91 protein-coding genes and 1 tRNA gene (2 of these 92 cut by a window edge) are annotated in these 115,343 nt (G+C 66.4%); 42 read left to right on the top strand and 50 right to left on the bottom strand.

Going from position 1 to position 115,343, the window contains the following annotated elements; all coding sequences use genetic code 11:
* The 11 genes from AB0N24_RS02995 to AB0N24_RS02945 all read left to right on the top strand — a co-directional run.
* Positions 1–63, top strand: partial view of a uroporphyrinogen-III synthase gene (locus AB0N24_RS02995; RefSeq protein WP_364120635.1) — the 3' end only. 1,083 nt of this gene lie to the left of the window's left edge; only the last 63 of its 1,146 coding nucleotides appear in the window; its start codon lies off the left edge, out of view; it ends in the stop codon at positions 61–63.
* A 166-nt stretch (positions 64–229) separates the two neighbouring features.
* Positions 230–2,944, top strand: coding sequence for a GMC family oxidoreductase (locus AB0N24_RS02990; protein WP_364120218.1), 2,715 nt, complete (start codon positions 230–232; stop codon positions 2,942–2,944).
* A 13-nt stretch (positions 2,945–2,957) separates the two neighbouring features.
* Positions 2,958–4,877: a hypothetical protein gene (locus AB0N24_RS02985; RefSeq protein WP_364120216.1), complete on the top strand. Its 1,920-nt coding sequence runs from the start codon at positions 2,958–2,960 to the stop codon at positions 4,875–4,877.
* Positions 4,874–5,938 carry an alpha/beta fold hydrolase gene (locus tag AB0N24_RS02980; RefSeq protein WP_364120213.1) on the top strand — a complete coding sequence of 355 codons (1,065 nt, stop codon included), beginning with the start codon at positions 4,874–4,876 and terminating at the stop codon, positions 5,936–5,938. The genes AB0N24_RS02985 and AB0N24_RS02980 overlap by 4 nt, the downstream gene beginning before the upstream one ends.
* A complete protein-coding gene (locus AB0N24_RS02975) occupies positions 5,935–6,918 on the top strand; it encodes an acetoacetate decarboxylase family protein (RefSeq protein WP_364120210.1) in 984 nt (327 codons plus the stop codon). Before AB0N24_RS02980 ends, AB0N24_RS02975 begins: the two co-directional genes overlap by 4 nt.
* Complete coding sequence (locus AB0N24_RS02970; RefSeq protein ID WP_364120207.1) at positions 6,915–7,397, top strand: hypothetical protein; 483 nt, start codon at positions 6,915–6,917, stop codon at positions 7,395–7,397. Before AB0N24_RS02975 ends, AB0N24_RS02970 begins: the two co-directional genes overlap by 4 nt.
* Complete coding sequence (locus AB0N24_RS02965) at positions 7,394–7,870, top strand: hypothetical protein (RefSeq protein WP_364120205.1); 477 nt, start codon at positions 7,394–7,396, stop codon at positions 7,868–7,870. Before AB0N24_RS02970 ends, AB0N24_RS02965 begins: the two co-directional genes overlap by 4 nt.
* Positions 7,867–9,219, top strand: coding sequence for a patatin-like phospholipase family protein (locus AB0N24_RS02960; protein WP_364120202.1), 1,353 nt, complete (start codon positions 7,867–7,869; stop codon positions 9,217–9,219). The genes AB0N24_RS02965 and AB0N24_RS02960 overlap by 4 nt, the downstream gene beginning before the upstream one ends.
* A 164-nt stretch (positions 9,220–9,383) precedes the next feature.
* Positions 9,384–10,262 (top strand): FAD-dependent oxidoreductase, encoded by an 879-nt coding sequence (locus tag AB0N24_RS02955; RefSeq protein WP_364120199.1) that lies wholly within the window; start codon positions 9,384–9,386, stop codon positions 10,260–10,262.
* Positions 10,263–10,355: 93 nt separating this feature from the next.
* Entirely contained in the window at positions 10,356–11,087 is a 732-nt protein-coding gene (gene deoC / locus AB0N24_RS02950; protein WP_364120197.1) for a deoxyribose-phosphate aldolase, read from the top strand.
* Between the two features lie 71 nt (positions 11,088–11,158).
* The gene (locus AB0N24_RS02945) at positions 11,159–11,389 is read left to right on the top strand and encodes a hypothetical protein (RefSeq protein WP_104172667.1); all 231 of its coding nucleotides are present in this window, start codon (positions 11,159–11,161) and stop codon (positions 11,387–11,389) included.
* 109 nt (positions 11,390–11,498) lie between these two features.
* Here the strand turns inward: AB0N24_RS02945 and AB0N24_RS02940 are convergent, their stop codons facing one another.
* Both AB0N24_RS02940 and mfd read right to left on the bottom strand, forming a co-directional pair.
* Positions 11,499–12,323 (bottom strand): metal-dependent hydrolase, encoded by an 825-nt coding sequence (locus AB0N24_RS02940; RefSeq protein WP_364120194.1) that lies wholly within the window; start codon positions 12,321–12,323, stop codon positions 11,499–11,501.
* A gap of 4 nt (positions 12,324–12,327) precedes the next feature.
* Positions 12,328–16,005, bottom strand: coding sequence for a transcription-repair coupling factor (gene mfd, locus AB0N24_RS02935; RefSeq protein WP_364120191.1), 3,678 nt, complete (start codon positions 16,003–16,005; stop codon positions 12,328–12,330).
* A 207-nt stretch (positions 16,006–16,212) separates the two neighbouring features.
* On the opposite strand from mfd, the gene AB0N24_RS02930 reads away from it, so the two are divergent.
* From AB0N24_RS02930 to AB0N24_RS02920, 3 genes are all read left to right on the top strand, one after another.
* Positions 16,213–17,691: an SDR family oxidoreductase gene (locus AB0N24_RS02930; RefSeq protein WP_364120189.1), complete on the top strand. Its 1,479-nt coding sequence runs from the start codon at positions 16,213–16,215 to the stop codon at positions 17,689–17,691.
* A 68-nt stretch (positions 17,692–17,759) separates the two neighbouring features.
* Positions 17,760–18,257, top strand: a complete 498-nt coding sequence (locus tag AB0N24_RS02925) for a DUF2505 domain-containing protein (RefSeq protein ID WP_364120187.1) — start codon at positions 17,760–17,762, stop codon at positions 18,255–18,257.
* A gap of 4 nt (positions 18,258–18,261) precedes the next feature.
* Positions 18,262–18,483 (top strand): hypothetical protein, encoded by a 222-nt coding sequence (locus AB0N24_RS02920; RefSeq protein ID WP_364120184.1) that lies wholly within the window; start codon positions 18,262–18,264, stop codon positions 18,481–18,483.
* 367 nt (positions 18,484–18,850) lie between these two features.
* On the opposite strand, the gene AB0N24_RS02915 is transcribed toward AB0N24_RS02920, so the two are convergent.
* Entirely contained in the window at positions 18,851–18,988 is a 138-nt protein-coding gene (locus AB0N24_RS02915) for a hypothetical protein (protein WP_214952588.1), read from the bottom strand.
* A 197-nt stretch (positions 18,989–19,185) separates the two neighbouring features.
* Between AB0N24_RS02915 and AB0N24_RS02910 the strand changes: the two genes are divergently transcribed.
* The gene (locus AB0N24_RS02910) at positions 19,186–19,410 is read left to right on the top strand and encodes a helix-turn-helix domain-containing protein (protein ID WP_011691098.1); all 225 of its coding nucleotides are present in this window, start codon (positions 19,186–19,188) and stop codon (positions 19,408–19,410) included.
* On the opposite strand, the gene sufU is transcribed toward AB0N24_RS02910, so the two are convergent.
* The 3 genes from sufU to AB0N24_RS02895 all read right to left on the bottom strand — a co-directional run bounded on the left by sufU (position 19,407) and on the right by AB0N24_RS02895 (position 23,949).
* Positions 19,407–19,892, bottom strand: a complete 486-nt coding sequence (sufU, locus tag AB0N24_RS02905) for a Fe-S cluster assembly sulfur transfer protein SufU (protein WP_364120180.1) — start codon at positions 19,890–19,892, stop codon at positions 19,407–19,409. The two genes, AB0N24_RS02910 and sufU, sit on opposite strands and share 4 nt — an antisense overlap.
* Complete coding sequence (locus AB0N24_RS02900; protein ID WP_364120178.1) at positions 19,889–21,220, bottom strand: SufS family cysteine desulfurase; 1,332 nt, start codon at positions 21,218–21,220, stop codon at positions 19,889–19,891. The genes sufU and AB0N24_RS02900 overlap by 4 nt, the downstream gene beginning before the upstream one ends.
* A gap of 125 nt (positions 21,221–21,345) precedes the next feature.
* Positions 21,346–23,949: a helix-turn-helix transcriptional regulator gene (locus AB0N24_RS02895; protein ID WP_364120175.1), complete on the bottom strand. Its 2,604-nt coding sequence runs from the start codon at positions 23,947–23,949 to the stop codon at positions 21,346–21,348.
* A 406-nt stretch (positions 23,950–24,355) separates the two neighbouring features.
* On the opposite strand from AB0N24_RS02895, the gene AB0N24_RS02890 reads away from it, so the two are divergent.
* Positions 24,356–25,393 (top strand): hypothetical protein, encoded by a 1,038-nt coding sequence (locus tag AB0N24_RS02890; RefSeq protein WP_364120172.1) that lies wholly within the window; start codon positions 24,356–24,358, stop codon positions 25,391–25,393.
* 103 nt (positions 25,394–25,496) lie between these two features.
* Here AB0N24_RS02890 and AB0N24_RS02885 read toward each other — a convergent pair whose 3' ends face one another.
* From AB0N24_RS02885 to AB0N24_RS02875, 3 genes are all read right to left on the bottom strand, one after another.
* Positions 25,497–26,942, bottom strand: a complete 1,446-nt coding sequence (locus AB0N24_RS02885; protein ID WP_364120169.1) for a glycosyltransferase — start codon at positions 26,940–26,942, stop codon at positions 25,497–25,499.
* Positions 26,939–28,831 carry a polysaccharide deacetylase family protein gene (locus AB0N24_RS02880; RefSeq protein WP_364120166.1) on the bottom strand — a complete coding sequence of 631 codons (1,893 nt, stop codon included), beginning with the start codon at positions 28,829–28,831 and terminating at the stop codon, positions 26,939–26,941. Before AB0N24_RS02880 ends, AB0N24_RS02885 begins: the two co-directional genes overlap by 4 nt.
* Before the next feature lie 64 nt (positions 28,832–28,895).
* On the bottom strand, positions 28,896–30,344 hold the full coding sequence (locus AB0N24_RS02875; protein WP_364120163.1) for a polysaccharide deacetylase family protein: 1,449 nt from the start codon (positions 30,342–30,344) through the stop codon (positions 28,896–28,898).
* Positions 30,345–30,932: 588 nt separating this feature from the next.
* On the opposite strand from AB0N24_RS02875, the gene AB0N24_RS02870 reads away from it, so the two are divergent.
* Positions 30,933–32,114, top strand: coding sequence for a chitinase (locus AB0N24_RS02870; RefSeq protein WP_364120160.1), 1,182 nt, complete (start codon positions 30,933–30,935; stop codon positions 32,112–32,114).
* Positions 32,115–32,124: 10 nt separating this feature from the next.
* Here the strand turns inward: AB0N24_RS02870 and AB0N24_RS02865 are convergent, their stop codons facing one another.
* The 13 genes from AB0N24_RS02865 to AB0N24_RS02805 all read right to left on the bottom strand — a co-directional run bounded on the left by AB0N24_RS02865 (position 32,125) and on the right by AB0N24_RS02805 (position 53,811).
* The gene (locus tag AB0N24_RS02865) at positions 32,125–32,892 is read right to left on the bottom strand and encodes a hypothetical protein (RefSeq protein WP_364120157.1); all 768 of its coding nucleotides are present in this window, start codon (positions 32,890–32,892) and stop codon (positions 32,125–32,127) included.
* Positions 32,893–33,041: 149 nt separating this feature from the next.
* The gene (locus tag AB0N24_RS02860) at positions 33,042–35,015 is read right to left on the bottom strand and encodes an S-layer homology domain-containing protein (RefSeq protein ID WP_364120154.1); all 1,974 of its coding nucleotides are present in this window, start codon (positions 35,013–35,015) and stop codon (positions 33,042–33,044) included.
* A gap of 80 nt (positions 35,016–35,095) precedes the next feature.
* Positions 35,096–36,103 (bottom strand): GDP-mannose 4,6-dehydratase, encoded by a 1,008-nt coding sequence (locus AB0N24_RS02855; protein WP_104172684.1) that lies wholly within the window; start codon positions 36,101–36,103, stop codon positions 35,096–35,098.
* A 40-nt stretch (positions 36,104–36,143) separates the two neighbouring features.
* Positions 36,144–37,577, bottom strand: a complete 1,434-nt coding sequence (locus AB0N24_RS02850; RefSeq protein ID WP_364120151.1) for a nucleotide sugar dehydrogenase — start codon at positions 37,575–37,577, stop codon at positions 36,144–36,146.
* A 564-nt stretch (positions 37,578–38,141) separates the two neighbouring features.
* Complete coding sequence (locus AB0N24_RS02845) at positions 38,142–40,841, bottom strand: LuxR C-terminal-related transcriptional regulator (protein WP_364120148.1); 2,700 nt, start codon at positions 40,839–40,841, stop codon at positions 38,142–38,144.
* Positions 40,842–40,843: 2 nt separating this feature from the next.
* Positions 40,844–43,516 carry a LuxR C-terminal-related transcriptional regulator gene (locus tag AB0N24_RS02840; protein WP_364120145.1) on the bottom strand — a complete coding sequence of 891 codons (2,673 nt, stop codon included), beginning with the start codon at positions 43,514–43,516 and terminating at the stop codon, positions 40,844–40,846.
* Between the two features lie 328 nt (positions 43,517–43,844).
* Positions 43,845–46,526, bottom strand: a complete 2,682-nt coding sequence (locus AB0N24_RS02835; RefSeq protein WP_364120142.1) for a helix-turn-helix transcriptional regulator — start codon at positions 46,524–46,526, stop codon at positions 43,845–43,847.
* 76 nt (positions 46,527–46,602) lie between these two features.
* Complete coding sequence (locus AB0N24_RS02830; RefSeq protein ID WP_364120139.1) at positions 46,603–49,335, bottom strand: LuxR C-terminal-related transcriptional regulator; 2,733 nt, start codon at positions 49,333–49,335, stop codon at positions 46,603–46,605.
* A gap of 236 nt (positions 49,336–49,571) precedes the next feature.
* The gene (gene pth / locus AB0N24_RS02825; RefSeq protein WP_364120136.1) at positions 49,572–50,156 is read right to left on the bottom strand and encodes an aminoacyl-tRNA hydrolase; all 585 of its coding nucleotides are present in this window, start codon (positions 50,154–50,156) and stop codon (positions 49,572–49,574) included.
* 155 nt (positions 50,157–50,311) lie between these two features.
* Positions 50,312–50,905, bottom strand: a complete 594-nt coding sequence (locus AB0N24_RS02820) for a 50S ribosomal protein L25/general stress protein Ctc (RefSeq protein ID WP_364120133.1) — start codon at positions 50,903–50,905, stop codon at positions 50,312–50,314.
* 237 nt (positions 50,906–51,142) lie between these two features.
* A complete protein-coding gene (locus AB0N24_RS02815; RefSeq protein ID WP_011691079.1) occupies positions 51,143–52,123 on the bottom strand; it encodes a ribose-phosphate diphosphokinase in 981 nt (326 codons plus the stop codon).
* Positions 52,120–53,646, bottom strand: coding sequence for a bifunctional UDP-N-acetylglucosamine diphosphorylase/glucosamine-1-phosphate N-acetyltransferase GlmU (glmU, locus tag AB0N24_RS02810; RefSeq protein ID WP_364120130.1), 1,527 nt, complete (start codon positions 53,644–53,646; stop codon positions 52,120–52,122). Before glmU ends, AB0N24_RS02815 begins: the two co-directional genes overlap by 4 nt.
* A 93-nt stretch (positions 53,647–53,739) precedes the next feature.
* A tRNA-Gln gene (locus AB0N24_RS02805) sits at positions 53,740–53,811 on the bottom strand.
* A gap of 200 nt (positions 53,812–54,011) precedes the next feature.
* Between AB0N24_RS02805 and AB0N24_RS02800 the strand changes: the two genes are divergently transcribed.
* Positions 54,012–54,611, top strand: a complete 600-nt coding sequence (locus AB0N24_RS02800; protein WP_364120632.1) for a TetR/AcrR family transcriptional regulator — start codon at positions 54,012–54,014, stop codon at positions 54,609–54,611.
* Positions 54,612–55,094: 483 nt separating this feature from the next.
* Here AB0N24_RS02800 and AB0N24_RS02795 read toward each other — a convergent pair whose 3' ends face one another.
* From AB0N24_RS02795 to rsmA, 3 genes are all read right to left on the bottom strand, one after another.
* The gene (locus AB0N24_RS02795) at positions 55,095–56,924 is read right to left on the bottom strand and encodes an ABC-F family ATP-binding cassette domain-containing protein (RefSeq protein ID WP_364120127.1); all 1,830 of its coding nucleotides are present in this window, start codon (positions 56,922–56,924) and stop codon (positions 55,095–55,097) included.
* Between the two features lie 53 nt (positions 56,925–56,977).
* Positions 56,978–57,940 carry a 4-(cytidine 5'-diphospho)-2-C-methyl-D-erythritol kinase gene (locus tag AB0N24_RS02790; RefSeq protein WP_364120124.1) on the bottom strand — a complete coding sequence of 321 codons (963 nt, stop codon included), beginning with the start codon at positions 57,938–57,940 and terminating at the stop codon, positions 56,978–56,980.
* A gap of 82 nt (positions 57,941–58,022) precedes the next feature.
* Complete coding sequence (rsmA, locus tag AB0N24_RS02785; RefSeq protein WP_364120121.1) at positions 58,023–58,910, bottom strand: 16S rRNA (adenine(1518)-N(6)/adenine(1519)-N(6))-dimethyltransferase RsmA; 888 nt, start codon at positions 58,908–58,910, stop codon at positions 58,023–58,025.
* A gap of 130 nt (positions 58,911–59,040) precedes the next feature.
* Between rsmA and AB0N24_RS02780 the strand changes: the two genes are divergently transcribed.
* The gene (locus tag AB0N24_RS02780; RefSeq protein WP_364120118.1) at positions 59,041–60,081 is read left to right on the top strand and encodes an AAA family ATPase; all 1,041 of its coding nucleotides are present in this window, start codon (positions 59,041–59,043) and stop codon (positions 60,079–60,081) included.
* 256 nt (positions 60,082–60,337) lie between these two features.
* Here AB0N24_RS02780 and AB0N24_RS02775 read toward each other — a convergent pair whose 3' ends face one another.
* Both AB0N24_RS02775 and AB0N24_RS02770 read right to left on the bottom strand, forming a co-directional pair.
* A complete protein-coding gene (locus tag AB0N24_RS02775) occupies positions 60,338–61,516 on the bottom strand; it encodes a ubiquitin-like domain-containing protein (RefSeq protein ID WP_364120116.1) in 1,179 nt (392 codons plus the stop codon).
* A 271-nt stretch (positions 61,517–61,787) separates the two neighbouring features.
* Positions 61,788–62,675, bottom strand: a complete 888-nt coding sequence (locus AB0N24_RS02770; protein ID WP_364120113.1) for a TatD family hydrolase — start codon at positions 62,673–62,675, stop codon at positions 61,788–61,790.
* Between the two features lie 177 nt (positions 62,676–62,852).
* On the opposite strand from AB0N24_RS02770, the gene AB0N24_RS02765 reads away from it, so the two are divergent.
* Genes AB0N24_RS02765 through AB0N24_RS02755 form a run of 3 tightly spaced genes read left to right on the top strand, consistent with a single transcriptional unit; the run spans position 62,853 to position 67,887 of the window.
* Complete coding sequence (locus AB0N24_RS02765; RefSeq protein WP_364120110.1) at positions 62,853–63,968, top strand: MoxR family ATPase; 1,116 nt, start codon at positions 62,853–62,855, stop codon at positions 63,966–63,968.
* A gap of 14 nt (positions 63,969–63,982) precedes the next feature.
* The gene (locus AB0N24_RS02760) at positions 63,983–65,374 is read left to right on the top strand and encodes a DUF58 domain-containing protein (protein WP_364120107.1); all 1,392 of its coding nucleotides are present in this window, start codon (positions 63,983–63,985) and stop codon (positions 65,372–65,374) included.
* Positions 65,371–67,887 (top strand): DUF3488 and transglutaminase-like domain-containing protein, encoded by a 2,517-nt coding sequence (locus AB0N24_RS02755; RefSeq protein WP_364120104.1) that lies wholly within the window; start codon positions 65,371–65,373, stop codon positions 67,885–67,887. The genes AB0N24_RS02760 and AB0N24_RS02755 overlap by 4 nt, the downstream gene beginning before the upstream one ends.
* A 34-nt stretch (positions 67,888–67,921) precedes the next feature.
* Here AB0N24_RS02755 and AB0N24_RS02750 read toward each other — a convergent pair whose 3' ends face one another.
* Both AB0N24_RS02750 and rsmI read right to left on the bottom strand, forming a co-directional pair.
* Positions 67,922–69,421, bottom strand: coding sequence for an NAD-dependent succinate-semialdehyde dehydrogenase (locus tag AB0N24_RS02750; protein ID WP_364120101.1), 1,500 nt, complete (start codon positions 69,419–69,421; stop codon positions 67,922–67,924).
* Between the two features lie 155 nt (positions 69,422–69,576).
* A complete protein-coding gene (gene rsmI / locus AB0N24_RS02745; protein WP_364120629.1) occupies positions 69,577–70,398 on the bottom strand; it encodes a 16S rRNA (cytidine(1402)-2'-O)-methyltransferase in 822 nt (273 codons plus the stop codon).
* 258 nt (positions 70,399–70,656) lie between these two features.
* On the opposite strand from rsmI, the gene AB0N24_RS02740 reads away from it, so the two are divergent.
* Positions 70,657–72,363: a phospholipid carrier-dependent glycosyltransferase gene (locus AB0N24_RS02740; RefSeq protein ID WP_364120099.1), complete on the top strand. Its 1,707-nt coding sequence runs from the start codon at positions 70,657–70,659 to the stop codon at positions 72,361–72,363.
* A gap of 96 nt (positions 72,364–72,459) precedes the next feature.
* Entirely contained in the window at positions 72,460–74,289 is a 1,830-nt protein-coding gene (locus AB0N24_RS02735; RefSeq protein WP_364120096.1) for an AMP-dependent synthetase/ligase, read from the top strand.
* Positions 74,290–74,320: 31 nt separating this feature from the next.
* Here the strand turns inward: AB0N24_RS02735 and AB0N24_RS02730 are convergent, their stop codons facing one another.
* Together AB0N24_RS02730 and AB0N24_RS02725 are read right to left on the bottom strand one after the other, a co-directional pair.
* Entirely contained in the window at positions 74,321–75,556 is a 1,236-nt protein-coding gene (locus AB0N24_RS02730) for a TIGR01906 family membrane protein (protein ID WP_364120093.1), read from the bottom strand.
* A gap of 151 nt (positions 75,557–75,707) precedes the next feature.
* Complete coding sequence (locus AB0N24_RS02725) at positions 75,708–76,700, bottom strand: stage II sporulation protein M (protein WP_364120090.1); 993 nt, start codon at positions 76,698–76,700, stop codon at positions 75,708–75,710.
* 70 nt (positions 76,701–76,770) lie between these two features.
* On the opposite strand from AB0N24_RS02725, the gene AB0N24_RS02720 reads away from it, so the two are divergent.
* On the top strand, positions 76,771–77,580 hold the full coding sequence (locus tag AB0N24_RS02720; protein ID WP_364120087.1) for an RDD family protein: 810 nt from the start codon (positions 76,771–76,773) through the stop codon (positions 77,578–77,580).
* Positions 77,581–77,590: 10 nt separating this feature from the next.
* On the opposite strand, the gene AB0N24_RS02715 is transcribed toward AB0N24_RS02720, so the two are convergent.
* The 5 genes from AB0N24_RS02715 to AB0N24_RS02695 form a co-directional block, all read right to left on the bottom strand.
* A complete protein-coding gene (locus tag AB0N24_RS02715) occupies positions 77,591–78,820 on the bottom strand; it encodes an Ig-like domain-containing protein (RefSeq protein WP_364120084.1) in 1,230 nt (409 codons plus the stop codon).
* Positions 78,821–78,950: 130 nt separating this feature from the next.
* Positions 78,951–80,240, bottom strand: a complete 1,290-nt coding sequence (locus AB0N24_RS02710) for an Ig-like domain-containing protein (protein ID WP_364120081.1) — start codon at positions 80,238–80,240, stop codon at positions 78,951–78,953.
* Positions 80,241–80,336: 96 nt separating this feature from the next.
* On the bottom strand, positions 80,337–81,815 hold the full coding sequence (ahcY, locus tag AB0N24_RS02705; protein WP_364120078.1) for an adenosylhomocysteinase: 1,479 nt from the start codon (positions 81,813–81,815) through the stop codon (positions 80,337–80,339).
* 112 nt (positions 81,816–81,927) lie between these two features.
* Positions 81,928–82,209 carry a hypothetical protein gene (locus AB0N24_RS02700; protein ID WP_364120075.1) on the bottom strand — a complete coding sequence of 94 codons (282 nt, stop codon included), beginning with the start codon at positions 82,207–82,209 and terminating at the stop codon, positions 81,928–81,930.
* Between the two features lie 108 nt (positions 82,210–82,317).
* A complete protein-coding gene (locus AB0N24_RS02695) occupies positions 82,318–82,707 on the bottom strand; it encodes a DUF3499 domain-containing protein (RefSeq protein WP_104172709.1) in 390 nt (129 codons plus the stop codon).
* Between the two features lie 132 nt (positions 82,708–82,839).
* Between AB0N24_RS02695 and AB0N24_RS02690 the strand changes: the two genes are divergently transcribed.
* A complete protein-coding gene (locus AB0N24_RS02690; RefSeq protein ID WP_364120072.1) occupies positions 82,840–83,367 on the top strand; it encodes a metallopeptidase family protein in 528 nt (175 codons plus the stop codon).
* A gap of 7 nt (positions 83,368–83,374) precedes the next feature.
* Here the strand turns inward: AB0N24_RS02690 and AB0N24_RS02685 are convergent, their stop codons facing one another.
* Genes AB0N24_RS02685 through AB0N24_RS02675 form a run of 3 tightly spaced genes read right to left on the bottom strand, consistent with a single transcriptional unit; the run spans position 83,375 to position 89,014 of the window.
* A complete protein-coding gene (locus AB0N24_RS02685) occupies positions 83,375–85,117 on the bottom strand; it encodes a DUF5719 family protein (RefSeq protein WP_364120069.1) in 1,743 nt (580 codons plus the stop codon).
* Complete coding sequence (locus tag AB0N24_RS02680; RefSeq protein WP_364120626.1) at positions 85,110–88,469, bottom strand: glycosyltransferase; 3,360 nt, start codon at positions 88,467–88,469, stop codon at positions 85,110–85,112. The genes AB0N24_RS02685 and AB0N24_RS02680 overlap by 8 nt, the downstream gene beginning before the upstream one ends.
* The gene (locus AB0N24_RS02675) at positions 88,469–89,014 is read right to left on the bottom strand and encodes a WhiB family transcriptional regulator (RefSeq protein WP_104172713.1); all 546 of its coding nucleotides are present in this window, start codon (positions 89,012–89,014) and stop codon (positions 88,469–88,471) included. The genes AB0N24_RS02680 and AB0N24_RS02675 overlap by 1 nt, the downstream gene beginning before the upstream one ends.
* 417 nt (positions 89,015–89,431) lie before the next feature.
* On the opposite strand from AB0N24_RS02675, the gene AB0N24_RS02670 reads away from it, so the two are divergent.
* The gene (locus tag AB0N24_RS02670) at positions 89,432–90,136 is read left to right on the top strand and encodes a TIGR03089 family protein (protein ID WP_364120066.1); all 705 of its coding nucleotides are present in this window, start codon (positions 89,432–89,434) and stop codon (positions 90,134–90,136) included.
* Positions 90,137–90,142: 6 nt separating this feature from the next.
* Here the strand turns inward: AB0N24_RS02670 and AB0N24_RS02665 are convergent, their stop codons facing one another.
* Positions 90,143–90,739: a GtrA family protein gene (locus AB0N24_RS02665; RefSeq protein ID WP_364120063.1), complete on the bottom strand. Its 597-nt coding sequence runs from the start codon at positions 90,737–90,739 to the stop codon at positions 90,143–90,145.
* A 231-nt stretch (positions 90,740–90,970) separates the two neighbouring features.
* Between AB0N24_RS02665 and AB0N24_RS02660 the strand changes: the two genes are divergently transcribed.
* The 5 genes from AB0N24_RS02660 to AB0N24_RS02640 all read left to right on the top strand — a co-directional run bounded on the left by AB0N24_RS02660 (position 90,971) and on the right by AB0N24_RS02640 (position 96,660).
* Entirely contained in the window at positions 90,971–92,116 is a 1,146-nt protein-coding gene (locus tag AB0N24_RS02660; protein WP_364120623.1) for a 5-(carboxyamino)imidazole ribonucleotide synthase, read from the top strand.
* On the top strand, positions 92,113–92,706 hold the full coding sequence (purE, locus tag AB0N24_RS02655) for a 5-(carboxyamino)imidazole ribonucleotide mutase (RefSeq protein WP_364120060.1): 594 nt from the start codon (positions 92,113–92,115) through the stop codon (positions 92,704–92,706). Before AB0N24_RS02660 ends, purE begins: the two co-directional genes overlap by 4 nt.
* A 10-nt stretch (positions 92,707–92,716) precedes the next feature.
* On the top strand, positions 92,717–94,360 hold the full coding sequence (locus tag AB0N24_RS02650; protein ID WP_364120057.1) for an LCP family protein: 1,644 nt from the start codon (positions 92,717–92,719) through the stop codon (positions 94,358–94,360).
* A 97-nt stretch (positions 94,361–94,457) separates the two neighbouring features.
* A complete protein-coding gene (gene manA / locus AB0N24_RS02645; protein WP_364120055.1) occupies positions 94,458–95,708 on the top strand; it encodes a mannose-6-phosphate isomerase, class I in 1,251 nt (416 codons plus the stop codon).
* A 4-nt stretch (positions 95,709–95,712) separates the two neighbouring features.
* A complete protein-coding gene (locus AB0N24_RS02640) occupies positions 95,713–96,660 on the top strand; it encodes a peptidoglycan bridge formation glycyltransferase FemA/FemB family protein (protein ID WP_364120052.1) in 948 nt (315 codons plus the stop codon).
* Positions 96,661–96,726: 66 nt separating this feature from the next.
* Here the strand turns inward: AB0N24_RS02640 and AB0N24_RS02635 are convergent, their stop codons facing one another.
* The gene (locus tag AB0N24_RS02635) at positions 96,727–97,659 is read right to left on the bottom strand and encodes a hypothetical protein (protein WP_364120049.1); all 933 of its coding nucleotides are present in this window, start codon (positions 97,657–97,659) and stop codon (positions 96,727–96,729) included.
* Between the two features lie 158 nt (positions 97,660–97,817).
* Complete coding sequence (glpX, locus tag AB0N24_RS02630) at positions 97,818–98,840, bottom strand: class II fructose-bisphosphatase (protein WP_028270439.1); 1,023 nt, start codon at positions 98,838–98,840, stop codon at positions 97,818–97,820.
* A 193-nt stretch (positions 98,841–99,033) separates the two neighbouring features.
* On the opposite strand from glpX, the gene AB0N24_RS02625 reads away from it, so the two are divergent.
* The 5 genes from AB0N24_RS02625 (at position 99,034) to AB0N24_RS02605 (ending at position 104,335) form a co-directional block, all read left to right on the top strand.
* Positions 99,034–99,741: a DUF4245 domain-containing protein gene (locus AB0N24_RS02625; RefSeq protein ID WP_364120045.1), complete on the top strand. Its 708-nt coding sequence runs from the start codon at positions 99,034–99,036 to the stop codon at positions 99,739–99,741.
* Between the two features lie 9 nt (positions 99,742–99,750).
* Positions 99,751–100,365 (top strand): carbonic anhydrase, encoded by a 615-nt coding sequence (locus AB0N24_RS02620; protein ID WP_364120042.1) that lies wholly within the window; start codon positions 99,751–99,753, stop codon positions 100,363–100,365.
* Positions 100,366–100,427: 62 nt separating this feature from the next.
* The gene (locus AB0N24_RS02615; protein WP_364120039.1) at positions 100,428–101,849 is read left to right on the top strand and encodes a class II fumarate hydratase; all 1,422 of its coding nucleotides are present in this window, start codon (positions 100,428–100,430) and stop codon (positions 101,847–101,849) included.
* 201 nt (positions 101,850–102,050) lie between these two features.
* Positions 102,051–102,722 carry a TetR family transcriptional regulator gene (locus AB0N24_RS02610; protein WP_364120036.1) on the top strand — a complete coding sequence of 224 codons (672 nt, stop codon included), beginning with the start codon at positions 102,051–102,053 and terminating at the stop codon, positions 102,720–102,722.
* Complete coding sequence (locus AB0N24_RS02605; protein ID WP_364120033.1) at positions 102,719–104,335, top strand: MDR family MFS transporter; 1,617 nt, start codon at positions 102,719–102,721, stop codon at positions 104,333–104,335. Before AB0N24_RS02610 ends, AB0N24_RS02605 begins: the two co-directional genes overlap by 4 nt.
* Positions 104,336–104,367: 32 nt before the next feature.
* Here the strand turns inward: AB0N24_RS02605 and AB0N24_RS02600 are convergent, their stop codons facing one another.
* Both AB0N24_RS02600 and AB0N24_RS02595 read right to left on the bottom strand, forming a co-directional pair.
* Positions 104,368–104,838, bottom strand: a complete 471-nt coding sequence (locus AB0N24_RS02600) for an NUDIX domain-containing protein (RefSeq protein ID WP_364120030.1) — start codon at positions 104,836–104,838, stop codon at positions 104,368–104,370.
* A gap of 37 nt (positions 104,839–104,875) precedes the next feature.
* The gene (locus AB0N24_RS02595) at positions 104,876–105,436 is read right to left on the bottom strand and encodes an A24 family peptidase (protein ID WP_364120027.1); all 561 of its coding nucleotides are present in this window, start codon (positions 105,434–105,436) and stop codon (positions 104,876–104,878) included.
* Positions 105,437–105,495: 59 nt separating this feature from the next.
* Here AB0N24_RS02595 and AB0N24_RS02590 point away from each other — a divergent pair, with 59 nt between their 5' ends.
* Both AB0N24_RS02590 and AB0N24_RS02585 read left to right on the top strand, forming a co-directional pair.
* Entirely contained in the window at positions 105,496–106,293 is a 798-nt protein-coding gene (locus AB0N24_RS02590; protein ID WP_364120024.1) for a hypothetical protein, read from the top strand.
* Between the two features lie 27 nt (positions 106,294–106,320).
* Entirely contained in the window at positions 106,321–106,965 is a 645-nt protein-coding gene (locus AB0N24_RS02585; protein WP_364120021.1) for a GNAT family protein, read from the top strand.
* Positions 106,966–107,017: 52 nt separating this feature from the next.
* Here the strand turns inward: AB0N24_RS02585 and AB0N24_RS02580 are convergent, their stop codons facing one another.
* Together AB0N24_RS02580 and AB0N24_RS02575 are read right to left on the bottom strand one after the other, a co-directional pair.
* Entirely contained in the window at positions 107,018–108,460 is a 1,443-nt protein-coding gene (locus AB0N24_RS02580; protein WP_364120018.1) for a PhoH family protein, read from the bottom strand.
* A gap of 266 nt (positions 108,461–108,726) precedes the next feature.
* Positions 108,727–109,488, bottom strand: coding sequence for an isoprenyl transferase (locus tag AB0N24_RS02575; protein WP_364120620.1), 762 nt, complete (start codon positions 109,486–109,488; stop codon positions 108,727–108,729).
* A 211-nt stretch (positions 109,489–109,699) separates the two neighbouring features.
* Here AB0N24_RS02575 and AB0N24_RS02570 point away from each other — a divergent pair, with 211 nt between their 5' ends.
* On the top strand, positions 109,700–110,371 hold the full coding sequence (locus tag AB0N24_RS02570; protein WP_364120617.1) for a hemolysin III family protein: 672 nt from the start codon (positions 109,700–109,702) through the stop codon (positions 110,369–110,371).
* On the opposite strand, the gene AB0N24_RS02565 is transcribed toward AB0N24_RS02570, so the two are convergent.
* The 3 genes from AB0N24_RS02565 to mca all read right to left on the bottom strand — a co-directional run bounded on the left by AB0N24_RS02565 (position 110,368) and on the right by mca (position 113,890).
* Entirely contained in the window at positions 110,368–112,575 is a 2,208-nt protein-coding gene (locus AB0N24_RS02565; protein ID WP_364120016.1) for a thioredoxin domain-containing protein, read from the bottom strand. The two genes, AB0N24_RS02570 and AB0N24_RS02565, sit on opposite strands and share 4 nt — an antisense overlap.
* Positions 112,553–112,918, bottom strand: a complete 366-nt coding sequence (locus AB0N24_RS02560) for a hypothetical protein (protein WP_364120014.1) — start codon at positions 112,916–112,918, stop codon at positions 112,553–112,555. Before AB0N24_RS02560 ends, AB0N24_RS02565 begins: the two co-directional genes overlap by 23 nt.
* A gap of 66 nt (positions 112,919–112,984) precedes the next feature.
* Complete coding sequence (gene mca, locus AB0N24_RS02555; RefSeq protein WP_364120012.1) at positions 112,985–113,890, bottom strand: mycothiol conjugate amidase Mca; 906 nt, start codon at positions 113,888–113,890, stop codon at positions 112,985–112,987.
* Between the two features lie 90 nt (positions 113,891–113,980).
* Here mca and AB0N24_RS02550 point away from each other — a divergent pair, with 90 nt between their 5' ends.
* Together AB0N24_RS02550 and greA are read left to right on the top strand one after the other, a co-directional pair.
* On the top strand, positions 113,981–114,442 hold the full coding sequence (locus AB0N24_RS02550) for a DUF4307 domain-containing protein (protein ID WP_364120010.1): 462 nt from the start codon (positions 113,981–113,983) through the stop codon (positions 114,440–114,442).
* Between the two features lie 202 nt (positions 114,443–114,644).
* Positions 114,645–115,139, top strand: coding sequence for a transcription elongation factor GreA (gene greA, locus AB0N24_RS02545; RefSeq protein ID WP_364120008.1), 495 nt, complete (start codon positions 114,645–114,647; stop codon positions 115,137–115,139).
* A gap of 91 nt (positions 115,140–115,230) precedes the next feature.
* On the opposite strand, the gene AB0N24_RS02540 is transcribed toward greA, so the two are convergent.
* On the bottom strand, positions 115,231–115,343 hold the 3' portion of the coding sequence (locus tag AB0N24_RS02540; RefSeq protein WP_364120006.1) for a rhomboid family intramembrane serine protease. The gene runs 517 nt beyond the window's last position; the window shows 113 of its 630 coding nt (coding positions 518–630); the start codon falls outside the window, past its right edge; it ends in the stop codon at positions 115,231–115,233.

Here is a 115,343-nt window from a genome sequence, read left to right as displayed (position 1 = left end):
TCACTGCCGGACGGCCGGATGGTGGAAACCGTGGTCAAGCGCGGGTACCGGATCCGCGTCTAGCGGTCCCTGCCGCTGCCGGTTGCTCCACATTTCGTGGACAGACCCGGTCCGCGGTGGGAACATGTCGCTAGGGTTTGCGTTTGACCGCCCCGCGGCCGCTTCCGCACCGTTCAGGTGCGCCGGCCGGAGGGGCCTTCGGCGAGTCAGCTCTTCCGAGAGGAATTGCGTGGAACCGGTGGTGGAAGGCGACGATGATCCCGCGGAGTCTGTGGACGCCGTGGTGGTCGGCTCCGGCTTTGGCGGGTCGGTAGCGTGCCACCGCTTGGCGGCGGGAGGCCAGTCCGTGGTCCTGATGGAACGGGGCAAGGCGTACCCGCCGGGAAGCTTCGCCCGGACACCATCGGAGATGGGCCGCAATTTCTGGGATCCGGACCAGGGGCTCTACGGGCTTTTTGACGCCTGGACCTTCCGCGGCCTGGAAGGAATCGTCTCCAGCGGCCTGGGCGGCGGTTCCCTTATCTACGCCAACGTGCTGCTGCGCAAGGACGAGAACTGGTTCGTCCAGGAATCCCCCGTGCCCGGCGGCGGCTACGAGAGCTGGCCGTTCAGCCGGCAGGACCTCGATCCTTACTACGATGCCGCCGAGGCCATGCTCCGCCCGGTGCCCTATCCGTACCAGGACACCCCGAAGACAGTGGCCATGGAAACCGCAGCCGGGGCCCTCGGACTCAGCATCACCCGGCCGCCCATCGCCGTCACCTTCTCCCCCACGCCCGGCGCCGCCCCCGGCAGGAACCAGGTGCTGGAGCCCGCGCCGTACGGAAGCATCCACGGGGACGGCACCGTGCGCACCACCTGCACGCTCTCCGGCGAATGCGACATCGGCTGCAACACCGGCGCCAAGAACACGCTGGACCACAACTATCTGTCCGCGGCCAAGGCCGCCGGTGCCGACATCCGGACCCGTCACGACGTCCGGGGCATCAGGCCCCTGCCGGGAGGCGGCTTTGAAGTCCGCTACGTCATCCACGATGCCGACGACGGCGCACCCGGGCTCCTGCAGGAACGGGTGATCCACTGCCGCCGGCTCATCCTCGCCGCCGGCACCTTCGGCACCACCTTCCTGCTGCTGCGCAACCGTGCGTCGCTGCCCGCGCTCAGCGCGGCGCTGGGTACCCGGTTCAGCGGCAACGGCGACCTGCTGGGTTTCGTCCTGGACGCGAAGGACCCCGACGGCGCCACACGCACCCTCTCGGGCAGCAGCGGCCCGGTGATCACCACGGCCATCCGCACCGCCGATTCCAGCGACGGCGGCGAGGGCCGCGGGTACTACATCGAAGACGCCGGCTACCCCTCGTTTATGAACTGGCTCCTGGAGACGGGCCAGTTCCGCCAGGTGGCCAAGCGCGCCGGCAAAGTGATGGTCCAGCTCCTCAAGGACAGGCTCTTCCACGCCCAGCGCTCCAACATCTCCGCCGATCTGGCTGCCGCCCTGGGCGACGGCCGGCTCTCGGCGTCGTCAGTTCCGCTGCTCGGCATGGGCCGGGACATACCGGACGGCGTCATGACCCTCCAGGGCGGCCGGCTGGCCATCAACTGGACCCTCGCTACCTCGGCCGCCTACTTCGGCCGGATGCAGGCCACGATGCAGGCGATCGCCAAGGAACTGGGCGGCAGCTTCAAGCAGAATCCGCTCTGGTGGAGCAAGCGGGTCATCACGGTGCATCCGCTGGGCGGCGCCCCTGCCGGCCGGAACAGCAGCGAAGGCGTCTGCGATCCGTACGGCGAGGTTTTTGGATACCCGGGCCTGCACGTGGTGGACGGCGCCGCGATGCCCGGACCGGTGGGGGCCAACCCCGCCCTGACCATCGCAGCTTTTGCCGAACGTGCCTGCCACCGGATCCTCGAAGGAGCCGGCGGGGACGGACAGCGGGACATGGCGCCGGGCGGGCCGGATGCCGCAGGCCTCCCTGCTCCCGGCTACGCTGCTTCCCCGTACGGCCATGGTCCACTTCGCGCCCTGGTGCCGGACGCGACCAAGGGTGCCAGGGCGCCGGAAGAGGAACGCACGTTTGTCCCCCGCGTGGCCAGCCGCGGGCTAAGACTGCCGGGAGCCGCCGCGCCCACCGCCAGCGAAGCCCTGCAGGAGGCTGAAATCGAGGAGGAAGCCGAGGCTGCGGAAACAGGCCCCACATCCGTCAGCTTCACCGAACAGATGCACGGATGGTTCAGCGCCGGAGTGGCCGAGCCCGTGACCGGCGGCAGTCTGGGCCGCGACCGCAGCCGTCGGATGATGTTCGAACTCACCATTACCGCCACGGATATTGAGGCGTTTGTCCGGGATCCGCTCCATCCGGCCACCGCGGAAGGCTATGTCCTAGCCGACCAGTTCGGCGGACGCCTCCCGGTAGAACGCGGCTGGTTCAACCTCTTCGTCCAGGACGGCGGTTCAGGCGGGGGCGGGAAGGCCTACGTCAGTTCTTCCAAAAGTGGCTCCGCCGGACGGAGGATGCTCTACCGCCTGTGGCTGCGCGATCCCGGCGGAACCCTGCTGACCTTCGTGGGCCACAAGGACGTCAGCAACGACGCGGGCTTTGACGTCTGGGCGGACACCACCATGCTGTACGTCACCGTCCTCAGGGGCCATGTTCCGCCGCCGGAGACAACAACGAGTTTTCGTCCAGATAATGCGACTTTCGGGGCCCCGAAGTCGCATTATGTGGACGAAAACTCTGTGGCGGGGGCTGGAATGCTGTACATCCGGCCATGGGATTTCGCCCGCCAGCTGACCACTTTCCGCGCGGTAGGCCCGGCTCCCGCGAGCGCCCTTGCCGCGTTCGGCAGGCTGTTCCTAGGTGAGCTCTGGCAGGTGTACGGCCGCGTCCCGTCTCCGCTGCGGGCCGGCCGGCGTTCCTCCGGCAAGGTCCCCGGCCGGCGATGAAGGGCCAAGGGGCATGAAGCGGAGTGAGCTGGGGCAGCACAGCAACGGACTTGGCTTCACCCCCCGGGACGCCGTGCGCTGGCTCGCCCCGGCCCAGCTGGGCAGGACCGCGGTCAGGGTTGTCCTGGCATCCGTCTTCGCCGACTTCGGCGACAAACGCGAACTGGAGGGCGGCTTTCCCCGGTACGAACTCGACCTGGACAGACTGCCCGTGCCCGGCCAGCCCGCGCAGCCCGTGGTCCGGGACCTTGGACTGCCCGGATCCCCTGCAGCGCTGTGGCTCGATTTCACGGCCGACCTCGGGGACGGCTTTGATCCCACCTACACAGTGGCGTCGTTGCTGGCCGAAAAGTCGCTCGTTGTGGAGGGACATGTACTGCCGCGCGGCAAGGTGCTGGTACTCGGCGGCGACGAGGTGTACCCGGTGGCGTCGCCGGCCGCCTACGAGGACCGGATGGTGGGGCCCTACCGGACGGCGCTGCCCGGCGGCCGCTCCCCCGGCGGCGCCGGCGTGCTCCTTGCCCTCCCCGGCAACCACGACTGGTACGACGGCCTGACATCCTTCATCCGGCTGTTCACCCGGCAACGGAACATCGGCGGCTGGCGGACCATCCAGACGCGCAGCTACTTTGCCCTCCGGCTCACCGGCGGCGATGATGCCCCCGGGTGGTGGCTCGTGGGACTGGACAGCCAGCTGGGCCAGTACATCGACGAGCCGCAGCTGGACTACTTCTACAACACGGTGACCGCACGGCTGCTGCCGGGCGACGCCATCATCCTGTGCGTGGCCGCCCCGTACTGGGTGCAGGGCGCCGAAGACGCCGATGCGTTCCGGCAGGTGCATTTCTTCGAGCAGGACTACCTCCGCCGCCGCTTCAACCGGCGTGCCGGCACCTTCGAAGCAACCGGGGCCGCGGTGCGGCTGTGGCTCACCGGGGACCTGCACCACTACTCGCGCTACGAGGAAACGACGCACGGCCCGAACCCTGAAGACGGCCCGGCCTCCGATCCCCGCCGGACCCAGCTCATCACCTGCGGCCTGGGCGGTGCGTTCCTGGCGGACGCGCAGGCGCTCCCGGCTGAGCTGACGCTTCCCGCCGCGGTTCCGTCGGTTGCGTCCCCACCCCCAGTTCGTGCCCCTGGCACCGGCCGGCACTTTGTCCTGGCTCCCGGGACGTTCCCGGGCCGGGCGGAGTCCCGGCGCCTTCGGGGACGCCTGGCCAATCCCCTCTCGCCGTTCTGGCTCCCGGTGCGGAACCCGGGGTTCGGCTCGGCGCTCGGCACTGCGCACGTGGTTGCTGCCCTGACGCTCTGGACTGTCTTCAGCGCGTTCCGCGGCCTGTCCTTCGTGGAAAGCCTGCTCAGCCTCAGGGCAGGCAATACCGGGCTCCTCGTGCTGGCCATCACCGCCGTCCCGTTGCTGCTGCTTCTGTTGCTGTCCACCCTCGGCCCTGCACTCGGCCTCGGCCGGGAACCGCAGGAAAACGGTGCCGGGTTCACCGTTTCCCGTGGTGCGCTCTGGCAACTTTCGGCACTCGCGGCGGGGATCGCCGTCGTACTCCTCATCCCCTGGCCCGGGGACTGGCCGCCGTTCCTGAGTCTCGGGCTGGTGCTCGCCATCATCTATGTTGTTGGTTTCGCGGCAGGCAGCGAGGCGTTCGCCTTCTTTATCCTGGGCACGCCCAGCGGCGAGGTGGCCGCGTGGGCCATGTCCGGCCAGGCCATCGAGGACCACAAAGGATTCCTGCGGATCCGGATTGCCGCGGACGGCACGCTGACGGTGTATCCGGTGGCGGTGGACCGCATCTGCCGGGACTGGACCCTGGGAACCACCGGCGACGGCGGCCTCCGCCCGGTGCCGGCCGGCGGGCTTCCGCCGCTCCGGCTTTTCGAACCGCCGGTGACCATTGCCAGGGAGGGATTTCCGCCATGAACAGCCCCCGCACCATCACCCGGGCGGATCACGTTACGGAGGTGATCCCGTTCCCCGCCCGGGACGGGACGCCGCTCACGCTGATCCACGTCACCTCCGCAGTGCCGCCCGACGCCGGAGCCCCGGACAAGGGGCCGGTGCTGCTGGTCCACGGGGCCGGGGTCCGGGCCGAGCTGTTCCGCCCGCCGCTGCCGCGGACCTTGGTGGATGCCCTGCTCGAGGACAGCTGGGACGTCTGGCTCCTGAACTGGCGGGCGTCCATCGACTTTGAACCGCTCTCCTGGACGCTCGGGGATGCCGCGGTGTACGACCACCCCGCCGCCGTCGACTACGTCCTGCAGGCCACCGGCGCCGAAACCCTGAAGGCGGTCATCCACTGCCAGGGGTCCGTCTCCTTCACCATGGCAGCCGCTGCCGGCCTCCTCCCCCGGGTGGACACCGTGGTGTCCAACGCCGTGTCCCTGCATCCCGTGATTCCGCTGTGGTCGGTCGTGAAAATCACCTACCTGGCGGAGCTGCTAAAGCCGTTCACGCCGTACCTGTCCCCGGCGTGGGGTTACAAGTCCAACGGATACTTCTCCCGGGTCCTCAGGTCCATGGTCAAGGCCACCCACCGCGAATGCGACAACCTGGTCTGCCGGCTGGTGAGCTTCACGTACGGCAGCGGCCGGCCCGCACTGTGGTCGCACGAGAACCTGGACGAGGCCACCCACAACTGGATCAGCGGGGAGTTTGCCGAGGTCCCGTTCACGTTCCTGTCCGAGATGGGCCGCAGCGTGCTGGCCAGGCGCATCGTTGCCGCCGGGAACCACCCGGAACTGCCCGCGAACTTCCTGGCCGAAGCCCCGCAGACGGACGCCAGGTTCTCCTTCCTGGCGGGCCGCAACAACCGCTGCTTCCTGCCCGAAAGCCAGGAACGGACCTTCAGCTTCTTCCAGGGCCACCGTCCGGGCAAGGACTCGCTGCACCTGCTGTCCGGCTACGGGCACCTGGACGTCTTCTTTGGGGCCCGCGCCTGGGCGGACACCTATCCCATCATCATCAAGGAGCTGAACAGATGAACAAACTCATCGGACTGGCTGCATCCCTGCTGAGGCTGGTGCCCTCCCCCGTGCCGCGCCGCCAAGAGCGCCTGCGCGGACAGCATGCCACGGTGGACGGCATCAAGTACTCCATGCCCGTCAATTCCGACGATTCCCCCGTGCTGATGGCTGCGTTCCCCATTAACAAGCGGGCCGCCGCGGCCGTCCTGCCGGGCACGGAACTGCGGCCGTTCAGCCTCGGCGGCAAGGGGCTGCTGGTGGTCACCGTGGTGAACTACAGAGCGACGGACATCGGCAAATACATCGAATACTCCCTGGCGATCGCCGTCACCCACGGCTCCCGCGCGGTGCCCCCGCTCCTGCCGCTCGTCTTCCAAAAGACGTTCGGGCTGGGCCAGTATGTGGTGGACCTCCCGGTCAGCACCGAAGTCTCGGTCAAAGGCGGCAAAGGCATCTGGGGCATGCCCAAGCACCAGGCCAACCTGGACTTTGTGGTCACCGACGCCGCCGTTTCCGCGCAGTACGACGACGGCGGGAAGCTGGGCTGTTTCATCGAGATCGAACGCCCCAAACCCATGGGTCTTCCGCTCAAACTCGTCGCCTCCAACTACTGCGCCTTCCGCGGGATGCTGATGAAGTCCGACATCTATTTCGAAGCCACCGGGGACATCGCGCTGGGAGCCGACGCCAGGGCCCGGATGGTGCTGGGCGATGCGCCCGGTGTGGCCGCCCTCAGGTCCCTCCAGCCGGCGGACAAACCGGTGTTCACCGCCTACCTCCCCGAAGCCCACGGTGTCCTGGACGACCACTACGAGGCGTGGTTCCTCACCGCCCCAACCGCCGCGGACGCCGCCCGGATCCCCGGCGGCGATCCGCTCGAATCGGTGGCGGGGCTGGGCCAGGGCCAGGAATGGCTGCCCGCGCCGGACCGGAGTGTCACCACCCGGGGCGGAGAGGCCCGCGGCGACGACACCGCCCGCAGCGGGGGCACGCCGTGAACTGGCTCCTGCTGCTGAACGCGCTGTACTTCCTGTTCGGCGCCACCATGTACGTAGGGACCATGTGGGTCCTGAAGTTTTTCCTCTATCCCACATGGGAGTCCCTGGACCGGGGCAACGTGGACATGCACTTCGGCATCCCCACCCGCCAAGCCACCAAGTTCTTCACCGTGGTGGTGCCGCCGATGTTCATCTCCGGCATCATCCTGGTCTGGTCGGAATGGGGGATGGTCAGGCTCATCCCAGCGGTGCTGTGCCTCGCCGGGATCATCGTCCTCACCGTGGTGGGCCAGGCGCTGATTATTCCCATCAACGTCATGATCCGCGGCGGGACCTTCGCCGACGACGCCGGGCTGCGCTCCCTGCTGCGGCGGTGGATGCTGCTCAACGACATCCGCTTCTACGTCTCCACGCTCACCTGGCTGGCCATCGTCTGGCTGCTCGTGGACAGGGGCCGGCTGTGGGAGGCCTTCGCATGAGCGGGGCCGCCCGTCCGTCAGGGGCGCACGTCCCCGGCATCGGCACGTGGATCGCGGCTGATCCGCTGCGCGCCGTCCTGGCTGCGATCGCCGTCGTCACCGTCTTTTCCGGGGCGGTCCAGATACCGTTCGGCGGCACCGTCCTGGAGGTGCTGGGGGCGGAGCCGACGACGGCGGCGCGCCAGTTGTTCGCCACGGTAGGAATGTTCATGGTGGTGGTGGGCGGACTCCTGCTGCACACGCTGCTGCGCCCGAAACCGGCCCCGGAAGTGCTGCTGTGGTCCGGCATCCAGAAGGCGGGGGCGTGCGCCGCCGTCGCGGTCGGCGTCCTGAACGGCGTGTTCGCGGCGGTGGCGCTGGGGGTGGCGGCCTTCGACCTGGCGACGGCGGCACTCTGTCTGATCTACCTGCGCCGGATCTACTGGGAAGACGGCGCCCGTGACCACCAGACCGGACCTGGGAGCCGGCAATGAAGCGCTCGCTGGTCCTGGCCGGCGGCGGAATGCGCGTGGCCTGGCAGGCGGGAGTGGTGCGCGCACTCGCTGAAGAGGGGCTGCACTTTGACCACGTGGACGGGACGTCCGGCGGCATCCTGACGGCGGGCATGCTGCTCTCCGGGGTCTCCCCCGAGGACATGTGCCGGAACTGGTCGGGTGTCAACGTCAAGGACTTCGGCTCCGCACTGCCGCTGGGCGACTACGTGAAGGGGCCGTGGTCCCTGCCCGCAATCGGCGACGCGGACGGCCTGCTCGGCAAGGTCTTCCCGGCCCTCGGCATCGACGACGGCGAGATCCGGCGCCGCGCCGCCTTGCCGGGCGCCGTCGAAGGCACCTTCAACGTGGTGGAGTTCACCGGGAAACGCTGCCACGCCATCGACGCACGCGACGTGGATGCCGAGCTCATGGCGGCGGGGATGTCACTGCCCATCTTCCTTACCCCGCTGCGGCGGGACGGGAAAATCTGGACGGATGCAGTCTGGGTCCGGGACGCCAACGTGGCCGAAGCCCTCCGCCGCGGGGCCGATGAGGTGTGGCTGGTCTGGTGTATCGGAAACACTGGATACTGGGGCGACGGACCGCTGGAACAGTACGTCCACATGATCGAGATGAGCGCCATGGGCGCCCTCCTGGCCGACTTCGAGGCCGCGCAGGCGGCCGGCCGGGACTTCACCCTCCACGTGGTCAGGCCGGAGAATCCCCTGCCACTGGATCCCGAGTTCTACCTGAACCGGATCGATGCGGACACGCTTATCGGGATGGGCTACCGGGACGCCCGCAGCTACCTCAAGGGAATGACCGCCGAAGGCCTGCCCAAGGACCCCTCCTGCACGGCCATGGCCGAACCCCCGGCCGGCATCCGCTTCACGGAACGGTTTGGCGGCAACAGCGGCGGCCACGACGTTCGGCTCACCGTCACGGTGGCACTCCCCCTCGACCCTTCAGAGGCGCCGGCCAGGCTCACCGGTTTCCTCGACCACGCGCCTTTCGGACCGAGGGTTTTCCTGGCGGGCGGAAGCGTGGACGTCCGGGGCGGGTCGGTGACCTACCGTGCTTCCGTCCGTGCCGGAGGCGCGTGGCACCGCCTGTCCCTGGCCCGGGTCTTCCACGACGATCCGGGGCCGGACGCCTGGGAGGACACCAGGCAGGCCCGGCTCACTGTGGGATCGCTGCTGGATATTCCGGTCACCATGGGCCTGGCGGACGCGGCGGCCCTCATCGCCTCCGTGGAGCCGGCGGGTGTCCACGGGCCCGGTGACCGGGCCGCCGTCGTCGCGAAAGTGGCCGCCGGAGGACTCCGGGAGGCGTTCCGCCGCTATGGCTGAAGTGTGTGGCCGGACACGTTTGTTACCGCCCGGTAAACACCATCGAACGTAGAGGGACATCCCGGCAACAACCGGGAAACACCCGCGAAAAACCGTCAGCCTACGCTGGATCCCATCACCAACACCAGGCCAAACAAGGGTCTCACCAGCGAAAGGGCCTTCACATGTCCGCTCCGGCAGCGTCCACCTCCTCCTCCGCCACGTTCCAGGCGTCGTCCGCGTCGCCGCGGGTGGTCATCGCCGGCGCCGGACCGGCTGCCCGGGCCTTGGTGGGCCAGCTGGGCCGGTCCCGCTTCGCAGGCAGCATCACGGTGCTCAGCAACCGGGACGATGCCCCGTCCGAGCTCCTGGAGCTCGCCGCGCTTCCCCAGGTTTCGATCCGTTTCGGCCAGCCTGCCAGCTACATCGATGCAGCCAACCGCAGGGTGGCCACCGCGGACGGCATGGAATTCAGCTACGACCAGCTGGTGATCGCCACCGGCTCCGCCCCGGCCCTGTCTCCCGTGGACGGCGCCAGCCGCTGCCTCAGCTACTCCACCATCGACGACGCCGCCCGGATCGGCGACGCCGTCAAGGAAGTGACCCGGGTCCTCGGCCGGAGGCCGCTGGGCATCCTGGTGGGAACCGGCCCCGAGGCGGGCCAGGCGGAAGCGGTCCTGCGTGCACGGGGGGTACGGCCCATCCGCACCACGCTCCGGCCGGCATCGGTGGTCCCGACGCTGGCCGGCTCCGCACTCCCCGCCGCCGGAATTGTCTTCGACGACGGCAGCAGCATGAACGGCGACCTGGTGGTCCTCGCCGAGGAGCGGGTGGCCCGGGACGGGCTGGCAGCCAGCGCAGGCCTTGCGACCGCAGCGAATGGCGGGATCGCCATCGGACAGGACTTCCGGACGTCCGTGCCGGGAATCTGGGCCATCGGCGATGCCGCCTCGTTCGACGGCGTACGCCTCGGGCTCCTCGTCGCATCCGGCTCGGCGGCGGGCGCCTGCGCGGCCCAGCTCATGCAGGCAACCCTGCAGGAAGCTGTCCCCGCAGCCGCCTAGCGCCGTTATGGCAAGATGGTCACCTGAGAAGCCACGCCGAACACGGAGTCTGTTGCCCACGAGACCCGGCAGGCCCACCCAGGAAGGACCACCATGAGCAACGACGCCACCGCGCCCGGAATGCCTGACGCAGCAGCAGGGGCGGCGACCGCCCCGGCAGAAATAGCCTCCTTCATCGACCACACGCTGCTGAAGCCGGAGGCCAGTGAAGCGGAGATCCTCAAGGTCTGCTCCGAAGCCGCCGAATACCATTTCAAGTCCGTGTGCGTGAACCCGGTGTGGGTCAAGACCGTCACCACCGCGCTCAAGGGCTCGGGCGTGCTGACCTGTTCGGTGGTCGGCTTCCCGCTGGGTGCAACGCCCAGCGACGTCAAGGCCTTTGAAGCCCGGGGCGCCGTGCTGGACGGCGCCGACGAGGTGGACATGGTGATCAACATTGCCGCCGCCCGCGCCAATGACAAGGGTGCGCTGGTGGACGACATCAGGGCCGTCGCCGAGGCTGTGCACGCCAGTGACGCCATCCTGAAGGTGATCATCGAGACCGCACTGCTCAGCGATTCCCAGAAGGTCCTCGCCTGCGAGGCGGCGGTGGAGGCCGGCGCGGACTTCGTGAAAACGTCCACGGGCTTCAACGGCGGTGGCGCCACGGTGGAGGACGTGGCCCTCATGCGCCGAACCGTGGGTCCCGATGTCGGGGTCAAGGCCTCCGGCGGCGTGCGTTCACTGGCCGATGCTCAGGCTATGATTGCAGCAGGTGCAACACGTATTGGCGCCAGCTCCGGCATCGCGATCGTCAAGGGCGAACAGGGTTCGTCCGCGTACTGACAGATCCGGCAGCGCCACAGTTATTGAGCCCTTCGGGGCGTTTTGAGCCCTGCGGGGCCGAGGAGGAATGAATGTCCAAGACCGTTGATAGCCCCAAGACCCCTCAGAACGAGAACAACCCTGCAGTCAGCATCGTCATTTTCGTGATCATGATGGCCCTGTTCCTCGGCTCCATCTACTCGCTGTCCTTCCTCACGCTGGGCAACCCGTGGCCGATGGCTGTGTGCCTGGGCCTCTTCGCCGCGGCGTTCTGGATCCCGCAGACCGTCCTGGGCCGTTCGGATTCGGCCGGCGAGCACTAGGACCCACGACTTAAACAGCTGAAGCCCCCTGATCTTCCGGGGGCTTCAGCCATTTAAGCGGTCAGCCAGTTCAGCGGCCAGGCAGTCGACCGGCCAGGCAGTCGACCGGCTAGCCGGCGCCGAACAGGCCGCTCACCAGGGTGCTTCCGAACGCAAGCGCTGCCGGGTAGTGCGACTTGGCCAGTGCCCAGGCTGCCACGCACATTCCCACCATGGCGTAGGCGCTCACCGGGATCAGCACGAGCCATTCCCGCTTGGAGCCGGCCCGCCCCAGCAGCGGAATGGAAAAGGCGCCGTTCGCCTTCCAGACGTCGTTGAGCACCGGCAGTTTCCGCAGGAACTTTGGCGGCTTGATCACGATCGGCCACAACAGCGGCACTCCCCCGGTGGTGATCATATCTCCCACGATGTGCACCACCACGCCGGTCAGCATGGAGACGGGCAGCCAGGTCCACTGGTCCGGCGCGAACCAGGTCACCAGCCCGGCCATGGCTAGGGCGAAGAGCCAGTTGCTGATGAAGCCGGCCTTCGGGAACAGCTTGAGCGCCTTCGCGGCGATGTTGATCATGAACATGCAGAGCAGGCCGGCGCCCACCGACAGCAGTCCCCAGTCCGTCTGCAGCTGGATCTGCCCGGCCAGCGTGGCGAGCAGCACGAAGAACGCCGCCCCGAGCACCGAGTGCGTGCCCTGCCGGTGCCCGCCGCTGGCGTTCTCGATGCCCACGGCAATGACGTTGGACAGCGGCGGCAGCGAGTTGGCCACGGTGCTGTGCCGGTGGTCCCAGTCGCAAATCAGCGCCGTTCCCGCCGTCGCCATGCCGCCAATCAGGATGCCGGTGGCGTCCAGCGGGTACCAGCCCAGGGTGTACGGCCCCGTGGACGCAATAGCTACCCACGCCGCGGCTCCCGACGCGGCGTGATGTCCTCCCATCATTCTTTTATTTCACCGCCGGTGTCGCAGATACAGGGGTATCAGTGAAGATGTTCCGGATGACACCGTTGGCCCACTCCAGGATCTCTGCGTCCTGCAGGTCCCGGCCGCCGATTTTGGCGGTCTTCGGCTTGGGGATGAGCACGGCGTCGAGGGCAGGCTTGGACTGCGCACCCGGGTACATACGGTTGAGTCGCATGGTCTTCGATTCGGGCAGCTGCGCCGGTGAGAACTTGATGAAGTTGCCCTGCAGGGCGACGTCGGACAGCCCGGCTTCGCGGGCTCCCACCCGGAAGCGGGCGACGGCGATCAGGTTCTGGGCGGGCAGCGGCGGTTCGCCGTACCGGTCCACAAGTTCGGCCAGGACCTCGTCGATGGCCTCGTTCGAGAGCGCGGCAGCCAGCTTGCGGTAGGCCTCGAGGCGCAGCCGCTCGCCCGGCACGTAGTCGTGCGGCAGGTGGGCGTTGACGGGCAGCTCGATCTTCATTTCCGCGGCCTTTTCCTCGGCCTCGCCGCGGAAGTCCGCGACGGCCTCGCCCACAAGGCGGATGTAGAGGTCGAAGCCCACACCCTGGATGTGGCCGGACTGTTCGCCGCCGAGCAGGTTGCCGGCGCCGCGGATCTCAAGGTCCTTCATGGCCAGCTGCATGCCCGCGCCCAGTTCGTTGTGGGCGGCCACGGCCTTGAGCCGTTCCAGCGCCACCTCGCCCAGGGGCTTTTCCGACGGGTACAGGAAGTACGCGTAGGCGCGTTCGCGGCCGCGGCCCACGCGTCCGCGCAACTGGTGGAGCTGGGAGAGCCCGTATTTGTCCGCGCCGTCCACGATCAGGGTATTCGCGTTGGAAATGTCCAGGCCGGTTTCGATGATGGTGGTGCACACCAGCACGTCGAAGCGCTTCTCCCAGAAGTCCACAATGATCTGTTCCAGCCGGCTTTCGGACATCTGCCCGTGCGCCACCTCCACCCGCGCCTCCGGGACCAGTTCCCGGATCTTCGCCGCGGTGCGGTCGATCGTGGACACCCGGTTGTGGACGAAGAACACCTGGCCTTCGCGCATCAGTTCGCGGCGGATCGCCGCGGAGGTCTGCTTGTCCGTGTAAGGGCCCACATAGGTCAGCACGGGGTGCCGTTCCTCCGGCGGAGTGGCCAGCGTAGAGGTCTCGCGGATCCCGGTCAGGGACATTTCCAGGGTGCGCGGGATCGGGGTGGCGCTCATGGCGAGGACGTCCACGTTGGTGCGCATCTTCTTGAGCGCCTCTTTGTGTTCGACGCCGAAGCGCTGCTCCTCGTCCACGATCACCAGGCCGAGGTCCTTGAAGCCGAAGTCCTTGGACAGCAGCCGGTGCGTGCCGATCACAACGTCCACGGAACCGCTCTTGACGCCGTCGGCGGTTTCCTTGGCCTCCTTGCCGCTCTGGAAGCGGGAAAGCGGCCTGACCACCAGCGGGAAGCCGGAGAAGCGTTCGGTGAACGTCTCGTAGTGCTGCTGGGCGAGCAGCGTGGTGGGCACCAGCACGGCGACCTGCTTGCCGTCCTGCACGGCCTTGAACGCGGCGCGGACCGCGATCTCGGTCTTGCCGTAGCCGACGTCGCCGGAGATCAGCCGGTCCATCGGGATCTCGCGCTCCATGTCGGCCTTGACCTCATTGATGGTGGTCAGCTGGTCCGGGGTCTCCACGTACGGGAAGGCCTCCTCCAGTTCCCGCTGCCACGGGGTGTCCGAGCCGAAGGCGTAGCCGCGGGAGGCCATCCGGGCGGAGTAGAGCCGGATCAGCTCGCCGGCGATCTCCTTGACCGCCTTGCGGGCCTTGGACTTGGTGCTGGCCCAGTCAGCGCCGCCCATCTTGCTCAGCGCCGGGGTGTCCCCGCCGACGTACCGGGTGACCTGGTCCAGCTGGTCGGTGGGCACAAAGAGCCGGTCGCCCGGGGCTCCGCGCTTGGACGGTGCATATTCCAGGACCAGGTATTCGCGCACCCCGTCACCGCCACCGGCCACCCGGCGCTGGATCAGCTCCACGAACCGGCCGATGCCGTGCTGTTCGTGCACCACGGAGTCCCCGGCCACGAGCTGCAGCGGGTCCACGGCGTTCCGCCGTTTGGACGGCATGCGGCGCATGTCCTTCGTGGAACCGGCGGACGTGCGCCCCAGCAGGTCCGCTTCCGTCAGCAGTCCCAGTTTGAGACCGTCCAGGACAAAACCGCGTCCGACGGCGGCGGTGGTCACCTCGATGATGCCGGCCTGGGGTTCATCTGTGAGCGAGTCCACCCGCGCACACGGGATGTCGGCGTCGTGGAAAAGTTCGGCCAGGCGCTGCGCCGGGCCGGGGCCCTCCGTGGCAACCACGATGCGCCACTGGTCCCGGACGTGCGAGCCGATGAACTCCATCATCTCCGCCACGTCGCCCTGGTAGCCGCGGGGCTCCCGGGCGTGCAGGTTGAGCACGTTGATGTCCGGTGTCAGCTCTTCGTCGGTGGCCAGCGATGTAATGGACCACCACGAGACTTCCTGGCCGAGGGCGGAGCTGCGGGTTTCGGTCAGCGAGCGGAAGCTGGCCGAATGCAGCGCGGCCGAGGCCTGCGAAGTCAGGACTGTGTCCAGCGCCAAAGGCGCGACGCCGCCGTCGGACGCCGTGGACCACGCCGCCTCCAGGAATTCCTCATTGGTGGCCGCGAGGTCATGGGCGCGGGTGCGGACCTTCTCCGGTTCGATCACCACGGAGATGGACCCGGCGGGCAGCTGTTCCACGAAGGGGACCATGGCGTCCACCAGGACGGGGGCCAGCGATTCCATGCCTTCCACCGTGATGCCTCCGGCGATCTTCTCCAGCATGTCGGCAGCGGCGGGCAGCTGGGCCTTCAGCGTCGCGGCCCGGGACATCACGGAAGGGGTGATCAGGATTTCGCGGCACGGCGGAGCGTGCAGTTCCGTGGGGTGGTGCAGGCCGGGCGAGGAGAGCGACCGCTGGTCGGCTACGGCGAACCAGCGCATCTGGTCCACCTCATCACCGAAGAATTCCACCCGGACCGGGTGGTCCTCGGTGGGCGGGAACACGTCCAGGATGCCGCCGCGGACCGCGAACTCGCCGCGGTGCGTCACCATGTCCACCCGGGCGTAGGCGGCGTCAGCGAGGCTGCGAACCACGTCGCTGAAAGGGACTTCCTGGCCAACCCGCAGCGTGACGGGAACCAGTTCGCCCAGTCCGGCCACGATCGGCTGGACCACCGCCCGGACGGGAGCCACCACCACGCGCAGCGGTCCGCCGGAGGCTGTCTCGGGGTGTGCCAGCCTGCGCAGTACGGACAGGCGGCGGCCCACGGTGTCCGAGCGCGGGGACAGCCGCTCGTGCGGAAGGGTTTCCCAGCTGGGGAATTCAGCCACCGAATCGGCCGGCAGGTAGGCCCGCAGGGCCGCGGTGAGGTCTTCTGCTTCGCGACCGGTGGCGGTGACGGCCAGCACCAGGGGCGCCCCGCCGTCGTCGTGGGTTCCGTCCGGGGCGCCGAGCGCTGCCAGGCCGTCGGACATTTCCGCCAGCAGGGCCGCCCGCAGGCCGGCAGGCGCGCTGATCTGGTAGTCCTCGCTGCGGGATCCAAAGCTCCGGGACGCTTCAGCCTGCACCCGGGCGAAGGTCTGGTCTCCGGCGAGCGCACGGCGCAGGCCTGTGAGTGACGGGCCGTTGAGGCTCATGGCGGAAGCTCCTGAATGATCACGGGAATGCAGGCAACACGAAGACCCGAAATTCGCAAAGAATCCCGGGTCTTCCCAGCCTACCGCGACCGCGGAGCCGTGAGCACGTGCCCGATGGCCCGGCATTGATGAGCGGCCTTTGGAAAAACTTGGATTGCTAAGCTGGCTTTCTATCGACGCTTTCCAGGAACGTTCCGAGGAGATCCAATGAGCGGCACCCGCAAAACCGTGCTTGTCACCGGCGCCACCGGCTATATCGGCGGGCGGCTGGTTCCCCGGCTCCTTGAGGCCGGGCACACGGTGAAAGTCGTCGTGCGGACTCCGGCCAAGATCGCCGGTGTGCCGTGGCTGGAGCAGGTTGAAGTCATTCCCGGCAGCCTCGACGACGGCGACGTGCTCCGCGCAGCGCTGGACGGCGTCGACGTGCTCTACTACCTGGTCCACTCGATGGCGGCAGGCGCCGGGTTCGAGGCCAAGGAGAAGACCATGGCAGGGATCGCCGCACAGGCCGCAGCTGACGCGGGCGTAGCGCGAATCGTCTATCTCGGCGGCCTGCACCCGGAAGGCGCCGAACTCTCAACGCACATGCGGTCCCGGGAAGCTGTCGGCAAGGTCTTCCTCACGGGTCCGGTGGATGCGGTCGTGTTCCAGGCAGGTGTCGTGATCGGATCAGGGTCGGCGTCCTTCGAAATGATCCGGCACCTCTCCGAGACGCTTCCCCTCATGCCGGCGCCCAGCTGGGTGCGGAACCGGATTGAGGCCATCGCCGTCCGGGACGTGCTGCACTACCTCGTCGCCGCGGCATCCCTGGAAGGGCCCATCAACCGCACCTTCGACATCGGTTGCCGCCAGGTGCTCTCCTACGCGGGAATGATGAAGGAGTACGCCGCCGAGGCGGGACTGCCGCACCGCGTGGTGCTGGCGCTGCCCGTTCCCGCACCCAAACTCGCCGGCATGTGGGTGGCCCTGACCACGCCCATCCCGCTGTCCATGTCCCTGCCGCTGGTCCAGTCGCTCCAACACGACGCGGTGTCAAGGGAGCACGATATCGACAAGTACATCCCGTTGCCGGAAGGCGGCCTGACCCCGTACCGGCGCGCCGTCGCGCTCGCCCTCGGCAAGGAACGCGACGCCCAGGTGGAAACCACCTGGGCCAGCGCCGGCGCGGACGCCGACCCGCTGCCGAGCGACCCGGACTGGGCCGGGCACCGCGTGTTCGTCGACGAACGGAGCTATACCAGCCCGGCGGACCCCAAGTATGTCTGGACCATCATCGAGGGCATCGGTGGACGCAACGGCTGGTACTCCCTGCCGCTGGCATGGCGGGTCCGTGGATGGCTGGACAAACTGACCGGCGGGGCCGGTCTGCTGCGTGGCCGCCGGCACCCGCACCTGCTTGCCGAGGGCGAGGTGGTGGACTGGTGGCGTGCCGAGCGGATCGACCGCGGCCGGCTGCTGAGGCTGCGGGCCGAGATGCGCGCGCCGGGCCGTGCCTGGCTGGAGCTGTCGGTGGAACCTGACGGCACCGGCAGCCGGTACCGCCAGCGCGCCATCTTCTTCCCGAAGGGCCTCAGCGGCCGGCTGTACTGGCTCGCCGTGCTCCCGTTCCACAGCGTCATCTTTCCGGCGATGTCGCACAACATCACGGCCGCGGCGCAAAAGCTGGAGGCGGCCGAATCGGAGTAGGCGGGGCGCGCAACGTAGGATGTGTGAGGCAAAAACCATGGCCCATACCCCCAACCTATGGAGGAACAATGGCACTGAGTGCTTCCACCACCCTGCCGCACAGCGTCGATCGCGTAGCGGCGGTATTCGCCAACGAAGATTTCCAGCGCCACACCAGTGAACTGGTTGGCGGAACCCTTGAATCGTTCAAGGTCGACGGCGATGTCGCCGGCGCTTTCAGCACAACTTCGGTGCGCACCCTGCCCACCACCCGGCTGCCGGAGATTGCCCGGAAGTTCGTGGGCGACAGCCTCACCGTGACCCAGCTTGAGACCTGGGAGGCCCCCGCCGCGGACGGCTCGCGGCAGAGCAACATCAGCCTGAAGATTTCCGGTGCACCGCTGGACGTGAGCGCTGTGCAGCGGCTCATCGCCGAGGGCGGCAGCACCCGCATTGAGCTCGAAGGCAGCGTCACGTCCTCGGTTCCGTTCCTCGGCGGCAAGATCGCCGACGCTGCCGAGCCCATGGTGGGCAAGGCGCTGAACATCCAGTCGCAGCAGGCGCAGGCCTGGCTGGAAAGCCACTAATCCCGTGCAGCTCCCGGTAGCACTTGCCTGGATCCTGATCATCGCCGGCATCTGGTCCCTGGTGGTCTGGCCCCAGTTCCTCCGCCGTGTGATGAAGGATCCGCGGGCCCGCGACGCAGCAGGCAAGGCCACAAAGTTCCTGACCGTGCACGTGGTCCTGGTGTCCGTCTCCATGGTGCTCGGTGCCGCCACGGCGGCCATCGGCATCGCCGGCCTGGTCGCTTAGCCTTGCTCATCGGCCAGGCGGACTTAGCGACCGCCCGGCCGATGGACACTCGAGTACTCCGCGCGGAAAATGGAGTAGGCGGGGGCATAAATGAGGTGGACAACACGCTGTTATCCGATCGTGATAAGCCATAGATTTTGTGTTATGGATGCGAACGATATGGAACGGGTTTGGCACGGCAGCCACCGTAAAAACGACCGCAGAAATTGGTCGTTATATTTCGGCCTTACGTTATTGGGGCTTATCGCGTGGGTAATTCTTGTATTTCCCCACTAATCTTCAAATTTACACTACACAATCAAAACTCCGGTTGGTCCCCACCTGCCGGAGTTTTGTTTGCCCTGCCTGATTTCCCCGCCCTGCGGCGCTACCGGACAAAGTCGGAGTAGCCGGCAACGATGGTCAGTACCGTAAGTACCACCAGCGCTATAACGCACACAATTTCCGCCCTGCGGATCCTGTGCTGCGTCTGCCGCCATTCAGCGTCGTCCTGGATATCAGCCATATTTAGAGGCTACGGGGAAGCCCCGGACGCCACTAGAGTAGTCACTACTTGTCTTTTTCCCCATTGCCGTGCGCTCTTCACATCAAGCTCACCATGCCATAAAGTAGCGGTAAGATCGGCGATCGGCTCAGCGACGTTTATCTCAGGATCCAAGTACGTCCTCAGGATTGAACTACGTCCCAGGAGAGCTGAGCACAGTGGCCGCTGAAGGTTTTTCCAATACCCGTTTCCTCACAGTTTCCGAGGTCGCAGAAGTCATGCGACTTTCCCGGATGACCGTGTACCGGCTCGTCAAGGCGCACGATCTGCCGGCGGTCCGGTTCGGCCGGTCCTACCGGGTCCCCGAGCATGCCATCGAGGACTACGTCCAGCACCACTCCACGCTCGCGGATGACGAGCACCCGGAGGCCGGGAAGACCTAGCCGCTCGTGGATACGGCCTGCCGCAGGGCGTCCTCGGCAGCCACCCACGCCAGCATGGCGCACTTGACCCTGGCCGGATATTTCGCCACGCCCGCCAGGGCCGCCGCATCACCCAGGATTTCCTCGTCCGGCTCCAACCGGCCGCGTGAGCGCATGAGCTCCCTGAAGTGGCCGATCATTTCGTCCAGCTCCTCCGGCGACGCGCCTTCGGACAATTCGCTGAGTATTGAGGCCGAGGCCATGGAGATGGCACAGCCGTCTCCGTACCAGTGGATGCCTTTCACCGTCGGCTGCGCTCCGGCTGCTTCCAGCTCAAGGCGCAGCGTTATTTCATCGCCGCAGACCGGATTGAGCTGATGGCATTGCCCCACCCCCGCCTGCTCAGGCATGGCCGCGGCTTCGTCAGCCGTCAGGTCTGACCCGCTGCGGGTCTTTGCATGCTCCAGGATCAGTTGCTGGTACATCGCATCCAACGCGCTCATTTGGACTCCCCGGCGCTTCCTGCACCGAAGTAGGGCCGGACCTGGGCCACGGCCTCGAGCAGGAGGTCCACTTCGTCGGTGGTGTTGTACAGGTACGTGCTCGCCCGGGTGGTGGCGGTCAGGCCCAGCCGGCGGTGGAGCGGCTGCGCGCAGTGGTGCCCCACGCGGACGGCGATGCCCATGCTGTCCAAGTACTGTCCGACGTCGTGCGCGTGCACGCCGGCAACGTCAAAGGCCGCCAGGCCGAGCCGTTCCACGCCTGGTCCCGGCCCCACGACGCGGACTCCGTCGATGGCGCTCAGCCCGCGGACCAGCCGCTGGCCCAGCGAGGCTTCCCAGCCCGCAATACGTTCCATGCCGGTTTCGCGCAGGTAGTTCGCGGCGGCGGCGAGCGCCACCGCCTGCGAGATGGGCTGCGTCCCGGCCTCGAACCGCTGCGGCGCAGGGAGGTACTCCGCTTTTTCCATCGTCACAGTCGTGATCATGGAGCCCCCGGTGAGGAACGGAGGCATTGCGTTCAGCAGTTCCCGCCTGCCGTAGACGCCGCCGATGCCCGTGGGCGCCAGCATCTTGTGGCCGGAGAAAACAGCGAAATCGACGTCCAGGGCCTTGAAGTCCAAGGGCAGGTGCGGCGCGGACTGGCAGGCGTCCAGCACCACCAGGGCACCGACTTCCCGGGCCAGCCGTACCAGCTCGGATACCGGGTTGATGGTTCCGAGGACATTCGACGCATGCGTGAAGGCAAGGATCCTGGTGCGTCCGGTAACAAGCCGGGACGCCTCGTCAAGCCGCAACGCGCCGTCGTCGTCGATGGGGATGAACTTCAGCGTGGCTCCGGTGCGCCGGCAGAGTTCCTGCCACGGAATCAGGTTGGCGTGGTGTTCCATTTCCGTCACCACCACCTCGTCCCCCGGGCCGAGGGCGAAACGGCGGGCGTCGGCGCCAACGGTGCCGATGCTGGCATTGGAGAAGGCGTAGGCGAGGAGATTGAGCCCGGCAGTGGCATTGGCGGTCCAGACAAGCTCGTCCTCCGCGGCCCCCACAAAGCCGGCCACTGTGGCCCGGGCGTCCTCGAACGCGTCGGTGGCCTGGACGGCCAGATGGTGGGCTCCGCGGTGCACCGCGGCATTCCTCAGTTCGTAGAACTCCTGCTCGGCTTCGAGCACGCTGCGGGGGTTCTGTGAGGTGGCGCCGGAATCCAGGTACACGAGGGGCCTGCCGTTGACTTCCTGATCCAGGACCGGGAAGTCGTTGCGGATGCGCAGGACCTCGACTTCACTTAACGCGACGTGGGTGTCTGCGGTAGCGGGAGTGGATACCATGACCAAACTGGAGCTCCTTGATAGGCAAGACCTGCCGACAGCTCACTGCAACGGCGAGGCACACCGCTTGGGTCCGCGGTGCTACTCCTCAATTGTCCCACTATTGACCGGTGCGGATTCCGGGCCCGGCATCACTGCCCTGCCGCGTCCAGGCTTTTCCACAGTTCTGCGAGCTCCTGGCGGCGGGAAACCCCAAGCTTGCCGTAGATCCTCTGCAGGTGCGCGTTTACCGTGTTCACGGCTATCCCTAGTTCCGCCGCGACCCGTGCGCTGCCCAAGCCCGAGACAACAAGCACCGCCACTTGGCGCTCCCGCTGTGAGAGCTTGGCCGGATCCGCCACGGCCAGCCGGTTCTTCGCTGATCCGCCGGACCGCGTTGCGCCGGGCACGTATTGGCCGGACAGTGTTTCGCCGGAGACCGGCCCGCTGTTCCCGTCACTCGACCACCGCCATTCGGCAGCCCCGTCGGCGGCTTGTTCACTTCCCTGCTTCTCAGGCCGTGCCGTTACGCCGAGATTCAGGAGTTCAAGAGCCCGGCGGCCCCGGCCACCGCCGCCCGGCGCCTTGGCCGGTTTTCGGAGCGTCCTCGGGGGCGGACCTGCGGCGCCGGTAACGGCCGGCCGTGCCACGGACGCGTAGGTTTCAGCGAGCTTGGCCGCGACGTCGCCGGCGGCGGACCGGTCGCCCCCCGGCGAAGCCGCGGCGCCGGGCGCCTGCGCCAGATCCCAGGCCAGCCACTCGACGGTGGCCTGCGCGCCAAGCGTGAGGGCCAGCAGGTCATCCGGGTCACCGGATATTCCGCCGCCCGCCCCCTGCGCGCGTACGGCGGCACGCCTGGCGGCTGCATTCCGGCAAAACATCATGGCCCGGAAAAGTTGCAGCGGCCCTCCGGGGTAGCTCATCCATTTGGTGCAGCCACGTTCGTCCGCAGCCCCGGCGCCGGGAGCCTGCCCCAGGCTCGTCAGGTTGGAGGCGTGGATGGTAAGCACCGTCGAGTGGAAATCAACGCTGCACCGCGGCAGGCGCTCCACCGCGTTGAGGGCCCGGGTGGAAAGCGCGACGGCGTCAGCGGACTTTCCCCGCACGGACAGTCCCTGGGAGGCCAGCGCCAGCAGCAGGATACCGGCGTGGGTTCCCGGTGCATCGTCATGACCTGAGTGCCCGCTTTCGCAGAAACCGTCGGGACAGAGGCGGTGGAACAGCTCCCCGCCCGGACTTGGCCAGTTCCCCTCCCTGGACTCCAGGAACAGCTGCAGGACGTCCAGCTCATCCTGGACGGCGTTCTGGTAGGTATCGGCGGCCGAATCACCAACCGACGCGGCGGCCGCAAGGCTCAGGCGCCGCCTTGCCCCGTCCAGCACGGAGTTGAGCGCATCGCGGCCGGGATTCATCGGCATTAACGCCTGCAGGAGCAGTGACACCGCGCGGGCGAACTCAATGCTGAGCACGGCCGGCGTCGTTTCCACGAGGCTTCTCAGCAACTCCGCGCTCTTGCCGTACTGGCGGGAATGGAACAGGGCCCGGGCAGCCTCCGTCTGCGCCATCAGCTGGAGCTCGGGCGCCCTAACGGTTTCGGCCGCCCGCAGCGCCCGCTCACTGTCATAAAGGTTGTTCGCAGTGGTGGCCACAGCCAGGAGATCCAGGTCCGGAACAGTCCACCCGGCATCTAGTGCTGCCTCCACCCGGCGCAGGAGATCCCACAGCGGTTCCTCACCCCGGCGGTCTGAATGTGCGGACGCTGTGTCCTGTATCTCCAACGGCTTCGTCTTACCGGGAAAATGCCGGGCCGCGCTGGCCTCAACCTCGTGGTTGAGGGTGACGTCCGCGCCGCCGTCGCTCCTGATCTGGAGGCGGATCACATGGCGCTGCTCCAAAGCAGCCAGGGCCTCCGCCGGCACTGCCCGGGCAAGGACGGACAGTGGAGCCGGATCAGCAGCTGCCAGGAATTCGACCACTTGGCGCTGGACCGGCGGAAGGGCCTCAATCCGCCGTCGGGCCAGGTCAAACTGACGTGTTTCCCCCGGTCCCAGCGGACGGACCATGGCGCAGCTGCCGTCACGCTCCACTATCTGGCCGCCCGCCAATGCTTCCTCGACGAGCCAGCTGGCCGTTAACGCATTGGCTCCGGAGGCGGCGTGGATGTCGCGCACCAGGCTGCGGCCGGGGCGGGCCGGCAGCCGGTGCTCAAGGAAGGTCCGGAGCTGCTCCAGCGTCAGTTCCTCCAGGGTCACCACGGACAGCTGCCGGGCCACCACCGATTCCATCAGTTCCATCTGGAGTTGCCGGTCGGCACGGTGGCTTGCCAGCATCTTGATGTCCGGTTCCGCGAGAAGCTGGTTCAGGACCCACAGCGAGGTGCCGTCCAGGTGGTCCACGTTGTCCAGGACCATCAGGATGCCGGTCTCCCCGGGATCCTGATTCCGCAGTGCATCGCGGCAGGCCGCCGTAATGGTCAGGGGCGACACCTTTGCCCCTGCCGGCAGGCCCGGCGCCAACACGCTGCCGATGCCGAACTTCATCCGGCGGCAGGATTCGGGAATGCTGTGGGCAACAACGGTCAGCTGTCCGGAGAGCGTCTCCGAGGCGGCTGCAAGGAACCTGGTCCGGCCCGAGCCGGCAGCCCCTGTAACGATGACTCCCGAACTCCCGGAGCCGGAGAGTGCGCCAACTGCCGCCCGCAGTTCGGCCTCCCGAATGACCCGGGGGAAAGATGAATTTCCTGCCCAAACGTCCATGGTTGCGTCAATTCCTTTGCCGCGGAGCGTGAAGTTCCGGACCGCCCCCAAAGCCACCTGCCGGCATTAGCAAGTCCTACGCTACCTAGCTACTGTTGGCGCTGGCGTGAGTAGTGACTACTCGAATATCCGAGGCCGCCTCCCGCGGGCCCGTTCAGGCTACTCAGAGGCATCCGTGTAATGTGGGGCGGGTGTTAACGGTCTCCACGGGTCTCCTGACGGTCCTGCTGGCTGCTTCTGGGGAGTAAGCGGCGCAGCTGGTTTTCATTACCAGCAATGATTTTCAGGCGCGGCCACGGCTGCGCCAGTCTGGCGGTCATGACCCGTACTTGGCGTGCCCTTTAGCGGCACCTGCCAACCCTGTTAATGTCCCCAACAGATATGTATCCCAATAAAAATGAAACACATGACCACCCCCATCATGGCTGTGTTGATCCTCCTTGTCGGAGTATTGACCGCCGGCTGCGCCGCCGAAACGTCGCCCAGCCCGTCGGCCTCCACCAGTCCTTCATCGGCCAGCGCAGAAGCGGCGCCGCCAACACCGAAGGCCTCACCGTCACCTAGTTCGGCCCCGGCCGCAGCCCCCGTCGAGGAACCTGCACCCGCTGCGGTTCCCGCCCCGGAAGCAGCTCCTGCCACCGTGGCAGTGGCAGCCGCCGAACCCGCGGCCGCACCGGCCGCCAGCAAATACCCGCTGCATTCAAACATCGTGAGCACCACTTTCTGGGTGGGCGAAATCTTCAACGCGAACCTTGCGGACGGTTCCCAGGTCTGCTCGACGTACAACGGCCAGTGGGCCTTCCAGCACACCGGGATCAACGCCGGCACCACGCCCGATTCGGCCTCCGGCTGCCCCGGCAGCATTTACGGCGGTTGCGACGGCGTGAGCTCCGGTTCCGGTAGCTCCTTCGCCTGCGCCACGGAAGCACGCGACGCCTCCAACGGGTACTTCCCCAAGAACCAGCCCGCGCCGCTGGAGAACCCGTTCTACCTCGACCTGCCCTACGACGACATCAATGACAGCGTCGCGTTCCAGCAGCGCTGCCAGGTCATTCCGTGGGCTGCCGCGGACAATGCGGCCACCGGTGGTGACCACTGCGCGGACGGCAGCTACTCCTACATGAAGAACCACTGGGTGCAGATGACCGGGCCCAACGGCAACGTCTGCTACGGACAGATCGAAGATGCCGGTCCCTCCAGCGGTTCCGAATACCATGATGCCAACTACGTGTTCGGCGCAGCCGATGCCCGCCCGGCCAACGCCGACTTCTCCGCCGACGGCACTCAAGGTGCGGGAATGGATGTTTCTCCCGCCCTGAACGGCTGCCTCGGCTTTGCCGAGCTGGACGGCAGCGGCGATCACGTCTCATGGCGGTTTGTTGACCGTTCCGCTGTCCCGGCCGGTCCGTGGCTGAACGTGGAAACCACCTCCGGGGTGAGCTGATAACCGCAGCACCGCGCTGAACGCAGAGCGCCCCTCCCGCTGGACCACAGTGTCCTGCGGGAGGGGCGCTTTTCGTTTCCGCACCCGGGGTCCGGGGACGGCGCTAGCGGGTGATTCCCGCGCCCGCCGTGGCTTCTTCCAGCTCGAGCGCCTCCCCTTGGACGCGCCTCATCGGGCTGACCCATACCCCCGAGGAAGCCGCGGAGAACGCCCGCGGCAGCACCATCAGGCAGATGACCGAGTCGAGGATCCGCATGAACGGAAAGAACGGCGCCATCAGAAGGATGCCGGGCCGTCGGAGTGCCAGTGCCGCGATGACAGTAAGCAGGAGATCCGGGACGAAGACACCCAGGAAGACATCCTGCGGACGCATGAGTCCGGACAGGTACAGGAAGGATTCGCCGTTCTCGCCGAACGCCTGTACCTGCATGGAGGCCACGAGCGACAGCAGGAAGACCGGGATCAGCAACACAAAGAACATGCAGCTAATAACGAGTTCGATGATGTAGAACACCAGCACGAACCAGAATTTTCCGGCCTGCAGCCGGTGCCGGCGCACCGTCTGCCAGAAGCCGAGGATCCAACGGCGGACCTGCCTGGTGTAGTCCTGCAGGTTGTCCGGATCCTGCGTATAGGCCACGGCCGCTGAGGGGTGGAAAGCGATCCGGCCCAGCTTCTTGGCATGGATCTCAAACGTCATGTTGAAGTCCTCGATGACCAGCCCGGGTGCCAGCACCTTGATTTTTGCGAGTGCATTTGTCCGGTACATGCTGGCGAAGCCGGGCACGATCGAAACGACGTTTGCTCCCCTGGCCGCCTGGCCGTATTTGAGCAGCAGCTGCACCACGATGTAGAGCCGCTCCCGGTAGGCCACCAGGAAACGGCCAAGCACAGTCGGGGCCGGCGGCGTCATGATGGACTTGGCCCGGCCGGCAACGGCAACCACGGAGGGATCAAGGAAGAGCGGCAGGCCGGTCTCCAGATAGTCCGGCGTGGGCCGGGTATCCGCGTCAAGCATCATCACTACCTTGAACTTCCGGCACAGCTCGAAGTGGGCAATCCCGGCGGCGAGCGCGCCGGCTTTCCCCCTGTTCGGCTCGAGTTCCAGAACCTTGACGCCGGATGCGCGGGCAATGGCTGCCGTGTCGTCCATGGACATGTCCGAGATCACGTGGATGTTCCGGAGCGGCACCAGCACCGCGGCTGCCCGGATGGTCTCCCTGATGACCAGGGCTTCGTTGTGGGCGGCAATCAGCACCGCAACATTCGCCGGCAGGATCCTTGGGTCCCTTGCACGGTGACGGCCATGCTCACGCTGGACCTGCCCTCTGTGTGCACGGGGCGCCGGCAGCGTGTGGGCGCCATGGACGCCGGAGCCGATCCTGTTGGCCAGCGGCCACCGTTGGAGGAGCCTGAGCGCTCGTCCGCTCAGCGGGGGTCCCAGTGCCACCCGGCGGATGTACTGCTCATTGGCCAGGCGAAGCAAGCCAACAAACGACCAGAAGACCGTGCTGATTCCGAGGACAAGGACAACGTAGACGGCTATCACAGCGACGGCGCTCCATTCGTGTCGTACATGGCGTAGTCATCCGTAGTCAGGGTGCCATTCCTGAAAAGGCTCAGCCCGAAGCTGATTGCGGTTGCGCCGGAGGGCAATGCGGGGGTGGTAAAGCTCGCCTGCGTATAGGAGCCAGCGGCAGCGAACCACGGACTGGACGTCCAGTAGACCCATGTTCCGGCCGAGTTCCGGTAGTACACGGCGAACTGCGTCACCGCCGTTGAGGTATACCAGGCGCGCAGCGAATAGGTACGTCCGGCGACGGCGGCCGGCCCGCACGATCCGGAGTCGAGGGTCGGCAGGAGTTTCGCGTCACCGTCCACGTAGTTGCTCATCACGAGGCGTTCTGCCTTGGTCCCGGTCCTGGCCGTGGCGACCGTGCTGAAGGACGCGGTGTTCGAACCGTACCCGGCGGTTTGCCAGCACTGTGGCGTCGAACCGGCGCCCGCCGTTTCAAGGCTGGCGTTCTGCACCAGGTTCGTGCCGGCCGGCGGCGGCGGTGGCGGGGGCGGGGACGACGCAACGTCGATCATTTCGTAGTCGTCCGTGGTGAGCGTTCCGTTGCTGAAGAGGTTCAGCCCGAAGCTGATGCCGCTCGCTCCCGAAGGCAGCGCGGGCGTGGTCCAGCTGGCCTTTTGGTACGTAGTGGTGGGCCCGAACCACGGACTCGAGGTCCAGTAGACCCAGTATCCAAGGCCGGTCCGGTAGTAGAGGGCGAACTGGGTGTTGGTAGTGGACTTGTACCAGGCGCCCAGCGTATACGTGTGCCCGGACGTTGCTGTCGGCGAGCATCCGCCGAGGTCCAGGGACGGCAGCCACTTCGCGTCGCCGTCGACGTAGCCGGTCACCACCAGGCGTTCTGCCCTTGATCCTGTCCGGCCCGGGCTCACGGTGGTGAACGTGGGCGAATTGGTGCCGTAGCCGCCGGCCTGCCAGCACTGGGGCACTCCGTTGACCATGGTCTCAAGGCTCGGATTCTTCACGAGATTACCGCTCGATGGTGTCGGGGGCAATGCCGGGCCGGAGACGGCAGCCTTCACGGTTCCGCCGATGACCTGGTCCACCGTCTTGACAGTTGTTGTAGCCGGCCGGGTTTTTAGCCAGGAAGCGAACTGAGTGAAGAGCGCAGGACTAATGCTGAGCGGGCCGGGCGTGGACGATATGTGGTGAAAAGTAAATTGGACCCACCCGCCCACACTTTCAGCTCTGGTAACGCTGTTTTGAAAATCAGCCAGTGTCCACGGGCTATCCACTTGATCCAATGCCGCGGTCCGGAATGGATTTTGGGGAGGAACGGTTTCCGCAAAAGCACACCCCGAACATCCAAAGCGGGATTGAATGTCTCCGAGCGCACGTGCGCTGTTATAGCCACAGTTTTTCACTGTGGTCTGCACGGCCGGAGTAACCGCACTGAAAGGATAGGCGAAACTCGTCACCCGGAAACCCCAGTTGGTGAGGTTGACCCTGTCGTTGCATACCTGGCGGGTGACCTCGTCTGACGGCAGGGTCGTCAGATCGGAGTGAGTCACGGTGTGGCCGCCGATCTCGTGACCACTGGCTGCCAGACTTTGAAGGTTCGCAACGGTCATGTACCCAGCGTTGTTTACATTCCCTGAAGGAATATAGAAGGTCCCGTCCAGCCCGTAGTTGTTCATGATCTGGGCAGCGGTCAGCTGGTCCGCGTTGGCGTCGTCGAACGTCAGCGACACCACGGTGGGGGCCGCCGCCTGGGCCGGGAATGCCAGCGCGGTCATGCCCGAGACGGCCAGGGCCACGATGCCCATGGCCGTCACGGCCGTTCGCGCCCATTTTCGCAGTCTGTGCAGCACGGCATCCACGTCAGTCCGGCCTACTGTTCGCCCGGAAGTTTTTAACCTCATGGGAATCGACTCGATTCTTGTTTTCGAGCCCGTGGAAGCCTCTGCGCTGGCAACGGGCGGGGCATTACGGGGCGACCGGCTCCCCCGTGTCTAACATCTCGTAGTCATCTGTAGCCAGCTCCCCGTCGCTGAACAGATTCAGTCCAAAGCTGATGCCGACGGCGTCTGCCGGCACCGGTGGTGCGGTCCACTCAGCCTGCCGGTAGGCAGAGCTGGCAGGAAACCATGGGCTGGCTGTCCAATAGGTCCAGGTGCCAACCTTGTTGCGGTAATACAACTCGAACTGCGTGGATGCCGTGGACGTGTACCACGCCCGCAGGGTGTAGCTGTGGCCCGGAACGGCGCTCGGCGCGCAGGCCCCCAGGTCAAGGACAGGCAGCAGTTTCGCGTCACCGGATACGTAGCCGGTGACATCCAGCCGGCGTGCGATGCCCCCGCTGCGGCCGGGGGTCAATGTACTCAGGACGTGTGAATTCTCGCCATATGAGGACACCTGCCAGCACTCCGGGAGTCCGTACTTCCCTGCTGTCTCCAGCCCGGGGTTCCGCAGCGCGTTGACGCCCGGCGGTGCAGGCGGAGCAGCGGGCCCGGCCACGGCGGGCTTTGCCCCTCCTCCGATAACGTCGTGGACGGTGCGGATGGCGGTGGTGCCCTCGTCGGTGCGGGTAGCCAGCCAGGAAACGAAGTCGCTGAACAGCGCCGGACTGACGGACCGCGGGCTGCCGCTGTCATCGATGTCGAAAAAGCTCAGCTGCAGCCAGCCTCCCGCCGATTCCGCTTGCATGACTGACTGCTGCAGGTCGTTGATGGTCCAGGCAGAACTGACTTCCGGCGTCGATCTGGTGCTGAAGACGTCGGCCGGCCGCACCGTTTCGGACACGGCGCAATCCCCGCAGCCCAGGCGGCTACGGACATCACCCTGGCTGCGCGCACTGTTGTATCCGCATCCGGCCACCGTTGCCTCGGCCTCCGGTGACTTTGCGGCAAAAGGATAGGCGAACGAGGTCACTTTAAAACCCCAGTCGGTCAGGTTCGTGCGGTCATTGCAGACCTGCCGCTTGGCCTCGTCAGGATCCAGCGCCGTCAGGTCGGCGAGCGTTGCGGTGTGGCCGCCGATCTCGTTTCCGTCGGCAGCCAGGGCGTGGAGATCCTCCACTGTCATGTAGTCCTTTGCCCCCATGAAGCCTGAGTTGACGAAGAATGTCGCCCGCAATCCGTTGCGTTTCAGGACCTGGGCGGCGGCCAACTGGCTGGCCCTCCCGCCGTCGAAAGTCAGCGTGACGGTGGTCAGCGCAAGGCTGGTGTCCACGGGTGCCGAAAAATTCTTCAGTGGCCCCGGTGCATTGCCGGCCGGCGCCGAGCCGTTGTTCGGTGCCAGGGCGGCGGACCCCGTGAAGAGGGCAAGCGCCGCCAGCGACGAGACTGCCCAGAGCGTTGTCCGCTTTCGCTGCCTGGTCAACCCGGACCGGAGCGGATCGCCCTGATCCCCCAATGGTTCCAGCCGTTGCCTCATGACAGATATCCCCTCTTACATCCGTGTTGCCCGGCCGCAAGAGGATCCCCCCAGGCCGCAGTGATTCATCGATTGACACCCCGAAGGGGTCGGTGACGACTGGGGGGAAGCCTTGGTCTCAAAGGCTTGTTCGCCACCGACCCCCGATCATGGGCCCCGGGCCTGTGCGCCAGGGCTGGCTGCCTCACGGCAGCGGTGTCGGCAAGAATGGGAGAGAAAGTCATAGCGAGTACCGATGGCCGGGGCAATCCTGCCGCCTTGACCACGAACTGCCGTTCAGGGGCATGGTTGCGGGCTTTCGCCCGCAATTGTGCGTCCATTCCCATTTTGAGACCCGATTCTCCCCCGGAACTCCGTATCTATCCGACATGCAAAGCCTATGAAGGAGAGTGTTCGGCGGCACGAGTGGTGCCTACCCGTCTTTCCGTCCGGCAGGTGCCGGGCAGGCCCGGTGCCACTCGTCCGCTACCCGAATTGATACTCGATGTACACCTGACAACACCCGTGTTGGCTGGCGGTCAGACAGCGTCGGTAGGCAGGCCGTGGTGAAATGGTGTCTAAGCACACCAGAGGGGGGCGTGGGATCTTATGACAGCACTTAACCGCGGCTCGGATCCGGCTGCCAAGGCGGAGGCGGAGCCCGCACCGCCGCCAGGTTCCGGCGGCTCGCGCTCCCGACGGAGGCTGTGGCTGCGGCCACGGCTTCGCCGGCCGTCAACGCCCCTGATGGCGGCTGTCGCCGTGACCACCATCCTGGCCTGCGTCATCTTTTTTTGGACCTGGCGGTCCGGCTTGGCCACAGGCGCCGCACAGCCGACGTGGTTCGCCGGGTATGTGGACGTCACTGTGTCGCCTCCGTACGCTTTTGAAGAGGCCTCCGGGCCGGCCAGCACGGACGTGGTACTCGCGTTCCTTGTAGCGTCCCCCCAGGACTCCTGCGTGGCCAGCTGGGGCGCCGCCTACGGCCTCGAGGAGGCGGGTACGGCCCTGCGCCTGGACAAACGGATTTCGGTGCTTCGGTCCCGGGGAGGGTCCGCTTCGGTGTCGTTTGGCGGTTCCCTGAACCGCGAACTGGCCACCGCGTGCCAGGACGAGGCTAAGCTCCGCACCGCCTACCGGGACGTTGTTGAACGCTACGAGCCTTCGTTCATCGACTTCGATCTGGAAGGCGCCGACCTCCTTGACCAGGCCGCCGGCGAGCGCCGCGCCAAGGCGGTGGCCTCCCTGCAGGGGGACCGCAATGCGTCGGGGCAAAGGCTCGCCGTCTGGCTGACGCTGCCGGCTTCCCCGCGTGGACTTACCGACGCCGGAATATCCGCCGTGGAGCAGATGCTCCAGGCAGGCGTCCAGCTGTCCGGGGTCAACATCATGACCATGAACTACGGTGCCAGCCGCAGCAGTTCCCAGGGGATGCTGGAGGCGGCCACAGCAGCGGCAGACGCCACCCACGACCAGCTGGGTATCGTCTACCAGCGCGCGGGCGTCAACCTTAGCCGCGAACAGGTCTGGAAGAAGGTCGGGCTCACCCCCATGATCGGGCGCAATGACCTGCCCGGCGAGATCTTCGAATTGGACGCGGCCCGGGGCCTAAAAGACTTTGCGGTGGGGCTGGGTGTCCAGCGCCTGTCGATGTGGTCGCTCAACCGCGACGCTCCCTGCCCTTCCAATGATCAGGGGCAGGACGCGTCCTTCACCTGCAGCGGCGTGGACCAGGGCACGACGCGCTTCGCCGATCTCCTGGGATCCGGTCTCCCTGGCAGGATGGGCTGAGCCTGTACCGCTACTTCACCTGGCTGGTGGTGACCACGTCCAGCCAGGGGCCCGGCGGAACGTCCTGTAAATCCACGAATTGCCAGTCGACCCTGTCCGCTTCGCCGTCCAGGTCGCTGAAGCCCAGGCAGCCGTTGAGGGCCGGCGACACGTCCATGCCTGCGCCGTTGAACTCCCGGTTGACCGGCCGCGCGTCGTTCGAGCCGAAGACGTATTCCTTGTCCTGGTACTGCCCCGGTCCGGCATCCTGAATCTGGCCGTAGCACTCCTTGCCGTCCTTGCGGATCTTGACCCAGCGGTTCTTCATGTAGCTGAACGAGCGGTTGGTGGCCTGGCCTTTGTACCCTTCGTCGTTGGCCCAGGGAATGACGTCAGCCCGCTCGCGGAAGGCTGCCGGGTTGTTGACATCGTCGTAGGGAAGGTCCAGGTAGAAGGGGTTCTCCTTGGGCTTGAAGCTGCTGGGCGCGTATCCGTTTGAACCCGATCGTGCTTCGGTCGCACAGGCGCTGGACGTGACTTTGCCATCGCAGCCGCCGTAGCTCGCCATCCACTGCGAGTCGTAGGTGGAGAAGACCTGGCTGCCATCCTCGGCATTGGGGTCAAAAACCTCCCCCACCCAGAAGGTGGTGGCCACAATGTTCGTGTGCCAGGGGTATTTACCCTGTGGTCGCGGCTCTGGCTCCGACGGCGTGCAGGCCGTGGCAACCATGGCCAGCAGGAGGACGGTTGCCACAATTCCGCTCCAGCGGCGGTTGCGCACGGAGCCCCGATCTTTCATTTCTGATCCCCCGAATCAATGGTTCTGCAGTGTTGCGGACTGGACAGCGTTGCCGACGGGACAGCGGCGAGGGCGGCCGTGCATCCGATGACTTCCTCCGGATGCACGGCCGCCCGTGCCATTGCTGGGAACCTACCTGCCGGGCGGCCCTACATGCCCTTGGGGAAGTTCAGGTTGTAGCGGTAGATGAACGCAGCCACCTGGTCACGGTTGATGGATGCCCCCGGTTTGAAGGTGCCATCCGCGAAGCCGAAGGTGATTCCCATATCGGCCAGCCAGCGCACTTCGTTATAGAAGCCACTACCGACAGGCACGTCGGGGAAGACAGGGGCCGTTGCGCGCACCGCCGGCTTGCCGTTCATGCGGTACAGAAACGCGGCCATTTGATCACGGTTGACCTGCTCGTAGGGGTGGTACCCAAGGTCCGCGAAACCTTGCGTGATGCCCTGGGACGCCAGCCACTGGATTTCCTTGTAGAAATCATGGGTGGGGGGAACGTCCGGGAACTTTTGGGGTCCGGCCGGTACAGCGGGGCTCCCGGCAAACCGGTACAGGAAGGCCGCCATCATGCCGCGGTCCAAGGTGAGGCCCGGCTTGAAGGTGCCATCGGCGTATCCGGTGGTGATCAGGTTGTTGGACATCCAGCTGATCTCGTTGTAGAAGAGGAACGTGGAGGGTATGTCCGTGAAGGTCTTGACGCCTGCGGTGTCGTACAGCTCATAGTCATCGGTGATCAGGGTTCCGTTGTTGATCAGGTTCAGGCCCAGGGTGATGGCGGTTGCACCCGCCGGTACAGCCGGCGTCGTGTAGGTGACCTGCGCCCAGACATTGTTCGTGGGCAGATACAGCGGGCCCGACGTCCAGTACTCCCACGTTCCGGTCGCCGTGCGGTAATGCAGATCGAATTGGGTGTTCCCGCCGGTCGACTTATACCAGGCTTTGGCGAGGTAGGTGTGACCAGGCGTGGCGCTGGGAGCGCATTCCCCTGTGTCCAGCGTGGGCAACAGCTTGCCGTCACCGTTTGTGTACCCCGAAACCACCAGTTGCTCTGCGGCTGTCGCAGTTCCTGCATGGCCCGGCGTAACAGTGCTGAATGTCCTGGTATTCGTGCCGTAACCGCCACCCTGCCAGCACCGTGGGACTACCGCACCGGCGAGGCCCGGCGTTTCAAGGCTGGGATTCTTGATGAGGTTGCCCGTGGTCTGCGGAGCCGGCGGCGGAGGCGCTGCCACGAGGGGCTGGGTGGTTCCGCCGATCACTTCCTTGACCGTCTTGACCTGAACCGGATTGGTGGTGTTCGTTGCTGCCTGGTTGGCAAGCCAGTCCGCGAACTGATTAAACGTGTCGGTGCTGACGGTCAGCGGATCCTTCACGCCGGAGGAGGGATCGATCCCGGTGCCGACGTGGTGGAAGGTGAGCTGGACCCAGCCACCGCCGTTGGCCTGGGCCTGGGTGACCAGCGTCTGGATATCCGCAAGGGTCCAGGTCTCGTCAAGCTGGTCGGGCGCTCCGGTATAGAAGAGGTTACCCGGCGGCAAGGTCTCGGCAAACGGGAACGTCTCGGAACCCACAACCTTGCTGCGGATATCGCCAAGACCGCGCGCGCTGTTGTAGCCGCAGGCCGCTGCCTCCGCCTCCGTGGTCGGGTTGGACGCAGCGAAGGGGTAGGCGAAGTTCTGGATGTCCAGGCCATAACCCGCCAGCGTTACACGGTCGCCACAGATCTGGCGTGCAAGCTCATCGGTACCAACAGCTGTCAGATCCGCGTGGGTGACACTGTGGCCGCCAATCTCGTTACCGGCCGTCTGCAGCGCCAGCGCATCGGCCGTGGTCATGTAGTTCGGCCTATTCATGAATCCTGACGGAAGAAAGAACGTGCCATTCATGCCCAGCGAATTGATCTTGGCTGCGGCGGCAACCTGGTCCACATTGGCGTCGTCGAACGTCAGCGTCACCACGGTTTCGCCAACAGCGTTGGCGGCGGGGGCGGTGAGCCCCATCAGGGAGGCAGCCAGGGCCACCGTTGTGGAAGCAGCCAGCCAGCGGGACTTCCGCCGGCCGGGTGGACGTTCAGCCCTGTGCCGGGGCTCTGAGACCGCAGTGTAGCGTTGCAGTAGCGTCATGGAACTCAACTCTTTCGTCGAAGGTGCACATAACTTTTGACGGTTGCCGCCCCCCGTCCGGCGCGGCACCTCACGGACGGCTAGTTGGCCGCCATCGTGACTTTCCACCCGAGCGGATCGGGCGCTTTCACCGGGCGGTGGTCTGCCGCCACGTTCTGGATGATCTGGTCGAGCGTGGTTTTCGGATCGAAGCCCACCAGATCCTTCGCTTTGCTGTTGTTGGGTACACGGCGACGCATGTCCTCATACCCCTCGGCGTATGCCTGCTCGTAGGGCACCAGCGTGATGGGGCTATCGCTGCCCAGCAGCTCGACGATCCTCTGCGCAAGGGTGAGGATCGAAATCTCGTAGCTCCCGCCCAGGTTGTAGGCATTGCCGTAAGCGGACTCTTCCTCGGAGATCCTGGTGATCGCGGGGACGATATCGCCCACATAAGAGAAGCACCGTGTCTGATTGCCGTCGCCGTAAACGGTCAGCGGCTCGCCGGCCATCGCCTGCTTGACCAGGCGCGGCACCACCATTCCGTACCGGCCCGTTTGCCTCGGACCCACCGTGTTGAACAACCGGACGATCGCCACCGGAAGCCCAAACTGCCGCCAGTAGGCGTGTGCGAACGCCTCGTCGATTCCTTTGGCAGCCGCGTAGGTCCACCGGGACTTGAGTGCCGAGCCAAGGATCCGGTCCGATTCCTCCGACAGGCTGTCTGAAGTGTTCTTGCCGTAAATCTCACTCGTGGATGCCAGCAACAGCGACGCTCCGGATTCCAGCACGGCATCCAGCACCACTTCAGTGCCGTGGATATTTGTCCGCAGGCTCTCCAGAGGGTGCTCCACGATCAGGTTTACGCCTACGGCGGCAGCCAGGTGGAAGACCCGGTCAGCGCCGGCCACCACCCGATCCACTGCGGCGCGGTCGAGGATGCTGCCCTCGACGAAATGAAAATCCCGGTGGCCGATCACGGTCCGGAGGTTTTCCAGGCGGCCGGTAGAGAGGTCATCCAACACCGTGACTTTGTCGCCGGCCGCGAGGAGGTGCTCCACGAGATGGCTCCCGATGAAGCCGGCTCCGCCGGTGATTGCTGTTTTCACTTCTCCTACTTTCTTCTGAAGACCAGCGAAGCCGCTGGAATCACAACCGGGTGACGTTTGTGCCGGCGGGCAGCCGGTAGGTGGTGTCAAGGACGGCGGGCGCTTCGCGCAGCCAGTCGATATCCATGGCGGCGTGCCTCGTGTGAAGGATCACCAGGTCTGCGTCCCAGACCGACGGATCCTCCAAGGACTCCAGCGCACCGCCCTGGCCGTCCGGAGCGGTGGGGCACCACGGATCGTGATACGCCACGTCTGCGCCGTCGGCGATCATTGCGGCGATGATTTCCAGTGCCGGAGATTCGCGCAGGTCCTCGACGTCGGGCTTGTAGGCCACGCCAAGCACCAGGACGCGGGCGCCGGAGATTCCGTGGTTCCGGTCCGACAGGATGCGGCGCGCCTTTTCCACCACCTGGTGGGGCCTTCCGGCGATGCCGGCCATGGCGTGCTCGATGACGGGAGCCGTGACCCTGGCTTTCCGCAGCTGCCAGAGCAGGTAGTGCGGGTCGCAGGGGATGCAGTGGCCGCCGACGCCCGGGCCGGGGGTGAACGGCATAAAGCCGTAGGGCTTGGTCGAGGCCGCGTCAATCACGTCCATGACCTCCATGCCCAGCCCGTGGCAAATATCCGCGAACTCGTTGGCCAGGGCGATGTTCACTGCCCGGAAGGTGTTTTCGACGAGCTTGGTCATCTCTGCCACGTCTGCGGACGGCACCACGTGCACCAGCTTGGTGCTGGCCTGGAGCAGCGCCTCTGCGGCTTCACCGCAGGCCGGCGTGACTCCGCCCACCACCCGCGGTACGTCTTCGTGTGAGAAAGCATCCACACCGGGATTGATGCGCTCCGGCGAGAAGGCCACAAACACATCCCTTCCGGGGATAAGGCCCTTGGCAGCCAGCGGAACGGCCAGGAGGTCCCTGGTTGAGCCCACGTAGGTGGTGGACGTCAGCATCAGCAGCTGGCCCGCCACCGCGAATTCGACCACCGAAGCGCACGCCGCCCGGAGAATCCCGAGATCCGGCACCAGGTAGGGATCCACCGGGGTGGGAACACAAACAACCACTGCTGCTGCCCGGGCCAGCAGGGAGAGGTCCGTGCTGATCATGAAGGACGGATCCTCGAGGGCGCTGTTGAGGCGGACCTTGTCCGAGTCGAGCAGGTCTGCCTGCTGGGACCGGATCACCGCCAGCCTGTTCTCGGACACATCCAGTCCCAGGACACGCCGTCCTGAAGCGTTGATGGCGAGGGCGGTCGGCAGGCCGACGTAGCCCAGCCCGACAATCGCCACGTCGAACGTGAACGTGAGATCCTGGGAAGCCGTTTCGCTCTCGGGGGCCTGTGACTCAACGGCGTCCGCCGCCGGTTCAGGCGCCCCGGCTCCGTTTTCCGGCCATTCCCGTGAATCCTCGAGCAGCGGAGGAAGTGCTGCCCGGGTCAGCGGTGCCTTATGGGTTTTTAGCTTGGTGTTCGGTGTCATGCTAAACCGACCTCCCGGTATTCGATTTGTCCCGTTTGTAAGAAAGCCGGCGACGAAGACTGGCAGATCCCGGTCTCAGAAGACGCTGCCCGGATCGTCGCCGGCTCGAATGGGGTACCCGCCGTCGGCGGGATGCTGGTCGCCCTGGAGGATCGTTCCAGGTGGATTGCCACGTGAAATTCCGAAAGCCAAGTGTCAGCTGATTGATGCATTTAGAGACCCACTTCTTTCCCCAATATTTGCCTGCGGCCCAACAAGCTACAGCGTATTAACCAACCACCTGCCGGGGCGCGAGTGGGCTCTACCCGTCTTTGCGGGTGCATCACTGACCGGAACTGGGTGGTACGCGCCCGGCCCGCCCCCACTACTCGCATCAGTACTCGTTCACGGGCAACACGAAATGAGTGGAAGCTCCGTTTTCGGCGGACAGGCAGATTTCAACGGGCAGCTGGCGGCCCGACTACCGCCGGCGGCAGCCGCTCAGGTGCTGCCGGGCAGCCGAAAGCCGACGCCGGACGGCACCCGGTCCCGGGCCGGTCCGACGTCGACTTGGAGATGGCGTAACTACGCGGTGCCCGGCAATCCTGCGTGGCGGGCGCCGTAGGCAACCATCGCCAGGTCTTCCCGATGGCTGATGCCGAGTTTCGCGAACATCCGGTACAGATGCCCTTCCACAGTGCGGAGTGAAAGCCCGAGCTGCAGCGCGATCTCACGGTTGCTCGCGCCGGCCTGGACCAGGGCTGCGATTTCCTGCTCGCGCCGCGTCAGCTTGTGCAGGTCCGGCGGAATCTCAGCGGCCGATGACCCGGTCTTGTTGAGTGCCGCATTGCGCTGCTTGACGAGCTTCTGGGCCTCGAACTGGCGGGGCTTGTCTCCCCTGGTCTCCAGGATCCGCAGGGCATGGGCAGCGCATTCCGCAGCGGCCAGGTCCAGCCCGTCCCGTGCGGCGGCGTCGCTCATTTCCACAAGCCGGTTGACGTCCTTGGCGGCGAGAGCGCGGCAGTACGCTGCCACAAATTCCGCACTGCGGCCTTCGCAGCCCTCCGCCGCGGCGGCGAGGCGCGGTACCACTGACAAATCGCCCAGCCGGAGCACCAGGGAAAGGATCTCCACCTCATAACTGAGGAAACCGGAGGCTTCCGCGGCATCGGCGAGGACCATCAGCTTTGATGCGGCAGCCTGGACTCCGACGCGTTCGGCCCTTGCCGCCACGGCGTAGGCCCGCCCCAGCAGCGAGGCATGGCGGTGGTCCGAGAGCAGCGCGTCGTAGGCGTCGGCGTTGGCTTTGGCTGTGTCCGTCCGGTTGAGGATGGATGCTGCATAGGCGGTGGCCGCAAGGGCATCGGGCAAGTCGCCTCCGGCATCGGAGAGGCGCAGCACTTCGGCGGCCTGGCTCAGTTTTGGCAGGGCCGCCCCGATGGTGCCCCGCCGCAGGTCTGCATTCCCTGCAGCCAGGTGCAACATCCCGCCAAAATAGATCAGCGAGTTGGAGGCCTGGGCGATGTGGTTCTGCAGGTAGTCATCCAGGACATCGAGTTCCCCGGCATGGAGCAGCGCCAGCAGGTAGCGCCGCATCACAAACTCGGCGTACTCAAGGCGCCGGTCACCGCTGGCTGCAAGGATGTCCTCGACCACCATCACCACCTGGAGTGCCGAAACGGCACGTCCCGTGAGTGCCAGCGACTCTGCCAGCAGCGTTCCGGCCAGCAGCCGGGACTCGTCATCGTCCGTGGACTCCCAGATATCCTGCAGTTCCGGCTCTGCTTCCACGTGGCGCCCAGCCGCCTGGTAGCCCTCCAGGGCCAGCAGCCTGCTGCCCAGCCGTGCCGTCTCAAGCTCTTTCGCATCGAACTCCGGATGGGCCTCTTCCAGCCTGGAGACGGCTTCCGCCCACGCATCGGCGGCGCGGAGCACAGCCTCCGGCCCGTTGCGCTGGCCGGCGGCCAGCTGGGCCGCCAGCATGGAAGCCTGCCGGACTGTCCGCAGATCGGTGGCTTGTTCCACTACGCCTTCGAGGCACAGGCTGGCTCCCAGGGGATCCCGCCCGTACAGCTTGGCGCGGGCGAGTTCCACTTGCGCTGCGAGCTTCAGGGACGGCTCCCTTATGGCGCCCACCACCCGTTCCACATACTCGGGGATGAAAAGGCGGTTCGCCAGCTGCGCGGCCTCCAGGATGTCGGCGTCGGGAACGGTCGCTCCGGACTCCAGCGCCCAGGTGACGTGCCGCAGCCTGCCGTCCAGTGTCTCCGGCCGCGAGTCCAGAAGGTCCACGATCCGCCGTCGGATGGTCACGCTTCGGGCAGTCGGCACCAGCTGCCTGATCACCTCGCCGATCAGCGGTTGTGCCAGGCGGACGTGCCTGGCAGGGTCCGCGGAAATCGCGATGAACTGGAGCTCCTTGAGTTCATCGACGGCCCGGCTGTCGCTGGCGCGCTGCAGGACGCTCAGGGGGATCGCTTCGGCAAGGGCCACTGATTCCAGGGCCTGGCGCTGTGCGGGGTTCAACTGCATGATCTGGTTCCTGACCAGGTCCATCAGCCGGACGGTGGCCGCTCCGGGCTCGCCCAGGAGCACCCAGGTGTCATTGCGCCGCAACAGATGCCCGCGGCTCCTGGCATGGGCTAGCAGTTCCAGCAGGAACATCGGGTTTCCGCCGGACGACCGGAAAAGGACCGCGCTGGCACTGGGCACGAGCGGCGAGCCCAGTGCCCGGGTGCAGAGCTCGTCGACCTCATCCTTGGTCAGCGGCTGCAGTTCAAAGCGGTCCACCAGGCCTTCCGACCACATCGACAGCACTTCCGGCGGGGGCGACGGGTGCGGCCGGCACAACAGAACCACCCTGGCGGCTTCCGCCGCAGCCAGTTGCGCTATAACGGCGGCGCTGCTGTCATCCAGGTGGTGCGCGTCCTCGACCACCAGCACGGCCTGCGACTGATCCCTTAGACCGTCCGGATTGAGTTCCGTTACGAGCGCCTTAAGCACGGCCCGGGGCTGGTCCGTCTGGCCGGGTGTTAGCGCGGTCAGCAAGGGGGCAAGCGCCGCGTAGGGAACTTCGGAGAGCGACGGCCCCGCATAGACGTAGAACGGACGGACACGGCTGCCCAGCTCAAAGAGCACCTCGTTGGTGAGCGCCGTCTTGCCGATACCGGCGTCGCCGAGGATGAGTGCGCCCGGTCCGTTGGCGTCCATCAGGCAATCAACAACCGAGGCAACCATGCCGAAGCGCCCGATCAGCCGCTCTGCCGTAAGGGTGGTTTCAGTCATGGCTAGTCATCTCCTGTACTGCCAAGGGCTACCGGAAGCTCCAAGCGCTCTTCGATTTTTAGCTTGCCGTAGATCTGGTAGAGGTGGCCCTCTACCGTTCTTACCGAAACGTGCAGCTGGGCCGCGATGCTCTTATTGCTCGCTCCGGCGGCAGCCAGCTGCGCTATTTGGAGTTCGCGTGCGGTCAGTGTGAGCCTGTCGTGGTTGCCGTCCTGGGGCGTCCGCAACCTCCTGCGGCAGGTTTCCGCCAGGTGCTTGGCCTGCCGGATCAGGCTCCTCTCGAGCCGTGCCTGGTCGAGGTTCAGGACCGACTCGGCGATGTCCAGGGCAAACCTGTCATTGTGCAGCCGGGCTGCGAGGTTGGCGGCAGCTATGAGTTCGTCAGCTCCGCCGGACATAACGCCCCGCGCGTACTGCGCGCACAGTTCCGCAAAGGGTCCCTGGCTGCTTGACGCAGCCTCCAGCAGCCGCGGTGCCGCAGCGGTTTCTCCCAGCCTGACGGCCGAGCTCAGGCACAGCAGCTCATGCCCCACCGTACCCGTGGCGCGGTCCTCGTCTGCCAGGCGCAGCAACATCGCAATCCCCGTCCGCGGGCCGTCCAGCTCCGCCCGCGCCAGCGCCGTGAAATACCCCTCAGCCCTGGATACCTTCCATGTTTTCCGCCTGGCGCCGGAGGCTGTCTCTGCCAGGTAGCCAAGTGCCTGTTCACGCTCACCCTGAAGGGCCGAGGCGTAGGCAGCCGCCGCACAGGCGAGCGTGAGGATGCCGTCGCTGTCCTGGATCCGCAGCTGGCTGATGCCGGGAACGAGCAGGTCCAGTCCGTCGCGTCCGCGGCCCTGCATGCAGGCGCAGATCGCCTCCGGCACTTCCGTGGCGCTGAACCGCCGGTAGACGACCGACGACGGGAGCCAATCCTCGGTGGGCAGCGTCTCCGTCGCTTCGTCCCACCGGCCGGCCACCAGGTAAGCGAAGCGCAGCCGGGAGATCACCGACTGCGCGATGGCCACCGGGATCTCCGGCCGCAGGCACTGCAGCTTCAGCTGTTCGGCGAGCTCGGCGGCATCGGCCTGGCGCCCCGTCACGGCCCAGGCTTCACACAGCCAGCTGCCTGCCTGGAGCCGGAATTCCGCGCTGTGGAATTCAACGTTGTCCAAGGCCTCGGCAAGGCTGGCAGCCATTTCCCGGTAGGTTCCGGCGTAACTGGCTGCTTCGGCTTCGGCCAGTGTCAGCTGTTCCCGGATACGCCTGAGGTCCGGTGCCGACATCTCGGCGACCGGACCTGTTGAGTCCTCGTAAAGTACCTTCCGTGCCCGGGCCAGGGAATCGGGTGCTTCCTGCCAGGCATCCCGGGTGGCGAGGAACACCGAGCTTTCTGCCAGGAGAAGCCCGATCCATTCCGCGAGCGCGGGGTTCCCCCGGGACACCTCGCGATGTCGGTGGACCACGGACAGGGCCTCCTCCACCTCGCCGAGCGTCATCAGCGCCGTGACCTCCTCGGTGACCGCCCCGGCCAGCTCCTCGTGTCCCTTGATAGTGCGGACAAACCGAAGCGCCAGGGGCGCGTCCAGGCGTCTGTTGGCCAGGCGTGCCGCAGAGAGGGACTCGTCCGTCGACAACACTGCGCCGCAATCAAGGGCCCAGACCGCGAAGGGCAGTTCCGTGGCCGGCGTCCGGAGGGAAGGTGCCGCAGCCGAGAGCACCATTTCGCGGAGGTCGTTGCTCCGGCCCGGCGGGACATTTTCCCGCACCACATCGGCGACCAGCTGGCTCTGGATCCTGACGCGGCGGGGCAGGGAGTCCTCGACCGCCAGAACCCCGCGCTCCTCGAGGGCGTCGACGTCGTCGGCATCGACAAGCGTGAGCAAGGTGTCCAGGGGCAGCGTCTCTGCCAGCGACAGGATTTCCAGGATTCGCCGGTCAGCCTCGCCCATGCGCCCCAGCCGGGTGGCGATCAGGTCAGTGATCGCCCGTCCGTGAACGTGGTGTTCCGCCGTCAGGACCCAGACGCCGTCCCGGACAACCAGGGAACCCGAATCGGCGAGCTCCATCGCAAGCATCTTCAGGTAGTGCGGGTTGCCGTCGCTGGCCGCCCACAGCGATTGGACGGCCGAGTGCGACACCTTGGCGCTGAGGCCTTCCTCCAGCCAGCTGACAGCCTCGCGGAAGGACAGCGGTTCGAGGTTGACGCGCGTGAGGAACCCGCCGTCGCAGAGTCCTGAGATCTCCGCCGAGAGCCGCAGCGGGTCTGAACACGTCAGGACCAGGCGAACGGCGCGGTTTCGTGCCAGCTGGGCGATCGTCACGGCCGTCAGTTCGTCAGCCTCGCCGGCATTGTCGACGAAGAGGTAGACGGTCTTCCCGTTCGCGCGCTCCCGCAGGAGCCGCATGAGCCCGGACAGGACCAGCACGGGGTGGTTCAGGTACCCGGGCTCGAGGTCGCTCAACAGCATGTTGAGAGCGCCGTAGGGTGAGCGGGAGAGGGCCGCGCTGCACCGAAGCGTCACTACCAGGGAATCGTCTCGGAACTGTTTGAGGGCGTGGGTGGTTAGGAACGTCTTCCCGGTCCCCGAGGATCCGGTCACCAGGACCCCGCCGGTGGACTCGGCCAAAGCACGGGTAATGTCGCTGACAGCCTGTTTCCGACCGATCAAAGGCCATGCGGCGCCCCGTGTCATTCCGACGGATCTGGTGGCGTGTGTACTGGCCACATTATCGGCTGTCAACATGAGTGAGACCTCTGTATTTATGAGCGATTTCTGGTAACCCAAATTAACCAGCTGGGACGCCCGCGGGCACCAGTAGTGAGTACTCGATTTTGCCCGTTACTCATACCTGTACTTGCAAGGCAAGTACCCCCGATCGCCCTGTCCGGTTACGCAGGGCGGCAGCAAGCCGCTACAAAGCGGCCAAATCAGCGCCTTCGCGGCGTCGAAATAGTTAACAAGTCGCTGAGGCGGCGCCGGCCCGGCACCACCGCCGAGTAGTGTCCGGCGGTCCAGGTACTCATTTCCCGGGTGATCGGTTGGCCCGAATCACTGCATCGTCAGCGAGCCCCGCGGCCGCGGCCAGCTCGTCACGTCCGGCGATGCCGAGCTTCAGGTAGCACCGGTACAGGTGGCCCTCCACCGTGCGAACGGAGATCTGCAGCTTGTCCGCGATCATGCGGTCGCTGAGTCCGGTGGCTGCCAGTCCCACAATGTTCCGCTCACGCTTGGTCAAGATAGGCGCCACGGTGTCCGGCTGGGCCTCGCTGCCCGCATGGCCCAGCTCTTCGTTGCACCGGGCAATGCCGGCGCGTGCCATGGCCGCCAGTTCCCGGTTCCGGCTGCGGTCCAACGATGCCAGGGCGGCCGAGTAGGCGTCGGACGCCAGTTGGAAGACAGAAGCCGCATAAAGGGCGTCCCCGGCTCGGAGGTGCTGTTCCGCGCTCCCGTCCGAAAGTGCGGAACAGTACACGGCCAGGGCGTCTGCCCAGGGGCCCTCTACTGCCTCGGCGACGACAGCCAGCCGTTCCAGCCTGGTGGTGTCGCCAAGCGCCAGCGCCATGGCCAGGGAATTCAGTTCCAGGTAACGTGCGTCCTGTTGCGCAGCCTCCTCCGCACTCCTGTGCAGGGCCGCGATTCCGCTGCCGTCGCCGCGCAGCTGTTCGTCCCCCGCCGCCAGGAAATCGCGGGCAAAGGCCGTCACCAGGTGGATGCCGCGCTCGCCCCAGGCCTCGTAGTCCTGCTTCAGCCTGTTGGCCTCCGCGTTGCGGCCCAGGGTGGCCGCGACGTAGTAGGCCATGGCGGCGCAAAGCCGGAACATCTGCTGGGGATCGCTGTCACGAAGGGCCTCGAGTCCCGTGGTCAGCAGCTCCAGGGCATCGGCAAGTTTTCCCTGCCGGACTGCTATGTATCCCATCACGACATAGGCGGCACCACTGAAGGAAACCATGGCGGAACCGAACGACGTATCCGCGTAGCCTGCCAGGAGCTCCTGCGCCTCCGCCCAGTCCCCGGCGGCAAGGTCGCAGGCGACGAGCCGGACCACGATGAACTCGGGGAGGAAAAAGATGTCGTTATCGGGAGGCTGGGCCTGGCCGAACGCATCCGTGGCGAGCTGGCGCCCCTGCACCGGGTACCCCAGCGCGCACAGCCGTTCGGCCTGCAGGGCCAGCGCCATCGACCTGGTGAGGGCGCCGTCGGGTTCGGCCGCCGAAACGCCGGCTTGCAGGAGTTCCTCCAGCATGGGGCCCATCTGCCGGTAGTCGCCCAACAGTGAATACGCCATCAGTTCCACCAGGGTTGCCCGGCGGGCCGTAGCCGCGAGAATCCCCGGTGCGTCAGCGGGTTTGGCCGCAGCCTCTTCATCGCCCCATTGACGGAGCCTGCGGGCATCGTCCGCAATTTCCGAGGCTGGGTGTCCGAGCGCCGTCCGTGTGGCCGATCTCAGGAGGCTGTTGACGACCATGTGCGTGAGCCCGCTGCCGGCGTCCACATTAACGTTCAACAGGGCTGCGGCTTCATCGTAGTGCCCGAGGTTGTAATGCGACCGGGCCATCACGGCCCGGGCAGTCTGCTGCAGTTCGGGGTCCCGGACGGCCCAGGCGATGCGAAGGGCCGTCTCGCTCTGGAAAAGCTTGCAGGCAAGGACAGCAGCCCGGATGAGTAGCCGGCCGGGCACTTCGGCGCCGCAGTCCAGGGACCAGGACACCATGCGGAGCAGTGACTCGGGTTTGTCCGCGGAGACTTCCATGCGGGACACGAGCTCGCGGTGCAGCTGGAGGCTGCGGGCCGCGGGAACGATCCTGCGCAGCACTTCTCCGTAGACCGGGCTGACCAGCCGAAGAGTTGGTTCGCTGTCCACGGACTGGACCACCAGCCGCTGGTCCAGCAGTTCCTTGACGGCCGGTTCGCCCGCGATTTCGCCGACAAGGGTCCTGTCCACCGGTTCCGCGAGGGCGATGAGGTTCAGCGCCTCCCGGCCGTCGGCCGAGATGCGCATGAGCTGGACCTTGACAACGGCGGTGAGTTCCAGGGTGCGGACACGCGAGGAACCGGCGTTGAGCCACACCCCGTTCCGCTGGATCAGGTCGCCGGAACGCTGGGCTTCACGGACCAAGGTCTTGAGCAGCAGCGTGTTCCCGCCGGCTTCCTGCCAGAATTCACGCGACGTGGTGTTGAGGACTTTGCCGCCGAGCAGCGCCTCACAGAGCTGGTGCCCCTGGTCCTGGGTCAGCGGGGCAATATCGAACCGCTCGGCAGTGCCGTCGTGCCAGAGCCGCAGCAAGGGCTGGGGTATGCCGGGCCTCGGGATGCAGGTGGCCACGAGCTTGGCCCATCCTGCCTGGACCAGTTCGGAGATCATCTCGGCCGTGGCGGTATCGAGATCGTGGGCATCATCAACCAGCAGCAAAGCGGGTCCGGGATTCTTCCGGGCACCTTCGAGGTACGCCCACAGTGCCCGCAGCACGGCCACCTTTGACGTGACATCCTCTACGGAGAGATCAGACAGGTACGGGGACAGCGCCCCATAGGGAACGGGCGCCAGTGAGGGGCTCCCGTGGACGGTCATGACTGCCGTCCGGCCGTTTCCTCCGTTGTTCAATTGCCCCAGCAGCGAGGACGCTCCCAGCCCGGCGTCGCCAACGACGAAAACAGCCCAGCAGTCATCCGAGGCAAGGGCGTCCTGCACCGATGACAGCATGTCCCCCCGGTCTATCCAAGGCTCACCAGCATTCTGACGCTGGGTCCCGGCGCGCGGCCGCGCCGAAGCCTTCCCATCAGACTTGAGCGGTTCCTTCAAGCTCACTCCTCGATGAAATCCCCATTTTCGTGAAGATTTGGTAGAGATGGCCTTCCACAGTTCGTATGGAAAGCTGCAGCCGGTTGGCAACCTCCTTGTTGCTCAACCCCTGACTGGCCATCCTGGCAACCTGCCGTTCCCTTTCGGTCAATTCCGGTCCTACCGTATGCGGCATCAGCGGCAGCACCGGCAGGGTCTCCACGAGCCGATCCAGACGATGCTGGGCCGCCCGGGCGGACTGGGAATCTCCCTTTTCCCTGGCAATGTCCAGCGCCAGCACCACGCACCGCGACTCCACCGCATCAAGGTGGAGCTCCTGGGCCAGGGACGCCGCCTGAAGCAGGACCTTGGAGTCCTTCTTTCTGCTCCCCTCCCCGACCAGACGGTTGACGCTGGCCATTTTTCCTTGCCGGCGGGAGGAAATTTCGATCAGCAGGGTCAGTTCTTCCTCCGTTCCATGCACGGTAGCACCGAACAGGCTGATGGAGGCAGTGGTTGTCCGCCCTTTGGAAATGTCTTCGTGGGCCGACTCGATCAGCTTCTGCTTGGCTCCCGGATCCTTGAGCCACCGCCGGGCCATCCGGACGCAGAAGTCGGTCATCCACGAAGTAAACCAGGCGACGTGCTGCTCCTCCTGCGCGGCCAGGTCCAGGAAATTGCGCGACTCCTGCACGTCACCGGCCTGGGCATAGGCGAAGGCAAGTGCCGAGCAGGCCAGGGCCGGCCCGTAGTAGCTCCGCCTGATTTCCAGCTGCGCCTGGGCACCAAGCAGCGTGTCAATGGCGAGGTCGGCCCTTCCGGCGTAGGTGTAGGCGACACCGAGTGCGAGTTCGGCGGCTCCGCCGAGGTACTGCATGATTTTCGGCTTCTGGTCCAGGGCCTCGGTGAGTATCCTGACGCAGTCCTCCCATTGGCCGCTGCAAAGGAGGGCGGCGAACAGGCCTTCCGCCCGCCAGCTCAGCATGCCGGGCACTACGTGGGACTGCTCGGACCTTTGCTGGATCTCGGCAGCCAGGGCCATTGCGTCCGCTTCCCTGCCCAGGACCGCCCAGGCCATGGTCAGCAGGCAGGCGCAGTTCAGGACATACAGCGGGTCGCCGTCTTCCTTGTAGGCCCGCTCCAGGTCTTCGGCAACAGCTTCGTAGTCCCCCTGATGGACCATCTGTTCGAATTCGGCGAGCCTGATTTGCTCATGCGCCCGTGCAAAGTCGGCTGCTGTCTCATTGCCGATTGATGCCCTCTCCCGACGGGCCAGTTCGTGCCGTGCCGCGGACAGGATGCCGCCGATCCGGCTGTATCCGCCGTGGACCCAGAGCAGCGAACTGCAGAAATCCAGGATGTAGTTCGCGTAGGCGGCGGCCGGAAGCCCGGAAAGCTGTTCGGGGGTGACTTCCTCCAGGACGGCCACGGCGGATTCGTGCTCTGCCAGTGTCATGTAGGCGGCCGCCCGCTGCTGGGCTGCCTCGGCCCAGTGCGGGTCTTCAACCCGGACCTGGGCCAAGGCTTCCAGGGCGAACATCGGGTCGAAAAGCCGGTTTGCCGCTACAGCCGCGGCCAGCGCGAAGGCCGGCTCCACGGGTTCGCCGCAATCGAGCGTCCAGGCCACATAGCCGAGGAGTTCTTCGACGTCCATCTCCGCCGGGGTGGCTCCCACAACCCTCGCCACCAGCTGGTGCAGTTCCTTGCGCCGCGGAAGGTCCATCCAGCCCCGGATGACTTCGCCGACGTAGTCGTCCTTCAGGCTGACCCAGCGCCGCCCTGTCTCGCCGACCTGCAGGTAGCCGGCCTTTTCCAGGTCGGCGACGACGGCGGGATCCAGGACGTCCAGGAGGACAAACAACGGCACGCGTCGGATCAGGGCAAGCCACTCCAGCCCCTCCCTGACCTTTGGCGACTCCCTTGCCAGCCTCGACCTGACGAGATCCACCAGGGCGTCGGCTTCCGCTAGGTTGATTTCCCCCCTGAGGGCCCAGACTTTCCCGGCCAGGTGGAGGTTGCCCGAACGCAATTGTTCAATGACGATGGCCTGCAGCACCAGTGGATTTCCGCCGCTCGCAGCGTAGAGCGAACTGGCGGCTGTGGCGGTCACAGGGCGCCCCAAAACTCCGGCAAGCAATTTGCTCACTTCCGGACGGGAGAATACCTCCAGCCGCACTTCCTCCAGTGAATTGTTGCGGAGGAGGCGGATCAGGTCTTCGGGCAAGTCCGTGACATTCCGGACGGTGACTATGAGCTTTGCGGCGCCGCTCAGGAGGAGGTGCATAAGGACAGCAGTGCTCATGCTGTCGATCGCCGGCAGATCCTCCAGCACGACGAGGACGGGCCGTCCGGAAGCATCCTCGCGGATTAGCCGGGAAATGCCGTGGACAATTCCGCCCGGTGAATCGAGCGCGTGGCCGGGCAGCCGGGCCACCAGAAACGCCAACTGGCCGAAAGGAATGGCAGGATCAGTGGGGGTACCGTGCAGGTGGATGACGTGCGTCTTTCCCGCCAGTTTGGCTTCGACCGCCCGCGCGAAGGTGGACTTTCCGACGCCTTGGGCGCCGACCACGACGACGCCGTGAAGGTCGCTTTCCTCGAGGATGGAAACAACGGTTGCCTGCACGTCCTGCCGCACCAGGGACGACCACTTACGACGCTCGGAGGCGCCCATGCCCCGGCGTTCAGTCTCCAGCAGCCCCCCATGTTCAGAGCCGTGTGATGCAAGCACGATCGATCACGCTACCTTCGTGGCTCCAGCTGATGCGACTTGGCTGAGCCGTCGGGTTTTTAGTTTTCCGATGCCGCCAAACCAGGCAACAAGACCTTGAATGTGAAAATTACCATAGCAGATATGACTAAACAATCAGGCGACATAATTGACTTGGTTAACCAATTGCCAGGTACTAACCGGAGCGTGTCCCCCACCCGCACATTACCGCCATTAGGGCCGGGTGCATGGGAAAGTTACTGAACTGCAGTGTGAAATTTCTGCTGTGCGGCCGGCAGTCCGTCCTTGACCACGGTCTCCACGGCATCCGCGGCGTCATCCAGGAGGAACGGGAGCTCCTTTTTCTCGGCGGTGGCGAAGTCCTTGAGGACGTAGTCTGCAGTGTCCATCCTGCCCGGTGGGCGTCCCACCCCGACGCGGACCCGCAGGTAGTCCTTGGTGGCCAGGGCCTTCGAAATGTCGCGCAGGCCGTTGTGTCCGCCTTCGCCCCCGCCGACTTTCAGCTTGACAGTATTAAAGGGAATGTCGATCTCGTCGTGGACCGCCACCACGTGCTCCGGATCGATGTCGTAAAACTTCGCCAGCGCGGACACGGGACCGCCGGAGACATTCATGTAGCTCATCGGCTTTGCCAGCACCACGCGGGGTCCGCCGATGCCGAGCCGGCCCTCCAGCACGTGGGCGCGCGCCTTGTGCACCTTGAAGCTGCCCCCTACCCGGCGCGCCAGTTCGTCCAGCACCATCTGGCCGACGTTGTGCCGGTTGTTGCTGTATTCGGTGCCGGGGTTGCCAAGGCCTACGATCAGCCAGGTGTCAGTCATGCGTCAATCCTAGAGTGGTCCGGGTCCGGCAGCTAAGGCAGTGCGCCGGTTGTGCCGGGCGTGCCCTATTGCGGCTGGGGGTTGTGTTGGAGGGCTTTTAAGACGGCAGTGGCCGGGCCCCGCCAGGGACCCGGCCACCGGAGAATTCCTCGGAACTACTCGGCGGCCGAGGATCCCGCCGTGGTGTCGGCTGAAGCCTCTTCCTCGGAGACCTCAGTGGCCTCGGAGATGTGAACGACGAGGGCCTCGGCGTCGGCCAGCAGGACGGAGCCCTTCGGCAGGACCAGGTCGGAGGCGTGGATGTGCTCGCCCGCGGTGCGGCCTTCGATGCTGACCTCGACGGAGGTGGGCAGGTGCGTTGCTTCGGCTTCGAGGGAGACGACCGTCATTTCCTGGTTGTAGACGTTGCCCGGGGCAAGCTCGCCGGTCAGGTGAACGGGAACGTCCACGGTGACCTTCTCGCCGGTGCGGACGGTCAGGAGGTCGATGTGCTCGATGATCTGCTTGATCGGGTTGCGCTGGATGTCCTTGACCAGCGCAAGGTGCTGCTCGCCGTTGATGTCCAGGGTCAGCAGGGCGTTGGCAGCGCGGACGGCCAGCGTGGTGGCCTTGGCCGGCAGGGTGATGTGGATCGGCTCTGCGCCGTGGCCGTAGATGACAGCCGGGATCAGGTTGGACATCCGTGCACGGCGGGCGAAGCCCTTGCCGAATTCGGTGCGTACTTCTGCTGCGAGCTTCTGCTCAGACATGTAAATCTCCTTGAAATCTAAACGGTGTTCAGCAAGGGCGGAGGTCTGTTTGCGACCTTCAACGCCGGGCGGCCCGTGGCCGGCCCTTCAAGAAGGGAGATTCAGACCCAGTCGATAACGGAGACTGCTCTCCCTCGCCAAGGTATCGTGGACCAGCTTACCAGCGTCGGGCCCGGTTACTGAAAACGGGCCCGACGCCGGATGGGTCAGGTGGTGCGGATGCGGCAGGTACCGGGGTCAGGCGTTGCCGTCGAAAAGGCTGGTGACGGATCCGTCGTCGAACACTTCACGGATGGCGCGCGCAATCAGCGGAGCGATGGACAGCACAGTCAGCTGCGGGAAGCGCTTGTCGGCCGGGATGGGCAGCGTGTCGGTGACCACCACTTCGCGGGCGCCCGACTCGGACAGCCGGCGGGCCGCAGGATCGGAGAAGACGGCGTGGGTCGCCGCGATGATGACATCCTTGGCGCCGGCGTTCTTAAGCACCTGGACGGCCCCGGAAATGGTTCCGCCGGTATCGATCATGTCGTCGATCAGGACGCAGGTGCGGCCTTCGATCTGGCCCACGACGGTCTTGGACACGGCCTGGTTCGGAACCGTGAGGTCGCGGCTCTTGTGGACGAACGCCAGCGGGGCACCGCCGAGGCGCTCAGCCCACTGTTCGGCCACACGGACGCGGCCGGTGTCCGGTGAGACAACGGTGATGTTGTCCGCTGCGACGCGGGTGCGGATGTAGTCAGCCAGCAGCGGAATGGCCATCAGGTGGTCCACCGGGCCGTCGAAGAATCCCTGGATCTGCGAGGTGTGCAGGTCAACGCTCATGATGCGGTCGGCGCCGGCGGTCTTGTACAGGTCGGCCACCAGGCGGGCGGAAATCGGCTCGCGGCCGCGGCCTTTTTTGTCCTGGCGGGAGTAAGGGTAGAAGGGCGAGACCACGGTGATGCGCTTGGCGGATGCCCGCTTCAGCGAATCAATCATGATCAGCTGCTCCATGAGGTGGTTGTTCAGCGGTGCAGGGTGTGCCTGGATGACGAAGGCGTCGGTGCCGCGGACGCTCTCCCCGGCACGCACGTAGATTTCCCCGTTGGCAAAATCGTAGGCATCCACCGGCAGCAGTTCCGTGCCCAGCTCCTTGGCGATCTCCCGTGCAAGCTCGGGGTGTGCCCGCCCAGCGGCGAGAACCAGTTTCTTCTCGCCGCGTGCCGTAATTTCGGTCATGATTGCTTGCCCTCTTCTGTAGGTGCCGGGGTGCTTGAGGAATCCAGGGGCGGCTGTGCCGCGGCTGTTTCGCTGACCGGCGCCGTTGCCCCCGCGGCTTCGGCCAGTACTGCTGAGATGGAGCCGGGCCGGTGCGAGATGACCCATCCTTCGGCGTTCCGCTGCTTGGCCACCGAGATGGCCAGCGCGCCTGCGGGAACGTCCTGGCGGATCACCGCGCCGGCGCCGCTGTACGCGCCATCGCCCACCTGGACCGGAGCGACGAAGACGGTGTTGGAACCCGTGCGCACGCCCGAGCCGATCACGGTGCGGTGCTTGTTCTCGCCGTCGTAATTGGCAGTGATGTTGCCGCAGCCGATGTTGGTGTCCTCGCCGATCTCGGCGTCACCGGCGTATCCGAGGTGCGACAGCTTGGAGCCGCGGCCGATCGTGACGTTTTTCGTCTCGTAGAAGGCGCCGATTTTGCCCGTCTCCCCCAGCACCGTGCCGGGCCGGAGGTAGGTAAACGGCCCGACGCTGGCGTTCGCGCCGATAGTGGCACCGGAACCGTGCGTCCGGGTCACTTTGGCGCCTTCGCCGACGGTGACGTCCGTCAGGGTCGTATCAGGGCCGACGACGGCGTCCCTCGCCACTGTCGTGGCGCCGTGCAGCTGGGTGTTGGGCAGGATGCGGACGTCCTCTGCCAGCGTCACCGTGGCGTCGATCCATGTGGTGGCGGGGTCCACGACCGTGACGCCGGCCCGCATCCAGGCTTCGACGGTGCGGCGGTTGTGTTCGGCGCCCAGCGCTGAAAGCTGCACGCGGTCGTTTGCGCCCTCGACCTGCCAGCGGTCGTTGGTGACAACGGCGGCAACCCGTCCGCCGGCAGAGCGTGCCAGCCCAAGAACGTCGGTGAGGTACATCTCGCCCTGCGCGTTGTCCGTGGTGACCTGGACCAGGGCGTCGCGGAGCACGGCGGCGTCAAAAGCGTAGATCCCCGAATTGATCTCGCGGATTTCACGTTCCTCGTCGGACGCGTCCTTGTGCTCGCGGATGCCCGTGACGGTGCCGTCTGCCGCGCGCAGGATCCGGCCGTAGCCGGCGGCGTTGTCCAGGACCGCGGTCAGGACGGTGACTGCGTTGCGTTCGTGTTCGTGGATCAGCACCAGCTCGGCGAGCAGCTCAGCCGAGAGCAACGGCACGTCGCCGTACGTGACCACAACGGTGCCGTCCAGCGGACCGCCGGCGTCGAGCGCCTCGAGCGCCGCCTGTACGGCGCGGCCAGTGCCGGGGACTTCATCCTGGTCGACGATCAGCGCCGCGGGGTCGAGCCCGGACACATGCGCGGCCACCAGGTCGCGCTCGTGGCGGACCACAAGGGCAAGCTGCCGGGGGTCGATGGTGCGGGCGGCACGCAGGGCGTGGCCAACCAGCGACAGGCCGCCGATTTCGTGAAGGATCTTGGGGGTCCGGGACTTCATCCGGGTACCCGCACCTGCAGCTAGGACGATGACGGCGGCCGGGCCGGTTGTCTCGGGGCTCACGTACAGGCTCTCCTTGCTTGGTGGATCTCGGTTGCGCGCACTTTCACACCCTGCCAGCCTGTTCCGGAAATAACACCCGGTCAACAGCGGCAGTTCCGCCCATAGGATTCGAACCTATACTCCACGGCTCCAAAGGCCGGGGTGCTGCCATTACACCAGGGCGGACCGTGCCCGGACCCGAAGCCCCGTGGCACGAGAACCAATTCTGCCACGAAGGTCGGCGCTCTTGCGACTCGGTGCTCTCTCCCAAGACATTCCCGTTAAGGCATGATTGGACGGTGAGCAAGATCAACGGTGCACCCGACGGTGCCGGAAACCATCCAGGCAGGCCGGTCAGGGCTCCCGGGTACGTGCCCCGGCCGCGCATGACCGGGGCGCAGCGCCGCTCACAGCTGATCGACATCGGACGCGGCCTCTTCGCCATCCGCGGCCTGGACGGCACCACAATCGAAGACATTGCGGCCGCCGCCGGCGTGTCCAAGCCCGTGATCTACGAACACTTCGGGTCCAAAGAGGGCCTCTACACCCAGGTGGTGGAATTCGAGTTCCGGATCCTGCTGTCAGCCATCAACGACGCCCTCACCGATGAAGCGAAGCCACGGGTCCAGGTGGAGCGGGCTGCACTGGCACTGCTGACGTACATCGAGGACCGCACGGACGGTTTCCGGATCCTGATGCGCGACGCCCCGCCGTCGCAGCCCGAAGGCGCCTTCTCCACCTTGCTCTCCCATGTCACTGCACGGGTGGAACACATCCTGTCGGACGAATTCGCCCGCCGCGGCTTCGGTGCGGCCGACGGCGCCATGTACGCGCAGATGCTGGTGGGGATGGTCGCCATGACCGGGCAGTGGTGGCAGGACACCCGGACCCCGGACAAGCGCGCCGTGGCCGCCCACCTGGTAAACCTCGCCTGGAACGGCCTCACCGGCCTGCAAAAGGAACCCGAGCTCCGCAGCGAGCCATAGCCCTTCGCCGTGCTCACCTTCGCAGCGCAGCGGACCTTCGCCGTCGCTTAGACACACCGCATAGGGGCCCCTGCGGTCGCTGAGCGACCTCCGGAGCCCGATGCGCCGCGATGCGCGACTACGCGAAGGCCCCCCGCACTGCCATTGCCGGTGTTCCGTTCGCATAAGCATTGTGTCGTCAGCCGGCTTTCGTTGCCGGTCGACGACGTTCTAGCAGGGCACCGCGACGGATGACGCGCACGTTGCGCGGGGTCTCGCGGTCGAGGGTAAGAGGAGTTTGCGAGCTCAGAGTGAGCTTGGACCTCATCCCCTTCCCCAACGGCAATCCTTCGGTGAGGTTAGCAACATCGGCGGGCGGCGGTGTTTCGCGAAGGAGCGCATCGCGGCGCGTCAGGGCATGGAGGTCGCCCAGCGACCGGAATGGCCTCTACGCGTGGTGTCTAAGCGACGGCGAAACGCCGCTGACCGCCAGCCGCACGACGCCTACTCGCCGAGGACTTCGAGCGCTTCCAACCATTCGAGTTCCAGGGCTTCGCGTTCCCCGGCGAGTTCCTGGAGTTTCGCGTTGAGCCCGGCGAGCTGGTCGAACTTGCTGGCGTCCCCGGCCCCGGCCGTCATCTGGGCGTGGATCTTGTCTTCCTGCTGCTTCAGCTTGCCCAGCTGGCGGTCAATCCTGTTTTTCGCCTTGCGGGCATCGCGCTTTTCTGCTTCGGACGGGCCGGCGGCTGCGGGTTCTGAACTGCCGCTGGCGGCGGTGACGGGGTTGCCGCCGCCGGTGATGGTGGAGCCGGCCAGGGCGCCTTCGCGCAGTTCGAGGTACTGGTCAACGCCGCGCGGCAGCGCGCGGATCTTGCCGTCGCCCAGCAGTGCCATCTGGTGGTCCGTGACGCGCTCCAGCAGGTAGCGGTCGTGGCTGACCACAACGAGCGTGCCCGGCCAGCCGTCCAGGACGTCTTCGACGGCGGCCAGGGTGTCCGTGTCGAGGTCGTTGGTGGGCTCGTCGAGCATCAGGACGTTCGGCTCGCCCACGAGGAGGCGCAGGAGCTGGAGCCGGCGGCGTTCGCCACCGGAAAGGTCCTTGACCGGGGTCCACTGCTTCTCGTTGGTGAAGCCAAGCTGTTCCACGAGCTGGCCGGCGCTGAATTCCTTGCCGCCAACGTTGAAGGACCGCTTTTCGCGCTCGATGACTTCGATGACGCGCAGGTCCTTGACGTCGTCGAGTTCCTTGACCTCCTGGGTGAGGACGGCGGTGACAACTGTCTTGCCGCGCTTGACCTTGCCGGAGGTGGGCTGGATTTCGCCGTTGAGGAGCTTCAGCAGGGTGGTTTTGCCGGCGCCATTGACGCCCACCAGCCCCAGCCGCTCACCCGGCGCGAGGCGGAGGGTGATGTTGTCGAAGAGCTTCTGCCCGGGGTCGCCACCGAGGAAGTCCAGCGAAACGTGCTCGAGGTCCAGCACGTCCTTGCCAAGGCGTGCCGTGGCCATCTTGCTCAGCGCCATCGAGTCGCGCGGCTCCGGGACGTCGGCGATCAGGGCGTTGGCTGCCTCAATGCGGAACTTGGGCTTGGCGGTCCGTGCGGGGGCGCCGCGGCGCAGCCAGGCCAGTTCCTTCTTGACGAGCTGCTGCCGTTTGCCCTCCATCACCGAAGCCGAGCGGTCACGTTCGGCGCGGGCCAGGACGTAGGCCGCGTAGCCGCCTTCGAACGGGTCCATGATCCCGTCGTGGATTTCCCAGGTCTTGTTGCAGACTTCATCGAGGAACCAGCGGTCGTGGGTGACCACCAGGAACGCGCCCTGGTTGGCCCGCCAGCGGGTCTTGAGGTGCCGGGACAGCCAGGCGACGCCTTCGACGTCGAGGTGGTTGGTGGGCTCATCCAGCATGATCACGTCGTGGTCTTCGATCAGGAGCTTGGCCAGGGCCACGCGGCGCTTCTGGCCGCCGGAGAGCGCGTGCACATTGGCGTGCCAGTCGACGTCGGACACGAGTCCGCCCATGACCTCGCGGATCTGCGGGTTGCGGGCCCATTCGTAGTCAGCCTGGTCGCCGACGATCGCGGCGCCGACCGTCAGGTCGCCGTCGAGCACGTCGCTCTGGTCCAGGTAACCGATGTTCACCTCGCTGCGCTTGGTGACCCGCCCCGAATCCGGGGTGGAGCGCATCGACAGGAGCCGCATCAGGGTGGACTTGCCGTCGCCGTTGCGGCCCACCATGCCGATCCGGTCACCCTCTTCAAGGCCGAGGGTAACGCCGTCGAGGACGGTGCGGGTTGCATACGAGACCGTAAGGTTCTCGCCGCCGAGCAGGTGAGCCACTGGGAACTGCTTTCTTCGGTGGAAATTTGTAAGGAAGTACTGGTCAAAAGCTACTAAAGGAGCGTATCGGAGATGATGCGCGCCCCGTGCACCGGGCCGTGGACGGCCAGGGCATTCAGGCCGTGATGGCCGAGGTCTTCGGCGAGCCCGGCCGCTGCAGCGGGGCTGTGTGTGAGCAGGGCGACCGTGGGGCCGGAGCCTGAAATCAGTCCGGCGATGGCTCCGCACGATTCACCAAGGCCTAGCGTATCGCGCAGCCCCGGCGCCAGTTCAATGGATGCGCGCTGGAGGTCGTTGACCAGGACCCGGCTCAGGGCGTCCGCGTCGCCGCTGCGGAGCGCCTGCAGGATCTTCGGATCCACTGCGGTGGGCTCCTCGGCGGCCACGCCTTCGGCGAGGCGGAGCCTGTCCAGGGTACGGAAGACGTCCGGCGTCGAGAGCCCGTAGTCGGCGGTGACCAGTACCCAGTCCATTTGCGCTTTGGCCAGCGCCGGCGACAGTTCATCGCCCACCCCAAGCCCGACGGCGGTGCCGCCGAGGAGCGAAAACGGGACGTCGGCCCCGAGTTCTGCGGCCAGGTGGGCCAGCTCGTCGCGGGACAGCCCGCTGTTCCACAGGGCGTCACAGGCGAGCAGCGTGGCCGCCGCGTCGGCTGAGCCGCCGCCCATGCCGCCGGCCACCGGGACACGCTTGGTGATCTCAAGGTGCACGCCGGTGGAGTGCTCGGACACGTCGGCCATGATGGCGGCCGCCTTGTATGCGAGGTTCCGTTCGTCGAGCGGAATGTCCATGTCCTCGAGGTCCAGAGTGCTGGACGGACTGATGCTGACCGTGATTCCGTCCGTGGCTGTGCTGGTGGCGGCCACTTCCTCGTAGAGGGACACCGCCAGGTAGACACTGGCAACGGAATGGTAGCCGTCCTCCCGCAGCGGGCCCACATCCAGCGAGACGTTGATTTTGCCGGGAGCCTTGACCCGGACCGTCCTCGCGGCAAAGCGCCCTCTCACTGCGTTCATGAATCCAAGCTATGGCATGGCAGCGTCAGGGTCCAAGCATGCACGCAGACAGCGACGCACAATGCGGGAGCGGCGTCCGGCCTCAAACCTGCTGGGCCTGGCGGGCTTCGGCGATCCTTGCGAACGCTGCGATATCGATCACTTCGCCCCGGGCGGTGGGATCCACGCCCGCCGCCAGCAGGCAGCGCTCGGCAACAGCTGCACTTCCGGCCCATCCGGCCAGGGCGGCACGCAGGGTTTTCCGGCGCTGGGCGAAAGCGGCGTCGATCACGGCGAAGACCTGTTCGCGGGTCGCCGACGTCACCGGCGGTTCACGGCGCGTGAAAGCCACAAGCCCTGAGTGGATCTTGGGTGCCGGCCAGAAGACGTTCATTCCGATGACGCCGGCCTTGCGCATGCTGCTGTACCAGGCGGCCTTCACTGACGGCACACCGTACGTTTTGGATCCGGGGCCGGCAGCAAGCCGGTCCGCCACCTCGTCCTGGACCATGACTAGGCCGTGCCGGAGGCTCGGGAAGTGCTGCAGGAGGTGCAGGACCACCGGCACCGCAACGTTGTACGGGAGGTTCGCCACAAGCGCTGTCGGCTCAACGGGCAGTTCTGTCACCCTCATGGCGTCCGCCAGGACCAGGTGGAAATCCTTGACGGCGTCCGGGCGCCACTGCTGCACGGTGTCCGGCAGCTTGGCCGCAAGGACGGGGTCAATTTCGACGGCGACAACGGACTTGGCGGCGTCCAGCAGTCCCAGGGTGAGTGATCCCAGTCCGGGACCGACTTCCAGGACGGTCTCATCCGCGTGGATGTCTGCTGCGGCCACGATCCGGCGGATGGTGTTGCCGTCGATGACGAAGTTCTGGCCCAGGGTTTTCGTGGGGCGGACTCCGATCTCCTCGGCGAGCCGGCGGACATCGGAGGCGCCCAGCAGTGGTGCGGGCGCGGTGCCGGAGGCGGCGGGAGTCGGTTCAGTCACCTAGGTATCCTATCCCGTTGGCCTGCGGCGGCCGCGCCGGTGAAGGGTCTCCGGGGACGGCGAAGGCCGGGTGTTGATACTGGTGGGGCCAACCCCACCGCGGTCGGGAATCGAGTACTACAGTGGATGCATGGCTGGCAGCCGCAATCCGCTCGACGACCTGCGCGAAACCATCGGCCATCTGACCGATCAGCTCAGGCTGCACGGTTCGGAGCGCGTCGACGACCTGGTCGGCGATCTCATCGGTGCGAGGCCCGGCCCGGCCCGGCCGCTGTCCGAGGTGCAGGCCGAGCTCGACGCGCTGGTCGGACTGGAGACCGTGAAGGAACAGGTGCGGGCCCTCGTCGCATTGCTCCAGGTCCAGGCCCGCCGTAAGACGCACGGCCTGCCGGAGGTGGCCACATCACAGCATCTGGTGTTCCTCGGAAACCCGGGCACGGGCAAGACCACCGTGGCGCGGCTCCTGGCCGAGATGTACCGCGCGGTCGGTCTGCTGCAGAAAGGCCACTTGGTCGAAGTCGACCGTTCGGGCTTGGTGGGGCAGTACGTCGGCGCGACCGCCATCAAGACGGACCGGGTGATCCGGCGTGCGCTGGACGGCGTCCTGTTCATCGACGAGGCCTACGCGCTGGCCCCGGAGGACGGCCGGATGGACTTCGGCCCCGAGGCGATCGAGGTCCTGCTCAAGCGGATGGAGGACCACCGCCACCGCCTGGTCGTGATCGTGGCCGGGTACCCGCGGCTGATGGAGTCCTTCTTGCTCTCGAACCCCGGACTGCGCTCCCGGTTCGCCCGCGAGATCACGTTCCCCGACTACTCCGTTGACGCACTCCAGACGATCTTCCACCAGATGCTGGCCCAGCACGAGTACACGCTGGAGCCGGGTGCGGACCAGATGCTGCGCCGCATCTTCACCGGGCTCCACGCGGGCGAGGACTCCGGCAACGCACGGTTCGCCCGCACGCTGTTCGAGCAGGCGCTCAACCGCCAGGCGCTGCGGCTGTCGCTCGACGAGGAACAAAGTCTCGATGCGCTCGATCGTGAGGCCGTCATGACGCTCACCGCGGACGACATCGTCAAGGCCGCGCTGGCCTTGGGCGAGGAGCCGGAGCCGGAACCGACGCCGGAACCGGAACCGGAGCGGTCACGCTGGTGGCGCTGGCTGGCCTGACCGGATCTGCGGCGGCTGTCAGGCGAAGGCCCGTCCCGCCCCCGAGCGGGAAAAGCACAACGTCGCAAACAGCGCCACCGCGGCTTCGCTGCTCCTCAGACAACGAACTGCCCTTAAACCTGAAACTGCTCCCCGTAAGTTGGGACTGAATTTTCAGTCCAACTTTCGGGGAGCAGTTCATTTCCGGACCCGGCCTTCGATTCCCCCGTGGCGGTGGTCAGCTGCCGCGGCGGAGTGTTGTACTGCGGGACGGCTGCTAGCTGCTCGCTGCCCAGCCGCAGCCCCAGGGCGAGAGGCCGCGCTGCGCGTAGACGCGGTTGGCGATATCGATCTGCTGGGCCTTGGTGGCGAGGCTGGCGTTGGGTGCGTATGCGCCACCGCCGGCACCGATCCAGGTCTGGATGTCGAACTGCAGTCCGCCGTAGTAGCCGTTGCCGGAGTTGATGGACCAGTTACCGGTGGATTCGCACTGCGCGATCTTGTCCCACATGGCTTCGTTCATCATGGTGGGGGCTGCTGCACCGGTATTCGCACCGGCGGCTTCGGCCGCGGGCTTTTCCTTGGTCCCGACCGCCACTTTTTCGGTCACGGGCTGCACGGAAACGGTCTCGGAGACCAGGGTCCGGGAGGCTTCCCGGCCGTCCACCAGCACCAGTTTGAAGTTCTTGTCCACCTTGCCGGGGACACCGGCCTGGGTGACCTTCTTCTCGCCCACGAACAGGTCGGCGCTTTCGGAACTGAGCGTCTCGAAAGGAACCTCTTCCGTGGTGGCGGCGGTCTTCGAGGAATCAACCCGGGAAACCTTGATCGCCATGTCATTGACCACATGGGCGTTGCGGGGCTGGGAGAGCCGGTCGCCGGCACCGACCGTGACTCCCGCGTCCTTGAGGACATCGGCCACGGTGGCTGCGGTGGTGGTGGTCTTGGATGCCTTGCCGTCCGCCAGGATACTGACGGTCTTCGGCGTGGAAATGGACACGAAGGATCCGGAGACGGCCAGCTGGGCGTCCTTGGGCACGGACACTTCCGAGGCGCTTGCAACGCCCAGTTCGGTGACGAGTCCTTCGACGTTGGCCGAGGTGGTGTTGATCGTCTTCTCAGCGCCGTCGAGGCTGATCTTCACGGCCTTGGCGAGGTTGACGTTGATGACCGAGCCGTTCTCCACGCGGGCGTCCGCCGACGGGGATACCCGGTCTGCGCCCTGCAGTTCCACCTTGGCGCTCTTAACCACTTCGCCCACGGTCCCGCCGAAGGTCTGGACGGAACTGACTTTTCCGTCCACGTTCAGGGTGACTGTCTTGTTGTTGCCTACGAAGGCCACGAGGCCCAGCACGAGTGCGGAGAGCACAACCAGCTGGGCGCCGACCTTGACGAAACTGAATTTACCGTCCGAAGTGAAGAAGTTGACCACGATTGCCCGTAACTCTAGGACCATCCGGGCACGGGGAAAAACGCACATCACCCACCGACGCAAACACCCTCAGGGCAACTCCGGACATGGTCCGGATGTTTGCAGCAGACGTGTGCGCCGCCACACTCAGCACTGCATGGGCCCGCCGCGTGCGCAGGCCCGGAACTGAGTGAAATTATCCGAAGGCCTTCCCCGACCCCGGCTAATAGTTATCCACTGTAACCGAAGCGTTATAAAGCAACCAAGATTTTGTGCATACCTGGTATTCCTGACTGTTGCCTGAGCGGAGCTGCGGTCAGTCCCATGATCCGTATGCCCGCACGGAGTTTTCGGCTATTTGGGCGCAAAGGCCGGACAGCTCGGTGCTTGTCAATTCCGCCATGGTCCGGACCGTGTGAGGGATCAGGTAGCTGGCATTGGGGCGGCCGCGGAACGGATGCGGGGTCAGGAAAGGCGCATCCGTCTCCACCAGGACCCGGGCGGGGTCGGCAATTGCCAGCGCAGCGCGCAGGTTGGCCGCGTTCTTGAACGTCACAGTGCCCGCGAAGGACATGTACCAGCCTTCGCTGTTGCACGTCCGGGCCAGCTCCTCGTCGCCGGAAAAGCAGTGGAACACCACCCGTTCCGGGGCGCCTTCTTCGCGCAGGACCTGGACGACGTCGTCATGGGCGTCGCGGTCGTGGATCTGCAGCGTCAGGTCCAGCCGCTTGGCGATGTCGATGTGGCGGCGGAACGAATAGCGCTGATGTTTCAGCCCCTCCCCCTCCGTGCGGAAGAAATCGAGGCCCGTCTCGCCAATGGCGCGGATCCTGGGATGCGAGGCCAGCTCTTCGATCTCGGCGAGCGCATCTTCCAGTTCGCCGCGCTTCGCATAGTCCGGAGCGTCGTTGGGGTGGATCGCCACGGCGCCGAGCAGCCGCGCGTCCAGGTCGACCGCCTGAACCGTGAACCTGGAGGATTCAAGGTCGCAGCCAACCTGCACGGCACCCTGGACGCCCACTGACGCGGCGATGTCCAGCGCCGCGGACACGTCCACGGTCACGTCTGCGTTGGGGAAGTCCAGGTGCGTGTGGTTGTCCATGACCGGGACGGGCAGCGGCTCCGGCGCCGGCGGATAGCCGTGCCGGCCGGAGCCGTCGCTTCCGGGCGCACGAAACGGGACTGGCGTCAACGGGGTGTTCATCCTTCTACCCTAGCCGTCCAGGGCCCCCCGGCTCCTGCCCGGGAAATACCGGAACTCTCTGTCAGGTCCGGCAGTTGTGTTAGTAGTCTGGTAGGCATACGGGCGAACGCCCGGCGGCGGCGCCAGCAGTTAGTTTGCCAACCCGTCCAGGCTTCCCCCAGGGCTGAAAGGCTGTCGATGGATTCCCACAGACGCACCACAGTAGACGAAGCACTCCCGGAAGGGCAGAGCTTCCCTGGCGGTGCGGGAATTGTCGGAAACCAACTGAACGGACTCAAGCCGCCGGCCATGGAGGCCGAGGCCTTCCACAACGCCAGCGAGCGCATTCTGTCCGCCATCAACACCGTGATCGATGGCAAGGCGGAGGCCGCGAAGCTTGCCCTCACGGTCCTCCTGGCCCAGGGGCACCTGCTGCTGGAGGATGTTCCCGGCGTAGGAAAGACCCTGCTGGCAAAAACACTCGCCCGTACCATCGACTGTTCGGTCAGCAGGATCCAGTTCACTCCGGACCTCCTGCCGTCCGATGTCACCGGCGTCTCCATCTACAACCAGGCGTCGCGGCTGTTCGAGTTCAGGCCCGGCGCCGTGTTCGCCAACATCGTCATCGGTGACGAAATCAACCGCGCCTCGGCAAAAACCCAGTCGGCGCTTTTGGAATGCATGGAGGAACACCAGGTCACCGTGGACGGGGACTCGTACAAGCTGGATGAGCCCTTTATGGTGGTGGCCACGCAGAACCCCATCGAGATGGAGGGGACGTACCCGCTGCCTGAGGCGCAGCGGGACCGGTTCATGGCCCGCATCTCCATGGGTTACCCGGACAAGGACTCAGAGATTGAAATGCTGGAGACGCACCAGGCGACGTCGCCGCTGACCCGGGTGACCGCCGTCGTCACCTCGGCCGATGTGGCGGCCATGATCGCTACCGTCCAGCGGGTCTACGTTTCGCAGGCCGTCAAGGAATACACCGTGTCCATCGGCCGCGCCACGCGCGAAAGTGCCATGCTCCGCCTCGGCGCCAGCCCGCGGTCCATGCTCCAACTCCTGCGGGCGGCGAAGGCCACCGCAGCCTTGGAGGGCCGGGACTTCGTCCTCCCCGACGACGTCGTCAGCGTTGCCGAATCCGTGCTGGCCCACAGGATCATCCTTGACCGCAAGGCCGCCAGCACGGGGGAAACGCCCCACAGCGTCGTCCGCAGCATCCTGGCCAAGCTTCCGGTACCGCAGGATATGTCCACGCAGTCGCGGGGCGGCGGCCAGCGCAGCGGCCCGGACCTGCGGCACACCCGTTAGCCGAAGGCACCACGATGGCCCTGACGGACAGGCTTCCGGCACACCTCTTCAGCACGCGCGGCTGGGGGCTGCTGGCCGCGGGCGTGGTTTCGCTCCTCGCGGCCCAGGTGATGGGCCGCCGGGACCTGCTGACGCTCGGCATCCTCCTGGTCGTCCTGCCGCTGGTCTCCCTCGCGGGGATCCGCGTCCTCAAACCCAGGTTCAGGGTGTACCGCGAGTTCAACCCCGCCAGCGTGGAAACATCCTCCACCACCACCGTGCGGCTCGCCGTGGCGCGGACCGGGATAGCCACCGGCCAGGTGATCATGGAGGAACACCTTCCGCCGCGGTTCGGCGACTCGCCGGCCTTCCGGTTCCCGGCCCGCTCCGCCGTCGGCGGGACCAGCCGCTATGAATACCACCTCCGTTCCGGCAAACGGGGCCAGTTCGTCATCGGCCCGGTGACGGCCGAGTTCACGGACCCCTTCGGGCTCTCGCTGCACCGCCACGCGATCGACGACGGCGACACGCTGACCGTGACGCCCGCCGCCGTCGAGCTCCCTGCGACCGGACTCGCCGGCGCGCGCGGCAACGACGGCGTCACGGCCACGCGGATCCGTGCGAATCCGAGCGACGACGACGTCATGACCCGCGAATACCGCCACGGAGATCCGATGCGCCGGGTGCACTGGGCTGCGACGGCCAGGCACGGCGCCCTGATGGTGCGGCAGGAGGAGTCGGTCACCACTCCGGAGGCCACCATCATCCTCGACCATCGGTGGGCGGCGTTTGCGCGCGGACCCGGGGCCGCCTTTTCCGCCACCTCCGGCGAGGACGGCCACGATCTGGTGACCAGCGACACGTTCGAATGGGCCGTTACGGCGGCCATGTCCGTCAGCGCCCACTTGGCGGAACGCAATTATGCCCTGCGGTTCCTCGATTCCGCGGGAGAACCGGCCTTCCTCCACTCGCCTTCGGCACCCGAACCGGAAGCGGAGGAATACACCGGGTCCGGCGGCCTGCAGTCCATTGCGGAGAGCCTGGCCGCAATCCAGCTGACCGGCGCCCATCATGGTCCGGCGCCTGAGTCAGGCCTGCACCCCTTCGACGACAGGCTCATCGACAAGCTCTCCGCCCACCGGCAGCGGGGCCCCATCCTGGCCATCCTCGGACATCTGCAGGCCGCAGAGGCGCGCTCCCTGTCCGCCGGCGCGGGGTTCGGGGCCAACGCGTTCGCGATTGTCGTCACCGACCATCCGGGCGACTGCCAGTCCGCCCTGGAATCGCTGAGGTCCGGCGGCTGGCGGGCTGTGGCCGTTACCCCCGGCACGTCGGTACCGGCGGCGTGGTCCTATTTCGACCAGCGCGATGCGGCAGCCGCCACGGCCGCCGCGGATGTCCGCCGCGGCACGGGAGTCAGCCGATGACCCTGACTCCCCAGCGGCACTCCGGTGCGGACACCGGCCGTACCCCCGAAGTCCTGGCACCGTCACCGGCCTCGTCCGCACAGTCGCGCCGGGTTGGCGCGCACCCGTGGGTGATGGCGGCCGCCGTCGCCGTATCTGTGGCCGGCGCCGCGCTCTCCCTCAACGGGGTACTCCGGGGCTGGGCCTGGTACGTGCCGGTGCTGACCACCGTCTGCGTTGTGGCCCTGGCCATGGCGGTCCTGCGGTCGCTGCGCGCCCAGCCCTTCCTGGTGGCGTTGGGAGGCTTTGCCTCCCTCGTCTTCATCCTGACGTTCACGTTCTTCCGCAGGGACAGCATTGCCGGCTTCATCCCCTCCGGGGACACCATGGCGCAGCTGGGCCGGTACCTGCGGCGGGCAAGCGAGACCGTCCTGGCTGAAAGCTCCCCGGTCGCGCCCAACGCCGGCATCGTGCTGGTCACGTGCGCTGTCCTGGGGCTGGTGGCCATCCTGGTCGATGCCCTCGCCGTGCCGCTGGCCCTGCCGGCAACCAGCGGACTGGGTCTCCTTGCCATCCTGGTGGTGCCGGCCATGGTCAAGCCGCAGAGCGTCGGCCCGTGGGGGTTCGCCGCTGCCGCTGCCGGGTACCTGATGATCCTGGCCTGCAGCCAGTGGTTCGCCCCGGACAACCGGACCATGGCGGACACTGCCCGCAACCCCGGACAGTTCCGCCGGGCGGCACTCACCGGCGGCATGGCGCTGGTCATCGCCCTCCTCCTCCCCCTCGCCGTTCCCGGCTTCGACCAGGGCACCTTCCCGCAGGGTTCCCGGCTGAATCCGTGGGGTTCCTCCACCGGGCTGAACCCGATGATCAGCCTGGGCAACAGCCTGCGGAGTCCCTCCGGCGACGGGCGCATCACCTACGCCTCCAACGCAAGCCGCCCGCAGTACCTCCGCTCGGTCACCGTGGACCGGTTCGACGGCGATTCCTGGTCACCGGACGACCGTGACGCTTCCCGCCGGGTGGGGGTCGGCCGGATGGACGTCGGCTACGAGGTTCTCGCTGACGAGCAGGTCCGCACGGTCACGGCGGTCGACACCGGACGTTTCACCAGCCCGTACCTGCCGGTGCCGTACGCTCCCGACTCGGTCAATGGCCTTGACGGACGGTGGAGCTGGGATCCGGCCACCTTGAGCATCAAGGGCGTGGACACCAACGCGCGCAATCAGCAGTACGTGGTGCAGTCGACTTCCCCCCGGCTCACGCCGGAGCTGCTGGCCCAGTCATCGGCGCCCGTGCGCGGGATCTCGGAGGAGTTCATCCGCCCGCCCAACAACGTGCCGGACATCGTGCGCACCACGGCGGACACCGTGACGGAGGGAAGCCGGACTGCGTACGCCAAGGCCATGGCCATCCAGAACTACCTGCGCTCCGTGGAATTCACCTACTCCCTGCAGTCCCCCGTCCAGGGCGGCTATGACGGCAACGGCCTCTCTGTCCTGGCGGACTTCCTGACGCAAAAGAGCGGCTACTGCATCCATTTCGCCTCGGCCATGGCTGTCATGGCCAGGCTGGAAGGAATTCCGAGCCGCATTGCCGTGGGCTACGCCCCCGGCAGGTCCACCGGTGCCACGGTTTCGGTTCCCGGGCAAGGCGCCCTGACTGAATACGAAGTTGATTCCAGGGACGCCCACGCCTGGCCCGAACTCTACTTCCAGGGCCTCGGCTGGGTTGCGTTCGAGCCCACCCCGTCGCGTGGAGTGGTGCCGGACTACGCTTCTCAGGCCTCCACCCCCGGCGGTGCCAGCACCAACGAAAACAACGACGGCCTCATCCCGTCCAGCGCCGCCACCCCCGGCGCTACACCCGGCGCCACGCCCGTGCCGCTGCCCGGACTCGACTCCTCCGGTGAAGCCGGACACGCGCTGAGGCTGCCGCTCTACGGGGCCGCGGGCATCCTGCTCCTTGCCCTGCTCGCCGCCTCGCCCCGGATAGTGCGGGCCGGGCTTCGCTCCCGACGGCTCAGGGGCTCGCCCTCCCCCGGCGGCAGCACGGCCGCCTCGGCCTGGGCTGAACTGCGGGACCTTGCCACCGACTACGGCCTGGCTCCCGGCGTCAGCGAAACTCCCCGGCATTTCTCCGGCAGGCTTCGCGAATCGGGTGCGCTGGGCGGGCCGGATGGAGCGGACGACGCCGGTGCGCGGGCGGTTGCCTCGCTCACCGCTGACTTTGAACGCCAGCAGTACGGCCGTCCTGCCGGTATTCCCGAAAACGCCGCATTGGCCGGCGAACCTTCCGCCGCGGTTTCGGCTGCCGACAGGATAGCCCGGACCCAGGCATCCCTGCGGCGGCACTCACGGCTGCCCCAACGGCTCCGGGCGGAGTGGCTGCCGCCCTCGGTCATGAATCGCTGGGGACTCATAGCCTCGGCGCCCTTCCGGGCAATCTCGCGTCCCGCCGCCAAACTGGGGCAGGCCGCCGCGCGGTCCTGGCGGACGGTGCGCGACGGCCTGCGACGCCTGCGGCAGGGCTAGCCTGCGCCGGAGAACTGCTTAGCCAGCGAACTGCTTAGCTGGCGTAGGGGTCGGCGATGCCGATGTACTGGGTGTAGAGGTATTCCTCGATGCCCTCGAGGCCGCCTTCGCGGCCCAGGCCGGACTGCTTGACGCCGCCGAAGGGTGCGGCGGCGTTGGACACGACGCCGGCGTTCAGGCCGAGCATGCCGGTCTCGAGGCGTTCGCCCATCCGGATGCCGCGGTTCAGGTCCTTGGTGAAGACGTACGCGACCAGGCCGTATTCGGTGTTGTTCGCCAGCCGGATCGCGTCGTCCTCGGTGGTGAAGGTGATGATCGGCGCGACGGGTCCGAAGATTTCCTCGGACAGGATCCGGGTGCCCTCGGTGACGCCGGTGAGGATGGTGGGCTGGTAGAAGTAGCCCGGCCCGTCCACCGGTCCGCCGCCGGCCACGGCCACGGCCCCGGAGGCTACGGCGTCGGTGACGAGTTCGTGGACCTTGTCCCGGCTCTTGGCATCGATCAGCGGACCGATCTTGGAGTGCGCTTCGGTGCCGCGGGCGGTGGTCATGTCCGCCATCTTCGCGGCGAACTTCTCCGCGAACTCGGCTGCGACGGACTCGTGCACAATGAACCGGTTGGCGGCGGTGCAGGCCTCGCCCATGTTCCGCAGCTTCGCCAGCATCGCCCCGGCAACCGCGGCGTCAATGTCGGCGTCCTCGAAGACCACGAACGGGGCGTTGCCGCCGAGCTCCATCGAGGTCCGCAGCACCGTTTCGGAGGCGTCCGAGAGCAGCCGGCGGCCCACCTCGGTGGAACCGGTGAAGGAGAGCTTGCGCAGCCGCTGATCCTTGATCAACGGCCCGGTGGTGGCACCGGCCGTCGAGGTCGGGATGACGTTCAGGACACCGGCGGGCAGGCCGGCCTCCATCATCACGGCGGCGAACAGCTGCGAGGTCAGCGGGGTCAGGTTCGCGGACTTGAGCACCATGGTGCAGCCGGCGGCCACGGCCGGGGCGATCTTCCGGGTGGCCATGGCCAGCGGGAAGTTCCACGGCGTGATCAGCAGGCACGGGCCTACCGGCTTTTTGGTCACCAGCAGCCGGGACTTCCCGTCCGGGGAGACCGAGTAGCGGCCGAACGCGCGGACGGCTTCCTCGGAGAACCAGCGCAGGAATTCGGCGCCGTAGGTGACCTCGCCGCGGGCCTCGGCCAGCGGCTTGCCCATCTCCATGGTCATCAGCAGCGCGAAGTCCTCGGCACGCTCGGTGACCATCTCGAAGGCACGGCGCAGGATCTCCCCGCGTTCACGGGCCGGGACCTGCGCCCAGGAATCCTGCGCGGCAGCGGCCGCGTCCAGGGCGGCCCTGCCGTCCTCGGGACCGGCGTCAGCGATGCTCAGCAGCACCTTCCCGGTGGCGGGGTCCTCGACGTCGAACGCCTTACCGGACGCCGCCGGGCGCCACTCGCCGTTGATCAGCAGTCCGGTCGGAACAGAAGCGAGCAGCTCGCTCTCGCGCTCCGCAGTAACGGTGGGCTGTGCAGTTACAGTCACGATGACTCCCTCGTCAGCAATTGGTGTTGGGGATGGGTTCAGCTCTCGGCTGCTTTAAAGCCACGGTACTGCCGCGCGCTGCGGAGCGTCTATGCATGCGCGCACTATGCACTTCAGTCTTTGCTGTGCAGCTGCACAAGCTCCGGACCCGGATTCTAGCGGGCGGCCAGGACCGCGGAGTAGAGCTCCCGTTTGCTGACTTTGGCGTCCTCGGCCACGGCAGCCACGGCCTCCTTCAGCCGGATTCCCTGCGCAATCAGGCCGTTGACGGCGGCCACATGGTCCTCGGGTTTGCCGGGTTCCCGCTCCGGCGCACCGCCCACCACGACGGCTATTTCCCCGCGCACCTCGTTGGTCTCTGCCCACAGGAGAAGTTCACGCAGCGAGCCGCGGATTACCTCTTCGTACGTCTTGGTCAGCTCACGGCACACGGCAGCCGGGCGGTCCGGTCCGAAGCGCTCCCGCAGCGCGCGCAGCATCGGTTCAAGCCGGTGGGGCGCCTCGAAGAACACCATGGTCCGCCGTTCGGCGTCGAGGTCCGACAGGCGGGAGGCGCGTTCGCCCGCCTTGCGGGGAAGGAACCCTTCAAAACAGAACCGGTCCGTGGGCAGGCCGGACAGCGCGAGGGCCGTCAGGACCGCGGACGGTCCCGGCACCGCGGTGACCGTCAGTCCGGCCGCCACCGCACCTTCAACGAGCCGGAAACCCGGATCCGAGACGGCGGGCATACCGGCGTCGGTCACCATCACGATGGTTTTCCCGGCGCGCACCTGGTCCAGGAGTTCGGCGGTCTTCGCCGCTTCGTTGTGCTCGTGGTAGCTGATCACCCGCCCGCCCACAGTGACCCCCAGGTTCTGCACCAGGCGGTGCAGGCGCCGGGTGTCCTCGGCGGCAACTATGTCCGCCGTGGTGAGGAGTTCAACCAGGCGCGGGGAGGCATCGCCGACGTTGCCGATGGGGGTCGCCGCAAGCACGATCCTGCCGGGCTGCCCTGCCGTGGAGCGGACCGCCGGTTCCCCGGCCGGCGCCGCAGCCGCAGCCGAATCCCTGCTCCAGTCCTCGTCCGTGGCATCGGCCGCGACGTCGGGCGCCCAGTCGGCATCGTCGGTAGCGACGATGTCGTCGGTGCTGCTGGCGCCATCGGAGCCGTTCGGGCGGGAAGAGCTTAGTTTTTGGTCCACACGACCAGCCTACTGCTGGCAGGCTCTTCCAGCGCCAAAAGGTAGCATGGGCACGTGACGCAGACCTCCGTACCTCCTGTCGAGGCCGACTCAGCCAGCCCGGCACAGCCGGCGTCCGGGACGTTGGGACGAAACCTTGAGGGGCACCGGTGGATCCGCCGGCCGCGGGAGGCCTTCACGGAAAGCGCCCTCCAGGAACGGCTGCTCGGAACCATCCGCAGTTGGCGGGACTATCCGCCGTCGCTGCGGCTATGGTTCTGGCTGATTCCGGCCATCACGGCGGCGATCGGCGGCGTCCTTCGTTTTGTCCGCCTGGAGGTTCCCCGGAGTCTGGTGTTTGACGAGACGTACTACGTCAAGGACGGCTATTCGCTCCTGGTCAGCGGCTACGAGCGGAGCTGGCCCGACAAGGCCAACGAATCCTTCGTGGCAGGGAATCCTGAAGTCATCCTGTCCTCCCCGGAGTACGTGGTGCACCCGCCGGTGGGCAAATGGATGATCGCGGCAGGAATGTGGCTGTTCGGCCCGGATAACCCCCTGGGCTGGCGGTTCAGCGCGGCGCTGACCGGGACCCTGTCCATCCTCCTGATCGCCCTGATCGCGCAGAAACTTTTCCATTCGCTGACCCTGGGGGCCGTGGCCGGCCTCCTGCTGGCAGTGGACGGCCACCACCTGGTGATGTCCAGGACCTCCCTGCTGGACATCTTCCTGATGTTCTGGATCCTCGCCGCTTTCGGTGCGCTCCTGATGGACCGCGACGACGGCCGGCGGCGGCTGGCCGCGAAGCTGGGCCGCGAGTCCGCCGCAGCCGCGGACGGCAGGCCGTCGGTGCTTCAGCTGGTTTCCGGACCGTGGCTGGGTGTCCGCTGGTGGCGCGTTGCAGCCGGGGTCTGCCTGGGCCTGGCCGTGGGCACCAAGTGGTCCGCACTGTTCTTCATGGCTGCCTTCGGGTTGCTGACCGTCTTCTGGGATCTGAGCGCGCGCCGGATCGCGGGGATCCGCGGCTGGATCAGCGGCGGCATCATCAAGGACGGAATTCCCGCTTTCCTGAGCATCGTCCCGGTTGCCGCCCTGGTGTACGTTTCCACGTGGGCCGGCTGGTTCCAGTCGAAGGATGCGTACTTCCGCCACTGGGCCGACACCAACCCCTCGGCCCAGTGGGGCTGGATCCCGGGGCCGCTGCGGTCCCTGGCCCACTACCACCTGGAAGCCTACAAATTCCATCAGGGGCTCAGCTCCGACCACCCGTACGAGGCCAGCGCCTGGAGCTGGCTGGTGATGGGGCGCCCCACGTCGTTCTTCTACGAGTCCCCCAAACAGGGAAGCCCTGGCTGCGACGTTGCCAGCTGCACGTCGGCCATCCTCTCGGTGGGCAATCCCCTGATCTGGTGGAGCGCCACGGTGTCGCTGGTGATCCTGCTCTTCTGGTGGGCAGGCCGCCGCGACTGGCGGGCCGGTGCCGTCCTGGCGGGGGTCGGCGCGGGCTACCTCCCGTGGTTCCTGTATCCGGAACGGACCATGTTCACCTTTTACGCCGTGTCCTTTGAACCGTTCCTGGTGCTCGCCCTGACGTATTGCCTGGGCCTGGTTCTCGGACGACGGGAGGACCCGTTATGGCGCCGACGCTCCGGGCTGTACCTGGTGGTGCTGTTTGTGGCCGGCGCCGTGCTGCTCTCGGCGTTTTTCTACCCCATCTGGACCGCGGAAATCATTCCTTACCAGGACTGGCGGTTCCGGATGTGGATGCCGTCCTGGATCTAGGGCAGGATTGCAGGGGTGCCGCGTGTGCGGCGGAACCACGAACAAGGGAACGCGGCACCGGGAAATCGAACCACGGATCCGGAACGGAGACTGGCTGTGAGAGAAGCAAGCACTGAACTGCTCGTGGAGCTGGATCAGGACAGCAACGTCACTGACCTGCTGCTCGGGCAGCAGGCCAAGGACCCTTCCCACGCCGTGTACTCCCGCAAGGGTCCCAACGGCTGGGTTGACGTCCCGGCCGGGCAGTTCCTGGATAAGGCCAGGGCACTTGCCAAAGGCCTGATCGCCGGGGGCCTGGCGCCGGGCTACACCGTGGCCGTGATGTCCGGAACACGGTACGAGTGGACCCTCGTGGACTTCGCCATCTGGTTTGCCGGCGGCGTGACCGTTCCGGTTTATGAGACCTCCTCGGCTACCCAGGTCGAGTGGATCCTGCACGACTCCGGCGCCCGCAGGGTGTTCGTCGAGGACCGGGCCAAGGAGGAACTGGTGGCCGGCGTCCTGGCGGACTCCGAGCTGCTCGGCAACGCTGTGCTGACGGTTGTGCGGATGGACGACGACGGCGCCGCACCCAACCTGGCGAGCCTCGCCGCGGCAGGCACCGGGGTCACCGACGCGGAGCTGGAGCGGCACCGCAGCACAGCAGGCCTGGCCGACGTCGCCTCGCTGGTTTACACCTCCGGGACCACCGGCAAGCCCAAGGGCTGCGAGATAACGCACGGCAACTTCGCCCTCGTGGCCGCCAACATTGTGGAATTCCTGCCTGAGCTCCTGCGGCAGGAGGGTGCCCGGACGCTGATGTTCCTCCCGCTCGCCCATGTCCTGGCCCGCGCCGTCCAGGTGGTGTGCCTCAGCGCCGGAGTAACGCTGGGCCACACTTCAGGTGCCGCCCAGCTGCTGGAGGATCTGGCCACCTTCAAGCCCACCTTCCTGCTGGTGGTGCCCAGGATTTTTGAAAAGGTCCATGCGGGTGCCAGCCATAAGGCGGACCTCGCCGGAAAGACGCGGCTGTTCGCCGCTGCTTCCGCTGTGGCCATCGATTACTCCAAGGCCCTCGACGCTGCGGCCCGCGGAACGGGCACCGGGCCCGGCCTCGTGCTCCGCACGAAGCACGCCGTCTTTGACCGGCTGCTCTACCCCAGGCTGCGCCAGGCATTCGGTGGCCAGGTCAGGTACACCGTTTCCGGCGCCAGCCCGCTGAGCTCCAACGATGCGCACTTCTTCCGCGGCGCAGGAATCCCCGTGCTCGAGGGCTACGGGCTCACCGAGACCACGGCCCCGTGCACCGCCAACACCCCGTCGCGGACCAGGGTGGGCACGGTGGGCATCCCCGTGCCCGGAACCACCATCCGGGTCGCAGAGGACGGCGAGATCCTGGTCAAGGGCATCGGCGTCTTCAAGGGCTACCACGCCAACGAGGCCGCCAACGCGGAAGCATTTGTGGACGGGTTCCTCCGCACCGGGGACCTCGGTTCGCTGGATGAGGACGGATTCCTCACCATCACCGGCCGCAAGAAGGATCTCCTCGTGACCGCCGGAGGCAAGAACGTGGCACCCGGACCGCTGGAGGAAAAAATCCGGGAGCATCAGCTCGTGGCGCAGGCCGTGGTGGTGGGCGACGGGCGGCCGTTCGTTTCGGCGCTGGTCAACCTCGATCCGGAAGGCCTGGAAAACTGGTGCTCGGCCCGGAAGATTCCGGTCATGGGTGTTGCCGAAGCCACGTCCGATGACCAGGTCCGCGAGGCTGTCCAGGGCGCGATCGACCAGGCCAACCAGCTGGTGTCCAAGGCGGAGTCCATCCGCAGCTTCGCCCTGCTGGATACTGAATTCACGGTTGAGTCAGGCCACCTGACGCCGTCGCTGAAACTCAAGCGGGCCGCCGTCGTCAGCGACTTCGAGGAGCACATCAACAGGCTGTACCGCTAGCACCGGGGCGGTCCGCGGCACCCGGGGCTGCCTACACCGCGGCTGCTTCGTCCTGGGCTGTCCCGTCCTTTGCAGCGCCGTCCTTGGCGTTACCGTCCTTGGCAATGCCCCGGCGCTTCCTGGTGGGCCAGGTAAGGACCAGCGTCACTACGGAGGCGATCAGCACGAGGGCTCCGATTACGATCCCGGCATCAACCCAGAACTGTCCCGGGAAGAGCCGGATGAGGGTGTCTTCCAGGGCGAACGTCCAAGTCCCGTTGGCGAAGAAGATCCGGTGGAATTCCGTGAAGAACTGCTGCCAGCCCAGCGCCGCCAGTGTGCCCAGCCCAAGGATTATCACGAGGGTGACGATGGAGCCGGCGAACAGGCCGCGCCGGACTCCCCCGGTGCTGCGGCGCCGCAGGTAGATGATGGCAATGATGGCCAGCAGGATCAGCAGCGTGCCCCCGGCAAAAGCGGACAGGATGACCAGTTTGACGTCGGCCATGTGGCTGACTTCGCCTTCCTGGAACAGCGGATCGCCGCTGCGGTTCACGAGCTCGCCGAGATACCGCGGGCCGGACCAGTTGCTGAGGTAGTCCACTGCGTAGGACCCGTACGTCATGCGGTCATCGGTGCTGAAGCCGTAACCGTCGCCGGGGAAACCGGGACGGTTGTATTCCACCCACAGGAACAACGGGCTGGTGACAGCGCGCACGGCAAGGACCAACAGGATCACCGGGTAGAAGGCAGCCAGCAGGACCTGCATCACGCGGGGCAGGACGGGCTTGGTGTTGGCAGCGTGCTCGCGCTCGGCGTTCCGGCGCGCCACCTCATCCTGCGGCGGGCGCACCTGGAGTGCCGAGGTGGGGAGTGGTTCCCGGAAGTGCGTCCCCCTCCCCTGCGGCTCGGAGGCTGCGGGCTCGCCGGCGGCCTCCGCGGCTTTGCGGTCCGCGCGGCTCCCGGCCTGGGGCGGCGCGGCAGCCGGCGGCGTTCCGGTCCGGGATGTAGCGGCCTGGCTTGTAGCGTTAGGGGATGCAGCGGTCGGGGATGCAGCGGTCTGGGCCGTCCCGCCCTGGCGTGCCGGGGTACCGGCGGACGCTGCCGGCTGGTCCTTGGCAGCGTCAGGGGCCGCCCTTCCGGCCGGGGCTGCTCCCTTTGCCGTTACCGCTGTGCCTGCTCCCGCAGCGGCGGGCTTCATCCAGTCGAACGCGGGTTCGTCAGTGTCATCGGCGGGATCCAGATGCGGATCCTGCCGATTCGGCGGGGTGGGAGTCTTCTCAGTCACTGCAGCTTCACTTCCGTAGGCGTCCGCGCTGCCCTGACACCGCCAGGCAACGCTACTTTATCTCCAGATGAGCCTACCGTCAGGCACTCCATGGCGGGAGGTGCCACCCCGTTCCGCACCGGATTCAGGCAGCGGGATTCAGGAGCGGGAATCAGGCGGCCAGGGCCGTGTACCCGGCATCCGCGCTGTCCAGATCGCCGCTGGCCCCGGAACGGTAGGCGCGCCGGCCGCAGACAAGGACGTAGGTCCAGTACGCAGCGAGTACCGCGGCGCCGATTCCGATCTTCGCCCACACGGGAAGGCCGCTGGGTGTGACGAACCCTTCCACGAGGCCGGAGACGAACAGCACCAGGACAAGTCCCAGTGCCACGGTGATCAGGGAACGTCCTTCCGCCGCCACGGCTTGGCCCCTGGTCCGGGGCCCCGGCGAAACCAGCGCCCAGAAGATCTTCAACCCGGCCGCGCAGGCAATGAACACCGCGGTGAGCTCCATCAGCCCGTGGGGAAGGATGTAGCTGAAGAACACATCCGATTTGCCGACGGCGGCGAAGACGCCTGCCGCGACACCCACGCCCTGGGCATTGCCAAACAGGATCATGGGAACCCAGAAGCCGGTGATGCCGAGGGCCACCGCCTGGGCCGAGATCCACGCATTGTTGGTCCAGACGGCACCGGCAAATGAAGCCGCGGGATTCTCCGAGTAGTAGTCGATGAAGTCTTTTTCGACGTATTGCTTGATCGCGGAGTCCGACCCGAGGGCACGGAGCGCATCCGGTGACGTGGCGATCCACAGCGCGTACGCGCCCGCGATCAGGCAGAACGCCAGACCGCACCAGACGGTAAGCCAGCGGAGCCGGTAGAACGCCGCCGGCAGCGCGATAACGAAGAACCCGGCGAGGTCGTCCATGAAGTTGGACCGTGCCCCGGTGAAGCGGGTGCGGGCCTGCGCAAGGGTGGCCGACAGCGTGGCGGAGAGCCCGCTCTCCGGCGCAACGGAGCGCAGCAGGGACAGATGCGATGACGTGGCCTGATAAAGGCGCAGCAGTTCGTCGGCCTCGCTCCCGTTGAGCCGCCGTTTGTACGCCAGCACGTAGAGCCGCGCCCATTTGTCCCCGTTGACCGCGGAGAACGCATCGATGTCCACGGCACTACCCTAGCGCGCCCGGATTAGACTGTGAGCGTTCGTAGGTGGCGTGTAGGGACGGGGACCCGGCTTGAGCTCAATCATCACAGGTGAAGCAGTTGTACTGGAGCTGCGCCCGGCGTCGTTCGCGGCGCGGGCTCTGGGCGTGATTCTGGACGTCATCGCCAACATAGTCCTCCTCATTGGAATGATGGCAGTGATTGCGTCCGCCTACAGCGACCTGGACGGAGCGGCGGCGCGCACTTTGGTGTTGGTCAGCGTGGTGTTCTGCTTCGTGATCCTCCCCGTGGCGGTGGAGACCCTCACCCGGGGCCTGTCGCTTGGCAAGCTGGCCGCCGGGCTCCGGATCGTGCGGGACGACGGCGGCGCCATCCGGTTCCGCCACGCACTGATCCGTGGCCTCATTGGATTCCTGGAGATCTACATGACGTTCGGCGGGCTGGCCATCGCCGTCGCGCTGTTCAATGACAAGTCCAAGCGGCTCGGGGATGTTGTCGCAGGAACCTACTCGCTCCGGCGCCGTGTGCCCGCGGAACCGCCGTTTGTCCCGTTCGTTCCTCCGCATCTGAGGTCCTGGGCTGCGCTGGCTGACATCGGCCGGATACCGGACGCCGTAGCCCGCCGGGCCGCGCAGTTCATCCGCCAGGCCGGCCGGATGTCGCCGTCGTCGCGCGCATCAATGGCGGCGTCGCTGGCCAACGAGGTTTCAGCCTGTGTGGCCCCGCCGCCGCCTGCCGGCACAGGCCCGGAAGAATACCTGGCGGCAGTCCTGGTGGAGCGCCGCGAGCGTGAACTGACCAGGCTGAGCCGGGCGCGGGCACGCAGTACCCGTGTGGGGGAACGGCTGAACCGCATCCCCTATGGCCGGGACACGCTCTAGGCCGCAGGCGCTATCGCTTGGCGTACTGCGCCCAGGGAATGTTCCAGTCGCCGTAGCCCTCGAGCGGCTCCACCGGCGGGGCGCCCGTATTCAGCGTCTGAACGACGTCGCCCGTCTTCATGTTGTTGAAGAACCAGGACGCGTCCGCCGGCAGCAGGCCGACGCAACCATGCGAGACGTTGACCCTGCCTACATAGCTCCAGGCAGACTCCAGCGCCTGGTGGACGTAAACGCCGGAGGAGGTCAGCCTGTTAGCGTATTCCACGGTCAGCGGCGGGTAATAGCCCTTGTCACCGGGCTTGAGGCCGATGCTGCCGGCATTGAACTTTGAGTGGCGTTCCTGTTCCATGATCACGGCGTACCCGGTGGGTGAGAGCCATTCCGCGTCGCCCAGGGTCACGGGGGCGGTCTTCACCAGCTGGCCGTCAAAATATACGTTCATGGTTTTGGTGACATCATCCACGATGGCGACGCGCTGCGGGCCGACCTTGAAACTGACTTTCGTGTCGACGTTGCCGATCATCTTGTTCCCGAAATCCACCCCGAACAGCTTCAGGTCCACGGTGACCTGGCTTCCGGAGGCCCAGAACGCCTCCGGCCGGATGCGTACGCGCTGGTCGGAATACCAGCGCCAAGCGACCGCCTGACCCGAAGACGCCGTGACAGTAACGGCCTTCTCCATGGCCGCCTTGTTCAGGACCGGCTCGGAAAAGACGATTTCGATAGGCTGGCCCGAGCCCACGGTGGACCCGTTCTGCGGGTACACGGCGGCGTCGGCCTCGTTGGCCGTGGCCACTGTGGTGAACGTCTGGGTCTTCCTGGTTTCGCGGCCCGCCTGGTCCACGATCGTGAAGGCGTACTCGTAGTCGGCGTCGAACTCCAAGGTGCCCAGGGCGGTCCAGGTGGAACCGTCTGCGCTCAGGGTGCCCTTGACCGGCTCGCCCCCTGCGGTTGCCAGGACGACGTCCTTAACCGTTCCGTTGACTGCTTTGACGGACGGTGCGACGGCTGGGTTGACTGCCGCAGCGCCGTCCGTGGGGGTCACGCCGAGCTCTACGGCCTTGACGACCGGCGCAGCCAGTCCAGGTTCGTTGCGGACCGGGCTTGAAGACTCTGACTGGAAGACGGGCTCAGCCCAGCTGGGGGCCGTGGCAACACCGATGCCGCCGGCAGCCACCGCTGCGCAGATGGCGGCGACGCCCAGTATCTTCATGGTTTTACGCTTGCGGACTTCAGTCATGACCTTCTCCATGTCCCCCGACAGGCCTCTGCTCAGCCCCATATCGTCTCGGTCTCATTCAGTGGGGCGCCCTTCAGCTCCCGGCACTGACCAGACGATTTTACCGCACGTTTACCGCACGACGGGCGGGTCAATTGGCGTACTGGGGCCAGGGGATGTTCCAGTCGCCGAAGCCGTCGTCGAAGTTGGCGTTCTCGCCCTCGGTGTTGACCACCTGGACGACGTCCCCGGTGGTCATGTTGTCGAAGACCCATTTGGCGCCGTCCGGGCCGAGCCCGATGCAACCGTGCGACAGGTTGGCCACACCGATGTAGGGCATCGCGGAGTCCGTGGCCTGGTGGATGAACTCTCCGCTGGGCGTGAGGCGCGTGGCGTAGTTAACGTCAAGCTCGCCGTAGTAGGCCGGGTCGTCCGGCTTCAGCCCAATGCTGGAGGCAGACATGTGCTCCACGCGGTACTTCTCCATGAACACAAGGAAGCCCCGGGCCGACGGGAACCGGGTGTCACCCATGGTGGCGGGCCATGAGCCCGCCGGTTTGTCATTAACGCTCACCGAAAACGTGTGCGCCGTCGCGTCGGCGACGGCGACTTTCTTGTCGCCGACGTGGACCGTGACCAACTTGTTAAAGTTTCCGATCTGCCCGTTGCCGAAATCGATGCCGAACAGCTGCATGTCCATGGTCACCGTGCTGTTGGCGGCCCAGAAGTTCTCGGCCCGGTACCGCACCATGCTGTCGCTGAACCAGTGGAATGCGCCCGCCTGGCCGGACGTCGAGGAGATCTTGATGGCCTTCTCCACTGCATCCTTGTTCAGCACGGGTTCGCTGAACGTGATCTGCAGTGGCTGCGCTACGCCAACCTTCATGCCGTCCAGCGGGTAGACGGCGGCATCCGCTTCGTTGGCCGTCGTCACAGTGGTGAACGTGCGTGTGTCATTGGCCTTGCGGCCTGCAGCGTCGGTCACCACGAAGTTGTAGGTGTAGCTGCTGTTGAACTGCAGGGGGCCGGCGGCTGACCAGCCGGTTCCATCCTGGCTGAGGCTCCCCTCGACGGCTTCCCCGTCGCTGTCCGTCAGGGCCACCCGATCAATGCTTCCGTTGGTGACGCGGAGCGACACCGGCGCTGCCGGATTCACCTGCTGTGCACCGTCTGCCGGGGAGGCCGTAAGCTGCACCGGCGCCACCACCGGTGCCGCCAGTCCCGGCGTCGAACGTTCAGCGGAGCCGGCCTCGGATTCAAAGGCGGCGCGGCCGGAACCCGGGGCGACGGCCGCGAAAACTCCCCCGCCCGCGGCCAGCAGGCAGAGTGCTCCCAAGAGGATCACCTTCCTGGTGGTGGTCCGGTGTTCCCGTGCCGTCACAGCCCGGGGACCATTGCAGTCGTCATGGTCCCAGCCTAGGCCACCCACCTTGGAGTTCACGGGGAAACCGGCAACACAAGGGTCACGAAGATGGGCCCCGGATCTCGATCCGGGGCCCATCGGGTTCAGCTTTCTGCCGGGATGGCAGCCTCAGTCCTAGTAACGGTAGTGATCCGGCTTGTACGGGCCTGCAACGTCCAGGTCCAGGTACGAGGCCTGCTCCTTGGACAGTTCCGTCAGCTCGACGCCCAGGGCATCCAGGTGCAGCCGGGCGACCTTCTCGTCGAGGATCTTCGGCAGGACGTAGACCTGCTTCCCGTACTCCCGCTCACCCTCGGGCTGGTCCCGCTTGGTGAACAGTTCAATCTGCGCAATCGTCTGGTTCGCGAAGGAGTTGCTCATCACGAAGGACGGGTGGCCGGTGGCGTTGCCCAGGTTCAGCAGGCGGCCTTCGGAGAGGACGATGATGGACCGCTCGTCCGCAGTACCGGCGTCGAGGACCCACTCGTGCACCTGCGGCTTGATTTCAACCTTCTTGATACCCGGAATCCGCGCCAGGCCGGCCATGTCGATCTCGTTGTCGAAGTGGCCGATGTTGCCGACGATCGCCTTGTCACGCATGCCGGCCATGTGCTCGGCCATGATGACGTCCTTGTTCCCGGTGGTGGTGATGAAGATGTGTCCTTCGCTGAGGACGCTCTCCAGCTTGGCCACCTGGTAGCCGTCCATGGCTGCCTGCAGCGCACAGATCGGATCGATCTCGGTGACAATCACGCGGGAACCCTGCCCGCGGAAGGCCTCCGCAGCGCCCTTGCCGACGTCGCCATAGCCGCAGACGACGGCGACCTTGCCGCCCATCAGGACGTCCGTGGCGCGGTTGATGCCGTCCGGCAGCGAGTGGCGGATGCCGTACTTGTTGTCGAACTTGCTCTTGGTCACCGAGTCGTTGACGTTGATGGCCGGGAAGAGCAGCTTGCCCTGCTCAGCCAACTGGTACAGGCGGTGCACGCCGGTGGTGGTCTCTTCCGTGACACCGAGCAGGCGGGAGCCGATGCGGGTCCACTTCTGCGGGTCCCGGGTGAGGGAAGCCGTCAGCACGTCAAGGAAGACGCGGCCCTCGTCGGACTCGTCCTCCGCTGCGGCCGGCACGGATCCGAGGGCTTCGAACTCGACACCCTTGTGCACCAGCATGGTGGCGTCGCCGCCGTCGTCGAGGATCATGTTCGGGCCAAGGTCCGGGTTGCTGTCCGCGCCGGGCCAGGTCAGGATCTGCTCGGCGGTCCACCAGTATTCCTCGAGGGTCTCGCCCTTCCACGCGAACACTGGAACACCCTGCGGGTCCCCAACCGTGCCCTTGCCCACCACAACGGCGGCTGCGGCTTCGTCCTGGGTGGAGAAGATGTTGCAGGAAGCCCAGCGGACCTCGGCGCCCAACGCGGTGAGGGTTTCGATCAGCACGGCGGTCTGGACCGTCATGTGGAGGGATCCGGCAATCCGGGCGCCCTTGAGCGGCTGGCTGGCACCGAACTCTTCGCGCAGGGACATGAGGCCGGGCATCTCGTGTTCCGCAAGGCGGATCTGGTGGCGGCCGGCCTCGGCCAGGGAGATGTCGGCAACCTTGTAGTCGAAAGTCATGTGAGTCCTTGTGTTGTATCCGGGGAGTTTTGGAACGGAGGGATGGCGCGGCCCTTCGGCGAACTATGGGAAGTTCGGTGCCGGGCGGGCGCGCGATGGGCCGGCCGGTCAGTTATTCGGCGCTGGCAGGGTCTTCCGCGGCGGAACTGGAGGACGCGGAACCGGACGCGGCGGATGCCCGCCCGCCGTCGTGCTGGTCCGAAGAGGCGGCGGTAGCGGCGGAAAGCAGTTCCGGCGGCAGGAGCAGCGGGATGCCGTCCTCGATGGCGTAGCGCAGCTTTTCCCCGGAGTCACCGGCGGCGGTCGAGACGAGTTCTTCGCCTTCCTGGACCAGCGTGGAGCCGGTAACGGGGCAACGCAGGACAGACAACAGGTCAGGACTGATCTTTGGCATAGTGGATGCTCCTGATGGGCGCCGCAGCGGGCGCACCGGTGGCCGATGGATTTGCAGCTTCCAGCGTACAAGCTTCCCGGCGGTGCCGCGTTTTGGGACGGATGCGGCTTAGGACGGTTCGCGGAGGATGCGCAGGTGTCCGCGCCGGGTACCTTCCCCCACGGGAGGGGCCTCGAGCGCGGCGTGCGCGGACCGCTGGCCCGGAACAGTGTCCGCGGCGGAGGGCCGCAGCGCCGCCTCCCGGACGGCGTTGGCCAGGGCCAAAAGGTCATCGGGACCCGGCTGCGGCGGCGTGGCCGGCATGGCCAGGCGCAGGACTTCCCAGCCTCTCGGCACCGTCAGCGACCCGGCGTGCTGTTCGCACAAATCGTAACAATGCGGTTCCGCGTACGTGGCCAGCGGACCCAGAACAGCCGTGGAGTCCGCATATACGTACGTCAAAGTTGCCACCGCTGACTTGCGGCAGGCCGATCTTGAACATTGACGAATAGCACCCACGACATCACAGACTACTCCCCGTTTAAGGCGCCGCCGTGCATTCCGGTCCGTGGCGCCGCAGACAGTCCCGATGGCCCGTGTGGCGTTTCGGGTTATGTCGCGTATTTCAGGCGGCGGGTTTAGAGTCAATGTATGCAGCAATCGCACCACGTTCCGGGGTTTACGGTCCGGTTGGCTGACCCGGGAGCCGGCCAGCCGGCGGACAGCGCCACGCCCGCGGAAGCGGTCCGCGGGAGGAGCTTTCGAGAGCGCCGCAGGAACCGCCATGGCCGTGGCCTGCGCGGCGAACTGATGCTGCCCACCCTGCCCGGATACCGCACCCGTTCGGACCGCTTCGACGAGATGGTCATGGACTCCGCCCAGCGTCTGCATGACATCTGGGGGAAGCCCCTGGACGGTGTCAGATTTGCCGTTGACGAGATCCCGCAGGGCCTCGAACAGCTGGTTGCGGACCGGTCCCCCGCACCCATGGGCCTGTATGAACCCGCCACCGCCGGGGAAGGTCCGGTGATCACGCTCTACCGCCGGGTCATCGAGAACGCCTGCTCCGGCCGGGAGGAGCTCCAGGACCTGGTGCACGACGTCGTGGTGGAACGCACCGCCGAAATGCTGGGGGTCGCGCCGGAGACACTGGACCCCGTGTACCGACGCCGCTACTAGCCTTCCGCTAGTAGCCCAGTTTTACCGCGACCTGCTCCTGGCCGGCTGCGCCGGGGGCCACTGCCACCGTGGCGACGTCCGCGCGCCCTTCCTGCTCCAGCAGCACCGCGCCGTAGGCGGCATCACCGGCTGCTGACACAACGTATCCGAGCACGGGCGCCCCGCCCACTTCGTCCGGCACCTTAACGAGCGCCGTTGTACCGCCGGCAAGGTCAGCGGTGGCGGCTGCACGGAGCTTGCCGTCGGCCGTGATCGGCGTATAGGTGATCTTGGCCCGGTCATCGGGAGCCCCCAGGACCAGGTACCGCTCTCCGCTGCGCGGCACGGCCACCACATGCTGGCTGCCGAGCCTGGCTGACGACGGCGACCACGCGAAGTCCGTGGCGCTGTCCGACTTCAGCCCGCGGGTGACCCGGGCAGCAGCGGCGAACGAAACATCGGCGCTGGCCGCCACGGTGTACTGGCCGGCCGGGACACCGGCGAGGGAGACCTCGGTCACGGACCCGCCCTTGGCCGTGACAACGCCGCCGCCCGGCAGTGCCTTTTGGCCGTCGCGTCCATAGAGCTTGATTTCGACCACGGCGTCGGCCGGACCGGGAACAGCAATCTGCAGGGCCGGTGCGGCGTCGGCAAAACCCTGTTTGGCAGCGAGGGACCTGGCGGAAGCCGGATCCTGGATGTCCACCCCGGACATCACCTGCCGGGTTGCCGGGGCCACCCCGGGCACAATGAAGTCCACGCCGCCCGGCGTGAGTCCCCGGAGGGTGCTTTGCTGGACGACGGCGGTGACCGGCCCTCCGGCACTGCGTGCGTGGATGCTCAGCTTCTCCTGATCCGGTACCAGCCCGGCCAGCACGATTGAACGGGTAGTCCCCGGTGCGACCAGGAGCCCCCTGCTGCCGGGCGCCTGGATCTGGCCCTGCGCGCCGTACAGGTCCAGGCTGACGGTGGCCGGGGTGCTGGAGGCGTTGCTGAGGTTCAGTACGGAGGTCCGGCCCAGCGCGGTGTTCGCCCCGACCAGCCACAGATCGTTGGCCGGCTGCTGGCAGCCCGCGGCGGCCGAGCCCTGGAGGTCGCCGTCGGTGGCGGTGTAGCTCATGACGGCTCCGGCCGTGGCCTGCTGGTTACCCACCGCGTCCGCGCTCAGGACACTGACGGAGTCCACAGCCCGTTGGGACACGACGCCTGCCAGCAGTGGGGCGGGCCCGGCCGCGGCGGTGGGCGTGCCGGGGTCCTTGGCGATTTCGGTGAGGGCGGCGCCATTCAGCTCGGCCAGCCTGCTGCCGGGCAGCACACCGGCATTGGTGCTCAGCACGGCGGCGTCGACCAAACTCCTGGCCGTGGCCGACTCCGGGCTGAACTGCGGGTCCGTACCCACGGGAGTGCCTTCCAAAAGCCGGGCCGGGCCGGGGCAGATCCCCACATTGCTTCCCGCGGGGACGGCCGCCAGCGGCGCTTCAAGCTTGCGGCTGCCAGCGCTTTGCGGCGCCATCGACGCCGCCGCCACCAGGCTTCCCGCGGCAGCCACGATCACGACTGCGGAGGCGAGCCCGGCAACCGTTCCGCGGACGGACGTTCCGCGGACGGATTTTCCGTGTCCAGTGAACCGCTTCAGGCGGACGGCCGCCGGAGCGGGTACTGCTTCGTTGGTCCCTGCGTCAGAGCCGTCCGCCGGGACGTTTGCACCCGCCGCGGCGGTCACGCCGTCCCGGCTGGCTTCCGGTACGCCGTCGTTCTCGTCCTTATGCATGCTGATGTTCCTTACGCAGGGAGCCTTCGTCCCGGGAGAGGCCGGTGTTCGGCCGGCGGGCAGGCATCGGGACGGCCAACAGGACCGTCAGGCCGATGACGACCGCCTGGACGACCGCGGTCCACACCGCCCACTGGTTTTCGTAACGGATGGTGAGCTGGCCTGCCTGGGCGGGGAGCGTGAATGCCTGGGACCAGCCGGATGTGGTGGACGTCAGGCGACGGCCATCCATCCACGCTGACCATCCCGGATCGGCGCGTTCGGCGAGGACCACGAGCCGGCCTTCCGGTCCTTCCGGAACAGCGGCGTCAACGCTTTCCAGGCCGGACGGGACGAGCCCGATCGCGGCGCCGGAGCCGTCAACGATGCGTACCCGGTGGGCAACGTCCGCGGCGTCGATGACCGGCTGGTTCAGCGGGCTGATCCGCCAGAGCCAGCCGACGTTGGTCTGCCCAACAGCCACTAGTCCGGGCACGGCATCCATCCGGCTCGCGGTCAGCTGCGCAGCGGTGTCCGAGGCCCGGAGGACAACGAATCCGGCTCCGAGGCGTTCCAGCTCCGGACGCGGGTCAACGCCCTGCCCGGCGACTACGGTGGCCACGACGCTTCGCAGGGCTGCCGTGACGGCGTCGTCATCCCTGACGGTTTCCGCGCCGGGGTCGCCCATGATGTTGCGGGCGGCCGCGATGGTGGACAGGCCGTCCAGGGTGGTGCCGGCGCCTCTCACTATGGACGCATCAAAGGTGCCGTCCTCCAGCGTGTCGATAACCAGCGTCCTTGCCTGCTCCGGCCCCTGGCCGCGGTCGATGGCCGTGGCGGGAAGAGTGCGGGCGGCCGTGGGAACGATCTGCCGTGGGGTGCCCAACGGTGAGGTTTCCGCCGCTGCAGGTGCATCCCCGGATGCCGACTGTAAAAGGTTCTGCGCGGCCCAGGCGGTCAGGCCGGCCACGGGTCCGGCGAGGAGCAGCACCATGGCAAGGACGGAGACTGACTTGAGGGCGATCCTTCGGGCGGCCGGAGCGGCGGCCGGCTGCTCAGCGAAGGAGAGCAGCCCGTCGGCCCCGATCAGGGCGGCGCCCAGCAGCGCGAATCCGGCTGCGGACACGGCAGGTCCGGTGAAGGGCGTGACGAGCATGTCGGCGCTGGCGCCGGTGGCGACGTGGCCGGCGAGCCAGCCGCCGGCCAGGATGATCAGTCCGGCTACCCACAAGGCGCGGGCCACGCGGGTGCGCTTACCCGGGACGAACAGCGCCGCCGTCGCGAGGGCCAGGACCGGAGCCCCGACCAGCAGGGCCAGGAGCAGGGCCCACGGGACGGCGGATCCGTCGAACATCGGAAGGCCGGCCAGGCCGCCGTCGGCATCGAAATTGAGCGGTTGTCCCAGAATCTGCTGCCACAACGGCGCGCCATCAAAACCGAGCGGCACGCCCGGGTCTGCCAGCAGCGCCCGGGGACGGTCAAGCACGGAAACACCGAACGGAACAAAAAGTGCGGCGCTGGGAAACAGTGCCCACCATACGGTGCGGCCGCGCCTGCCCAGGAAGATCCCGGCCAGGACAACCACGAGGACGGACGGAAGCAGCAGCGACGGCGCCGCTGCCGCCACAACGGCAAGTGCCAGGCCCGCCGCCGCAGCGGCCGTCCAGGACGGTGTCCCGTTGACACCCGGCTTGGTGGGAGGCTTTTCCGTGAACCGCCGGTCCCCTGCTTCGGGAACGGCAAAGCGTCCCTGACCGCGGGCGGTGCCGGTGGCACGCAACAGCGCCAGTACCAGCAGCGGCATCATGATGTGCGCAACGAGTGCTCCCAACCGCCCTTGGTTCAGCGCGATCTGAAGGGCGGGCGCGCCGCCCCACACAAGGGCTGCCACGAGGCGGAACCGCCGGCGCGTGGTCACGCCGCCGGCCGCGAACCACGCGGCGAGGCCGGAGAGCGGCATGGCCAGCAGCAGAAGCCAGGCCAGGGCGCTGTTCGCGTCGCCTCCGCCGGCAAGGCCGAGGATCCACAGGAGGAATGCGAAAGGGTCGCCGCGGCCGGGCAGTCCTGCGCCCAGCCCGATCCACCAACCGGTCGCGTGGTGCCAAATGTCCGAGACCTTGGAGGAGAGCGGAATCAGCGCTCCGCCGGAGACGGCTTCGGCCCGGAAAAATCCGGAGAGCCCAATCAACGAGGCCGCCGCCGTCAGGAACACGGCGAGGAGGGCACCGCTGCCCACCCAGCCGCGTTCGGAGGTGGTCAGTGCGGCGAAATCGTCCGTGGAGTCACCGCTGGGCTGTTCGGCCAGCGGATCGGTCCTGGCGGCGTCCTCGGCCGAATCGTCGGCGCCCAGGGCTTCGATGAGGGAACGCCGGTGCGCCCAGACTTCACGCCGCGGGGTCTGGAGTCCTTTGATGACAGAGCGGCGGATCTTCCGGGTCCGGGCAGCCTCGCGGCGTCCGCGGATCACGGCACCGGGCCGGCCCAGTGCCACGAACGTCGCCATGAGCTGGGAGAATCCGTGGCCGGGGTCCTTGACGGCAATACTCAGGACGAGCTTGAAGAGGCTCCCGAGCAGCGCTCCCGCCGCGTGCAGAGGCACCTTCCACCACACGGCGTGCTTGAGGCGCAGGTGAACCTGGGCTTTGCGGGCGGCGCTGGCGCTTCCCAGCGCATGCGGCCGGTGCGAAACGTGGAACATCCGTGCGGTCGGCACCACCACCACGCGGTGCCCGGCCAGCCGGTTGCGCCAGCAGAAGTCGACGTCGTCCCCGGTGCCGGGCAGTCCGGGGTCAAAGCCGCCCAGTTCTTCCCAGACGTCCCGGCGCACCAGCATGCCGGCGGAGTTGACCGCAAAGGTATCGCTGCGGCCGTCGTACTGCCCCTGGTCAAGTTCGTCCGCCTCGATGAGGGTCAGCCGCTCAGCCCAGCGGCTGGTGGAAAGTCCGACGTCGATCAGGCGGCGCCGGGCGTTCCAGTCCAGTTGCTTGCAGCCTGCCACTGTCACCGACGGTGCCCGCTCCACGGCATGCAGCAGTTCGGCGAGGGCCTCCGGGGCGGGTGCTGCATCGTCGTGCAGCAGCCAGACCCACTCTGTGTCGGCCCCGGGCCGGTCAGGATCCCAGGGGTCCACGGCGGCCAGGCCGGCCTTGACCGCGTCCCCCATCCCGCTCCTACCCTGCTGGAAGGTGGTGATATTGGCTTCGCCGAACGCGTCGTCAAGCAGAGCCACGGAATTGTCCCGCGAGCCGGTATCGACGCCGATAAAAGCGTCCACCGGACGGGTCTGCTCCGACAAAGCCGCCAGGGTCATGGGGAGATAGTCACCGCCGTTGTGGGCGACCACAACGGCGGTGACATGTACTACTTGAAGAATTAGACTGCCCGCTTCCTCAGCCGACGGCGCTCGCGCTCGGAGAGGCCTCCCCAAATGCCAAAGCGTTCGTCATTCGACAGCGCGTATTCCAGGCACTGTGAGCGAACGTTGCAGGCGCCGCAGACCTTCTTGGCGTCACGGGTGGAGCCTCCCTTTTCGGGGAAGAAAGCCTCCGGATCAGTCTGGGCGCACAGTGCGTCCGTCTGCCATCCAAGTTCGCCTTCGTCGTCGAAGTCCTGTTGGAAGGGAAGGCCGATCCAGACCGGCTGCGCGGTGGTTTCCGAATGAAGGGTCTGCAGTTCCATCGGAGGATCGTGCAGATCATTGTCCTGGTCCGGGTTGCCAGCCAGCAGCGCCTCGTGCGCTGCCAGGAAAGCAGTTGCCTGGTCCTGCAGTGAATCGTTGGTGCTTTGGTTGTACCGTTCGGCAGCATCCGGATCGGCCGGATCTACATACCAATCGCTTGGTACCCCCCGCGAACGGTACTTTGCCGACGCCTGACCGGCGACGACGGCATCTTCATGGATACGCTCAACTTGCCCCATTATGGCGTCCCTCCTGATGTTGCTGCCCTTGCTGTGAATACCTGGACACTCGGTTGTGTGGCCTGTATTTGCGCAAGGGCTTTCGATAACTAATTACACGTGTGTAAGTCGTTGGGAGTCAAGCGGCAGCGGGATAATAATCAATTTGGAAGACAATCCGCCGCCACGCCACGCCCGGGGTTTTTTGGCCGACTCGCCGCAATCACCGCGATTTTGACAGCCTACTGACTAGTTTCTGGGAATTTCCCGGGAATCCGGGGGCTTATGCCCTCCGCGCTTCATTTAGGCTAACAAAGTTAGTTATCCGCACGTGTCGGAGATCACATGAGGCCGGACGCTGCGCCCCGGTCCCCTGGCTTCCTGCCCCGCCCCCGGACGCACCTCCCGCGCCCGCGGGCACCGTGGCAAGATGTTGGCATGAGCATCCCCGCGATCGACTTGATGACTGCACTGCGTTCCGGCCACTCCACTTCCCCGCGACTGACCTGGTACGGACCTGACGCCGAGAGGGTGGAGCTGTCCGGCCGCGTCCTGGACAACTGGGTCGCCAAGACCAGCAACCTGCTGCAGGACGAACTCGACGCGGAGCCCGGGACGCGGCTGCGGCTGGACCTTCCGGCGCACTGGAAGTCCATGATCCTGGCCCTTGCCGCCTGGCAGCTTGGGATGGAGATTGTCCTTGACTCCGGCGAGGCCGAACTGCTCGCCACCCACTCACCGGAATCCGCTCACCAGGAGTCGGGGTTCGACGCCGTTATTGCAGTGCCGCTTCCGGCACTGGCAATGCGCTGGCCCGGAGAGCTGCCGCCCGGCGTCGTTGACTTCGGCGCCGAGGTCCGCTCGCACGGTGACGTTTTTATGGCCCACGTCGATCCGGAAGCTTCCGGGCGGGCGGTCACGTCAGCGGCCGGCACGGCCCATGTGCACTCTGACCTGCTCACAGGCTTCGCGGCGGCCCACGACGCCGGAGTGCGGCTGCTGGTCCGCGCCGCGGACGGCCTCGAGGCTGCCCTGGTCCAGTCGCTGGGCGCCTGGCACAACGACGGCTCCGTTGTGCTTGTCCACCCGGACGTCAAGGTGACCGACAAGCTCCTCAGCGACGAACGCGTAAAGGGAGCCTAGGCCCCGCTAGTTCATCCGGTCCGGGCTCCGGTCCGGGCTGGGGAGGTCCGGGTCATTGAGCTTCGCTTCCGACTCGCTGCCGGGAACGTGGACTGCGTGCTTGTTCTGGTGGTGGTGCAGCTCGATGATCTCGTGGTCGTGCGAGAATGCCGGCTCTTCGTCGAGTTCCTTGTTGAAGACGAGGAAGCGGTAAGCGAAGAAGCGCACCACCGTAGCTACCAGGATGCCGGCCACACCGGCCAGGAACAGCATGTTCTTGTCCGTGATGCCGAAGGAATACTTGGCCAGGGCCGTGAACCCGGTGGAGATGCCGATACCGATGCCGTTGATCAGGATGAACATAAAGAACTCACGGATCACGTTGTCCTGGCGGCGATGCCGGAAGGTCCAGAAGCGGTTGGCGATCCAGGAGAAAATCGTAGCGACAGTGGCGCCCACAAACCTGGCTTTGGCCTCACTGTCCGTCATCGGGCCGTGCATCAGGTAGTAGGTCAGGCCGTTATCGATAACGAAGGCGACACCGCCGACGGCGCCGAACTTTGCCACCTCACGCCAGAAGAGTGAGGCGAGTCCGCGCAATCGTTCTGCAAGTGTGTAAATCATGACCCTCCATGGCCGTCTGAGATTTCAGGCCACAGGGCCAAGGACCCATTTTAGCCCGTAAAGCTGGGAGGAGTCCCGACGGCCTTGCAAGGCAGCCGGGTACGGGGACCGAAATGACGCAAAATCCGGGCCGAAACGATGCGAAAGCCCGGAACACCCCCGCTCTTCTGTAGGCTGGCTCTTGTGACTTTTCCAGTAATCGGCGTAGTTGGCGGAGGCCAACTTGCCCGCATGATGGCCCCCGCCGCAACGGCCTTGGGCTTTGAACTCCGTGTCCTGGCCGAAGGCGAGGACGTATCCGCAGTCTCCGCTGTGCCGACGTCGCCGGTAGGTGACTACAAGGACCTTGACGCCCTGCTGGAGTTCTCCAGAGGGCTGGACGTCATGACGTTTGACCATGAACACGTCCCCAACGACCACCTGCGTGCGCTGCAGGAGGCCGGCGTCAATGTACAGCCCGGCCCGGACGCCTTGGTCCACGCGCAGGACAAGCTGGTGATGCGCGCGGCCATCGACCGGCTGGAGCTGCCGAACCCGGTATGGGCCTCGGTTGCCGACGTCGAGGCCCTGGTCGCCTTCGGCGAGGACACCGGCTGGCCCGTGGTGCTGAAGACGCCCCGCGGCGGTTATGACGGCAAGGGCGTCCGCATCGTCGGGTCCGTTGCGGAAGCCGCGGACACCGCGGACTGGTTTGCGGCCATGACTCCCCTGCTGGCGGAGGCCAAGGTCGAGTTCAGCCGTGAGCTGTCTGCGCTCGTTGCCAGGACTCCGGACGGTGAATCCCGTGCGTGGCCCGTTGTCCACACCATCCAGGTGGACGGCGTCTGCGACGAAGTGATCGCCCCCGCCCAGGACATCCCCCTCGAAGTGGCGGCAGCTGCCGAAGACGCGGCGATCCGCATTGCCAACGAACTCGGCGTCACCGGCGTCATGGCTGTGGAACTCTTCGAGACCCCTGGGGTTGGCTCCGGCTTCCTGGTTAACGAGCTCGCCATGCGTCCGCACAACACCGGCCACTGGACCCAGGACGGATCGGTGACGAGCCAGTTCGAGCAGCACCTGCGCGCAGTGCTGAACCTGCCCCTCGGCGCCACGGACGCCTTGGGCCCGGTGGTAGTGATGAAGAATTTCCTCGGCGGCGAGAACCAGGAGCTGTACTCTGCCTTTCCGCAGGCCATGGCCACCGAACCGGCAGCGAAGATCCATTGCTACGGCAAATCGGTCCGGCCCGGCCGGAAGATCGGCCACGTCAACCTGGTGGGCGCCTCGGCTGCTGACGTCGATTCCGTCCGGCAGCGTGCCACGACCGTCGCCAGCATCATCCGTGACGGCCGGGCACCGGCCCGGACATCGCAAGACTCCGAGGAGACCGCATGAGCACACGCACAGCATCAATCCACGCCGCTGACACGGATTCAGCCGCGCCGATCGTGGGCCTCGTTATGGGGTCCGACTCGGACTGGCCGGTCATGGAAGCTGCAGCGGAGGCCCTGTCCGAATTCGGCATCCCCTTCGAAGCCGATGTGGTCTCGGCCCACCGGATGCCCACCGAAATGATCCGCTACGGCCAGACCGCCCACGAGCGCGGACTGCGCGTCATCATCGCCGGAGCCGGCGGCGCGGCGCACCTGCCCGGCATGCTGGCTTCCGTGACCCCGCTGCCGGTCATCGGCGTTCCCGTCCCGCTGAAGACGCTCGACGGCATGGACTCGCTGCTGTCCATCGTCCAGATGCCCGCCGGCGTGCCGGTGGCCACCGTGTCGATCGCGGGCGCACGAAACGCCGGCCTGCTGGCCGTCCGGATGCTGGCCTCCGGGACGGACGACCTCGCCGTCCGCCTGCGCGGCGAGCTGATCGAATTCGCCCAGGAGCTCAACGACGTAGCCACCCGCAAGGGCGCGAACCTGCGCCACAAAGTCAGCGAAGTGTTCTCCGACGGCAACGTCGTTCTCCGGGGCAGCCGTTAGGAATCAGCAGATGACCACCAGCCAATCCCGTCCCCAGGCCCCGCAGCAGGCACTTACGGACCCCGTCCGTAACCCCGGGAACGCTCCGGCGCCCGTCAGGACGAAGCGTGCGTTTGTCCTGCTGCTGCTGACCCTGTTTGTCCCCGGCAGTGCCCAGATCGTGGCCGGCGACCGCAAACTGGGGAGGATCGCGCTGCGGGTGACACTCGCTGTCTGGAGCCTGGTGATCGTGGCACTGGTGCTGCTGCTGGTTAACCGCACCCTCCTGATCGGGATCCTCACCAACACGGTGGCGTCACTCCTGATCATCGTCATCCTCGTTGCCCTCGCCCTCGGCTGGGCAGCGCTGTTCGTCAACACGCTCAGGCTTATCCGGCCGGTCCTGCTGGCGCCCGGGATGCGACCCATCGTCGGCGTCGCATTGGTCCTGGCGATGGTGCTCAGCAGCGGCACCCTGGGCTATGCGGCCTACGTGCTGAACGTAAGCCGGAACGCCATCGACAGCATCTTCGCCGGAGGTCCGGCGATCGACCCGGTGGACGGCCGCTACAACTTCCTGATGATGGGCGGCGACGCGGGCGATGACCGCACGGGCCGCCGCCCGGACAGTCTCTCCGTCCTCAGCGTGGATGCCAAGACCGGACAGACCGCCATCATCTCGGTGCCCCGCAACCTGCAGAACGCCCAGTTCAGCGAGGGTTCCCCCATGCGTCAGATCTACCCTGACGGTTACAACTGCGGCGACGAATGCCTGATCAACGCCATCAACACCGAAGTGACCAACGAGCACACGGACCTCTACCCCGGCGTAGCCGATCCCGGGGCCCAGGCAACGCTCGAGGCCGTGTCAGGGTCCCTGGGCATCACCGTCCAGGCCTACGTCCTCGTTGACATGGAGGGGTTCGCGAAGCTCATCGATGCCATGGGCGGCATCAGGATCAAGGCCGGCGGCTGGGTGCCGCTGAGCGGGGACATGGTGGATGAGGCCAACGGTATCCACGGGATGCCAACCGGCTGGATCCCGGCCGGCGATCAGCATCTGGACGGCTACCACGCCCTTTGGTACGGACGCTCCCGGGAGTTCGTGGACGACTACGCGCGTATCCAGCGGCAGCAGTGCGTCCAGCAGGCCATGCTGAAGCAGCTGGACCCGGCAACGCTGCTCTCCAAGTTTGAGGACATCGCGAACGCGGGCACCAAGGTGGTGGACTCCAACATTTCCGCGAGCCAGCTCGGCAGCTTCGTGGACCTGGCGATGAAGGCCAAGGGCAAGGAAGTCAGCCGGCTGACCATCGGGCCGCCGGACTTCGACGCCTCGTTCTCCACCGTGCCGGACTTCGACCGGATCCACGAGAAGGTTGACCAGCTGCTCGCCGCCCAGTCCGAAAAACCTGCCGGAGCGGCCGGGGACACCGGCGAGGATGACAGCATCGTGCAGCCCGGAACGGCCGCAGGTCAGGTTATGGCGGCCCCACCGCTGGCTCCCCTGACACAGCCCGCTCCGTCGCCGTCGGCGTCGGACTTCACACCGGTGACCACCACCCCCGATGGCGAGCCCATCACCGAAGAGATGCTCAACCAGTTCAAGCGTGAGGGCAACGAGCAGGCAATCCGGGACCTCGTGGCCACGAACGGCCAGTGCCGCCCGCTGTAGGTGCACGGCTCCACCTTCCTTCCGCCGTCCAGGCGCCAGCACGCATCGATGAATCTGCAGCAGCCAACCTGCTGCAACGAGATAAGGACACCAGGCTGTGTACGAAATTGAGAATGTCCTCCGGCCCTACGCCTGGGGATCAACCACCGCCATCGCCGGCCTGCTGGGCAGGCAGGCCTCCGGCGGCCCGGAAGCGGAACTGTGGGTGGGCGCCCACCCGGACTCGCCGTCCGTAGCCACCGCGGCCGACGGCGGGCCGCTGGCTTTGGATGAACTGATCAGTTCCGATCCCGAACACCACCTGGGCAGCGCCAGCGTGGCCGAGTTCGGCCCCCGCCTGCCGTTCCTGCTCAAGGTCCTGGCCGCCGAGAGCCCCCTGTCCCTCCAGGTGCACCCCACGCTGGAACAGGCACGGACGGGGTTTGCCCGCGAGGAGGCTGCCGGCGTCGACCGTTCCGCGGCGGAGCGGAACTACAAGGATGACAACCACAAGCCGGAGATGATCTTCGCCCTCACGCCGTTCGAGGCGCTGTGCGGGTTCCGCCCGGCGGCGTCGTCCCGCGCGCTTTTTGAACACCTGACGTCGTCCATGCGTGAGATGTCGGCGGAAGTTCCGCAGGTGTTCCTGGAGGTTTTGGCGGACCTCTCCGCCCCGGTTGGGCACGATGCCCTGAAGGCTGCTTTCATCAGGCTCATTGGCGGCGGCCACGCCGTCTCGCATGCGGTGCGGGAACTCGTGGCGGCCCTCAAGGCCGGGCTTCCGATGGCCCCGTACCAGACCGAGCTGTCGACGGTGGTCAGCCTGCATGGCCACTACCCCGGCGACCCCGGTGTGCTCATCTCGCTGCTGCTGAACCGGATCTCGCTGGCGCCCGGCGAGGCCGTATACCTCCCGGCAGGCAATATCCACGCCTACCTGCACGGCCTCGGCATCGAAGTGATGGCGTCGTCGGACAACGTCCTCCGCGGCGGCCTCACGCCCAAGTTCGTGGACGTTCCCGAACTGCTGGCCACTGTTGAGTTCGAGGCGGTGGGAGTGCCGATGCTGGACGCTGAGGTGTCTGCGCTGGGCCAGGAACTCTACCGGCCGCCGTTCCGCGAATTCCAGCTGCAGCGGATCGTGCTGGAGCCCGACGGCGCCGCCGTTCCGTTGGCGCAGTCCGGTGCAGCCGTGATCATCGTGGTGTCCGGCTCGGTCCTGCTGGACTCCCCCAGGGGCGACCTCCACCTTGACCGCGGGACCAGCGCCTTCCTCCCAGCAGCGGAGGCTCCGGTCAACGTACACCCGGTTGCCGGCGCCCCTGGGCAGGCCGTTGCCTTTGCCGTGACCACCGCCGCCGGGTCCTGATCCGGTGGAGTACTTCCTGCAGACCCCGCAGTGGGCGGATTTCCAGCGGTCGCTCGGGCGCACGGTCCACGAACAGTCAGGTCCCGGGTGGAGCTTCCTGGCCGTTGAGGAGAAGAACCCGGCGGGGAAGGTCCTCTACGCCCCGTACGGTCCGGTAGCGGCTTCCCTGGAAGCCTTCGACGACGCGCTGGCGGCTCTTGTGGCCATGGCCCGGAAAAGCGGTGCAGCGTTTGTCCGGATCGAACCGGTCAGTGCCGGATTCGACGCTGCTGGGTCCGGAACCGTGCTGCGGAGCCGCGGCCTGCAGCCCGCTCCGGTCAGCCAGCAGCCGGAACTGAGCTGGATCGTGGACCTGGAGCAGGACTTCAAGGACGTCCTCGCCGCCATGAAACCCGTGAACCGGAATCTCTACCGGAACATCCACAAGAAGGACGTGACTTTCCGGACGTCGCAGGATCCGGAGGACATCCGGGTGCTGTTGAACTTCCTGCACATGACGGCCAGAAGGAGCGGGTTCAAGCCGCAAAGCGATGAGTACCTGAGCCAGGTGGCCCGTTCCCTCATGCCTGCAGGTGCGGCCACGCTGTTCATCGCCGAACGCCACGGCGGCCCCATCGCTGCGGCCCTGGCCTACGATTCCGCCGACACCCGTACCTATGCCCATGCGGCCCTGGACGACTCGCACCGGAAGCTTAGCGCCGGCATACCGCTCCTGGTCACACTCATGGCGGACGCCAAGGAAAAGGGCCTGAAATACGTGGATCTGTGGGGTGTGGCACCGGAGGACCAGCCGAACCACAAATGGGCCGGGTTCACGGCGTTCAAGAAGTCATTCGGGGGGCGCGAGATCGCCTACCCGGGCACCTGGGACCTGCCCGTGAAGAAGTTCCGCTACGGCGCCTACCAGCTGGCCCGGAAGGCCCGCGAAAAACTCCGCGCCCTCCGCAGCTGACCCACCCCGCGACCTCCCCGAGCGCGAACTGGCAGCTGATGCCCTCAAATTCACCATTTGGGGGCATCAACTGCCAGTTCGCCGCAGAGTCTTCGCGCCGAACGGGTCCAACAGGGCCCTGACCCTGTCGACGACGGCGGGCCTTTCACCTTCGAGGTCGTGCTTGTCGACCCGAAGCTCCCGCCAGCCCAGGCTTTCGGTCAATGACTGGCGTTTGATGTCGCGGCGGTACTGGTCCGGATCGCCGTGGTGAAGACCGTCATACTGAAGCGCGATCCGGTGCTCAGGGTAGGCGGCATCGGGCCAGACCACCGGATGACCAAGACCGTTGCGCAGTACCATATTCAAGGCAGGCTCGGGAAGTCCGGCCCGAACCAAGGCGAGGCGCAACATGGTTTCGGGGGCCGAGTCCGCTCCGACGCGGACCAGATCCAAGGCGAGCCGCGCCTTCTTCACACCGCGCATCCCCGGGTGTTGGCTGATTATCCGCTGTAAGTCGGGGACTGCGGCCAGCGGCTGCCGCCGCAGAGGGAAATCTTCGCCGTGTTCGACGACGACCGAGTCGCCGGCCGCGACCAGTTCGTCGAAGGCCAACACCGACGCGAGGTCCAGCCAGGTGCGCGCAGGCGAGGTGAGGCGGACGCCGTCGGACATCACAACTTCGCCCTCTTTGAACGACAGTTGGTGGCCCACCACACTTCGCCGGCGGGGTTTACAGCTGTCGGCCGGGCGGGCGATGTGGATCCGCCAATCGGCGTCCAGCCAGCCCGGCAGGCAGATGCGCCAGAGCCGGGCAGCCGCCGAGTGGGTAAGCACGCAACCCGGGTCGAGGCGGGTGTAGGCACGGACGTTGTCGGCCGCACTCCCGGTGCTGGCCAGGGGCAGCCTGACCCCGCGGGACGGGGTGAAGATGCCAGCGCGGCTCAGCTGATTTCGGCTGAGACCCAGCTCATCGGCGTCGGTAACGAGGAAGGATCCATGCGGTAGCTGAGGTGGCATCGGCGTCCGTGACATGGTCCATTCTCAACCGAAATACGACTGTGCCAACGGTTATCCACAGGACGGGATTCCGCCTTAAACGCGAACTGGCAGCTAATGCCCTCAAAAGTTGGATTTGAGGGCATTTGCTGCCAGTTCGCGCCGATAAAGCGGAGGAACTAGCTCTTGCGGGCGTAGCCTTCCCACTTGCTGGCCTGGTGCTCGCCGTCCACGAAGCGGATGGTGCCGGACTTGGAGCGCATGACGATCGACTGGGTCAGGACCTTGTCCTTGGAGTAGCGCACGCCCCGGAGGAGGTCGCCGTCGGTGATGCCCGTGGCTGCGAAGTAGCAGTTGTCGCTGGAGACGAGGTCGTTCGTGGAAAGCACACGATCGAGGTCGTGCCCGGCGTCGATGGCCTTCTGCTTCTCGTCATCGCTCGTGGGCCAGAGGCGGCCCTGGATGACGCCGCCGAGGGACTTGATGGCGCAGGCCGCCACAATGCCTTCCGGTGTTCCGCCGATGCCCATGAGCGCGTCAACGCCGGTGCCGGAGCGGGCCGCAGCAATGGCGCCGGCGACGTCGCCGTCCATGATGAACTTGGTCCGGGCACCGGCTTCGCGGATTTCCTCCACGAGGGGACGGTGGCGGTCCCGGTCCAGGATCATGACGTTCAGTTGGTTGACCTTAACGCCCTTCGCCTTGGCGATTAAATGCAGGTTCTGCTTGACGGGGAGTCGCAGGTCGACCATGTCCGCCGCTTCCGGGCCCGTGACGAGCTTCTCCATGTAGAACACGGCGGAGGGGTCGAACATGGAGCCGCGCTCGGCGACGGCCAGGACGGCGAGGGCGTTGTTGATGCCCAGGGCAGTCAGGCGGGTTCCGTCAATGGGGTCGACGGCGACATCGCACTCGGGGCCGGTGCCGTCACCTACGTGCTCGCCATTGAAAAGCATGGGAGCTTCGTCCTTCTCACCTTCACCGATGACCACAACACCATTGAAGTGGACGGTCTGGAGGAAGGAGCGCATGGCGTCGACTGCTGCGCCGTCAGCCTTGTTCTTATCGCCGAAGCCAACCCAGTGGCCACCGGCAATTGCGGCGGCTTCGGTGACGCGGACAAGTTCCAGGGCAAGGTTGCGGTCCGGCTCGTCAATGCCAACGGCAAGCGACGGGGAAATCGTGGAATATTGCTGGGTCATAGGCGCTGGTGACACGTGAACCTCTTCTTCGAGTGGCGATCATTGAACCCGTACGGCCGGTATCAGCCGTCACGGTGATTCCTCTGGTACTGATCATAGTCGCGGGAGCATCCGAAGGTCATGGGATGACCACCCCGTGAAACACGGCGCTTCCTCACCGAAGGAACGGCACGAATGTGAGAACCGCGTTCACATGGGCGACTATAGAAGCGTGAGCGAAACGCAGGACAAGTCCACCCCCGACACCCAGACGCCCGGCACCGGCTCCCCCGCGGGCACCACCGGCGCTGCCGATGCGCCCGTCGTTAAGCCGGTTATCCGCGCTGCGGCGGCGAAAAGGGCCAACGCCTCGGTCATCGGCATGCTCATCGCGCTGGTCGTGAGCGTCGGCGCATTTCTCCCCATCGTCTTGATGAACCCCTCGCCGAAGTCCGAGGGCTACCGGCCCAACGTCGACGTCAGCGCCATCGCCCAAAACGCGGCGGGTGTGGCGGGATTCACACCGGTAGCACCCGGGACCGGCGACACATTCAGTCCGAATTACGCCCGCTGGGAGTCCGGAACGGGTAGCGGGGTGCCCGTGTGGGAGGTCGGCTACCTCACGCCCAAGGAATCCTTCATCGGCCTCGTCCAGACCGCCCGGGCAAATCCCACGTGGCTGCTCCAGCAGACGAAGAACGCCCCGGTCACGGGAAGCCGCAACGCCGGCGGCCTCGACTGGGAACTCCGGGATACCGGCAAAGGCGAGAAGAGCATGGTGCTCGAACACAAAGGCACCACCGTTGTCCTGACCGGCACGGCGCAACTCGACGAGTTCGCGGTCCTGGCTGACGCCGTCGTGAAGTCACTGGAAAGTAACCCGGCCGCCACGGTTTCACCCTCGGCCACCCCTTCACCGTAAAGTAGCCCCGTGGCTACTTACCTGACTCCCGCGCTGGCTTGGCGGCGACTGCGCGAAGGAAATGAACGCTTCGTCGCCGGCGAATCCTCCCACCCCAACCAGGACGCGTCCCGGCGCTCCTCGCTCGTGGAGAACCAGCACCCTTTCGCAGTCATCTTCGGCTGTTCGGATTCCCGCCTCGCGGCAGAAATCATCTTCGACCTCGGCCTGGGCGACGCTTTCGTCGTCCGCACTGCCGGCCAGGTGATTGACGACGCCGTGCTCGGCTCGCTCGAATACAGCATCAGCGTGCTGGGTGTTCCGCTGATTGTGATCCTGGGGCACGACAGTTGCGGAGCGGTCAGCGCTACGAAGTCCGCCGTCGAAACCGGCCAGATGCCGGTCGGCTTCATCCGCGACCTCGTCGAGCGGATCACGCCGTCCGTCCTGACCTCGCTCCGCAACAACGAGACCGAAGTCAACGAGATGGTGGTCGAGCACGTCAAGCAGACCTCTCAGCGGCTGGTGGACAGCTCGCGCGTGATTTCCGCCGCAATTGATACGGGCCGGGCCGCAGTCATTGGATTGTCGTACAGCCTCGCGGACGGCCGGGCGGACCTCGTTTCGGGAATCGGCGAGCTCTAAAGTGACGGCCCGGGGCACTTCACGGTTTTAGCCCCGGCCGCCAATCGCCCTAAGCTAGCCCCATGACTTCCACTGAAGAATTCCGCATTGAACACGACACGATGGGCGAAGTCCGCGTCCCCGTGAACGCCCTGTACCGTGCACAGACGCAGCGTGCAGTTGAAAACTTCCCCATCTCCGGCAAGACCTTGGAGCGTGCGCACATCGAGGCGCTCGCCCGCGTCAAGAAGGCGGCTGCCCAGGCCAACGCTGAACTGGGTGTGCTCGACGGCGAGCTTGCCAAGGCCATTGCAGACGCTGCGGATGAGGTGGCCGCCGGCAAGTACGACGGCGACTTCCCCATCGACGTCTTCCAGACGGGCTCAGGCACGTCCTCGAACATGAACACCAACGAGGTCATCGCGGAGCTTGCCTCCCGCGCCCTCAAGGCCGCCGGCAGCGACAAAGTTGTCCACCCGAACGACCACGTCAACGCCTCCCAGTCCTCCAACGACGTCTTCCCGACGTCGGTCCACGTTGCAGCCACCTCCGCCCTCATCAACGACCTCATCCCGGCCCTCGGCTACCTGGCCGCGTCGCTGGAGCGCAAGGCCGTGGAGTTCAAGGACGTCGTCAAGTCCGGCCGCACGCACCTCATGGATGCCACCCCGGTGACCCTGGGCCAGGAGTTCGGCGGCTACGCCGCGCAGGTCCGCTACGGCATCGAGCGCATCAACGCCTCCCTCCCCCGCGTTGCCGAAGTTCCCCTCGGCGGAACCGCTGTGGGCACCGGCATCAACACCCCCGCCGGGTTCCCGGAGCGCGTCATCGAACTGCTCGCCACCGACACCGGGCTTCCGCTGACCGAAGCACGCGACCACTTCGAAGCCCAGGCCAACCGCGACGGCCTCATCGAAGCCTCCAGCCAGCTGCGCAACATCGCGATCTCCTTCATGAAGATCAACAACGACCTCCGCTGGATGGGCTCCGGCCCCAACACCGGCCTCGGCGAAATCGCCATCCCGGACCTCCAGCCGGGCTCCTCGATCATGCCGGGCAAGGTCAACCCGGTCATCTGCGAGGCGTCGATCATGGTGTGCGCCCAGGTCATCGGCAACGACACCGCCATTGCCTGGTCCGGCACCAACGGCGCCTTCGAACTGAACGTCGGCATCCCCGTCATGGCCGCCAACCTGCTCGAATCGGTGCGCCTGCTGGCCAACACCAGCCGCGTCATGGCCGACAAGATGATCGACGGCATCACCGCCAACGTCGAGCGCGCTCGATTCCTCGCCGAGGCCTCGCCGTCCATCGTCACCCCGCTGAACAAGTTCATCGGCTACGAGAACGCCGCCAAGATCGCCAAAAAGGCCGTGGCTGAGGGCCTCACGATCCGCGAGACCGTCGTCGCCATGGGCTTCCTGGAGCGCGGCGAACTGACCGAAGAGCAGCTGGACACGGCCCTGGACGTCATGTCCATGACCCGCCCGCCGCACAAGGCATAAGTCCGCACCGACTAAGTACGACGGCGGCCGCCCACCTTCCCAGCGAAGGCGGGCGGCCGCCGTCGTACTTTAAGCCCTCCCTCAGAGTTTTTGTCCAGATAACGGGACTTCAAGGCACTCCGTGTCCCGTTATCTGGCCAAAAACTCCAAGACACCGAACGAAAATTGCACTATTACAGGATTGGTGCAAAACTTCACTTTGTGAATAATAGTGCAACTAACGACGGGAGCCTGCGGGAGCGCAAGCGGGCAGCCACGCGCGGTTCCATCAGCGCCATCGCGCGGTCGCTGACGGCCGAGCGGGGCCTGAACGGCTACACCGTCGAGGAAGTGTGTGAACAGGCGGGCATCTCGCGCCGGACCTTCTTCAACTACTTCCCGTCCAAAGAAGACGCCATCCTGGGCCACGTGGACGACGAACTCCCCGAGGAGGTCTTCACCGACTTCATCCGCGGCGGCGCCGCCTCCCGTTCCGGCGAGATCTCCCCCACCCTCCTCCAGGACCTGGTCGGGCTGGCACTGAAAATGTCGGAACGGATGAGTTCCTCCGAAGAGGAGACCCGCCAGCTGATCGGCGTCATCAAGAAAGAGCCCCAGCTGATGCTCAAAATCATCGGCGCCACGGAGGAACGGGAAGCCCACTTTGCCCGCGTCCTCGCCGCCCGCGAAGGCGTGGCCCCGGACCATCCGGTGGTCCGGATGGCGGTGGTGGCCCTGGGCAGCATCGCCCGGCACACCAGCATGGCCTATTTCTCCGAAGGCAACGCCCGGTCCTACCAGGACCTGCTGCTGGAAAACATCTCCTCCGCGCGCCTGCTCTTCTCGCAGCCCCTCAACCTCCCTGAACAACTCTTCGCAGAAGGACACCAATGAGTACCGCCGTCAACCCCAAGGCAGCAGCCGGGCCGCTGCTGCTGACCCAGAAACGCATCTGGATCATTTTCTCGGCCCTGATCGCCGGGATGCTGCTCTCCAGCCTGGACCAGACCATCGTCTCCACCGCGATGCCCACCATCGTGGGCAAGCTCGGCGGCGTGGAACACCAGGCCTGGATCACCACCGCGTACCTGTTGGCCACCACCATCGTGATGCCCATCTACGGCAAGTTCGGTGACGTCCTGGGCCGCCGCAACCTGTTCCTCGTCGCCATCGCACTGTTCACCCTCGCCTCGGTGGGCTGCGCCTTCGCCACCGATTTCTGGGGCTTCGTGATCTTCCGCGCCATCCAGGGCCTGGGCGGCGGCGGCCTGATGATCCTCTCGCAGGCCATCATCGCCGACATCGTCCCGGCCAAGGACCGCGGCAAGTACATGGGCCCGCTCGGGGCCATCTTCGGCCTCTCCGCCGTCGCCGGTCCCCTGCTGGGCGGCTACTTCGTTGACCACCTGACCTGGGAATGGGCCTTCTACATCAACATCCCCATCGGCATCGCCGCCTTCACCATCGCGTGGTTCACTTTGACCCTGCCGAACAAGAAGGCTGAGAAGCGGATCGATGTCCTCGGCGTCCTGCTGCTCTCCGCGGCCACCACATGCCTGATCTTCTTCACCGACTTCGGCGGCAAGAAGGACGAAGGCTGGGATTCGCCGCTGACCTGGGCGTTCGGTGCCGGCCTGGTCGTGGCCGCTGCTGCGTTCGTCATGGTGGAACGCCGGGCCGAGGATCCCATCATTCCGCTGGGCCTGTTCAGGAACCGGATCTTCGTGAACTCCACCGCCATCGGCTTCACGCTGGGCCTGGGCATGTTCGCAGCCATCGCGTTCGTCCCCACGTTCCTGCAGATGTCTTCCGGGACCTCCGCGGCCGAATCCGGGCTGCTCATGCTGCCCATGATGGCGGGCCTCATGGGCATGGCGATCTACTCGGGCATCCGGATCTCCAAGACAGGCAAGTACAAGATGTTCCCCATCATGGGCGCTGCCCTCACGATGGGCGCCATGCTGTGGCTGACCACCCTGACCGCCGACACCCCCATCTGGGTCATCTGCGTCCAGCTGTTCGTCTTCGGCGCCGGCCTGGGCTCCATCATGCAGGTGATCGTCCTGGTAGTGCAGAACTCCGTGCCTGCCGAGCAAATCGGCACGGCCACCAGCACAAACAACTATTTCCGCGAAGTGGGTGCGTCCTTGGGCGTGGCCGTGTTCGGCTCCATCTTCACCTCGCGGCTGGCAGAATCCCTGACCAACGCCTTCACGGGGGCGGGCGCTTCCGCCGACCAGGCCGCGCAGTCCACGCAGACCCTGGACCCGCAGGCCCTGAGCCAGCTGCCGGAACAGCTCCGGGACGCCATCGTGAACGCCTACGCCGATTCGCTGGCACCGGTGTTCTGGTACCTGCTGCCGTTCCTGGGCATCGCGCTGGTGCTGGCTCTGACCCTGAAGCAGATCCCGCTCTCCGACACGGCCGGCATGGTGGCCCGCGGCGAGGCTGTGGGCGGCGAAGAAGCGGAGCGCCTCGAAGCGGAGAGGCAGGCCGCCGCAGTCTAGAAAAAGACCGCAGGAAGGCGCTGCCGGGGGGCTCAGGGTTCGTAGTGGACGCTGTCCTCCGGCAGCAGCGCCCGCCGGATGCACTCCCGGTCTCCGGGCCTGAGTTCCGGCAGCCCGTCCAGCGGGAACCAGCCCACCGCCAGGGATTCGTCGTCGTTCACGCGCGCTTCACCGGAGACGTGGCGGCAGCGGAACACGATGTCCAGGAAGTCGCACACATCGCCGTTGGGGAAGGTCACGGGGCCCACAACGCCGACCGACAGCATACGCTCCGTTTCAGCCACGACGGCGGTCTCTTCGAAGATCTCCCGCACCAGCCCGGGCGCGGGGTGCTCGCCAGGCTCCAGCATTCCGGAGATCAGGGCCCACCTCCCGTTGTCTGAGCGCTGGCCCAGCAGGACGTGGCCGTCGCCGTTGAAGACAACTCCCCGCACGGCGGGAATCCACAGCGGGTCATGGCCTATTTTTTCGCGGAGTTTGAGGACGAAATCAGGTGCTGGCATAGCTTCAGCCTAACCGCAGCAAAGCCGGTGCAGGCTCTCAGCCCGCAGGCAGGAGCAGCATCGCGGCGGCGGAGCCGGCCAGCATGAAGGGGCCGAACGGGATGTCGGATTTAAGCGTGCCACGGCGGGCAGCGAGCAGGCCAAGGCTCCAGAGCCCGCCAAGGAGAAAGGCGGCGAAGGTCCCGGCGAACAGGTGGCCCCAGCCGAGGTAGCCCAGATACATTCCCAGCACACCGGCGAGTTTCACGTCGCCGAACCCCATTCCCGGCGGATAGACCAGGCGCAGGATGAAGTAGAAGAGCCACAGCACCGCTCCGCCGGCCAGGATGCGGACGCCCGGGATCCCGAAAAGCCGGGCGGCGCCGTCGGGCACTGCCTCGACGTCCGCGCCGGCCACCAGGACGGTGACCGCCGCCGCCAGCAGCAGCACGCCGCCCACGGCGTAGGACGGGAACACAATCCTGTTTGGCAGCAGATGGTGCCTGACGTCGATGACCGTGAGGCGCACGGCCATCACGCCGAAGTAGGCGCAGGCCGCCAGCAAGAGCCAGAAGGCCAGCGGGGTGGCTTCCCAAAGTTCGCCCAGTCGTTGGATCACCCTCGGATGCTACTGGATTTTCCCGTACCGCCGCTGAGCCCCGCGCGTAAACTGTGGATATGTCGACATGGGACGCGAGGCGCCAGGGGGAAACCGGTCAGCAGAATGGGCCCGCAGACATGGTCACGAAGTTCCGGAACCTCTGCCGGTCCTCGCCCTGGAAATGGCAAAGCCTCCGGTTCGAGTACGTGGACAGGCCCGATCCTGACCCGGACAACACCGTGCGTGCGTGGCTTCGCCGGCCCGGCGCCCTCCGGCTGGAGTCCGCTGCCGGTGTGGTGCTGCACAGCACCACGGGCATCAACGACTCAAAGGACGGGTTCTACGTCAGCTCCACCCGGAAGTCGTGGCTGCTGCCTCCGCATCTGGTCACCCCCGTTTACGACGACGGCGGACTGGTCCGGCGCCGCCCGGAGGCTGCGTACGGCGAACCCTGCTTCGGAAACGGACGCTTTGCCGCGGCGCTGGACCCGGTGGAGCTGGCCGGCAACGCCCCCGTCCCGATCGAATTTCCGAACACGAACGCGGTGGAACTCGGCACCATCACCGCCGTGGACCACGAGGGCCGCCCTGCGCTGGAAACCATGGTGATTCCCAACGCCGCATACACGCCCTCAGACCGCCAAGCGCCCCTGTGCCGGCCTGGACGCAACCTCATAAGGATCGACCTCGGCACCGGAGTGTGCGTTTCAAGCCGCTCCCTGGAGGACGAATCCAAGGACCTAGGCCATTGGCTCCGGATCCTGGCCGTGGATGAGTACATGCTGGATGACCTTTTCCTCGCGGAATCCATGAACCTGACGGACGTCCGCCGCCACATCAGCTGGGACATCTCACCGCGGCACATGACCGGCTGAGCGCTGTCTGGCGGCTAAGCTTCCCTGATGACCGACCTCTCCGCCATCTGGCCACCCCTGGGCCTCACCCTGACCACGCCCCGGCTTGTGCTCCGGCCTATCCGGGACGACGACATCCCTGCGGCCGTCGAAGCCGCGCTCTCGGGCATCAGCGAACCGGGCCGCAGCCCCTTCAGCACGCCGTGGAACGAATTTCCCGCCGAGAAGCTGGGCCCCAACATGGCGCAGTGGTACTGGCGCTGCCGGGCCGGGGTTTCCCCCGAAGCCTGGACGATGCTGCTCGGCATCTGGCACGACGGCGGGTTCATCGGCTGCCAGGACATTGAGGCCAGGGATTTCGCCACCCTGCGGACAGTCACCACGGGCTCCTGGCTCCGGAAGTCCGTGCACGGCCGGGGCCTCGGCAAGGAAATGCGCGCCGCCGTCGTCAGCTACGCCTTTGACCACCTGAAAGCGGATGTCGCCGAGTCCGAGGCAGCCGCCTGGAACGAAAAATCCCTGGGCGTCTCCCGCTCCCTTGGCTACGAGCTGAACGGTGTCACCCGCTCGGCCTGGGGCGGCATCAGGCAGGACGTGCAGATGGTCCGGGTGACCCCGGAAACCTTCAAGCGCCCCGACTGGACGCTGAAAGTGGAAGGCCACGAAGCCACGGCCAAGTACCTGGGGCTGTAAGCGAAGGGCTGTGGCCGGCGAACCCGGCCACGGCCCTTCACTGGTCCTGGTGCTAGATTTCCGCCCCTTCAAGCAGTTCCGTGACGAGTGCCGCGATCGGCGAGCGCTCGGACCGGGTCAGGGTGATGTGCCCGAAGAGCGGGTGCCCCTTAAGGGTTTCGACGACGGCGGCAACACCGTCGTGCCGGCCGACCCGCAGGTTGTCGCGCTGGGCGACGTCGTGGGTCAGGACGATCTTCGAGTTCTGGCCGATCCGGCTCATCACTGTCAGGAGCACGTTCTTCTCGAGCGACTGCGCTTCATCGACAATCACGAACGCATCATGGAGCGAGCGGCCGCGGATATGGGTCAGCGGCATGACTTCCAGCATGCCGCGGTCCATGACTTCCTCGACGACTTCCTGGCTGACCAAAGCTCCGAGGGTGTCGAAGACGGCCTGCGCCCACGGGTTCATCTTCTCCGCTTCGGAGCCGGGCAGGTAGCCGAGCTCCTGGCCGCCCACGGCGTACAGCGGCCGGAAGACGATCACTTTGCGGTGTTCGCGGCGTTCCAGCACGGCCTCGAGGCCGGCGCACAGCGCCAGGGCCGACTTTCCGGTGCCCGCACGGCCGCCGATCGACACGATGCCGACGGACGGGTCCATCAGCATGTCGATGGCCAGCCGCTGTTCCGCGGAACGGCCGTGCAGCCCGAACACGTCACGGTCCCCCTTGACCAGCCGGACCTGTTTGTCCGCGCCCACCCGGCCCAGGGCGGAACCCCGGTTGGAGAGCAGCACCAGGCCGGTGTTGACGGGCATCTCCGCGGCCGCCGGAATGAAGACGGGTTCGTGGCCGTAGAGGGTGGAGATCTCCTCCTCGCTCGCTTCGACCTCGGCCACCCCGGTCCAGCCGGAGTCCTTCACCAGTTCGTTGCGGTACTCATCGGCGAGCAGTCCCATGGCCGAGGCCTTGACGCGCATTGGCAGGTCCTTGGAGACAACCGTGACGTTGCGGCCCTCGTTGGCGAGGTTCTTGGCGACGGCGAGGATTCGGCTGTCGTTGTCCCCGCCGCGGAAGCCCGCGGGCAGCACCTCAGCGGAAATGTGGTTCATCTCCACCACGAGGGTGCCGCCGTCGTCGCCCAGCGGAATGGGACGGTCGAGTCCGCCATGCTGGACCCGGAGGTCGTCCAGGAGCCTCAGCGCCTTGCGGGCGAAGTATCCCAGCTCGGGGTCGTGCCTTTTGCCCTCAAGCTCCGTAATGACCACGATCGGGACAATGACTTCGTGCTCCGCGAAACGCAGCAGCGCGCGAGGGTCCGAGAGCAATACCGAGGTGTCGATGACGAAGGTCCACAGAGTGTCGTCTGTCCCGGCCTTTTCGCCGGATACAGCAAGACCGGCCGCAGCGTGATGATTCGCTGCACCGGTCTGTGAGGTGGCTCGCTTGGCGCGAGAGGTAGCTTTCTCTCCCTGGTCGGAAATGACGTCGGGCAGTTGTTCAGAAATAGCCACATCGACTCCAGCCCCGGGGCGCACGCCCGGATATTTTATAGGTGAGGCGGATCGGCCACGAGGCCGGTTCCGGCCTCCCATACATCCGGTGCGAAAATCCGCTCCATGTACTGGCCTCCCCGATTAGCCGGCATTTTGCCTGCTAATGGAATCAACGTAATTCCCCGCGGCTTTGTTTCCCAAACCATTCGTCGGCGATTCTTATTGCGGTCACGTGAACTCCGCGTGAACCGGCCATGACGGCCTTCCATGCAGGCAGGCCGCTGTCAGGAGCCGAAGCGCCGCTGCCTGCCGGCGTAGTCGCGCAATGCCCGCAGGAAGTCCACTTTGCGGAAGGCCGGCCAGAGCGCCTCGCAGAAGTAGAACTCGCTGTAGGCGCTTTGCCACATCAGGAAGCCGGACAGCCGCTGCTCCCCCGATGTACGGATCACCAGGTCCGGGTCCGGTTGCCCCCGGGTGTACAGGAACCGCGAGATGTCGTCGACGCTAAGTTCATCCGCGAGTTTGCCGATGTCCTTGCCCCTGGCCACGGCATCGTGAAGGAGTTCCCGGACGGCGTCCACGATTTCACGGCGTCCGCCGTAACCCACAGCAACGTTGACGTGGATTTTTTCATGTGCCGGGGTCCGGGCCGTGAGCTTGTTGAGCCGGTCGGCCAGGTAGTCGGGAAGCAGTTCCGGTGCGCCCATGGCATGGACGGAGATGTCCGCATCCTCATCCAGCCGGTCGAGGGTGTTCGCGATGATGCCCATCAGCAGGTCCAGCTCCTCGCCGGAGCGGTTCATGTTGTCGGTGGAGAGCATGTAGAGCGTGACCACTTTGACGCCCAGTTCCTGGCACCAGCCGAGGAACTCGTGGATCTTGTCGGCCCCTGCCTGGTGTCCCTGGCTGGTGGGCGCATTGAACTGCTTGGCCCAGCGGCGGTTGCCGTCCACCATCACGCCGATGTGTCTGGGGATTCGGTCCTTGTCCAGCGAGCGCAGGAGCTTGCGTTCATAGAAGCCATAGAGGATCCCGGGCCACTCCATCCGGAGACTCACCTGACTTCCTTGATGTACGACGGCAGTGCATTCCTAGGCTACCTGCCCGCAACCGGCACACGTGCACGGAGTGCCACCATTCGGCCATCCCGGGAGTTACCGAAAAGTAACTTACTGGAACGTAGTTTATTCTTGAGCAATGGAAAGCAATACTCCCCACCCGGGGTCGGGAGCAGGCCGCGACAGGAAATCAAGCCCGATGGACGATGCGGCAGTCCGCATCGCGGAACTCCTGATGATCAAGCCGAAATGGCGTGGCTGGATCCACACCGTGACCGCACCATTGGCTCTCGCTGCGGGGCTTGTCCTGATCCTGCTGGCCCCCACTGCCGACCTGAAAATCGCCTCTGCCGTCTACGCGGTGACGGGGGTGCTCCTGTTCGGGATCAGTGCCGTGTACCACCGCGGCAACTGGTCGCCCGGCGTCAAGATCGTCCTCAAGCGCCTCGACCACACCAACATCATGCTGGTGATCGCAGGCAGCTACACGCCGCTGGCGTGGGCCCTGCTGGAACGTCCCAAGGCTGTGGTGCTGCTGTGGGTCATCTGGTCCGGCGCCATCCTGGGGGTCCTGTTCCGGCTGCTGTGGACCCATGCGCCGCGCTGGCTCTATGTGCCCATCTACATCGCCCTGGGCTGCGGCGCCCTGTTCTACCTGCCGGACTTTTTCGCGGCCAGCATTGCCGCCGCCGTCCTGATCTGTGCGGGAGGCGCCCTCTACATAGCCGGGGCTGTTTTCTACGCGCTCAAGAAGCCCAACTTCAGCTACCACCACTTCGGCTTTCACGAGCTCTTCCACGCGTTCACGGTGTTCGCCTTTGCGGCACACTTCATCGCCATCGCCATCGCTGTCCTCGGCCGGCCTGCCTAAGGCGGACCCGCAGCCAGCCGCTCCAGCAGTTCGGCCACGGTTCCCACCGGGCGGTCACACACCATCCCGCGGCAGAGGAACACCTGCGGCGAGCCGTCGGGCGCCGCTGTCCGGCCCTCCAGCAGCGGCACGGCGGACGGGACAGCAGCCGCAGGCCCCCCGGCGTCGGGCGCCACGGCAACCACCAGCCCAGGGCTGGCGGACCGCAGCACGGCGCGGTGGAGTGCCGCGCGTGCCGGGCCGTCAGGTCCGACGACGGCGGCCTCCACCGGGCCCGCCAGCGCGGCCTGCGCCGTGGCCAGGAGCCATCCTGCCACCCGGGGCGCACGCGTTGCCAGCGGCGGGAGCACCGCGAGTATGTTTCCTGCCATGATCCGGTGGTCGGCGGAACCGGAGAGTGCGGAGTAGCTCAGCAGGGCTCCGGCAAACGCGGCCGCGCCGCTGGGTGTGGCGTTGTCGAAGGGTTCAAGGCCGGCCCGCTGCCCCTGTGCGTTGAACACCTGGGAGGACTCCCCGGCGGTGTCCACCAGTGTTCCGTCCGCACCAAACCTCAGGCAGGCGGCCTCCAGGATGGCTTCCGCCAGCTTGTACCAGCGCTCGGCACCCGTGACGCCGTACAGGGTCAGGAGTCCGTCGACGCAGAAGGCATAGTCTTCGAGCAGGCCGCCGATCCCCCTCGCCTGGCCGGCGTGCGACACCCGCACCAGGGTGCCGGGTTCTGCGCCCGGGCCCCCTGCGACCGGATCCTGCCAGTGGACCCGCTCAAGGTAACCGGCAGCCTGCCCGGCCGCAGCCACCAGGTCGGGCCGGTCCAGGACCGCCCCTGCTTCGGCCAGCGCGGCGACGGCCAGCCCGTTCCAGCCGGCCACCACTTTGTCGTCCCTGGCGGGCTGCGGACGCCCGGAACGCGCGGCCAGGAGGCGCGGCCGGATCCGCTCCCACAGGGCGCTCCCGGCATCGTCGAGCCGGCGCCCCGGATGCAGCGGAGAAGCCGACGCCGTCACGGTACCCCCGGCGCGGACGTTCATCAGCCGCGCCGCAGCGGCGCCGTCGTCAGGTCCCAGGACTTCCTGCAGTTCCGCCGGAGTCCAGAGGTAACTGGCCCCCTCGTGGTGCTGGCCGTCCACCACGGTGTCGGCGTCCAGTGATGAGGCGAACGCCTCCACTTGCCCTGCACCGGCGACGCCAAGTGCCTGGATCATCCAGTCCGCCGTGCGGGCGGCAACATCCGCCGCCTCGCCGGCGGGGAACACGGAATCGCCTCCGAGCCGGGTCCAGTGGACATAGGCACGCAGCAGCTGGGCATTGTCATAAAGCATTTTTTCAAAGTGCGGCACGGACCAGTCCCGGGTCACGGAGTACCGGGCAAAGCCGCCGTCCAGCTGGTCGAAAAGCGCCGAACGGGCCATCGCGGCGAGCGTCCGGCCCGCCATGTCCTTGGCCGCATCCGAGGTATCCGACGCTACCGCAGCGTGCCGGACCAGGAATTCCAACACGGGCGACGGCGGGAACTTCGGCGCGGTGCCGAACCCGCCGTCGTCCGGGTCTTCGGAACGGGCCAGGACGCGGACTGCTTCGGAGAGCAGGCCTGCGTCCACAGGATCCGGCGAACCGGTCAACTGGACGGCAGCCGCAAGCTGGGATTCGGCCATCCCCCGCGCCAGCGACTCGGCGTTTTGCTCGACGGCCTCACGCCGTTCCAGCCAGGCATCGCGGACCGCCTCAAGCACCTGGCGGAACGAGGGCCGGCCGGGCATGGGGCGGGGCGGGAAGTAGGTTCCGGCATGGAAGGCGCGTCCGTCCGGTGTGAGGAAAACGGACATCGGCCAGCCGCCTTCGCCGCTGATGGCCTGGGTTGCGGCCATGTACACGGCGTCCACGTCCGGACGCTCTTCCCTGTCCACCTTGATGGCCACGAAGTTGGCGTTGAGGAAGTCCGCTGTTTCCCGGTCCTCGAAGGATTCGTGCGCCATCACATGGCACCAGTGGCACGCGGCATAGCCGATGGACAGGAAGACGGGGACGTCGCGCTCCGCTGCGAAGCCGAACGCCTCATCGCCGAAGGGCCGCCAGTGGACCGGGTTGGCGGCGTGCTGCCTCAGGTACGCGGAAGGTTCCCCGCCCAGGGCATTGGCGGCCCCGGGCCGGGCTGCGCCGGCTCCCCGCCGGCCGGCTCCGCCGCTAGCTGCGTCCGCGGCCTTCATCACCGTTTGATTCCGTCCGGAGGCCGGCACCGCCCTGGGTGTCGGAAGTCTGGGTGCGGGAGGACTGGGTGCCGGAATCGCCGGTTCCCGGCGCCTCCAGCGCGTCCTGATCTCCGGCAGCCAATGCAGCCATACGTTCTTCCTCGACCTGTGCGCGGTAGCGGACGCGGCGGATGCGCCGCACCATGTCCACGATCAGCAGCGTGGTGGCCAGGACAAAGAAGGCCGTCATGATGAAGCCCCACATGCCCGGAGTCACCTGGTCTTCTGAGAGGCCCGGGCGCAGGGACGGCGTGGGGCTGGGTGCCGGGGCCGTCGCGAGGGCGATGAGCAAGTGATGCACGGTTAAACCTTCTGTGGAACGTATTGATGGCCCTGACTTCTACGGGTCATAGAAATGGGCTTGGCTCTATCTTAGCCCTGCGAAGAGATCCTTTTCCGGCAGTTCCACGGGCACCCGGGACTGGATCAGGGTGTAGTCCTCCCAGGGCCAGGCGCGGCGCTGCATGTCCGGGGACACGGCGAAAAAGAATCCCAGCGGGTCCACCTGGGTCCGGTGGGCGCGGAGCGCATCATCCCGGGCTTCGAAATAGTCGCCGCAGTCGATCTGCGTGGTGGTGGGATGCGTCGGGGCCGGCAGCGTGTGGCCTTCGGCATCAGCCTCGAGCCAGGCTGCGAGCCGTTCGGCGTAGGGCGACTGCAGTCCCGCCTCTTCCAGTGCAAAGTGGAGGGCACGGAAGCGGTCAGGGCTGAAGGCGCGGTCATAGTAAAGCTTGCTCGGCGCCCAGGGCTCGCCAATACCCACGTAGCGTTCCGGATCGCCGGCGGCTTCGAAGGCCTCGACCGCCACTCGGTGAGCCATGATGTGGTCCGGGTGCGGATAGCCGCCGTTTTCGTCGTAGCTCACGATCACCTGCGGCTTGAAATCGCGCACCAGCCTGACCAGCGGAGCAGCCGCCCGTTCCAGCGGCTGGAGGGCGAACGAGCCTGGCGGCAGCGGCGGAAGCGGGTCACCTTCGGGCAGGCCGGAGTCCACAAACCCGAGCCAGCGCTGGCGGATTCCCAGCACCTTGGCGGCGTTATCCATTTCCAGGCGCCGGGCGCCGGCCATGTCGCGCCTGGGGTGTGCCTCGTTCTCCACGGCAGGGTTCTGGATGTCGCCCCGCGATCCGTCCGTGCAGGTGGCCACCATAACGTCGACGCCCGCCGCGGCGTACATTGCCATGGTGGCTGCGCCCTTGCTCGATTCGTCGTCAGGGTGAGCGTGAACGGCCAGCAGGCGGAGCGGCTTTGACTGGCTTGCGGACGCTGTCATCTGAAACGGCTCACTTTCTTCGGATTTCAAGGTTGCGGGTCAACGGATGCGGGGACGGAATTTTCCCCTTCGGATCCACACTAAACTGGAATGGTGACTTCCGAGGATCAGCCGGCCACTTCCGCGCCGGCAAGTACCACCCTAGCCAATCGATACGGGGGCCAAAAGCGTGCCCTCTCCCGGAAGGCCAAGCGAAACATCGGAATAGCTGCACTGGCTGCCGGGATTGGTTTCATGGCATGGATCTCCACCTCCCTGAACACCGAAACCGTGACGTTCAAGGACATCGGCTACAGCACCACGGACGCCACCCAGGCGGAGATCGATTTCCAGGTCACCAAGGATCCCGACACCGGCGTCAAATGCGCTGTCAAGGCACTGGACTCCAAATTCGCCGTGGTCGGCTGGAAAGTAGTGGATATCGGGCCGAACCCGGCTGACGCCACCGCCGACGGCGGACGCACCACGGTCCACCGCGCGGTGGTGCGGACGGAGTCCCTCTCAGTTTCCGGTGTGGTGGACAGCTGCTGGATTCCGGACGCGGACAAGTAGCCGGCCGCAGTTCCCGTCCCGCTCCCGGCCTCCGGCTGTGACCCACACCGCAGGCCTTCTTTGGTTTGTCCACTGCATTGACTACAATGGATCAATACCTTTACCCCGCTGAGCTGGTTACTGAGTCCCACAAGTGGCCACCGTGGCGGGGTCTTTGCTTGTTTGACCTCAAACTTGTTTGACCACGAAAAAGGAGAAGTCCGTGTCTACCACCAACAGCGCAACTGCAGCTTGGCTTACCCAGGAAGCTTTTGACCGCCTGAAGGCAGAGCTGGACCACCTCTCCGGCGCCGGCCGGGCGGAAATCGTCCAGAAAATCGAAGCTGCACGCCAGGAAGGCGACCTCAAGGAAAACGGCGGCTACCACGCCGCCAAGGAGGAGCAGGGCAAGATCGAGGCCCGCATCCGCCAGCTCACCGCCCTTCTCCGCGACGCCCACGTCGGAGAGTCCCCGGCCGACGACGGAATTGTCGAGCCCGGCATGATCGTCGTGGCCAAGATCGCAGGTGACGAGGAAACCTTCCTGCTCGGCTCCCGCGAGATCGCCGGCGACTCGGACCTGGATGTCTTCAGCGAGAAGTCCCCCCTCGGCGCGGCCATCGTCGGCCACAAGGAGGGCGACAAGCTCAGCTACACCGCACCCAACGGCAAGGACATCACGGTGGAGATCATGTCCGCCAAGCCGTACGCAGGCTAGGGGCTTCAGCTCCGGAACCGCGGCAATAGCCTTATAACGAACGACGCCGGCCCTCCCCTTCGCGGGGACGGCCGGCGTCGTTCGTTAAGGCTTATCTTTCCGTCGCCTGGCGTTCCTGCGGAGCGCGCCGGGGCTTCAGCAGCATGGCAGCGGCGACGCCGCCGAGGGAACCGCCCAGGTGGGCCTGCCACGAGACAAAACCTG

This window comes from Arthrobacter sp. NPDC093128 (genome assembly GCF_040683875.1).
Taxonomy (GTDB): Bacteria; Actinomycetota; Actinomycetes; order Actinomycetales; family Micrococcaceae; genus Arthrobacter.
This window is presented reverse-complemented; position numbering and strand designations above follow the sequence as displayed.

Coding starts and splice junctions, on each gene's coding strand:
- AB0N24_RS02985 (WP_364120216.1), top strand. CDS start 2,958: ATGAAGCGGAGTGAGCTGGGGCAGCACAGCAACGGACTTGGCTTCACC.
- AB0N24_RS02980 (WP_364120213.1), top strand. CDS start 4,874: ATGAACAGCCCCCGCACCATCACCCGGGCGGATCACGTTACGGAGGTG.
- AB0N24_RS02975 (WP_364120210.1), top strand. CDS start 5,935: ATGAACAAACTCATCGGACTGGCTGCATCCCTGCTGAGGCTGGTGCCC.
- AB0N24_RS02965 (WP_364120205.1), top strand. CDS start 7,394: ATGAGCGGGGCCGCCCGTCCGTCAGGGGCGCACGTCCCCGGCATCGGC.
- AB0N24_RS02960 (WP_364120202.1), top strand. CDS start 7,867: ATGAAGCGCTCGCTGGTCCTGGCCGGCGGCGGAATGCGCGTGGCCTGG.
- AB0N24_RS02955 (WP_364120199.1), top strand. CDS start 9,384: ATGTCCGCTCCGGCAGCGTCCACCTCCTCCTCCGCCACGTTCCAGGCG.
- deoC (WP_364120197.1), top strand. CDS start 10,356: ATGAGCAACGACGCCACCGCGCCCGGAATGCCTGACGCAGCAGCAGGG.
- AB0N24_RS02945 (WP_104172667.1), top strand. CDS start 11,159: ATGTCCAAGACCGTTGATAGCCCCAAGACCCCTCAGAACGAGAACAAC.
- AB0N24_RS02940 (WP_364120194.1), bottom strand. CDS start 12,323: ATGATGGGAGGACATCACGCCGCGTCGGGAGCCGCGGCGTGGGTAGCT.
- mfd (WP_364120191.1), bottom strand. CDS start 16,005: ATGAGCCTCAACGGCCCGTCACTCACAGGCCTGCGCCGTGCGCTCGCC.
- AB0N24_RS02930 (WP_364120189.1), top strand. CDS start 16,213: ATGAGCGGCACCCGCAAAACCGTGCTTGTCACCGGCGCCACCGGCTAT.
- AB0N24_RS02925 (WP_364120187.1), top strand. CDS start 17,760: ATGGCACTGAGTGCTTCCACCACCCTGCCGCACAGCGTCGATCGCGTA.
- AB0N24_RS02915 (WP_214952588.1), bottom strand. CDS start 18,988: ATGGCTGATATCCAGGACGACGCTGAATGGCGGCAGACGCAGCACAGG.
- sufU (WP_364120180.1), bottom strand. CDS start 19,892: ATGAGCGCGTTGGATGCGATGTACCAGCAACTGATCCTGGAGCATGCA.
- AB0N24_RS02895 (WP_364120175.1), bottom strand. CDS start 23,949: ATGGACGTTTGGGCAGGAAATTCATCTTTCCCCCGGGTCATTCGGGAG.
- AB0N24_RS02890 (WP_364120172.1), top strand. CDS start 24,356: ATGACCACCCCCATCATGGCTGTGTTGATCCTCCTTGTCGGAGTATTG.
- AB0N24_RS02880 (WP_364120166.1), bottom strand. CDS start 28,831: ATGAGGTTAAAAACTTCCGGGCGAACAGTAGGCCGGACTGACGTGGAT.
- AB0N24_RS02875 (WP_364120163.1), bottom strand. CDS start 30,344: ATGAGGCAACGGCTGGAACCATTGGGGGATCAGGGCGATCCGCTCCGG.
- AB0N24_RS02870 (WP_364120160.1), top strand. CDS start 30,933: ATGACAGCACTTAACCGCGGCTCGGATCCGGCTGCCAAGGCGGAGGCG.
- AB0N24_RS02865 (WP_364120157.1), bottom strand. CDS start 32,892: ATGAAAGATCGGGGCTCCGTGCGCAACCGCCGCTGGAGCGGAATTGTG.
- AB0N24_RS02860 (WP_364120154.1), bottom strand. CDS start 35,015: ATGACGCTACTGCAACGCTACACTGCGGTCTCAGAGCCCCGGCACAGG.
- AB0N24_RS02850 (WP_364120151.1), bottom strand. CDS start 37,577: ATGACACCGAACACCAAGCTAAAAACCCATAAGGCACCGCTGACCCGG.
- AB0N24_RS02845 (WP_364120148.1), bottom strand. CDS start 40,841: ATGACTGAAACCACCCTTACGGCAGAGCGGCTGATCGGGCGCTTCGGC.
- AB0N24_RS02840 (WP_364120145.1), bottom strand. CDS start 43,516: ATGACACGGGGCGCCGCATGGCCTTTGATCGGTCGGAAACAGGCTGTC.
- AB0N24_RS02835 (WP_364120142.1), bottom strand. CDS start 46,526: ATGCTGTCATCGGTGCAGGACGCCCTTGCCTCGGATGACTGCTGGGCT.
- pth (WP_364120136.1), bottom strand. CDS start 50,156: ATGACTGACACCTGGCTGATCGTAGGCCTTGGCAACCCCGGCACCGAA.
- AB0N24_RS02820 (WP_364120133.1), bottom strand. CDS start 50,905: ATGTCTGAGCAGAAGCTCGCAGCAGAAGTACGCACCGAATTCGGCAAG.
- AB0N24_RS02815 (WP_011691079.1), bottom strand. CDS start 52,123: ATGACCGAAATTACGGCACGCGGCGAGAAGAAACTGGTTCTCGCCGCT.
- AB0N24_RS02800 (WP_364120632.1), top strand. CDS start 54,012: ATGACCGGGGCGCAGCGCCGCTCACAGCTGATCGACATCGGACGCGGC.
- AB0N24_RS02790 (WP_364120124.1), bottom strand. CDS start 57,940: ATGAACGCAGTGAGAGGGCGCTTTGCCGCGAGGACGGTCCGGGTCAAG.
- AB0N24_RS02780 (WP_364120118.1), top strand. CDS start 59,041: ATGGCTGGCAGCCGCAATCCGCTCGACGACCTGCGCGAAACCATCGGC.
- AB0N24_RS02775 (WP_364120116.1), bottom strand. CDS start 61,516: ATGGTCCTAGAGTTACGGGCAATCGTGGTCAACTTCTTCACTTCGGAC.
- AB0N24_RS02770 (WP_364120113.1), bottom strand. CDS start 62,675: ATGAACACCCCGTTGACGCCAGTCCCGTTTCGTGCGCCCGGAAGCGAC.
- AB0N24_RS02765 (WP_364120110.1), top strand. CDS start 62,853: ATGGATTCCCACAGACGCACCACAGTAGACGAAGCACTCCCGGAAGGG.
- AB0N24_RS02760 (WP_364120107.1), top strand. CDS start 63,983: ATGGCCCTGACGGACAGGCTTCCGGCACACCTCTTCAGCACGCGCGGC.
- AB0N24_RS02755 (WP_364120104.1), top strand. CDS start 65,371: ATGACCCTGACTCCCCAGCGGCACTCCGGTGCGGACACCGGCCGTACC.
- AB0N24_RS02715 (WP_364120084.1), bottom strand. CDS start 78,820: ATGACTGAAGTCCGCAAGCGTAAAACCATGAAGATACTGGGCGTCGCC.
- ahcY (WP_364120078.1), bottom strand. CDS start 81,815: ATGACTTTCGACTACAAGGTTGCCGACATCTCCCTGGCCGAGGCCGGC.
- AB0N24_RS02700 (WP_364120075.1), bottom strand. CDS start 82,209: ATGCCAAAGATCAGTCCTGACCTGTTGTCTGTCCTGCGTTGCCCCGTT.
- AB0N24_RS02690 (WP_364120072.1), top strand. CDS start 82,840: ATGCAGCAATCGCACCACGTTCCGGGGTTTACGGTCCGGTTGGCTGAC.
- AB0N24_RS02685 (WP_364120069.1), bottom strand. CDS start 85,117: ATGCATAAGGACGAGAACGACGGCGTACCGGAAGCCAGCCGGGACGGC.
- AB0N24_RS02675 (WP_104172713.1), bottom strand. CDS start 89,014: ATGGGGCAAGTTGAGCGTATCCATGAAGATGCCGTCGTCGCCGGTCAG.
- AB0N24_RS02670 (WP_364120066.1), top strand. CDS start 89,432: ATGAGCATCCCCGCGATCGACTTGATGACTGCACTGCGTTCCGGCCAC.
- AB0N24_RS02665 (WP_364120063.1), bottom strand. CDS start 90,739: ATGATTTACACACTTGCAGAACGATTGCGCGGACTCGCCTCACTCTTC.
- AB0N24_RS02660 (WP_364120623.1), top strand. CDS start 90,971: ATGATGGCCCCCGCCGCAACGGCCTTGGGCTTTGAACTCCGTGTCCTG.
- purE (WP_364120060.1), top strand. CDS start 92,113: ATGAGCACACGCACAGCATCAATCCACGCCGCTGACACGGATTCAGCC.
- AB0N24_RS02650 (WP_364120057.1), top strand. CDS start 92,717: ATGACCACCAGCCAATCCCGTCCCCAGGCCCCGCAGCAGGCACTTACG.
- AB0N24_RS02635 (WP_364120049.1), bottom strand. CDS start 97,659: ATGCCACCTCAGCTACCGCATGGATCCTTCCTCGTTACCGACGCCGAT.
- glpX (WP_028270439.1), bottom strand. CDS start 98,840: ATGACCCAGCAATATTCCACGATTTCCCCGTCGCTTGCCGTTGGCATT.
- AB0N24_RS02625 (WP_364120045.1), top strand. CDS start 99,034: ATGGGCGACTATAGAAGCGTGAGCGAAACGCAGGACAAGTCCACCCCC.
- AB0N24_RS02615 (WP_364120039.1), top strand. CDS start 100,428: ATGACTTCCACTGAAGAATTCCGCATTGAACACGACACGATGGGCGAA.
- AB0N24_RS02605 (WP_364120033.1), top strand. CDS start 102,719: ATGAGTACCGCCGTCAACCCCAAGGCAGCAGCCGGGCCGCTGCTGCTG.
- AB0N24_RS02600 (WP_364120030.1), bottom strand. CDS start 104,838: ATGCCAGCACCTGATTTCGTCCTCAAACTCCGCGAAAAAATAGGCCAT.
- AB0N24_RS02590 (WP_364120024.1), top strand. CDS start 105,496: ATGTCGACATGGGACGCGAGGCGCCAGGGGGAAACCGGTCAGCAGAAT.
- AB0N24_RS02585 (WP_364120021.1), top strand. CDS start 106,321: ATGACCGACCTCTCCGCCATCTGGCCACCCCTGGGCCTCACCCTGACC.
- AB0N24_RS02575 (WP_364120620.1), bottom strand. CDS start 109,488: ATGGAGTGGCCCGGGATCCTCTATGGCTTCTATGAACGCAAGCTCCTG.
- AB0N24_RS02570 (WP_364120617.1), top strand. CDS start 109,700: ATGGACGATGCGGCAGTCCGCATCGCGGAACTCCTGATGATCAAGCCG.
- AB0N24_RS02565 (WP_364120016.1), bottom strand. CDS start 112,575: ATGAAGGCCGCGGACGCAGCTAGCGGCGGAGCCGGCCGGCGGGGAGCC.
- mca (WP_364120012.1), bottom strand. CDS start 113,890: ATGACAGCGTCCGCAAGCCAGTCAAAGCCGCTCCGCCTGCTGGCCGTT.
- AB0N24_RS02550 (WP_364120010.1), top strand. CDS start 113,981: ATGGTGACTTCCGAGGATCAGCCGGCCACTTCCGCGCCGGCAAGTACC.